111 protein-coding genes, 4 tRNA genes and 4 pseudogenes are annotated in these 112,632 nt (G+C 54.3%); 81 read left to right on the top strand and 38 right to left on the bottom strand.

Features of this window, described 5'->3' with window-relative positions; all coding sequences use genetic code 11:
* Positions 1-44: 44 nt before the first annotated feature.
* The 12 genes from ACZ1HF_RS04935 to ACZ1HF_RS04880 all read left to right on the top strand — a co-directional run bounded on the left by ACZ1HF_RS04935 (position 45) and on the right by ACZ1HF_RS04880 (position 11,315).
* Positions 45-1,022 carry an AAA family ATPase gene (locus ACZ1HF_RS04935; protein ID WP_472658980.1) on the top strand — a complete coding sequence of 326 codons (978 nt, stop codon included), beginning with the start codon at positions 45-47 and terminating at the stop codon, positions 1,020-1,022.
* The gene (locus ACZ1HF_RS04930) at positions 1,019-1,894 is read left to right on the top strand and encodes a DUF58 domain-containing protein (protein WP_472656456.1); all 876 of its coding nucleotides are present in this window, start codon (positions 1,019-1,021) and stop codon (positions 1,892-1,894) included. Before ACZ1HF_RS04935 ends, ACZ1HF_RS04930 begins: the two co-directional genes overlap by 4 nt.
* Position 1,895: 1 nt before the next feature.
* On the top strand, positions 1,896-2,276 hold the full coding sequence (locus tag ACZ1HF_RS04925) for a hypothetical protein (protein WP_472656455.1): 381 nt from the start codon (positions 1,896-1,898) through the stop codon (positions 2,274-2,276).
* On the top strand, positions 2,269-3,225 hold the full coding sequence (locus ACZ1HF_RS04920) for a VWA domain-containing protein (RefSeq protein WP_472656454.1): 957 nt from the start codon (positions 2,269-2,271) through the stop codon (positions 3,223-3,225). Before ACZ1HF_RS04925 ends, ACZ1HF_RS04920 begins: the two co-directional genes overlap by 8 nt.
* Positions 3,222-4,148 (top strand): VWA domain-containing protein, encoded by a 927-nt coding sequence (locus tag ACZ1HF_RS04915; RefSeq protein ID WP_472656453.1) that lies wholly within the window; start codon positions 3,222-3,224, stop codon positions 4,146-4,148. Before ACZ1HF_RS04920 ends, ACZ1HF_RS04915 begins: the two co-directional genes overlap by 4 nt.
* Positions 4,148-4,834, top strand: a complete 687-nt coding sequence (locus ACZ1HF_RS04910; RefSeq protein ID WP_472656452.1) for a hypothetical protein — start codon at positions 4,148-4,150, stop codon at positions 4,832-4,834. Before ACZ1HF_RS04915 ends, ACZ1HF_RS04910 begins: the two co-directional genes overlap by 1 nt.
* Positions 4,831-6,012: a hypothetical protein gene (locus ACZ1HF_RS04905; protein WP_472656451.1), complete on the top strand. Its 1,182-nt coding sequence runs from the start codon at positions 4,831-4,833 to the stop codon at positions 6,010-6,012. Before ACZ1HF_RS04910 ends, ACZ1HF_RS04905 begins: the two co-directional genes overlap by 4 nt.
* 97 nt (positions 6,013-6,109) lie before the next feature.
* Positions 6,110-6,835, top strand: a complete 726-nt coding sequence (locus tag ACZ1HF_RS04900; RefSeq protein ID WP_472656450.1) for a response regulator — start codon at positions 6,110-6,112, stop codon at positions 6,833-6,835.
* 7 nt (positions 6,836-6,842) lie between these two features.
* Entirely contained in the window at positions 6,843-8,012 is a 1,170-nt protein-coding gene (locus ACZ1HF_RS04895; protein WP_472656449.1) for an FIST N-terminal domain-containing protein, read from the top strand.
* Positions 8,009-10,237 (top strand): hybrid sensor histidine kinase/response regulator, encoded by a 2,229-nt coding sequence (locus tag ACZ1HF_RS04890; RefSeq protein ID WP_472656448.1) that lies wholly within the window; start codon positions 8,009-8,011, stop codon positions 10,235-10,237. Before ACZ1HF_RS04895 ends, ACZ1HF_RS04890 begins: the two co-directional genes overlap by 4 nt.
* Before the next feature lie 77 nt (positions 10,238-10,314).
* The gene (locus ACZ1HF_RS04885) at positions 10,315-10,968 is read left to right on the top strand and encodes a hypothetical protein (protein ID WP_472656447.1); all 654 of its coding nucleotides are present in this window, start codon (positions 10,315-10,317) and stop codon (positions 10,966-10,968) included.
* On the top strand, positions 10,965-11,315 hold the full coding sequence (locus ACZ1HF_RS04880; protein WP_472656446.1) for a hypothetical protein: 351 nt from the start codon (positions 10,965-10,967) through the stop codon (positions 11,313-11,315). The genes ACZ1HF_RS04885 and ACZ1HF_RS04880 overlap by 4 nt, the downstream gene beginning before the upstream one ends.
* Before the next feature lie 12 nt (positions 11,316-11,327).
* Here the strand turns inward: ACZ1HF_RS04880 and ACZ1HF_RS04875 are convergent, their stop codons facing one another.
* Positions 11,328-12,143 carry a quinoprotein dehydrogenase-associated SoxYZ-like carrier gene (locus ACZ1HF_RS04875; RefSeq protein ID WP_472656445.1) on the bottom strand — a complete coding sequence of 272 codons (816 nt, stop codon included), beginning with the start codon at positions 12,141-12,143 and terminating at the stop codon, positions 11,328-11,330.
* A 127-nt stretch (positions 12,144-12,270) separates the two neighbouring features.
* Here ACZ1HF_RS04875 and ACZ1HF_RS04870 point away from each other — a divergent pair, with 127 nt between their 5' ends.
* Positions 12,271-13,317 carry a quinoprotein relay system zinc metallohydrolase 2 gene (locus ACZ1HF_RS04870; RefSeq protein WP_472656444.1) on the top strand — a complete coding sequence of 349 codons (1,047 nt, stop codon included), beginning with the start codon at positions 12,271-12,273 and terminating at the stop codon, positions 13,315-13,317.
* Between the two features lie 14 nt (positions 13,318-13,331).
* Here ACZ1HF_RS04870 and ACZ1HF_RS04865 read toward each other — a convergent pair whose 3' ends face one another.
* Positions 13,332-13,946: a hypothetical protein gene (locus tag ACZ1HF_RS04865; protein ID WP_472656443.1), complete on the bottom strand. Its 615-nt coding sequence runs from the start codon at positions 13,944-13,946 to the stop codon at positions 13,332-13,334.
* Positions 13,947-14,091: 145 nt separating this feature from the next.
* Here ACZ1HF_RS04865 and ACZ1HF_RS04860 point away from each other — a divergent pair, with 145 nt between their 5' ends.
* From ACZ1HF_RS04860 to ACZ1HF_RS04835, 6 genes and pseudogenes are all read left to right on the top strand, one after another.
* Positions 14,092-15,204, top strand: coding sequence for an S-(hydroxymethyl)glutathione dehydrogenase/class III alcohol dehydrogenase (locus ACZ1HF_RS04860; RefSeq protein ID WP_472656442.1), 1,113 nt, complete (start codon positions 14,092-14,094; stop codon positions 15,202-15,204).
* A 9-nt stretch (positions 15,205-15,213) separates the two neighbouring features.
* Positions 15,214-16,043 (top strand): annotated as a pseudogene (fghA, locus tag ACZ1HF_RS04855) (S-formylglutathione hydrolase).
* Positions 16,044-16,217: 174 nt separating this feature from the next.
* Complete coding sequence (xoxF5, locus tag ACZ1HF_RS04850; protein WP_472656441.1) at positions 16,218-18,020, top strand: lanthanide-dependent methanol dehydrogenase XoxF5; 1,803 nt, start codon at positions 16,218-16,220, stop codon at positions 18,018-18,020.
* An 83-nt stretch (positions 18,021-18,103) separates the two neighbouring features.
* On the top strand, positions 18,104-18,631 hold the full coding sequence (locus tag ACZ1HF_RS04845) for a c-type cytochrome, methanol metabolism-related (protein WP_472656440.1): 528 nt from the start codon (positions 18,104-18,106) through the stop codon (positions 18,629-18,631).
* On the top strand, positions 18,609-19,451 hold the full coding sequence (locus ACZ1HF_RS04840; RefSeq protein WP_472658979.1) for a substrate-binding domain-containing protein: 843 nt from the start codon (positions 18,609-18,611) through the stop codon (positions 19,449-19,451). The genes ACZ1HF_RS04845 and ACZ1HF_RS04840 overlap by 23 nt, the downstream gene beginning before the upstream one ends.
* On the top strand, positions 19,451-19,999 hold the full coding sequence (locus ACZ1HF_RS04835; RefSeq protein WP_472656439.1) for a PQQ-dependent catabolism-associated CXXCW motif protein: 549 nt from the start codon (positions 19,451-19,453) through the stop codon (positions 19,997-19,999). The genes ACZ1HF_RS04840 and ACZ1HF_RS04835 overlap by 1 nt, the downstream gene beginning before the upstream one ends.
* Here the strand turns inward: ACZ1HF_RS04835 and ACZ1HF_RS04830 are convergent.
* The 3 genes from ACZ1HF_RS04830 to ACZ1HF_RS04820 are packed head-to-tail and all read right to left on the bottom strand — an operon-like array spanning position 19,996 to position 22,302.
* Positions 19,996-20,817 (bottom strand): quinoprotein dehydrogenase-associated SoxYZ-like carrier, encoded by an 822-nt coding sequence (locus ACZ1HF_RS04830; RefSeq protein WP_472656438.1) that lies wholly within the window; start codon positions 20,815-20,817, stop codon positions 19,996-19,998. The two genes, ACZ1HF_RS04835 and ACZ1HF_RS04830, sit on opposite strands and share 4 nt — an antisense overlap.
* Positions 20,817-21,797 (bottom strand): YVTN family beta-propeller repeat protein, encoded by a 981-nt coding sequence (locus ACZ1HF_RS04825; protein WP_472656437.1) that lies wholly within the window; start codon positions 21,795-21,797, stop codon positions 20,817-20,819. The genes ACZ1HF_RS04830 and ACZ1HF_RS04825 overlap by 1 nt, the downstream gene beginning before the upstream one ends.
* Complete coding sequence (locus ACZ1HF_RS04820; protein ID WP_472656436.1) at positions 21,766-22,302, bottom strand: SRPBCC family protein; 537 nt, start codon at positions 22,300-22,302, stop codon at positions 21,766-21,768. The genes ACZ1HF_RS04825 and ACZ1HF_RS04820 overlap by 32 nt, the downstream gene beginning before the upstream one ends.
* A gap of 149 nt (positions 22,303-22,451) precedes the next feature.
* Here ACZ1HF_RS04820 and ACZ1HF_RS04815 point away from each other — a divergent pair, with 149 nt between their 5' ends.
* The 7 genes from ACZ1HF_RS04815 to ACZ1HF_RS04785 all read left to right on the top strand — a co-directional run bounded on the left by ACZ1HF_RS04815 (position 22,452) and on the right by ACZ1HF_RS04785 (position 27,514).
* Positions 22,452-23,636 carry an ABC transporter substrate-binding protein gene (locus tag ACZ1HF_RS04815; RefSeq protein ID WP_472656435.1) on the top strand — a complete coding sequence of 395 codons (1,185 nt, stop codon included), beginning with the start codon at positions 22,452-22,454 and terminating at the stop codon, positions 23,634-23,636.
* 10 nt (positions 23,637-23,646) lie between these two features.
* Positions 23,647-24,621 (top strand): YVTN family beta-propeller repeat protein, encoded by a 975-nt coding sequence (locus tag ACZ1HF_RS04810; RefSeq protein WP_472656434.1) that lies wholly within the window; start codon positions 23,647-23,649, stop codon positions 24,619-24,621.
* 17 nt (positions 24,622-24,638) lie between these two features.
* Positions 24,639-25,070: a cupredoxin domain-containing protein gene (locus tag ACZ1HF_RS04805; protein WP_472656433.1), complete on the top strand. Its 432-nt coding sequence runs from the start codon at positions 24,639-24,641 to the stop codon at positions 25,068-25,070.
* Positions 25,071-25,165: 95 nt separating this feature from the next.
* A complete protein-coding gene (locus ACZ1HF_RS04800) occupies positions 25,166-25,582 on the top strand; it encodes a thiosulfate oxidation carrier protein SoxY (protein WP_472656432.1) in 417 nt (138 codons plus the stop codon).
* Complete coding sequence (soxZ, locus tag ACZ1HF_RS04795) at positions 25,582-25,923, top strand: thiosulfate oxidation carrier complex protein SoxZ (RefSeq protein ID WP_472656431.1); 342 nt, start codon at positions 25,582-25,584, stop codon at positions 25,921-25,923. The genes ACZ1HF_RS04800 and soxZ overlap by 1 nt, the downstream gene beginning before the upstream one ends.
* 10 nt (positions 25,924-25,933) lie before the next feature.
* Positions 25,934-26,212: a c-type cytochrome gene (locus ACZ1HF_RS04790; RefSeq protein ID WP_472656430.1), complete on the top strand. Its 279-nt coding sequence runs from the start codon at positions 25,934-25,936 to the stop codon at positions 26,210-26,212.
* 30 nt (positions 26,213-26,242) lie between these two features.
* Positions 26,243-27,514: an FCSD flavin-binding domain-containing protein gene (locus ACZ1HF_RS04785; protein ID WP_472656429.1), complete on the top strand. Its 1,272-nt coding sequence runs from the start codon at positions 26,243-26,245 to the stop codon at positions 27,512-27,514.
* A 4-nt stretch (positions 27,515-27,518) separates the two neighbouring features.
* Here ACZ1HF_RS04785 and ACZ1HF_RS04780 read toward each other — a convergent pair whose 3' ends face one another.
* Positions 27,519-28,016, bottom strand: a complete 498-nt coding sequence (locus ACZ1HF_RS04780) for a hypothetical protein (RefSeq protein WP_472656428.1) — start codon at positions 28,014-28,016, stop codon at positions 27,519-27,521.
* Positions 28,013-28,732, bottom strand: coding sequence for a helix-turn-helix transcriptional regulator (locus ACZ1HF_RS04775; RefSeq protein ID WP_472656427.1), 720 nt, complete (start codon positions 28,730-28,732; stop codon positions 28,013-28,015). The genes ACZ1HF_RS04780 and ACZ1HF_RS04775 overlap by 4 nt, the downstream gene beginning before the upstream one ends.
* Before the next feature lie 754 nt (positions 28,733-29,486).
* Here ACZ1HF_RS04775 and ACZ1HF_RS04770 point away from each other — a divergent pair.
* The 5 genes from ACZ1HF_RS04770 (at position 29,487) to ACZ1HF_RS04750 (ending at position 36,674) form a co-directional block, all read left to right on the top strand.
* The gene (locus tag ACZ1HF_RS04770) at positions 29,487-31,208 is read left to right on the top strand and encodes a hypothetical protein (RefSeq protein WP_472656426.1); all 1,722 of its coding nucleotides are present in this window, start codon (positions 29,487-29,489) and stop codon (positions 31,206-31,208) included.
* Positions 31,209-31,339: 131 nt separating this feature from the next.
* Complete coding sequence (locus tag ACZ1HF_RS04765) at positions 31,340-31,636, top strand: hypothetical protein (protein ID WP_472656425.1); 297 nt, start codon at positions 31,340-31,342, stop codon at positions 31,634-31,636.
* Between the two features lie 95 nt (positions 31,637-31,731).
* Positions 31,732-33,324, top strand: coding sequence for a type I secretion protein ATPase (locus ACZ1HF_RS04760; RefSeq protein WP_472656424.1), 1,593 nt, complete (start codon positions 31,732-31,734; stop codon positions 33,322-33,324).
* Between the two features lie 127 nt (positions 33,325-33,451).
* Positions 33,452-35,341 (top strand): type I secretion system permease/ATPase, encoded by a 1,890-nt coding sequence (locus ACZ1HF_RS04755; RefSeq protein ID WP_472656423.1) that lies wholly within the window; start codon positions 33,452-33,454, stop codon positions 35,339-35,341.
* A complete protein-coding gene (locus ACZ1HF_RS04750) occupies positions 35,334-36,674 on the top strand; it encodes an HlyD family type I secretion periplasmic adaptor subunit (protein WP_472656422.1) in 1,341 nt (446 codons plus the stop codon). Before ACZ1HF_RS04755 ends, ACZ1HF_RS04750 begins: the two co-directional genes overlap by 8 nt.
* Positions 36,675-36,683: 9 nt before the next feature.
* Here the strand turns inward: ACZ1HF_RS04750 and guaA are convergent, their stop codons facing one another.
* Positions 36,684-38,255 carry a glutamine-hydrolyzing GMP synthase gene (gene guaA, locus ACZ1HF_RS04745; protein ID WP_472656421.1) on the bottom strand — a complete coding sequence of 524 codons (1,572 nt, stop codon included), beginning with the start codon at positions 38,253-38,255 and terminating at the stop codon, positions 36,684-36,686.
* 197 nt (positions 38,256-38,452) lie between these two features.
* On the opposite strand from guaA, the pseudogene ACZ1HF_RS04740 reads away from it, so the two are divergent.
* Positions 38,453-39,995, top strand: a pseudogene (locus tag ACZ1HF_RS04740) (trimethylamine methyltransferase family protein).
* Here ACZ1HF_RS04740 and ACZ1HF_RS04735 read toward each other — a convergent pair.
* The gene (locus tag ACZ1HF_RS04735; RefSeq protein WP_472656420.1) at positions 39,996-40,286 is read right to left on the bottom strand and encodes a DUF6477 family protein; all 291 of its coding nucleotides are present in this window, start codon (positions 40,284-40,286) and stop codon (positions 39,996-39,998) included. It abuts the pseudogene before it with no gap.
* Positions 40,287-40,491: 205 nt separating this feature from the next.
* Between ACZ1HF_RS04735 and ACZ1HF_RS04730 the strand changes: the two genes are divergently transcribed.
* The 4 genes from ACZ1HF_RS04730 to ACZ1HF_RS04715 all read left to right on the top strand — a co-directional run bounded on the left by ACZ1HF_RS04730 (position 40,492) and on the right by ACZ1HF_RS04715 (position 43,698).
* On the top strand, positions 40,492-41,628 hold the full coding sequence (locus ACZ1HF_RS04730) for a DUF6456 domain-containing protein (RefSeq protein ID WP_472656419.1): 1,137 nt from the start codon (positions 40,492-40,494) through the stop codon (positions 41,626-41,628).
* A 188-nt stretch (positions 41,629-41,816) separates the two neighbouring features.
* Positions 41,817-42,776, top strand: coding sequence for a lipoyl synthase (gene lipA / locus ACZ1HF_RS04725; protein ID WP_472656418.1), 960 nt, complete (start codon positions 41,817-41,819; stop codon positions 42,774-42,776).
* Between the two features lie 124 nt (positions 42,777-42,900).
* Positions 42,901-43,269 carry a hypothetical protein gene (locus ACZ1HF_RS04720; RefSeq protein ID WP_472656417.1) on the top strand — a complete coding sequence of 123 codons (369 nt, stop codon included), beginning with the start codon at positions 42,901-42,903 and terminating at the stop codon, positions 43,267-43,269.
* A gap of 39 nt (positions 43,270-43,308) precedes the next feature.
* Positions 43,309-43,698 (top strand): hypothetical protein, encoded by a 390-nt coding sequence (locus ACZ1HF_RS04715; protein WP_472656416.1) that lies wholly within the window; start codon positions 43,309-43,311, stop codon positions 43,696-43,698.
* A gap of 30 nt (positions 43,699-43,728) precedes the next feature.
* On the opposite strand, the gene ACZ1HF_RS04710 is transcribed toward ACZ1HF_RS04715, so the two are convergent.
* Positions 43,729-44,382 carry an alpha/beta hydrolase gene (locus ACZ1HF_RS04710; protein ID WP_472656415.1) on the bottom strand — a complete coding sequence of 218 codons (654 nt, stop codon included), beginning with the start codon at positions 44,380-44,382 and terminating at the stop codon, positions 43,729-43,731.
* A 165-nt stretch (positions 44,383-44,547) separates the two neighbouring features.
* Between ACZ1HF_RS04710 and iscR the strand changes: the two genes are divergently transcribed.
* The 11 genes from iscR (at position 44,548) to ACZ1HF_RS04655 (ending at position 53,642) form a co-directional block, all read left to right on the top strand.
* Positions 44,548-45,009 carry a Fe-S cluster assembly transcriptional regulator IscR gene (gene iscR, locus ACZ1HF_RS04705; protein ID WP_472656414.1) on the top strand — a complete coding sequence of 154 codons (462 nt, stop codon included), beginning with the start codon at positions 44,548-44,550 and terminating at the stop codon, positions 45,007-45,009.
* Positions 45,010-45,043: 34 nt separating this feature from the next.
* Entirely contained in the window at positions 45,044-46,171 is a 1,128-nt protein-coding gene (locus ACZ1HF_RS04700) for a cysteine desulfurase family protein (protein WP_472656413.1), read from the top strand.
* A 17-nt stretch (positions 46,172-46,188) separates the two neighbouring features.
* Positions 46,189-47,709: a Fe-S cluster assembly protein SufB gene (sufB, locus tag ACZ1HF_RS04695; protein ID WP_472656412.1), complete on the top strand. Its 1,521-nt coding sequence runs from the start codon at positions 46,189-46,191 to the stop codon at positions 47,707-47,709.
* Positions 47,706-48,065 carry a DUF2513 domain-containing protein gene (locus ACZ1HF_RS04690; RefSeq protein ID WP_472656411.1) on the top strand — a complete coding sequence of 120 codons (360 nt, stop codon included), beginning with the start codon at positions 47,706-47,708 and terminating at the stop codon, positions 48,063-48,065. The genes sufB and ACZ1HF_RS04690 overlap by 4 nt, the downstream gene beginning before the upstream one ends.
* Complete coding sequence (locus ACZ1HF_RS04685; protein WP_472656410.1) at positions 48,062-48,376, top strand: heavy metal-binding domain-containing protein; 315 nt, start codon at positions 48,062-48,064, stop codon at positions 48,374-48,376. Before ACZ1HF_RS04690 ends, ACZ1HF_RS04685 begins: the two co-directional genes overlap by 4 nt.
* Positions 48,377-48,629: 253 nt before the next feature.
* Complete coding sequence (locus ACZ1HF_RS04680) at positions 48,630-49,160, top strand: hypothetical protein (protein WP_472656409.1); 531 nt, start codon at positions 48,630-48,632, stop codon at positions 49,158-49,160.
* A 127-nt stretch (positions 49,161-49,287) separates the two neighbouring features.
* Positions 49,288-50,043 carry a Fe-S cluster assembly ATPase SufC gene (gene sufC, locus ACZ1HF_RS04675; protein WP_472656408.1) on the top strand — a complete coding sequence of 252 codons (756 nt, stop codon included), beginning with the start codon at positions 49,288-49,290 and terminating at the stop codon, positions 50,041-50,043.
* Positions 50,043-51,329 carry a Fe-S cluster assembly protein SufD gene (gene sufD, locus ACZ1HF_RS04670; RefSeq protein WP_472656407.1) on the top strand — a complete coding sequence of 429 codons (1,287 nt, stop codon included), beginning with the start codon at positions 50,043-50,045 and terminating at the stop codon, positions 51,327-51,329. The genes sufC and sufD overlap by 1 nt, the downstream gene beginning before the upstream one ends.
* A gap of 16 nt (positions 51,330-51,345) precedes the next feature.
* Positions 51,346-51,831 carry a YIP1 family protein gene (locus tag ACZ1HF_RS04665; RefSeq protein WP_472656406.1) on the top strand — a complete coding sequence of 162 codons (486 nt, stop codon included), beginning with the start codon at positions 51,346-51,348 and terminating at the stop codon, positions 51,829-51,831.
* Positions 51,832-51,835: 4 nt separating this feature from the next.
* Positions 51,836-52,429, top strand: a complete 594-nt coding sequence (locus ACZ1HF_RS04660; RefSeq protein WP_472656405.1) for a Yip1 family protein — start codon at positions 51,836-51,838, stop codon at positions 52,427-52,429.
* Positions 52,422-53,642: a cysteine desulfurase gene (locus tag ACZ1HF_RS04655; protein ID WP_472656404.1), complete on the top strand. Its 1,221-nt coding sequence runs from the start codon at positions 52,422-52,424 to the stop codon at positions 53,640-53,642. The genes ACZ1HF_RS04660 and ACZ1HF_RS04655 overlap by 8 nt, the downstream gene beginning before the upstream one ends.
* 79 nt (positions 53,643-53,721) lie before the next feature.
* On the opposite strand, the gene ACZ1HF_RS04650 is transcribed toward ACZ1HF_RS04655, so the two are convergent.
* The gene (locus ACZ1HF_RS04650) at positions 53,722-54,840 is read right to left on the bottom strand and encodes a tetratricopeptide repeat protein (protein ID WP_472656403.1); all 1,119 of its coding nucleotides are present in this window, start codon (positions 54,838-54,840) and stop codon (positions 53,722-53,724) included.
* Positions 54,841-55,082: 242 nt separating this feature from the next.
* Positions 55,083-55,574: a single-stranded DNA-binding protein gene (ssb, locus tag ACZ1HF_RS04645; RefSeq protein ID WP_472656402.1), complete on the bottom strand. Its 492-nt coding sequence runs from the start codon at positions 55,572-55,574 to the stop codon at positions 55,083-55,085.
* Between the two features lie 155 nt (positions 55,575-55,729).
* On the opposite strand from ssb, the gene ACZ1HF_RS04640 reads away from it, so the two are divergent.
* Entirely contained in the window at positions 55,730-56,326 is a 597-nt protein-coding gene (locus tag ACZ1HF_RS04640; RefSeq protein ID WP_472656401.1) for a lytic transglycosylase domain-containing protein, read from the top strand.
* A gap of 15 nt (positions 56,327-56,341) precedes the next feature.
* Here ACZ1HF_RS04640 and ACZ1HF_RS04635 read toward each other — a convergent pair whose 3' ends face one another.
* Positions 56,342-57,133, bottom strand: a complete 792-nt coding sequence (locus ACZ1HF_RS04635) for an enoyl-CoA hydratase (protein ID WP_472656400.1) — start codon at positions 57,131-57,133, stop codon at positions 56,342-56,344.
* Between the two features lie 57 nt (positions 57,134-57,190).
* Here ACZ1HF_RS04635 and ACZ1HF_RS04630 point away from each other — a divergent pair, with 57 nt between their 5' ends.
* A complete protein-coding gene (locus ACZ1HF_RS04630) occupies positions 57,191-57,613 on the top strand; it encodes a PaaI family thioesterase (protein ID WP_472656399.1) in 423 nt (140 codons plus the stop codon).
* Positions 57,614-57,774: 161 nt separating this feature from the next.
* On the opposite strand, the gene ACZ1HF_RS04625 is transcribed toward ACZ1HF_RS04630, so the two are convergent.
* Entirely contained in the window at positions 57,775-58,008 is a 234-nt protein-coding gene (locus ACZ1HF_RS04625) for a DUF1127 domain-containing protein (protein WP_472656398.1), read from the bottom strand.
* Positions 58,009-58,104: 96 nt separating this feature from the next.
* Here ACZ1HF_RS04625 and ACZ1HF_RS04620 point away from each other — a divergent pair, with 96 nt between their 5' ends.
* The 6 genes from ACZ1HF_RS04620 to ACZ1HF_RS04595 all read left to right on the top strand — a co-directional run bounded on the left by ACZ1HF_RS04620 (position 58,105) and on the right by ACZ1HF_RS04595 (position 63,545).
* Positions 58,105-59,541 carry an aminotransferase-like domain-containing protein gene (locus tag ACZ1HF_RS04620; RefSeq protein WP_472656397.1) on the top strand — a complete coding sequence of 479 codons (1,437 nt, stop codon included), beginning with the start codon at positions 58,105-58,107 and terminating at the stop codon, positions 59,539-59,541.
* A 151-nt stretch (positions 59,542-59,692) separates the two neighbouring features.
* A complete protein-coding gene (gene rplM / locus ACZ1HF_RS04615; RefSeq protein WP_472656396.1) occupies positions 59,693-60,154 on the top strand; it encodes a 50S ribosomal protein L13 in 462 nt (153 codons plus the stop codon).
* Between the two features lie 2 nt (positions 60,155-60,156).
* The gene (gene rpsI / locus ACZ1HF_RS04610) at positions 60,157-60,660 is read left to right on the top strand and encodes a 30S ribosomal protein S9 (RefSeq protein ID WP_472656395.1); all 504 of its coding nucleotides are present in this window, start codon (positions 60,157-60,159) and stop codon (positions 60,658-60,660) included.
* Positions 60,661-60,808: 148 nt separating this feature from the next.
* A complete protein-coding gene (locus tag ACZ1HF_RS04605) occupies positions 60,809-61,657 on the top strand; it encodes an ABC transporter permease (protein WP_472656394.1) in 849 nt (282 codons plus the stop codon).
* Positions 61,654-62,460, top strand: a complete 807-nt coding sequence (locus tag ACZ1HF_RS04600) for an ABC transporter permease (protein ID WP_472656393.1) — start codon at positions 61,654-61,656, stop codon at positions 62,458-62,460. The genes ACZ1HF_RS04605 and ACZ1HF_RS04600 overlap by 4 nt, the downstream gene beginning before the upstream one ends.
* Positions 62,457-63,545 (top strand): ABC transporter ATP-binding protein, encoded by a 1,089-nt coding sequence (locus tag ACZ1HF_RS04595; protein ID WP_472656392.1) that lies wholly within the window; start codon positions 62,457-62,459, stop codon positions 63,543-63,545. Before ACZ1HF_RS04600 ends, ACZ1HF_RS04595 begins: the two co-directional genes overlap by 4 nt.
* Here the strand turns inward: ACZ1HF_RS04595 and ACZ1HF_RS04590 are convergent.
* Complete coding sequence (locus ACZ1HF_RS04590) at positions 63,497-63,895, bottom strand: antibiotic biosynthesis monooxygenase family protein (RefSeq protein WP_472656391.1); 399 nt, start codon at positions 63,893-63,895, stop codon at positions 63,497-63,499. The genes ACZ1HF_RS04595 and ACZ1HF_RS04590 overlap by 49 nt on opposite strands.
* Positions 63,892-64,215 carry an NIPSNAP family protein gene (locus ACZ1HF_RS04585; protein ID WP_472656390.1) on the bottom strand — a complete coding sequence of 108 codons (324 nt, stop codon included), beginning with the start codon at positions 64,213-64,215 and terminating at the stop codon, positions 63,892-63,894. The genes ACZ1HF_RS04590 and ACZ1HF_RS04585 overlap by 4 nt, the downstream gene beginning before the upstream one ends.
* A gap of 86 nt (positions 64,216-64,301) precedes the next feature.
* On the opposite strand from ACZ1HF_RS04585, the gene ACZ1HF_RS04580 reads away from it, so the two are divergent.
* Complete coding sequence (locus ACZ1HF_RS04580; protein WP_472656389.1) at positions 64,302-64,979, top strand: ArsR/SmtB family transcription factor; 678 nt, start codon at positions 64,302-64,304, stop codon at positions 64,977-64,979.
* 90 nt (positions 64,980-65,069) lie between these two features.
* Complete coding sequence (locus tag ACZ1HF_RS04575; protein WP_472656388.1) at positions 65,070-67,193, top strand: hypothetical protein; 2,124 nt, start codon at positions 65,070-65,072, stop codon at positions 67,191-67,193.
* A 10-nt stretch (positions 67,194-67,203) separates the two neighbouring features.
* Here ACZ1HF_RS04575 and ACZ1HF_RS04570 read toward each other — a convergent pair whose 3' ends face one another.
* From ACZ1HF_RS04570 to bcp, 5 genes and pseudogenes are all read right to left on the bottom strand, one after another.
* Complete coding sequence (locus ACZ1HF_RS04570; protein WP_472656387.1) at positions 67,204-67,629, bottom strand: ester cyclase; 426 nt, start codon at positions 67,627-67,629, stop codon at positions 67,204-67,206.
* 71 nt (positions 67,630-67,700) lie between these two features.
* Positions 67,701-68,981 carry an MFS transporter gene (locus ACZ1HF_RS04565; protein ID WP_472656386.1) on the bottom strand — a complete coding sequence of 427 codons (1,281 nt, stop codon included), beginning with the start codon at positions 68,979-68,981 and terminating at the stop codon, positions 67,701-67,703.
* Between the two features lie 193 nt (positions 68,982-69,174).
* Positions 69,175-69,684, bottom strand: a complete 510-nt coding sequence (locus tag ACZ1HF_RS04560) for a bactofilin family protein (protein ID WP_472656385.1) — start codon at positions 69,682-69,684, stop codon at positions 69,175-69,177.
* Positions 69,674-71,019, bottom strand: a pseudogene (locus ACZ1HF_RS04555) (DUF5930 domain-containing protein). The gene ACZ1HF_RS04560 and the pseudogene ACZ1HF_RS04555 overlap by 11 nt, the downstream one beginning before the upstream one ends.
* Positions 71,020-71,233: 214 nt before the next feature.
* Positions 71,234-71,698 carry a thioredoxin-dependent thiol peroxidase gene (gene bcp / locus ACZ1HF_RS04550; RefSeq protein WP_472656384.1) on the bottom strand — a complete coding sequence of 155 codons (465 nt, stop codon included), beginning with the start codon at positions 71,696-71,698 and terminating at the stop codon, positions 71,234-71,236.
* A 106-nt stretch (positions 71,699-71,804) separates the two neighbouring features.
* Here bcp and ACZ1HF_RS04545 point away from each other — a divergent pair, with 106 nt between their 5' ends.
* From ACZ1HF_RS04545 to ACZ1HF_RS04520, 6 genes and pseudogenes are all read left to right on the top strand, one after another.
* Entirely contained in the window at positions 71,805-74,321 is a 2,517-nt protein-coding gene (locus tag ACZ1HF_RS04545) for a YhdP family protein (RefSeq protein ID WP_472656383.1), read from the top strand.
* Positions 74,314-75,120 carry a hypothetical protein gene (locus ACZ1HF_RS04540; protein ID WP_472656382.1) on the top strand — a complete coding sequence of 269 codons (807 nt, stop codon included), beginning with the start codon at positions 74,314-74,316 and terminating at the stop codon, positions 75,118-75,120. Before ACZ1HF_RS04545 ends, ACZ1HF_RS04540 begins: the two co-directional genes overlap by 8 nt.
* On the top strand, positions 75,117-76,151 hold the full coding sequence (gene queA / locus ACZ1HF_RS04535; RefSeq protein WP_472656381.1) for a tRNA preQ1(34) S-adenosylmethionine ribosyltransferase-isomerase QueA: 1,035 nt from the start codon (positions 75,117-75,119) through the stop codon (positions 76,149-76,151). Before ACZ1HF_RS04540 ends, queA begins: the two co-directional genes overlap by 4 nt.
* Before the next feature lie 180 nt (positions 76,152-76,331).
* Positions 76,332-77,606 (top strand): MFS transporter, encoded by a 1,275-nt coding sequence (locus ACZ1HF_RS04530; protein WP_472656380.1) that lies wholly within the window; start codon positions 76,332-76,334, stop codon positions 77,604-77,606.
* 226 nt (positions 77,607-77,832) lie between these two features.
* A pseudogene (locus tag ACZ1HF_RS04525) lies at positions 77,833-78,800 on the top strand (IS481 family transposase).
* Between the two features lie 179 nt (positions 78,801-78,979).
* On the top strand, positions 78,980-79,513 hold the full coding sequence (locus tag ACZ1HF_RS04520; protein WP_472656379.1) for a hypothetical protein: 534 nt from the start codon (positions 78,980-78,982) through the stop codon (positions 79,511-79,513).
* Positions 79,514-79,651: 138 nt separating this feature from the next.
* Here ACZ1HF_RS04520 and ACZ1HF_RS04515 read toward each other — a convergent pair.
* The 5 genes from ACZ1HF_RS04515 to ACZ1HF_RS04495 all read right to left on the bottom strand — a co-directional run bounded on the left by ACZ1HF_RS04515 (position 79,652) and on the right by ACZ1HF_RS04495 (position 82,643).
* Positions 79,652-79,726: transfer RNA gene (locus ACZ1HF_RS04515), tRNA-Gly, on the bottom strand.
* Positions 79,727-79,835: 109 nt separating this feature from the next.
* The gene (locus ACZ1HF_RS04510) at positions 79,836-80,135 is read right to left on the bottom strand and encodes an AAA+ family ATPase (protein WP_472656378.1); all 300 of its coding nucleotides are present in this window, start codon (positions 80,133-80,135) and stop codon (positions 79,836-79,838) included.
* A gap of 36 nt (positions 80,136-80,171) precedes the next feature.
* Positions 80,172-81,203, bottom strand: a complete 1,032-nt coding sequence (locus tag ACZ1HF_RS04505; RefSeq protein WP_472656377.1) for an endonuclease/exonuclease/phosphatase family protein — start codon at positions 81,201-81,203, stop codon at positions 80,172-80,174.
* A complete protein-coding gene (locus tag ACZ1HF_RS04500; RefSeq protein WP_472656376.1) occupies positions 81,200-81,883 on the bottom strand; it encodes a TerB family tellurite resistance protein in 684 nt (227 codons plus the stop codon). Before ACZ1HF_RS04500 ends, ACZ1HF_RS04505 begins: the two co-directional genes overlap by 4 nt.
* A gap of 136 nt (positions 81,884-82,019) precedes the next feature.
* Positions 82,020-82,643 carry a VOC family protein gene (locus tag ACZ1HF_RS04495; RefSeq protein WP_472656375.1) on the bottom strand — a complete coding sequence of 208 codons (624 nt, stop codon included), beginning with the start codon at positions 82,641-82,643 and terminating at the stop codon, positions 82,020-82,022.
* Positions 82,644-82,706: 63 nt separating this feature from the next.
* On the opposite strand from ACZ1HF_RS04495, the gene ACZ1HF_RS04490 reads away from it, so the two are divergent.
* The 8 genes from ACZ1HF_RS04490 to uvrA all read left to right on the top strand — a co-directional run bounded on the left by ACZ1HF_RS04490 (position 82,707) and on the right by uvrA (position 92,806).
* Positions 82,707-83,267, top strand: a complete 561-nt coding sequence (locus ACZ1HF_RS04490) for a 5-formyltetrahydrofolate cyclo-ligase (protein ID WP_472656374.1) — start codon at positions 82,707-82,709, stop codon at positions 83,265-83,267.
* Between the two features lie 20 nt (positions 83,268-83,287).
* On the top strand, positions 83,288-84,100 hold the full coding sequence (locus ACZ1HF_RS04485; protein ID WP_472656373.1) for a TIGR00282 family metallophosphoesterase: 813 nt from the start codon (positions 83,288-83,290) through the stop codon (positions 84,098-84,100).
* 79 nt (positions 84,101-84,179) lie between these two features.
* Positions 84,180-85,958, top strand: a complete 1,779-nt coding sequence (locus tag ACZ1HF_RS04480; protein ID WP_472658978.1) for an SLC13 family permease — start codon at positions 84,180-84,182, stop codon at positions 85,956-85,958.
* Positions 85,959-85,970: 12 nt separating this feature from the next.
* Entirely contained in the window at positions 85,971-86,405 is a 435-nt protein-coding gene (locus ACZ1HF_RS04475) for a hypothetical protein (RefSeq protein WP_472656372.1), read from the top strand.
* A 99-nt stretch (positions 86,406-86,504) separates the two neighbouring features.
* A complete protein-coding gene (locus tag ACZ1HF_RS04470; RefSeq protein WP_472656371.1) occupies positions 86,505-87,092 on the top strand; it encodes a DUF924 family protein in 588 nt (195 codons plus the stop codon).
* 76 nt (positions 87,093-87,168) lie between these two features.
* A complete protein-coding gene (gene lpdA, locus ACZ1HF_RS04465) occupies positions 87,169-88,566 on the top strand; it encodes a dihydrolipoyl dehydrogenase (protein WP_472656370.1) in 1,398 nt (465 codons plus the stop codon).
* A 79-nt stretch (positions 88,567-88,645) separates the two neighbouring features.
* Positions 88,646-89,851, top strand: coding sequence for an MFS transporter (locus ACZ1HF_RS04460; RefSeq protein ID WP_472656369.1), 1,206 nt, complete (start codon positions 88,646-88,648; stop codon positions 89,849-89,851).
* A 93-nt stretch (positions 89,852-89,944) separates the two neighbouring features.
* Entirely contained in the window at positions 89,945-92,806 is a 2,862-nt protein-coding gene (gene uvrA / locus ACZ1HF_RS04455) for an excinuclease ABC subunit UvrA (protein WP_472656368.1), read from the top strand.
* A 58-nt stretch (positions 92,807-92,864) separates the two neighbouring features.
* Here uvrA and ACZ1HF_RS04450 read toward each other — a convergent pair whose 3' ends face one another.
* Positions 92,865-93,392, bottom strand: a complete 528-nt coding sequence (locus tag ACZ1HF_RS04450; protein WP_472656367.1) for a hypothetical protein — start codon at positions 93,390-93,392, stop codon at positions 92,865-92,867.
* Between the two features lie 419 nt (positions 93,393-93,811).
* On the opposite strand from ACZ1HF_RS04450, the gene ACZ1HF_RS04445 reads away from it, so the two are divergent.
* Positions 93,812-94,663 carry a delta-class carbonic anhydrase gene (locus ACZ1HF_RS04445; RefSeq protein ID WP_472656366.1) on the top strand — a complete coding sequence of 284 codons (852 nt, stop codon included), beginning with the start codon at positions 93,812-93,814 and terminating at the stop codon, positions 94,661-94,663.
* A 465-nt stretch (positions 94,664-95,128) separates the two neighbouring features.
* Entirely contained in the window at positions 95,129-95,578 is a 450-nt protein-coding gene (locus ACZ1HF_RS04440) for a hypothetical protein (protein ID WP_472656365.1), read from the top strand.
* 346 nt (positions 95,579-95,924) lie between these two features.
* On the opposite strand, the gene ACZ1HF_RS04435 is transcribed toward ACZ1HF_RS04440, so the two are convergent.
* Together ACZ1HF_RS04435 and ACZ1HF_RS04430 are read right to left on the bottom strand one after the other, a co-directional pair.
* Complete coding sequence (locus ACZ1HF_RS04435) at positions 95,925-96,785, bottom strand: SDR family oxidoreductase (protein WP_472656364.1); 861 nt, start codon at positions 96,783-96,785, stop codon at positions 95,925-95,927.
* A gap of 67 nt (positions 96,786-96,852) precedes the next feature.
* Positions 96,853-98,064, bottom strand: a complete 1,212-nt coding sequence (locus tag ACZ1HF_RS04430) for a bifunctional alpha/beta hydrolase/OsmC family protein (protein WP_472656363.1) — start codon at positions 98,062-98,064, stop codon at positions 96,853-96,855.
* Positions 98,065-98,228: 164 nt separating this feature from the next.
* On the opposite strand from ACZ1HF_RS04430, the gene ACZ1HF_RS04425 reads away from it, so the two are divergent.
* The 4 genes from ACZ1HF_RS04425 (at position 98,229) to ACZ1HF_RS04410 (ending at position 100,208) form a co-directional block, all read left to right on the top strand.
* On the top strand, positions 98,229-99,026 hold the full coding sequence (locus ACZ1HF_RS04425; RefSeq protein WP_472656362.1) for a heme-dependent oxidative N-demethylase family protein: 798 nt from the start codon (positions 98,229-98,231) through the stop codon (positions 99,024-99,026).
* Between the two features lie 66 nt (positions 99,027-99,092).
* Positions 99,093-99,485 (top strand): HU family DNA-binding protein, encoded by a 393-nt coding sequence (locus ACZ1HF_RS04420; protein ID WP_472656361.1) that lies wholly within the window; start codon positions 99,093-99,095, stop codon positions 99,483-99,485.
* Positions 99,486-99,499: 14 nt separating this feature from the next.
* Positions 99,500-100,084, top strand: coding sequence for a histidine phosphatase family protein (locus tag ACZ1HF_RS04415; protein WP_472656360.1), 585 nt, complete (start codon positions 99,500-99,502; stop codon positions 100,082-100,084).
* Positions 100,085-100,132: 48 nt separating this feature from the next.
* Positions 100,133-100,208 (top strand) — tRNA-Val (locus ACZ1HF_RS04410).
* 8 nt (positions 100,209-100,216) lie between these two features.
* Here the strand turns inward: ACZ1HF_RS04410 and ACZ1HF_RS04405 are convergent.
* Positions 100,217-102,412 carry a fused MFS/spermidine synthase gene (locus ACZ1HF_RS04405; RefSeq protein ID WP_472656359.1) on the bottom strand — a complete coding sequence of 732 codons (2,196 nt, stop codon included), beginning with the start codon at positions 102,410-102,412 and terminating at the stop codon, positions 100,217-100,219.
* A gap of 205 nt (positions 102,413-102,617) precedes the next feature.
* Here ACZ1HF_RS04405 and ACZ1HF_RS04400 point away from each other — a divergent pair.
* Positions 102,618-102,694: transfer RNA gene (locus tag ACZ1HF_RS04400), tRNA-Asp, on the top strand.
* Between the two features lie 31 nt (positions 102,695-102,725).
* Positions 102,726-102,802 (top strand) — tRNA-Asp (locus ACZ1HF_RS04395).
* A 209-nt stretch (positions 102,803-103,011) separates the two neighbouring features.
* Here the strand turns inward: ACZ1HF_RS04395 and ACZ1HF_RS04390 are convergent.
* Positions 103,012-103,239, bottom strand: coding sequence for a hypothetical protein (locus ACZ1HF_RS04390; RefSeq protein ID WP_472656358.1), 228 nt, complete (start codon positions 103,237-103,239; stop codon positions 103,012-103,014).
* Positions 103,240-103,515: 276 nt separating this feature from the next.
* On the opposite strand from ACZ1HF_RS04390, the gene ACZ1HF_RS04385 reads away from it, so the two are divergent.
* A complete protein-coding gene (locus ACZ1HF_RS04385; protein WP_472656357.1) occupies positions 103,516-104,580 on the top strand; it encodes a hypothetical protein in 1,065 nt (354 codons plus the stop codon).
* A gap of 67 nt (positions 104,581-104,647) precedes the next feature.
* Here ACZ1HF_RS04385 and mmsB read toward each other — a convergent pair whose 3' ends face one another.
* From mmsB to ACZ1HF_RS04350, 7 genes are all read right to left on the bottom strand, one after another.
* Complete coding sequence (mmsB, locus tag ACZ1HF_RS04380) at positions 104,648-105,520, bottom strand: 3-hydroxyisobutyrate dehydrogenase (protein ID WP_472656356.1); 873 nt, start codon at positions 105,518-105,520, stop codon at positions 104,648-104,650.
* Positions 105,517-106,551 carry an enoyl-CoA hydratase/isomerase family protein gene (locus tag ACZ1HF_RS04375; protein ID WP_472656355.1) on the bottom strand — a complete coding sequence of 345 codons (1,035 nt, stop codon included), beginning with the start codon at positions 106,549-106,551 and terminating at the stop codon, positions 105,517-105,519. The genes mmsB and ACZ1HF_RS04375 overlap by 4 nt, the downstream gene beginning before the upstream one ends.
* Positions 106,548-106,925: a hypothetical protein gene (locus ACZ1HF_RS04370; RefSeq protein WP_472656354.1), complete on the bottom strand. Its 378-nt coding sequence runs from the start codon at positions 106,923-106,925 to the stop codon at positions 106,548-106,550. The genes ACZ1HF_RS04375 and ACZ1HF_RS04370 overlap by 4 nt, the downstream gene beginning before the upstream one ends.
* Positions 106,922-108,058 carry an acyl-CoA dehydrogenase family protein gene (locus ACZ1HF_RS04365; RefSeq protein ID WP_472656353.1) on the bottom strand — a complete coding sequence of 379 codons (1,137 nt, stop codon included), beginning with the start codon at positions 108,056-108,058 and terminating at the stop codon, positions 106,922-106,924. The genes ACZ1HF_RS04370 and ACZ1HF_RS04365 overlap by 4 nt, the downstream gene beginning before the upstream one ends.
* A 144-nt stretch (positions 108,059-108,202) precedes the next feature.
* Positions 108,203-108,769, bottom strand: coding sequence for a L,D-transpeptidase (locus tag ACZ1HF_RS04360; protein WP_472656352.1), 567 nt, complete (start codon positions 108,767-108,769; stop codon positions 108,203-108,205).
* A gap of 160 nt (positions 108,770-108,929) precedes the next feature.
* The gene (locus ACZ1HF_RS04355; RefSeq protein WP_472656351.1) at positions 108,930-110,063 is read right to left on the bottom strand and encodes a carboxylate-amine ligase; all 1,134 of its coding nucleotides are present in this window, start codon (positions 110,061-110,063) and stop codon (positions 108,930-108,932) included.
* Between the two features lie 48 nt (positions 110,064-110,111).
* A complete protein-coding gene (locus ACZ1HF_RS04350; RefSeq protein WP_472656350.1) occupies positions 110,112-111,611 on the bottom strand; it encodes a CoA-acylating methylmalonate-semialdehyde dehydrogenase in 1,500 nt (499 codons plus the stop codon).
* Positions 111,612-111,708: 97 nt separating this feature from the next.
* On the opposite strand from ACZ1HF_RS04350, the gene ACZ1HF_RS04345 reads away from it, so the two are divergent.
* Positions 111,709-112,608, top strand: coding sequence for a LysR family transcriptional regulator (locus tag ACZ1HF_RS04345; RefSeq protein WP_472656349.1), 900 nt, complete (start codon positions 111,709-111,711; stop codon positions 112,606-112,608).
* Positions 112,609-112,632 lie beyond the last annotated feature (24 nt).

Genomic DNA, 112,632 nt, shown 5'->3' with positions numbered 1-112,632 from the left:
AGGCAGAGTGGATTAACAAAAACCTATACGCACAATGCCGGGCCATGCCGAAGGGAAATAGATTGGCAGAAACCAACGTATCAGACGTTAGCCAGAAAATCTCAGATCTGAGGGCCTGGTTGAATGAAGGGCTGATTGGCAGTGAAGTTTTGATTGAACGGCTGCTTCTGGGTATTTTGTCTGGCGGGCATCTGTTGATTGAAGGGGCACCCGGGCTTGCAAAAACACGGGCTGCGAAATTGCTGAGTTCGGCGCTGAGCGGGGATTTCTCGCGGATTCAATGTACCCCGGATTTGCTGCCATCGGATTTGACTGGCACAGATATTTTCAATCCTGAGACGGGGAAATTCGCCTTTTCCAAAGGGCCGGTTTTTCATAATCTTGTCCTTGTTGACGAAATCAACCGGGCGCCGCCAAAGGTGCAATCGGCACTGCTTGAAGCCATGGCCGAGCAACAGGTGACAAGTGGCGGGACAACCTATGATCTGCCAGATCCGTTTATTGTTGTGGCGACACAGAACTCGATCGAGCATGAAGGAACCTTTCCGTTGCCAGAAGCGCAGCTTGACCGGTTTCTGCTTCACATCAAGCTGGAACAACCGGATATCGAAACGGAACGGCGCATTCTTGATCTGGTCGAGCAAGAACAGCGCGATGGCGTTACGACCATGCCGCCGATTGATCTGGATGTGATTAACGCAGCAAAGGCGCAGGTGGTCGCGGTCCATTTATCGCCGGCGTTGCGCGACTATATCGTGCGCATTGTCGTTGCGACACGGATTGCGCCATTCGGGGATGAGATTGAGCATGCTGTCTCGCCCCGCGGTTCACTTGCCATCGCGATTGCGGCGAAGGCGCGCGCGTTTCTTGAAGGGCGTGATCATGCGGTTCCGGCGGATGTTGACGAGGTCGCAGTAGATGCGCTGGCGCATCGTATGTCGCTGAGCTGGAAGGCCACATCTCAGGGGCAAACCTCGCGTGGGGCAATCCGTGGAATTCTGGCCGCTACCGAACCGTTGTGAGGGCAGGGGGCATCTCTGGCCCGGGTATTACCGTTAATCCCGAGGTTCTGATCGCACAACGCGATCACATGCTGCGCCATATTCATGCCGACGGCTCTATCAGCTCTCTTCCCGGCGGGTTCGCCATTGCACGGCGTGGCAATGGTCAGGTGATTGCGGATAGCCGGTTGTATATGCAGGGCGATGACATGCGCCATGTGGATCGTGGCGCGACTGCGCGCACGGGAAAACTGCATATCCGGACCTTTCACGAAGAAAGGGATCGCGTGACGTTCCTTGTGGCCGATTTTCGTCCGTCGATGGTGTGGGGGATGCGGCGCGCCTTTCGGTCTTATGCAGCGGCGGAGGCTTTGGCCTGGTTCGGATGGCAGGCGGTTGAGGCCGGCGGGCGTGTGGGTCTGCTGGCAATCACGGCGGATGACAGAGTGTTGGTTCCGACGCGGCCGCGCACCTCGGGTATGTTGGCGGTGATTGGTGGTCTGGTGCGCGCGCATGAAGCGGCACTTGATATGGTTGCCGAAGGACGTGACAACCCGCCGCTGGATAAGTCGCTGGATGGGTTGGACAAAATCGTGCCACGCGGCGCGGAAATCATTATTGCGACTGCCCTTGATAACAAGGGAGGCCGTCTGGATGCGGTCTTGGGTGGGTTGGCGCGCCGTCGATTTCCTCGTTTTCTACTGATTGAGGATAGGGCGCTGCGTGAGTTGCCTTCAGGTTATTATCCTTTGGGTAATGCAGAAGGGTCAAAAATCCGCGCATTCTTTAACGAACAGGCTGTAACGCAGGAAAGGACCACTGAAGGGTTGGACGTTTTCCCGATAGAGTATGTTGATGCGGGTGCTGCGTTCCCAGACGGGGGAGGTGGCTGATATGGAAGCGCAACCTGATGTTGGGGTAGAACTGCTTGCTGGGTTGATCGATATCAGGTTACCCCAGACAGCTGTGGGCGGCGTAGTGGGTGAGATTTTCGCCGTGGTCGGAGTTTGCCTTCTGCTGGCGTGGGCGCTGTCATTGGTTTTTCCGCTGTTTACCGTGCGCCGGGTATCACCGGGCGGAGCATTGCAGGAAAAAGTTAAAGTCGCAGGTGCTTTACCCGATGAAGAAAGGGTGCTGGCGCTTTTGCATCTGATCAGGGCGCATGATCCTGATGGGGCGAAAGAATTGCAGGCGAGGCTATACAAAGCGAGCGACTTTCCGACACCGGCCGAACTGGAGAACCGGCTCATCGAACTTGAGGCTGCGCATGGTTGAATTTTCTGACCCTTGGTTTCTGACCTTGCTGATCTTGCCGGTAATACTGTTTTTCATATTGCCGCGCAGCATTCCATCGGGGGCTGCTCTTATTGTGCCCGAAAGTGTCGGGCGTCATATCGTGGCAGGCTCTGTCAAAAACGTACAGGTCGCCACGCGACGTTATGTCTTGCCTGCATTGGTCTGGGGGCTTCTGATTTTGGCCTTGGCGGGGCCTCGGGTTGTCACGCCGACCGTGGGGCTGCCGATGTCAGGGCGTGATCTGATCCTTGCGTTTGATTTGTCAGGGTCCATGGTGCGCGATGATTTCTTTCTTGATGGCAAGACTGCGACCCGTCTGGATACGGTGAAACAGGTGGGGGCCGAGTTCGTGCGCGGGCGTGGCGGAGACCGCTTGGGGCTAGTGATTTTCGGCTCGCAAGCCTATGTCGCAGCCCCGCCAAGTTTTGACGTCGAAGCAGCCGCTCAAACAGTTGAAAATATGGTCATTGGTATCTCGGGTCGTGCCACAAATATTAGCGATGGGATCGGGATATCGCTGAAACGATTGTCGCAATCTGATGCGCAGAGCAAAGTTATCATCCTGTTGTCCGACGGGGCTAATAATGCGGGTAGCACCAAGCCAAGGGATGTCTCCAAGCTGGCCCAAGAGATGGGGGTCAGGATACACACCATTGCCCTTGGCCCCAAAGAGCTGGCCTCTGCCGCGCCGGGGGAACGCGGTGTTGTGGACGCAGTTACATTGCAGGCTGTCGCTGACCTGAGTGGCGGGCAGATGTTCCGGGTGCGCACGACCGAGGATTTGCAGGATGTGGTGCGCGCGATTGATCAGTTGGAACCAACCGCGCGGGCAGGGCTTTCCGCCGAAGTCTACCGCGACCTATGGATTTGGCCCGCTATATTAGCTGGCCTTGGATGTCTTTGGCTTGGATGGCGGTTACCAAGATGACCTGGCTTGCGGATATATCATTGTTGCGGCCCTTCTGGGTATTGGCATTGCCATTGCTGATCTGGCTGGCGGTTTTATCGGCCCGCAAAACTGCACAGCTTGGGGATTGGTCGAAGCGTATTGATCCACATCTGATGCAGGCCATGGTGGCTTTGGGGCGGGTAGATGTGGCCGGGCACAAACTACGCGGGAATACACCCTTCTGGGTCGCAGGCCTAATTGCCGTCGCATTGCTTGGGCCGGCACTGGAACGCGCAGATGGGCAGAGTTTTCGCAATCTGGACGGGGTTGTGTTTGTTGTGGATGTCTCGGACTCTATGACACTGGATCAGAAATGGCCTGCTGCTGTCACGATGATGCGGGCGGGATTGAGCGTGCTTGGTACAAAACCCGCCGCACTTGTCGTGTTTGCTGGGGACAGCTACGTGGTTTCGCCGCTGACCACGGATCATTTGCAATTGGGACAAACAGTTAGTGTGCTGGACGCCAAGACAGTGCCTGACAAGGGAAGCAGGCCCGCTCTGGCACTTGAGCAGGCGGCGGATCTTCTGGCAAGTTCGGACATATTAGCGGGTGATGTCGTCTTGCTGAGCGATGGCGCGGGGTTTGGCCCCGAGGCCTTGGTGCAAGCGCAAGCCATATCGGGTCTGGGCGGGCGTTTGTCTGTCATTCGTGCAGAGACAAGTATCGCGGAAGGGCAGCCCGTAGATGCGCAGGCTTTTGAGGCTTTGGCCGAGGTCGGGGCCGGAGCAGTCTATGGGCTTGATCAGGCGGATGATCTGATGCGGATACTGGCCGAAAACGCTGACAAACGATTGGAGGCACAAGAATTCCACCTGTTGTTCTGGACGGATTATGGCCGCTACATTCTGTTACTTGCCCTGATCCCTGCGGTTGGACTTTTCCGGCGGGAGGCGGCGTAATGCGTGTTTTGATCCTGATATCAGCGGTCCTGTCGATTGCTGTTGCGTTTGTTCTGGGCGGAACGGCGCCTTTTGGCCGGGTGGCCTTGTCGTTGGGTCTGCCCGCACTTGCGGCGCGCTTATTGCCGGACCCTGCCTGGCAGGGCGTCGCTTTGTATCGTACAGGGCGTTTCGATCAGGCGGCGGACGCATTCGCACTGGCTGGGCCGGAGGCCGCATTCAATTTGGGCAATGCAAGAACGAGGTCCAAGGACTATGCGGCGGCGTTGGAAGCCTATGATCTGGCGATGGCGCATCGCTCTGACCCGTCTGCGCAGGTGAATTTTGATTTGATCCTCGCACTTTATGCCGGCACGCAGCTGGATGCGGACACGATTGCGCGCTGGGGCGAAAAGAAAGAAGGTGCCACGGCTGAGGCCGAAACCGGACGCGGGGCCGGGCGTGGGTCAGGCACAGGGGATGAGGTAACGAATACAGGCTCCACGCTAGGGGTTCCGGCATTTCAAAGCCGTGATCAGGTGGGTGTGCGCAAAGTATTCGACGATAAGTTTATTATTGCCAGCCCGAATTGGCTTGCTACGCTGGAGGATGTGCCGGGGGCGTTTCTGTCGGCACGTATCTTGCATGAATACAAGCGTCGCAAAGCGGCGGGAGAAGGGCAACCGGAGGCTGAGGCGCCGTGGTGAAGCTGTTTGCTCTTTTTCTGATATGTTTGCCCGCGATGGTGGTCGCGCAGAGCCGCGAGGTTGACCCAGATGACCTGCGCCTAACCATAGAAATCGAAGAATTGCCAGCGCAACCGTTCCAGCAGGAAATGATCCTGTTGACCATTCACGGGGTCTATCAGCGCCATATTACACAGGAAAAGCTGGAGCAACCCGATCTGACCGGAATAAACTGGATGCAGCTTGGCGAAGACCATTGGTTCGAAAGCAGGCTTAATGGCAAGACGGTCAAGAACATGCGTCGCCGCATAGCGCTTTTCCCAGAAACATCGGGGAAACTGGAAATCGGTGCATTCCAACATCATCTCACATTGCTGGACGAAGAGAATAAGTGGTTTGAGCATACCATTCGCTCACAGCCCATAACATTTGATGTGATCCCGGTCCCGCAAACCAAACAATGGTGGTTTCCGGTTCGTCGATTGGAGATTCAGGATAGCTGGTCTAACGCGCCTGACCAGTTGCTGCCGGGGGAGGGGGTGTTGCGTATTATCCGGGTTTCAGCGCTTGGGGCGCGACCAGATATGATCCCGCCAATGCCGGAATTGACGTCGCCATCGGCATTGATCTTTCCGCACCCGGAGAAGCGATTGGTTGATCTGACTGCACGTGGCCCTGAAGCGGTTGCATTCTGGCGCTGGACAATCAAGCCACGCAACGATGTCTCGACCATTCTGGAACCGATTGAGTTTTCCTATTTCGATACTGCGACGCGCAAATCGGAAAAGGCTGTGATTTCGGCGCAAAGAGTTGCCTACCTTCCCGATGAGACAGACCAACCTGCGCAGGTCGCACAGGATGCTCCGGCACAGCTGAGGCCTGGTCTGTTGATTATCTGCGGCCTTGTTTCCTTTTTGGTTTCTATCGCGGTTTTGGTGGGAAAAGACCGGGAATTTTCTGGTGTATGGCTGCGGCGATTGTTTGAGAAATACACGCTTCTTTACCGGCTCAGACGCGGGGTGCGGCAGAATGATTTATCAACTGTAAGGCGATTGGCACAGTCGCTGGACCATCAAAACATACCAGATGATGTTCGCGCGACGCTTCTCTCCAAACTCGATATCCACATTTACGGGCGGACTCAGCAAGTCTTCGATTTGAAGGAGTTTTATTTGCGATTTCGGCGCAGTATTCATTGAATGATTTAAGAAATTCCAAGTTTTTCAAATAATTGAGAACTTTACTTGCTTGATGGCGAAACTGTTTGTTAGCCTGCATAGTGGGAGGCATATTCACATGGAAGCATTGCGTGAGACTGAGAAGTCGATAGTCATTAAATCGATACTCGTGATTGATGATCACCCGCTTTATTGCGACGCGTTGGTCTCTACCTGCATAAAGCTCTTTGAGACCACGTCGGTACAATCCGCCAATAATCTCAATGATGGTCTTAAACTTGCGGGCGGACCAAATGAGCCGGATCTTGTTCTGCTTGATCTCAAATTGCCGGATGTGACCGGGTTGAGCGGGTTCTTCAAGATCAAGGAAAAGTTGCCTGATGTCCCGGTTCTGGTTATCTCGGCAGAGTCATCGCATGAAACCATTGCAATGCTGATGGATGCAGGCGCAGCCGGGTTCATCCCGAAAGATGCACCTCAGACGGTTATAAAAGAAGCTGTGGAGCGCGTTCAGGAAGGGCTGAAATATCTGCCAGACGGGTTTGTGCCGCAGAATATGTCGTCTTCTGCGAACAAGATGTCTGTTCAGGAAATATCGCAACGGATCGCCGACCTGACACCGCAACAAAGCCGTATCATGAACTTGATCTGTGCTGGCAAGCCCAACAAACAGATTGCTTATGAACTGTCACTGGCGGAGGCGACCGTCAAAGCCCATATCACCGCTTTATTGCGCAGGCTCAGGGTAAGTAATCGCACGCAGGCTGCTGTGCTGGTCAACAGCGTCAATATTGACCGGGATCTGAATTTATCTGACACAGATACGCGCGCATTGATCAGTTGAGGATGAAATGAACAAGGTCTCGACGTCGTTTGATCATGCATCTGGCATCGTTGGTTTTGGGCTGTCTCGGGATGAGAATGCGGATAGGGCGGTCGAGGAGGCCGTGTCGCAGATCGATGTTGAAGCTACCTGTTTTGTATTTATTTTTGTCCCGGACCGTCTTGATCATGAACAGGTTGCCGCAGCGCTTGGCCGTTTGGTTCCGAAAATACCGGTATTTGGATGCACAACCGCAGGACAGATCACGCCGGAAGGATATGAAGACAATGCAGTCCTTATGGTGGCTTTCCCAAGGTCGCATTTCCATTGCTCGTCAACATTGATCAAGCCGCTCAAACCTGTCTCGATCGAGAACACAGCACAACACGCAAAAACCTTATCCGACAGGTTTCGAAGAACCGCCAACTGGAACCGCTTTGCCATCACCTTCGCGGACGGGTTGTCCAAACAGGAAGACGTTCTGATTGCGGCGCTCAATGCCGGATTGGGTGACTTGCCGATATTTGGCGGTTCTGCGGGCCACGGTCTGGCATTTGACGAAACCTTCATCTTGCATGGTGGCCGTTTCCATAGTGATGCGGCCCTGCTTGTTCTTGTTGAAACTGATCTTGAATTTGTGGGTCTGGAATTTGATCACTTCATGCCAACCGACGTGCAGTTGGTTGTGACGGAAGCCGAACCTGATGATCGCATCGTAAAAGAGATCAACGGCTCGCCCGCAGCGCCTGAATATGCACGCCTTGTTGGCCATGATGTTTCGGAGCTGTCGCCACAGGTCTTTGCGGAAAATCCGGTTCTAGTGCGCAATCACAATGCGTGGCATGTGCGCGCTATTCAACAGGTCATTGAAGGCGATAGTCTGGCGTTTCTGTCAGCCATCGAAAGTGGCCTGGTTCTGACGCTCGGGCGGGGCAAGGAGATCCTGCAAACTCTGGAAACGGAATTGTCTGTTACCAGCCCAAGCGGGCAATCGCCGGATTTCATTCTGGGTTTTGATTGTGTGTTGCGCCGTCTGGAGATTGAACAAAACGATCTGGTAGAGGATGCATCGCGGATTTTACAGTCGCATCGGGTTTTGGGATTTAACACCTATGGTGAACAGCATTGCGGTGTTCACATGAATCAAACCTTCGTCGGTATCGCATTTTTCCCGCCGGGGCAGGCGTTGCAGCCATGATTGATCCGGGCGAAGCGCTTGAGGTTCAGGTCAAAAAGCAGGCCAAAATTATCGACGCTCTGATTGCCCGCGCCAATCATCAACATGAACTCGGCGGGTCCGCCTATTCGCTGTTTCAATCCGCAATCACGTTGCAAAGCAAAGTTTCCGAGAAAACCCGTGATCTTGAGGACGCTCTGAACACGCTTGGCCATGCAAGTCACAAGCTGGAATTTTCAGAAGAGGCACGCGCGCAGACGCAAAGAACCCTTGAAGACGCCCTTGAGACCATGGATGGCGGATTTGCATTGTTTGCAGAGGGAAAGCTTCAGGTCTTCAACGATTTCTTTAAACATCTTATTCCCGATATTGATACTCTTGTGGCACCGGGTCTTGAATTCTCGGCCTATGTAGAGGCTGTTGCGGGCAGCACAAGTATTAAACCTCGGGACAGTGCTGATCGTCTGAATCTTGGTCGCTCGGTCCTGCGGCTTGAGGAAGACCCGGCAGCCCCCTTCGTGTTCGCGTTGAAAAATGATCGATGGTTTGTGATTACCTGCCGTCGCACCAGTTCCGACAATACTGTCATCTTACAGACCGAGATCACGGCGATTGTGCGCAACAACAGGTTGGAGAAAGACAGGCTCATCGATGAGCAGGAAAACTTTCTGCATGCAGCGTTCGACAACATGCCCCAGGGTGTATGTACGTTTTCGGCCGAGGGCACCTTGCTGATCAGCAATGCCCGGTTTGGTGATTTGTTGACCCTGCCGATCCAACTGACCTCGGTTGGGACGTCTTTTGGTCAGATTCTCGAATTTTTGAAAACGCAGGCCTTGGAAAGCGATCTGCCCCATGACAGCTTTGGCAGTTTGATCCGGTTTTTGCGCCGGACTGGCAATTTGCGTCTGCGCTTGCGTCATGTGAACGGATGTACCTTAAGCATTGATATGAACCCGCTGCCCGATGGGGGGTGCATCGTCAATGTTATGGATGTGACAGTCGAGTCCCAGACAACCGAAATGCTGGAAATGCGTGTGCAAGCGCGGACCTCTGAACTCACCGAAGCCAACAGTCAGTTGCGCCGTCAGTACGACGAACAGGCCCGTGTCGAGGAAGATTTGCGCATTGCAAAGGCCGAGATGGAGTCGGCAATGTCCTCGAAGACCCGCTTCTTTGCGGCGGCTAGCCATGATTTGCTGCAACCGATCAATGCGGCGAAGCTGATGATCTCGACGCTGGCGGATCAATCGCTTGGAACCGAGTTGCATGAAACTGTGCAGCGCTTGGGCGGGTCATTCAGATCCATGGAAGGGCTGCTTCATGCGCTTCTGGATATTGCCCGTCTTGAGGCGACAGATACTAATCTTGCAGTAACATCTTTCGCGCTGGATGATGTGTTGCATACTGTTGTTGAAGATTTGGGTCAGCTTGCTGTTGAAAAGAGGCTCGACCTGCGTGTTGTGCCCTCAAGCCTCTGGGTCAGAAGTGATCAACAATATCTGGCGAGGTCGCTTCAGAATTTTGTTGATAACGCTATTCAGTATACAAATCAGGGGCGCATTCTTGTGGGGTGCCGCAGAAAAGGCGCAACCGTTTCGCTGGAGGTCTGGGATACCGGGGTCGGGATTTCGCAGGAAGATCAGAAGCGTATTTTTAAGGAATTCACCCGCGGAGACAGTTCTGGCACGAACGGGTACGGGATGGGGCTGGGCTTGTCGATTGTGGAACATGCCTGTCGGCATTTGGGGCATCAGATAACAGTCCGTTCCACGCTCGGCGCCGGATCGGTTTTTGCGATAGAGCTGCCAATTACCGAACCCGAACCGGAAATGGCTGGTCCAAAGATAAAAAGAAATTCCGAGCCACAGGCAGATATGGATCTTATCGTTGTGCTGGTCGAGAACGACCCCGGCGTGTCCTTTGCCATGACCCAAAAATTGGAAAGTTGGGGGGCAAGTGTTCTTGCCGCCGAAAGCACGCAACAGGCGCTTGATTTGGTCAGTGATATCGGCATGCCGCCCGATATTATTCTGGCCGACTATCAGCTCAATGGTGGCGATAACGGGATCAAATCCATCGCTGCGCTGAGGGATTTCTTCGACAAACACATTCCTGCAATCATGATAACCGCCAATCACGAGGACAGCATCAAAGTGGCGGGGATTGCCAACAAATTCTCTGTCCTGACAAAACCTGTGCAGTTGTCGCGGTTAAGATCGCTTGTGGATTGGAAAACCCGCTAAATCTAGGGCGCGACCAAAGTCTCCGATGACCGTCAGATGAATGGACCTAAAATTGAACCAGATAAGGGAGAATTGAAATGCGCGTCTATCTGCTCTGGCTGGTTTTGGTTTTTGCAGCAAGTTCCCCGCCTGTTACGGCTGCGGAAACATATGATCTTATTTTCAAGACTGGCACGCTGTCAGACGTAGATTCCACTCAGGTTCTTGAATACAGCCGCGAGGTTTCAATCGCGGAAGATGCGGAATATGCCGCGCGCAATACAGGCGTAGTGCGGTTGTCAATCGAAGCGGACGAAACTGCGCGCCTGAAATTTGCACAAGGAGAAAAAGGTAAAAATCTTGGGGCGTTTCCCGCTTCGGTTGGCAACCCGATCATCATGTATTTCGTCGAGACCGTCTTGCGCGATGTCGCTCAGCAAGCCGGGGGCAGCCCGTTTTACATCCGCAATCGCATCAAGGAGTCATTGGTCCAATTTGCCGAAATTCAGGACGCCTCCGTGTCGTTCGATGGTAAGGAAGTTGATGTACAACAGATTACTCTGCGCCCGTTTCTGAACGATAAAAACCGGGATCGAATGAAGGGATATGGCGATCTGACCCTGACATTCACCATGTCAGAAGATGTGCCGGGCTGGTATCAATCGCTTGCCGCCAATGTGGCGGGCCCAACGAAAGGCAAACCGATTTATAGCAATGCGCTTGTTCTAATGGCACCGGAGGTTGCGAAATGAAAACACTCCCCGTTTGTGCGTCCGTTGTTTGCCTCGCCCTTTCTGCAAACGCCCAAAGCGTTCAGGAACGGCTTAACGATTACCCAACTGCGGCGCGGGCGGATTATGTTTTTGGTTGTATGGCAACAAACGGGCAGACGCAGACGGCTTTGCAGAAATGTTCATGCTCTATAGATGTAATTGCCTCGATACTGCCTTATGAAAAATATGTTGAAGCCGAAACCGTTTTATCGCTCCAGCAAACCGGCGGGGAGCGGTTGGCGATTTTTCGGGTCGCCCCGTCTGCAAAGTTAATTGTCGAGAACCTGCGGCGCGCACAGGCTGAAGCTGAGATCAAGTGTTTTTGAACCAGTTTCAGATCAGCTTTGCACGTCTTTTGGCAAAGTTTTCTCGAACACATTTCCTTCGGTGTCTTCTGCCCGGATGCGCAATGTCGCGGCGCCATTATCCGTGTATTTAAACCGGAAAACGGGATTTTCACTGACAGATATGCCGCCCTCAAGTGTGAACAGCATTTCCTCACCCTGATACACTTCCAGAACGTCGATGAAATGCGCCCCAATGAACAATTGGGTTATCTGATCACGCTGCAACCCTGAATAATTCGGGTGGCGGATCATTATCTGGGCTTCACGACGCTGGCGTGACATTGGCAGCGCTTTGTCGAAATGTTTCAAACGCATACCACCCATGGACGCCAGCGCGGCCTGTGGGTCCTTTGTGGCAGGTGCAGAGCATCCGCCAGATGCTTTTACAAAGCGCCCATTCATAAAAAGCTCGTCGCCAGATTTGGCCAGAACACGGATATTGGAATACTGGTTCACCCGGACACGCATCTCGAATTGCAGCGGCATCATGTCCTTGCCGAACTTCATATCAGCAGCCATCGGAGCCGGGTTTTCGTCGATAATGACCATCGCGGATGTGATTGGCGCAGCATCCAGATCAGTCTGTGACAGGACCAACGGAACAATGGCTGCATCATTTGCACGGTAGGGCGCGCTGACATCAAACAGGGTTGCACCATCCTGCAAAACAACCGCGTCATCCACAAAGTCGCCGCGCATGTTGGCCCAGCTCTCGGACTTTGTTAGCGGGTTAGGCCGCTCGGCATTCTGCGCATATGCCCCCTGCGCCATAAGCACGATCAATGAGGCCGCAATGAGCTTCTTCATGGAGGGTCTCCCTTAGATATCGGCGTTTTATAACACAAAATGCTATTTGATGGTACAATACTTATGCATATGTCGCTCTAGGCACCGTAATTGGTAGTTTTTAGAGACCTATGGTCGAAAAGGTGCCATGTTTGAAGCTGTCATCATCTTATGCGCAATATCTGCCCCGGATGTTTGCCGGGATACGCTGTTGCCGGGCTATGAGGCGGCATCTTTGTCTGCCTGTGAAACCAGTATTGCTGCAACTCCACCTGACCTTACCGCGTTGTTTGAGGATCTGATGCCAACCAGCGCGCCGACATGTCGTGAAACGGATCAGATCGCCGAAGTCTCTCAGATTGCTGACGGTGTCTTTGTTCATCGCGGCAGTATCAGTGAAGCTGCGCCAGAGAATTACGGTGATATTGCCAATGTGGGCTTTGTCATCGGGTCGAATACCGTTGCAGTGATCGACAGCGGCGGATCGCGCAGGGTCGGGGAAGAGATATATCGTGCCATAAGGCAGCAGACCGATCTGCCGATCAGCCATGTGATCCTTACCCATATGCACCCGGATCACGTTCTTGGTGCTTCGGTTTTTGTGCAGGCCGGGGCGCAGGTCGTGGGCCATGAGAAACTTACGACTGCACTTGCGGATCGACGCGAGACCTATTTGACCAACGTAGGTAATCTTATCGGGCAGGATCAGTTTCTGGGCACGACTATCGTGCTGCCGCATATTTCTGTCAGTGATAATTTCAGGATTGATCTGGGCAACAGGGTTTTGGAGTTGCGCACATGGCAGACCTCGCACACCAGTAATGATCTGACAGTGACAGATGTCACGACTTCCACAATGTTTGCGGGTGATCTTTTGTTCGATGAGCATACACCGGCTTTGGATGGCTCGTTACTTGGTTGGGTCGAAGTTTTAAAGGAGCTTCGCACGCTGCCATTTGATCGCATTGTTCCGGGGCATGGCGGACCACAGCTGACTTGGCCCGAAGGTGGTGCGGGTATCATGCATTATCTTAATGTGTTGGTCCGTGATACACGCGCCGCAATCAAGCGCGGCGAGAGCTTGAGCACAGCAGCCAATACCATCGCTCTGGGGGAAGCTGATAATTGGCAACTTTTTGAGCTGTTTAACCCACGCAACGCCACAGTGGCCTTTACCGAGCTGGAGTGGGAATGACCTGAAAACAAGCCTTACTCCGGGACATATTCCAGCAAAAGCTGTGCAATAGCGTAGGCGCGTTTTTCCAAAATGACCGGCGTTTCACACACCGCAGTAAGCGACTGCGCGCGATCTCGGAAAATGCGCTCGTCCCAATCCAGCTTTTCTTCCAGACGGTCCACTTCGTCGTAATCCGGTTTATCTGATTTCATCAGTGTGGACATCTGTACTCTCGTTTCGTCAATAGAGTCCGACAGTGCAATTTGACTGAGCGAATAACGCTCAATTCCTCGGATAATTTCGGTGCGATCGCTGCTGATCTGCTCAAAGACTTCACGAAATATCTTGCCAAGATCGTCAAGCGTTAGACTGGGATACTGCTTGGTAAATTCGGTTGCGAAGGTGCGACCCTCTTCTATTGTCACCCGACGCAGTACCAGCGTTTCGGCCAGAGCATGTGCATCTGCTGCGATATCCGCCCTCAAATCACCGTCTTCAACGGGGTGCGGCCACATAATGCCAAGGGACAGAGATTCAACCTTGCGTTGCAGGCAGGGCCATGTCGGGTCCGCAAAATCAGCGGCAGCTGCAAAGCCGCAGGTCAATGCCGTTGCCAGCATAGGTGTTAAAAGGCGGGTTAGATTCATGTACTGGTCCTCCCGCTGTTCATTTTTACGAATTACGCTATGGCTGTCTATGGGGGTGAACCTACACCTATGTCGTAATTGTGCGGCGGGGAAGCTGGCATGTAGTTTTTTGCTAACAGATTAAAATATCTTCGGGGGAACATAGATGCGCACACGTGCTGCGGTTGCATTGGCTTCTGGGACGCCATTGGAGGTTATGGACGTCAATCTGGATGGTCCGCGTGCGGGGGAAGTTCTTGTTGAGATCAAGGCGACGGGGATTTGTCACACGGATGAGTTCACCTTGTCTGGTGCGGATCCCGAAGGGTTGTTTCCGGCCATTCTGGGTCATGAGGGCGCGGGCGTGGTGGTTGATGTGGGCGCGGGCGTCAGCTCGCTGAAGAAGGGCGACCATGTGATCCCGCTCTACACGCCCGAGTGTCGCACCTGCGAGTATTGTCTGAACCCGAAGACCAACCTGTGTCAGGCGATCCGCAGCACGCAGGGGCAGGGGCTGATGCCCGATGGCACGTCCCGGTTCAGCACGCTCGATGGCGATCCGATCCTGCATTACATGGGCTGCTCGACCTTTGCCAATCACACGGTTCTGCCCGAAATTGCGCTGGCCAAGGTGCGCGAGGACGCGCCGTTTGACAAGATCTGCTACATCGGTTGCGGCGTGACGACCGGCATCGGGGCGGTCATCAACACCGCCAAGGTCGAGATCGGCAGCACCGCGATTGTGTTCGGCCTGGGGGGCATCGGGTTGAATGTCATTCAGGGGTTACGACTGGCCGGGGCGGATCAGATCGTGGGTGTTGACCTGAACGATGGCAAGAAGCCCATGGCGGACCGCTTTGGCATGACCGACTTCGTCAACCCCTCCGAGGTGGACGGCGATCTGGTGGCTCATCTGGTGGAATTGACCGGTGGCGGGGCGGATTACACCTTTGATGCGACGGGCAATGTGGGGGTGATGCGCACAGCACTGGAGGCCGCGCATAAGGGCTGGGGCGAGAGCATTATCATCGGCGTGGCCCCGGCAGGGGCCGAGATTGCCACCCGCCCGTTCCAACTGGTGACAGGGCGTAGCTGGCGCGGCACGGCCTTTGGCGGCGCACGCGGCCGGACCGATGTGCCAAAGATCGTGGACTGGTACATGGAGGGCAAGATCGAGATCGACCCGATGATCACCCACACAATGGGCCTCGACGACATCAACAAAGGCTTCGACCTCATGCACCAGGGAAAATCAATCAGAGCCGTCGTGGAGTTCTAGGGCATTACGATGAACATCGTTTCCAAATCCAAATGCTTCGGCGGCGATCAAGCGGTTTACACGCATAAATCTGACATATGCGGTGTAGATATGACATTTGCAGTTTATCTGCCACCGCAGGCGCGGCATCGCTCAGTGCCGGTGCTTTGGTATCTGTCGGGGCTGACATGCACCCATGACAACGCGATGACCAAGGGGGGCTGCAACGCAGTGCTGCGGAACACGGAGTTGCGCTGGTCTTTCCTGACACCTCACCACGCGGTGAAGGGGTGGCCGATGATGACGCTTATGATCTGGGCATTGGTGCTGGCTTCTACCTGAACGCAACACAGGATCCGTGGAAGAAGAATTTCCAGATGTACGACTATGTGGTCAAAGAATTGCGGGCGCTTTTGCAGGGCGCTTTGCCGATCACGGATATGCACGGCATTACGGGCCACTCGATGGGCGGTCATGGCGCATTGACAATAGCATTTCGGAATCCGACACTATTCCAGTCGCTTTCCGCGTTCTCTCCGATCGTGAATCCAACACAATCTGATTGGGGCCGTAAACAGTTCAGTGCTTATCTTGGCGACGACGAGTCAGCCTGGGCTCAGTATGATGCGACGATATTGCTTGGTGAACTTGGCTGGCACAGCGACATGCTGATCGACCAGGGGGCAAATGACCAGTTCATAAACCTGCTACGTCCTGAAAGTTTCGCTGAAGTCGTGGTATCCAAAAGACAATCGGCTGTCTTGAGAACCCATGCTGAGCACGACCACAGCTACTTTTTTGTGTCCAGCTTCGCTGCGGACCACGTTCAATGGCATGCAGACCGGCTGAAACTGAATTGAGGATCAAAGAACAAACTAACGTATCTTGAAACTTTCACTGAATGAGGAGGCATTGAATATCAGATCCTTACGGCCACAGAACGAGATGACCGATTGATTTGAGAACGTGAAGCGGACCGGTTTTGGCCTGAACTTTGCTGAGACTCGTCTGAACTTTAACCAAGGGAGGAAAACATGAGAAAAATTCTCACATTTGCCATGGCCCTGTTTGTCTCAATGGCGGGAACAAGTTTCGCCAATGACGAATTGGCGACCATGATTGATGACCCAAATCAATGGGTTATTCAAACTGGTGACTACAAGAACCAGCGCTATTCCAAGCTGGATCAGATCAACAAGGATAATGTTGGCGATCTTCAGGTGGCATGGACATTCTCAACGGGCGTCTTGCGGGGTCACGAAGGGTCTCCGCTGGTGATTGGCGACACAATGTACGTACATACGCCATTCCCCAACATCGTCTACGCGTTGGATTTGGCGAATGACGGAAAAATCATCTGGAAATATGAACCCAAGCAGGATCCGGATGTTATCCCCGTCATGTGTTGTGATACCGTGAACCGCGGCGTTGCATATGCCGAGGGCAAGATATTCCTGCATCAGGCCGACACGACGGTTGTGGCGCTGAACGCTGAGACCGGCGCTGTCGAGTGGAGCGTGAAAAACGGTGACGCCGCGATTGGTGAGACCAATACAGCCACCGTTTTGCCTGTAAAAGACAAGGTCATTGTCGGGATATCAGGTGGTGAGTTTGGCGTTCGCGGACATGTTACCGCTTACAATATTGCGGATGGTTCTCTTGCGTGGCGCGCCTATTCAATGGGGCCTGATGAAGATATTCTGATTGACCCTGAGAAGACAACTCATCTTGGCAAGCCTGTTGGTGCGGATTCCGGTACGAACACCTGGGAAGGTGATCAATGGAAAATCGGCGGCGGTACAACCTGGGGTTGGTATTCCTACGATGCAGAGGAAAATCTGGTCTACTATGGCACCGGGAACCCATCCACATGGAACCCGGCGCAGCGTCCTGGTGACAATCGCTGGTCCATGACCATCATGGCTCGCGATGTGGACACTGGTGTTGCAAGATGGTTCTATCAGATGACCCCCCATGACGAATGGGACTACGACGGCATCAATGAGATGATCCTCACAGAGCAGGAAATCGATGGCGTTGAGCGTAAGCTTCTGACCCATTTTGACCGGAACGGCCTTGGCTATACGATGGACCGCGTTACGGGTGAACTTCTGGTTGCTGAAAAGTTTGATCCGAAAGTGAACTGGACAACAGGCGTTGATATGGATCCAAACTCGGAGACATATGGCCGTCCGGCTGTCGTGGCTCAATACTCGACCGAGCAGAACGGTGAGGACGTGAACTCGACCAATATCTGCCCGGCGGCTCTGGGTTCCAAGGACCAGCAACCAGCGGCATATTCGCCTGAGACAGAATTGTTCTACGTGCCGACGAACCATGTCTGCATGGATTATGAGCCATTCCGTGTCAGCTATACTGCCGGTCAGCCATATGTTGGTGCAACTTTGGCCATGTATCCCGCAGGTGACAGCCATGGGGGTATGGGTAACTTCATTGCCTGGGACAATAAGGAAGGCAAAATTGCATGGTCCATACCTGAACAGTTCTCTGTCTGGTCCGGTGCGCTGGCGACTGCTGGTGATATCGTGTTTTACGGCACATTGGAAGGCTATCTGAAGGCGGTTGATGCCAAAACTGGCGATCTGCTTTATGAATTCAAGACGCCTTCCGGTATCATCGGGAACGTGATGACCTATACCAGCGACGGCAAGCAATATGTCGGCATCCTGTCTGGTATTGGCGGTTGGGCCGGTATCGGTCTTGCGGCAGGTCTGACCAATCCAAATGATGGTTTGGGTGCTGTAGGTGGCTACGCTGCTCTTAGCGATTACACCGCATTGGGTGGTCAGTTGACAGTTTTCAAACTGCCAGACTAATCAGGTCACTGCTTTTAAAAACAATGGATTGGCACAAACGCGGTTTGTGCCAATCTTCATATAAAAATTCAGAGGCTGACAAAATGCGCAATATGGGAATTCTGTTGACAGCAACCGCTTTGATCGGAGGCTCGCAGGCTTTGTTCGCTGAAACCGCTGATGAGGCAAAACCCGACAATATAGCAGTCGCATATAGCGAGGATGGGCGCTACTTCACCGAAGATGACGTGCCTACCTACAATGTCGCAGAGGATGGGACGATTGACTGGCCAAGCTATTCCGGCTTCCGCCGTTATCACTCTGAATGTCATGTGTGCCATGGTCCCGAGGGCGAAGGGTCCAGCTATGCACCTGCGCTCAAGAAATCCGCTTTGGACATGGATTATTATGACTTCCTCGCAGTCGTGGCAGAGGGTCGCAAAAAGGTTGGTGCTGCTGAAAATTCAGTTATGCCATCCTTTGGCGATAACCCGAACGTCATGTGCTACATTGACGATATATATGTCTACCTTAAGGCACGCGGCACGGATGCGATTCCGCGCGGACGTCCCGCGAAGAAGGAGCCGAAATCTGATGTTATTCGCGAGGATGAGAATTCCTGCATTGATTAAACATCTCGTAGCCGTTTCTGTCGCCCTGTGCCTGTTCATATCCATTGGCCAGGCGCAGACATCCGACCTTGTGTCGGGAAAATCGTTACGGGTTTGTGCGGATCCGGCCAACTATCCCATGTCCACGAAAGAGGGCACGGGATTTGAAAACAAGCTGGCCGAGATGTTCGCTGCCAAACTGGAACTGCCGCTTGAGTATTCGTGGTATCCCATGGCGACCGGTTTTATTCGAAACTCGCTACGCGCAAATAAATGCGATGTCGTGATTGGGTACGCGCAAGGGCATGAGCTGGTTTTGAATACGAACCACTATTTCACGTCTGCCTATACGCTGGTTGTACCAAAAGACGGTGCATTGGCGGATGTCGACACATTGGCGGATGAGCGTCTCAAAGGGCTGCGCCTTGGCGTTGTTGCCGGATCGCCCCCGGCCACGCATATGGCGCGCAACGGTTTGATTGGTAAGGCTAGGCCTTACAATCTTGTTGTCGATCGCCGTCACGAGTCCCCGATCATCAATATGCTCGACGACCTCAAAGCAGGTGAACTTGATGGTGCAATTCTTTGGGGGCCTATCAGTGGTCCTTTGATCCAAAACGATTACTCCGAGATGTCTGTCACGCCTTTGTTGAAGGAAACGCTTCCTCCAAGACTGTTTTTCCGTATTACGATGGGCGTTCGCCAAGGCGAGAAAGTCTGGGCGCGCAAGCTGAATTCTCTGATCCGTCGCAATCAGGATGAGATCAATGCTATCCTTCTTGATGCAGGAGTGCCGCTGACAAACGAGTTTGGGACAGGTCTGCTGGGGCAAGAGAATTGATGCGAAGCGCTCTTGCCGTTCTGGCTCTGGCTTTCCCGATTATGGCGTTGGCACAATCAGCCCCTGAACCAGATGATTATGAGACCGAGCACTACCGGGGTCCTGTGCCTGCTACATTGAAAGGCGCGACAGTGCTGAGTGTGCAAGAGGCGCATGCTTTATGGAGCGAAGGGCAGGCGGCTTTTATCGATGTTCTGCCCCGTGCGCCCAAGCCAGAGGGGTTGCCAGAAGGTACGATCTGGCGCGAGAAGCCGCGGCTCTCCATTCCCGGTGCGATCTGGTTGCCCAATGTTGGATATGGCCGTTTGGCCGACGTGACCCATGAGTATTTCAAAGCGGGGCTGACGAAGGTCACGTCCGGTGACAAGACGCATCCGGTTGTATTCTTCTGTCTTGAAGAATGCTGGATGTCATGGAATGCGGCAAAGCGCGCCTTAGGGGACTATGGCTACACCAGTGTTTATTGGTTCCCCGAGGGTACGGATGGTTGGGAATTTGAGGATTATCCGACCGAGTTGGTTGAACCTGAAGCCGAGCCTAAATCTTAACCACCTGCGACAGCCTTGCGGGCTTTTGACACAGTACCATCCGTGTCTTCCATCATAACATCCACGCTGCCAGTCGTGTCTGGAATAGAGATCTTCAGGTGTGGGTTTTCGCTGAGAGATATGCTGCCGGTGACGGTGACAAAGTCCTGCCCGTCAATATCAACGTCGATGGTTTCGACATAACGAACCGGAATATAAAGCAGTGAAATCTGATCCATCTGTAACCCGGAATGGCTGGGATGGCTGATGTCGATATCCAATATCTTGCTAGCGCTTCGCGGTGCATCAGTCAGGCTGGCCAAAGAAACCTTGTGCTTGGCCTCCGATACTTCAAGCTGGATATTCCCCAATGTCGCCAGCGCTTTGACAGGGTCCGTGCCCGGAGGTGCCGCACAGGCACCTGTTCCAGAGGTTTTGACAAAGACCTCACTGACAAAAAGCTGTCCATTGGTTGTCTTGGTGACAACATGAACTGGTGTCGGGCCGTTCACGCGTAGTGCAGTCTCAAAAAAGAAACCTGGCACTGGAGTTTGAAAATCAAACACTGCCGATACTGGCATCGGGTTTTCATCAAGCACCAATGTGACACTCTCAATCTTCAGGCCGGATGGCGCTTCGACAGTCGCTGAAAGCTGTGTGCGCGTATCATCAAAGGATCGATATGGTGCGTCGATCCTGATCATGTCATCTGCCGGGGTCAGAAGTTGCTGGCCGTATAGCATGGCGCTCAGGTCTGGCCAGTTTGGCTCAAACGCCGCTGCTGGGACGGCAAGGCTACACATAACTGCCGATGTCATAAGTAATGATCTGATCCGCATCAATTCGTCCTCCCGGATATGCTGCTGATAAAGCGCCCAAAGGCCCGTGGCCCATCGCCTGTTTCGATCTCACCTATGACTTCTAGCTTTTTGCTATCGATCAGGCTGACTGTATTGGAAAACCAGTTTGCCACCACAACAATTTTTTCGTCCTGCGTGACATCTATCCCTTCGGGATATTCGCCGACCTCAAGGGTGGTCAGAACAGAAAGGCTGTCCAGATCGAACACGGTTACCGTATCGCTATATTGGTTTGTGACAAATCCGGTGCCATTGGCGAATGCCACGCCATAAGGGCGCTCACCAACCTTTATCGTTGCCGTTACAGTCCCGGTGGCGGCGTCCAGAACCGATATGGAGTTCGAGCCGACATTTCCGACAAAAACCCGCCCGTCCGGTGCGGCTGCAATACCAAAAGGCCGCGTGCCAACTTTCACTGCATGGCGCATTGTCAGATCGCTCAGATCAAAGATCGAGACCTGATCTGCGTCACGATCCGCCGAGGCCAGCCACGTCCCGTCGTCTGAGACCGCCAGTCCTGCGGGTGCGCTACCCGTGATCAATATGTCCTGCGTGATCATTTTGTCCGTGTCGATCACCCAAATCTGTGCGTTGTACCAATCCGAGACAAAAATACGTGCGCCATCGGGCTGGATAGCAATTCCGATAGGGCCACCATCCAGGGTGAGCGCGCCAAGCACTTTGCCTGTCGCCTGATCCAGCTTGCGTACTGTTTTGCTGTCAGGGCTGACAACATAAAGCGTACCGCTTGTCTCATGCGTGACAACACCGGCGGGTTTTCCGGGGACGGGGAGGCGGCGTATCTCGGTGCGGGTTTCCAGATCAAGCACGCTCAGATCGCTGCTGTTCTGGTTCGTTATAAATGCAAACTCCCCTGCCACCACCGAAGTGGCAGCAAGGGCAGGGAGAACCACTTGGGGAAGCAGATCAGTTGCTCGCAAAACGTGCGACAAGTGCATCTAGACCGGCCTGATAAACGCCCGTAACAGCGGCTATGGCAGCTTCGTCATTCAGTTCGTCTGGCGGGTCATTATTGGGATAGCCGCGATAAAACGCCCCGCGCCATTCCACGAGTGAGCCACCACCCTCAAGCGGTTTGACCGTCAGATGAGAGGAATAGTTCGTCACTGGAAGCACCTCTACCGCGACGTCCGTAATCCGGTAGGAATAGCTCATCTTCTCGTCACTGAATTTATACAGAACTTCCGAGATCGTCGGGCCGCCATCCGCGCCCAATGTCAAAATCCGGGTTGCGTCAATGGCATTGTCGCCTGATCCGGTTGAAGAATGCACTGCCGGATGCCAGCTCATATCCTGAAAATTTCCGATGACAGCCCAGACCTCTGCGGGTGGTGCCGCAATTTCTGCGGTCAGAGTAACCTTTTGACGGGTGGGGCCATGTGCTGAGGCCATCATTGGCAGAATAACTCCGATAAAGAGAAGAAAGTTTCGGATGAATTTCATATGTCCCTCGTGAATGGTGTAGGTTCGTTTTCGAGGATGTGGTGAAATCATCTTAGGCCCGAAACCAAAGACGACAATGAGCCAAAAGTATCGGTTCCTGTTGCTGCTGAGTTCAAGGCAGGATCATTGTAACGGAAGGGAGGTTCCGCTTGCGATTCATTCTTGGGTACTTGCTTGTAATTATGCTGTGCGGTGCATTCAGTGCCCCGGCGGTTGCTTTTGAAATCAAGGCAGCCGTTTTGCGCGTGGATTACCCAACGCTCCTACCAATCTCGCGCTATGATTTGAAGCCAGATGATCTTGGTTTTGCCGGGGCGATATTGGCAAATGAGGACAACCAGACCACAGGTGGGTTCCTTGGGATGGAATTCACCGTTGAACATGTCGCAACCTCGCCCGAGGACGCGGAGGCGAAACTTGACGAGATTATCGAAAGCGGCATTCAACTGATTGTTGTCATGGCAAATGCACCAGATCTGCTGCGATTGGCAGATCGCGCCGGGGACGATGTTCTGGTGATCAATGCGAATACGCGTGATACGACCCTGCGCGATGATCAATGCCGGGCAAATATGATCCATGTGGCCCCGAGCAATGCAATGATTGCTGATGCGGTGTCGCAATTTGCCATCTGGAAGAAATGGTCGCGCTGGTTTCTGATACAGGGTTCTAACCCCGCAGATCAGGCCCTTGGCGATGCCTATCGCAAATCAGCGGCCAAATTCGGTGCCAAGATCGTTGAAGAGCGGGAGTTTGAAGATACTGGCGGATCGCGGCGCACAGATACAGGCCATGTGCTGGTGCAACGTCAAATTCCAGTCTTCACCCAAGGCGCGGCAGATCATGATGTGGTCATCGCAGCGGATGCATCGGATGTGTTCGGACTCTATTTGCCGTTCCATCTTTGGGATCCGCGCCCTGTTCTGGGGTCTGGTGGGCTGCGCCCGGTGACGTTCCATCCGGCCCATGAAGCCTGGGGCGCGACCCAGTTTCAAAGACGTTTCGAAGAAGTTGCCAAGCGCTTTGTCCAGGAAGTGGATTACGAAGTCTGGTTGTCCCTCAGAGTTATCGGCGAAGCCGTGACCCGCACCAGTAGTAACGCGCCAACGGTGCTAAAGGACTATATCCTTGGTGATGAGTTTGAGTTGGCAGCCTTTAAGGGCCGAAAAGTGACGTTTCGCCCGTGGAATGGTCAGATGCGGCAACCGTTGATCCTGACCGATAGTAAATTGACTGTCAGCGTCTCGCCGCAGGAGGGGTACCTGCATCAACGCTCAACTCTGGATACATTGGGGCTGGATGAACCGGAATCCGCCTGTCAAGCGTTCAAGTGAAAGGTACACAATGAAACTTACTTTTGCTCTGACTGCATTAAGTCTTGCGCTCGTATCTCCGGCCTTGGCCAATAAGGTCTATGTCAGCAATGAAAAGGGCAACACGATCACGGTGATCGACAGCGAAACCTGGGAGGTGATAACCGAGTTCAATGCGGGCAACAGGCCACGCGGGATCGGGATCAGCCCCGATGGTAAACATCTGTATGTCTGCGCGTCTGATGATGACACGGTCCGGGTCTTTGATGCTGAAACCTATGAAGAACTCTGGACGCTGCCTTCTGGCCCCGACCCGGAGCTGTTTACGATCCACCCGTCGGGAAAGTTGCTTTATATCGCCAATGAAGACGACAATCTTGTGACTGTAGTGGATACGGAAAAGCGTGTGGTCGTGGCTGAAATACCCGTTGGGGTCGAGCCGGAGGGTATGGCAATCAGCCCAGACAGTAAGTTCGTGATCAATACGTCCGAGACCACCAACATGGCGCATTTCATTGACACGAGTGATTACAAGATCAAGCATAACGTGCTGGTGGATCAACGTCCGCGCTATGCTGTCTATACGGATGATGGCGATAAGCTGTTTGTCAGCTCCGAGATCGGCGGCACGGTCAGCGTCATCAATCCGAATGCCGAAGGCGGGCCAGTGGTTGACACCAAGATCGGGTTTGAAGTGGCAGGCGTGCAGCCGGAATGGCTGCAACCGGTTGGCATGAAAGTCACCGCTGATAATAAATGGCTTTTTGTAGCACTTGGCCCCGCAAACCGGGTTGCAGTCATCGATGCGCAAAGCAACGAGGTGGTCGATTATATCCTTGTCGGACAGCGCGTGTGGCAACTGGCCTTCACGCCGGACCAGAAATTTCTGATCACAACGAATGGTAATTCCAATGATGTAACCGTCATTGATGTCGATGCGCAAAAGGCACTGAAATCCATAGAGGTCGGCCAACAGCCATGGGGCGTTGTGGTTGCCCCCGATTGAACAGGAAGGAAATCTATATGCAGCTGAAATTCTTATCCGCCCTTGTGGTAACTCTGACCGCGGCCCCAGCACTGGCCCATGATTTTGGATTTGCCGGCATTTTGTCCAACTCGAACAAGGAAGAGCTGCCAGAACTGATCCTCTCTGTTGGTAAGCCAATTTCCGAAGAGCCGTTGGTTTTGAAATCTGGCACCGCTTATGAGATCGAGATCGTCTCTGACGGAACCGGGGAGCTCGCGCTTGAAGGGTCGGGATTCTTTCGGGCGATCTGGATTAACGAGATCGTTGTGAACGGTCTGGAAATCCGGCCCTTTGGGATCGAGAGCGTTGAGTTTGACGAAGAAGGGACAATGGAAATCGAATTTATCGCCATTAAGCCGGGGCAATATTTCCTGAAACAGCCGGGGTCTTCCGGGGAAGGGCAGCGCGTTGAAATCACGATTCAGTAGTGGCGCTGTACCAGCTAATACGGCTCTACACGGTGTTTTGATCGACTTTTTGTGAGGGATTTGCCTATCATGGGCAAAATTGGGAGGACGAGGTTATGGCCGTTTCGCGCCGCACCGCCCTTGTTATAGGATCCGCAACGCTGGCTGGCGTTGCGATGCGCGGTGCGCTTGCAAGTGCCGATGACGACGTAATCCAGAATTTCACCGATGGCGCAGACATTTCCGACGGTGGCGTTGAGATAGAGATCGAAACCTTCGTTGATGACGGGCATTTTGTTCCCATCAAGGTATCCGCCAAGAATGCAACTGCGATTGGCCTTTATGCGCTACTAAATCCTCATAAGGAACTTGCTGTTTTCAATTTTGGCCCTTTGTCCGCGACGCCGTCCATATCAACCCGTATCAGGTTGGCGACAAGCCAGGACGTTATTGCTCTTGCCCGGATGGAGGACGGCACTTTCCGCCGTGCATCACAGGCAGTGACCGTCGCAATCGGAGGCTGTAACGTCTGATGGCCGATGGCGTCAAAACCCGCATCAAACTGCCTGCAACAGCACAAGCGGGCGATGTAATTGTTGTTAAAACCCAAATTACCCATCGTATGGAAAACGGGTATCGTAAAGATGGTGATGGCAACATTATCCCGCGCTCGATCATCAACCGGTTTACCTGCATGCTCAACGGTGAAAGCGTGATCGACATCAAGATGGAGCCGTCTATTTCGACCAACCCCTATTTCAAATTTGAGGTGAAACTGCCTGAAACCCTTATGGATGAGGGGCGTTTAACGTTCACCTGGTATGATGATGACGGGGCAATCTATGATGCTGTGCGGACCATTGCGGTCACGTGATCTCAGATACATGTGCGCTTGCATCTACCTGCTTATGGCGGGCGACGCTTTAGCAGATAATACAGAGCTGGGCGCCTATCTGAGTTCGGAATGTATAACATGCCATCGCCAGGATGGTGATGCGGATGGCATTCCTGCAATCTCTGGTTGGACTACCGAAAACTTCACGACAACAATGAAAGAATACAGGTCCGGGCAAAGGGCACATCCTGTAATGCATCTTATCGCAGCTCGGCTGTCAGATGATGAGATCGCAGCGCTTGCCGCCTACTTTAAAAGTCTTGAATAGAGGCGGCCATATTACCGGGGGAGGGCGAAAATGACAGTTAACAGACGCACTGTAATAGGGTCGGCAACGGCGATGGCCGCGCTCGGTTCGATGAAAATGACATTGGCCGACAGCCACAGGAAGCCCACAGTTGTAGTGGTCGGCGGTGGTGCTGGCGGTGCAACGGCGGCGCGATACATTGCCAAGGATAGCGCGGGCGGTATTAACGTTGTTCTAATAGAGCCTACGCGTACCTATTATAGCTGCTTTTTCTCAAATCTTTACATCGGTGGGTTCCGTGATTTTGAGTCTATCGGTCATACCTATGGCAAGCTGGCGGCGGATTTCGGGATCAATGTCGTGCATGACTGGGCTGTCGGGGTAGACCGCGACGCAAAAACTGTCGCGCTTGCCGGGGGTGGTGCGGTTCCTTACGACAAGTTGATCCTGAGCCCCGGAATTGACTTCGTCAACGGTGCCGTAGAAGGCTGGGATATTACGTCTCAACACGCGATGCCCCATGCCTATAAGGCTGGATCACAAACGGAATTACTGCGGGCGCAGGTGCTGGCTATGCCGCAGGGCGGTATTTATGCGATGGTCGCTCCGCCCAATCCCTATCGTTGCCCGCCGGGCCCCTATGAGCGCGTCTCGATGGTGGCCCATATTCTGAAGCAGGCCAATCCAACCGCAAAAATCATCATCGCGGACCCTAAGCCCAAATTCTCGAAAATGGCGTTGTTTGAGGAAGGGTGGGGCGACCATTACGCTGGTATGATCGATTGGATCGGTGAGGATTTCGGCGGCGGCAATGTCTCGGTCAACCCGAAAGAGATGACGCTGTCGATTGATGGGGAAGTTACGAAAGTTGATGTGTGTAACGTCATTCCCGCGATGAAAGCCGGTCACATTGCCCATCAAGCCAGTCTTACCGAGGGCAATTGGGTTCCCGTGAACGCCGCCGATATGAGCAGCAAGGCGGATGGTGATATCTATGTACTGGGCGATGCAAGCCAACAAGGAGATATGCCAAAATCGGCATTCTCGGCCAATAGTCAGGCGAAAATCTGTGCTAATGCAATCCGCGGTGCGCTGACGGGGTCAAGCGTGTTTCCTGCGCGCTTTTCCAACACATGCTGGTCTCTTATTGGACCAGAAAACGGTGTGAAAGTTGGCGCAACCTATGAGGCAACACCAGAAAAGATTGCCCGTGTTGACGGTTTCATTTCGCAGATTGGCGAAAGCTCTGAACTGCGCAAGGAAACTTACAAAGAATCCGTCGCTTGGTATTCCGCAATCAGTGCAGACATATTTGGCGCGTAAGATCTCAGCTTGGATAATCGAAATCCCGGACGATGTTCCAAATGCTTTTATTGATGTCCTTTAACTGCGCAATTGCCGCCTCTATTTCGTCAATAGCAACGTCATCCAACGCGTTCACTTGTCCTATCTTAATGCTGTCCTTGCGATCAGCAATGCGCATCAAAATAGAACTGGGATTTCCACTGTCCGGATCAAATGCGTAAATGCAGTGGTTGTAGCGATTTCGCAGTGCCGAAAGCTTCATGATCTGCGAGGTCGTCTCGAGGATGCGTTTGCGTTCCGTGGGGCTGGTCTTGTCCATCTTTGCAAGGCGTTGAACAAGATCAATGCGGGCACGGCTGGTGTTTAACGTCAGAAACAACACCAATGCCGTGTCCTTGTCGATCTTGCACAACCCCGCAATCAGGTGGATCAACAGGCTTTCCGTGTTGGTCCATGCGTAGTTCAGCTTGCCCACGGCCAGCAAGAAAGTATCAAAGCTTATCTGGCTCTGATCGGTCATCCTGTCATTTGATCTGTAAGGCTCTTGGCGCGCGCGTGATACCAGACAGCCGCTTCAGTTCGGTTATTGACGCCAAGCTTTGCGATAACATGATGAATGTGCAGCTTGACGGTATGCTCGGACAACTCCAGCTCTGCTGCGATGATCTTGTTTTGCTTACCCTCCGATACCAGTGCAAGAACCTCTTGTTCGCGGCAGGTCAGGGCATCGCCCGTGTTGCTGTTGTCCTGAGTGGACTCGCAAGGGCTGCGCGGAGCAACAGCCACATCGCTCAGCAATTCACGCGGTAGATAATCCTCTCCGCATAACATCAGGCGGAGAATCGACAGCCAATTGTCGAACTGAACATTCATCGGCAGGAAGCTGATTTGCGCTATCGTGGCATTCTGTACCTGATCCAGAAGTACCTTTTGGGCAATGAAGGCGTGCCGGTAGGCCAACACAAAAACAGCGTTTGGAAAGCTGTCCTGCAATTCCGCCAAGGATTGGGTAAGCTCACAAACCAGCATTTCATCAACAATGATCGCAAGCACCTGACTACGGGTGCTTATGTCCAGTTGATACGTCTCTTGAAGCGAATTTGCACGGTCGAATTTGATATCTGCAAATTCAGAAGCCGCCATGCGAATGACTGTTTCAGAAAAATTGAGGGCGGTGCCAATAAACAGAACATAAGGTTCTGTATTATGACCTACGTGGTCGATTTTCATACTCATTATCTCTCTACTATGTCCCACCAAAATAGATCGCAGGAGGAAACGGGTTACTCGGTCTTATAGGGCTTCGACTTAATTGGTCTGTTTAGAAGCCCGGGTAACAATGGTATCGAATGACAGTATATGTCCGGTTATTTTGTTAAATTGGTGCTCCGAAATATATATGCACGGATAACCATTATTCCTAAATATGCAGTCTCGAATCGTTTAATATTTAAGCATAATAGCATTAAATCGAAGCATTGTCGCCAATTTCGATCAAATGGTCAAAAACCACTATGGGCCAGTCGTGCTAACATATTGAAGAGGGTGACTAGATTCGTAGTCGCTTTCGGATAGGCTGAATATAGACCGTTTGGTTATCAGAAAAATATTCCGTATATTTTACAATGCGTTGGAGATGCAAAGTAATACACCCTTATTCTATCTTTTCTGACACCGCCCCCGAGTGAGATGCTGAATGCGCCGTAATTGTTATGCGGCGTGTTCGGTAATGCAGAGCGTTGCTGACAGTGTGAAACGGAATGAGTTTAGGTATTTTTTGCCTCCCATACGGCGTCACTCTTGTCTTCTGCGCACTGCCCGTAACAGGGGGTGGTATTACGTAGAAATCAAGTTTGCACTTGGGATGTTTCTGAATCGAGACTTCGTTCAGCGCATCCAAACTTCATCAAAAAATCCAAATCGGCGCATGCGCGTTTATCGCTTTTGAAATGAGTGGCGATCGGCCAAGCGCCTTAAAGGGAGAAATCCTATGTCTAATCGTCAATTATATATGTGGCCATGGAGTACCGGCCATCAGAGTCAGGATCAGGAACAAGATCAGGACCAAACTCAGGCTCAAGCCGAACTTCAGGCACAGCTACAAGGCCAAGGTCAGCACCAGTCATCGTCGAGTGAAAATGATAACGACAATGAAAATGCGAACGGCAATGGTAATGGCAACCTGAACGGCAACGGCAATTTGAATGGCAATGGGAACCATAACGGAAATGGCAACCATAACGCCAATGCCAGCTCAAACGCCAACGCCAATGGTAATGCGAACGGCAATGCCAATCTCAATGGCAACCTGAACGGCAACCACAACTCAAATCACAATTCGAATACAAGCGATGTGGATGTTGATGTGAGTGTTGATATCGGGTTGGACGGGTTTGATCCATCTGATGATGACTTTGCTGACATCGACCTGAGCAACTCAACCACCGGCGACATCATCATGGCGCAGGGGGATATCGACTATAACCCCGGCAATGACATGAACCTTGAGGATATCCTTGGGGATGCGCTGAACGGTGCCGGGAATGATACCGGTACGGTCAACGCCATGTCCAACAACCTGGTGGACAATGACACGCTGGAAAATGCGACTGTCGGCGGCACTCTGACACAGACCAATACGTCAACGGGCGGAACTGCAACCGCTGATGATGGTATTGATGCTGGTGCAGGTGGCGGCGAAGGTGGCGGCGATGCTGAAGCCAATGGCGCGGGTGCTCTGGGTGGTCTTGCCGGTGGCGGTCATGCTGCAGGTGGCGACGCAACCAGCGGTGGCCGTGGTGATACAAGCTCAACCGGAGGCATAGGTGCCAGCGGCGGTAACGCGGCGGCCATCGGTGTCGGTCTTGGTCTGGGCTCTGCGGGTGCTGGTGCAAACGCCGAGGGTGGTGATGGCGGCGACGCCGGATCAATCGGCGCAGGCTTTGGCGGTGGTGTCGGGCTTGCTGGATCATCCGCTGACAGCGGTGATACCGGTGACGCAAGCGGCCTTGGTGCCGGACTGGCTGGCGCTGGATCAAGCGCAGATAGTGGCGATGGCGGCGACGCCGGTGCCATTGGTGTAGGCCTTGGCCTGCTGGGCCTTGGTTTGGCTGGTGCCGGCGGCGGTGACAGTGGCGATGCCACATCCGATGCAGATGCGGGTGGTATTGGCCTTGGTGCCGGCAGCAGCGGTGACAGCGGCGACGCGACATCCGATGCTAACGCAGATGGCATTGGTCTTGGCGCTGGTATGGGCGGTGATGCAACCGCCGGTGACGGCGGGACCGCAGATGCCATGGCTGACGCGATGAACACTGCAACCGGCGACGGTGGAACCAATGAAGCCTACGCTGGCGACGGCGGTGACGGCTACGGCGGTGAGACCTGGGGCGGCACCACTGGTGACGCGCTTGGCGGCCACGCACTTGCTGGCGGCGGTTACGCCGGTGGTAACACTGGCGGCGCGGGTGGCATGGCTACAACCGGCGACGGTGGGGCTGGCGGAAATGCTGGCATGTGGGGCTCAAACAATGGTGACGACGGATTTGTCACCGGTGAGTCCTTTGCCTCGGCAGCTTCTGCTATTGAGACAACTGCCTTCAACCAGAGCATCGTCATGGGCGCCAATGTCCTTGGCAACACTGTTGATATGAATGTGGTCGGTGGCTCCATGAGCTCCACCTATGTCGGCGACGATAGCGACGGCGTGTAAGTTAACACCCTCCCGAGCGCGATCCTTTCGCGCTCGGGGGATTTAACATCGGTTCACATCCGGTTTTGCGTGAACCAACCTGTGTTTTTTAGTGAGTACAAGGCAGACATTTTTCTAAAAAGGATGCCGTTATGATTATGGATAAAACGACCGAGATCGTCGCCCATTTTGTTGGATTGTTCCATATCGCTGTTGAAGAAGAACGACTGCGGATCGAGTATGACAAGTTCAAGGCTTTGCAAGATCAAAATGACGATTACGGACCTCTTCTGAACATCGACATAAATCTCCACGCGCCCTACGCGTTGGAAGATTTCAACGGACAGATCAGATACACAGCGCCAGAGCGGATGCATGATGCCCCCCTGCGCAGAACATCTATCCCAATCAGATTTCTCTGCCATTGCCGCAGGAATTTTCTCAGATAGCCCCAATTCCAGAGCAGCCGGAGCCGATAATCTTTCTCGGACCCTCTGGCGCTCAAGCCGAATTGCGGCTGTCCCCGGCAAGCTCGGTCATAACGGTGACGTACCAGATCGCGTATCTGTCAGATAACGATTTGATCACATTCGGCCATGGCACCGAATTTATCGCCCCCGAGGTGTTTTTGGAACAGTTGCACACGCTGGCCGGACTGGCGCATTCGATCAATGGCGTTGATATAGGCGACGTCCCCGATACGGGGGACGAAAGCCTGGAATATGCGCTCACGGTGCGGACCGAGATCAGCAATGCCACCGCGCCAGAAATGGCCGGATTGTCCGTCTATATCGCCCATGGCTCCGGTGCTCATGGCATGTATCACAATGGCGAAGCCGTCGAAGAGCTGGCCACAATCACCGATCTCATGCCCGCCCATCATCAGCCAGAGGAAACGGAGGATAATCCGGAGCTTGAGAACCTGGATCCAACCCCGGACAATCCGGCACTTGATCAATTCGATGTTGATCCCGGCCATGAGGTCGTCGCAGGTGGCAATCTTCTGGCAAATGAGGTGATAATCACAACCAACTGGCTGGACGCGCCGGTTATCTCTGTCATGGGCGATGTCGTCAACATTGATGCCATTAGTCAAGTCAATGTGTTGATCGATCACAATCTGTGTGTCAGCGCGACGCTGACAGATGGATCAAATGTTTTGAACCTTGCAAATATGGCGGTCAGCTCATCTGTCAGTGAAGACGATGTTACGGCAGACGCCGAGACATCCGAGCCGTCTTTTCCGTCCAATTGGGTTGTCGCACGGGTGGAGGCTGACATTGTTGCGGTCAATTGGGTGCAGCAATTCACATTCGCCACCGACACAGACCGGGCCGAGATCGAGTTTTCCGCTACGGATACATTTATCGATCTGGGTGACAATGTCATCGTCAATGCGGCCAGCCTGCTTGAGATCGGGTTTGGGTATGATTTGATCATTATCGGTGGCAACATGATCAATGTCAGCATGATCAATCAGACCAATGTGCTGCTCGACAATGATCAGGTGACGTATGGCGGCATCCATCCAGACTCTGTGACGATGGGTGACAACCTGCTTGTGAACTACGCCTCCCTCACAAGCGTTGGGTTGGACAGCTACACGGATATGACCGATCCATTCGCAAATGCGACCAACAGTCTCGCGGGCGGAGCGTCGAACATCACGCAGGACGTCGCGCATCAAGAGGTGTTTGAAGGCACGGAAGTCTTGCGGGTTCTCTATATCGAGGGCGATTTCACAACGCTGAATCTGGTCGACCAGACTAATATTCTGGGCGACGCAGATCAGGTGCATTTGGCGCTGAAAGAGTTCCATGCCGAAAACGGTGGCGAAATCACAGTAACAGCCGGATCCAACGCGCTGATCAATACAGCATCGGTTGCAGAATACGGTGTCGACTCGACCGTCTACGTTGGCGGCGAAGTCTATAGTGATGCTCTGCTTTATCAGGCCGAACTGATCGACACCGACGCCAATCCCAACGGAGTTGACCTGACACCGCTTGCGTCAGAGGCCGTTGTCTTTCTGGCGGATGACATGACCACGACCGAACAAGCAGACCAGACGCTGAGCGCCCCGGTCATCGAAGACGGGTCATCATCGCCCGACGTAATGCAAACAATGCTCGCATGACGCGCATGCCAAGGGACGTTGGAGACCTGTTGTGAAAGATTATGTAACACCTTCCGAAGGGACAAGCAGGGGTGACAGAACCTCTTCTCCTTTACTTTTGTCGCCGCTTCAGCGCGCTGAAAAGCCGATGTTCAAAAGAAGTGCGCCGCCAGTCAAAGGGCTTGGGCCCCAGATCGAGGGCAGGCCTGCTGCGCCTGCAAAGCCTGCTGACGCGCCACCCCCAGCGGATGGTGGAAAGGGAAATGGCGGTGGCGGTGGTGGAACACCGCAATTTCACAAACGCCTTGGCCCGGATCACTTCGCGCGCAATCTGAACGAGGGCAAGAAGGCTGTCCGCCGAAACCTCAGTTTCGTGATGGTGCTAACCTGCGCCACGAACCTTCTGATCCTTGCTATTCCAATCTACCTTTTCCAGATTTCCGACCGGGTTCTGACCAGCCGTTCCGTGGATACGCTGATCATGCTGACTGTGGTGATTGTCGGCGCCGTGATCCTTCAAGCCATCTTTGACGCCGTGCGCCGGTTTATCCTGATGCGTACCGCAGTCGAAGTCGCAGCGAGGCTGGGTGCCCCGGTTCTGAGCGCTGCGGCCCATGCCTCGCTGCATGGTAACGGGCGCGAATACCAGACGTTGGGCGATCTTCAGCAATTGCGCGGGTTTTTGGTCTCGGGCACGCTGATCTCGTTTCTGGATGTGCCCTTCGCGCCGTTGTTCATTCTGGCAATCTTTCTGGTTCACCCGCATCTGGGCCTGATCGTTGTGGTGACAGCGCTGCTGCTTCTGGTGATCGCCTTGGTCAATCAGAAGGTCACGGCAAAGCCTTTTGCCGAGGCGAATATCGCGCAGAGCAAGGCGAATATGCATCTCGATTCCATGTCGCGTAACAGCCAGATCATCAACGCTTTGGCCATGGTGCCCGAGGCGGTCACGATCTGGGGGCGCGACACGGCCGCCTCTCTCAAGGCGCAGGTATGTGCGCAAGACCGCAATATCGTATCTGCCGCTGTGTCCCGCGCGGTGCGTTTGCTGACACAAATCGGTATGCTTGGCTGGGGCGCGTATCTGGCCATTGACGGGCAGATCACTGGCGGCATGGTTATTGCGGCTTCGATCATCGCGGGCAGGGCGCTTGCTCCGATTGAGGGGGCGATCGAGGGTTGGAACGCCTTCCTTCTGTCGCGCGCAGCTTATGGCAGGATCACCAAGCTGATGAGTGCCTCTGCGCAAAAATATGAACGCCTGCGTTTGCCGCGCCCCGAAGGCCGTCTGGATGTCGAACGTCTGCTCTATGTGCCACACGGAACCAAGCAGGTGATCCTCAATGGCCTGAGCCTGAGCCTCAATCCGGGCGAAACGCTTGCCGTCATCGGCAATTCCGGGGCCGGGAAAACGACGCTTGGCAAGATGCTGGTGGGCTCAATTATTCCGACATCGGGCAATGTGCGACTGGACCTGATGGACCTGCGCAACTGGGATGAACGCCAGCTTGGCGAATGCATCGGTTATTTGCCGCAAGACGTGCAGCTCTTCCCCGGAACCATCAAAAACAACATTGGCCGGATGCGCGATGATGCAACGGATGAAGATATTCATCGTGCCGCGGTTCTGGCAGACGTGCATGAAATGATCGCGTCCCTTCCCCATGGATATGAGACGGTGGTGAGCGCCGATGGCTCCCCACTATCTGGTGGGCAAAAACAGCGTGTCGCACTTGCCCGCGCGTTTTTTGGCAACCCGAGACTTTTGGTTCTGGATGAGCCGAACTCCAACCTTGACGCCGCCGGGGACCGTGCGTTGGCAAATGCCATTCAACACGCCAAATCCAGCGGCATTACTGTTGTGGTGATCACGCAGAAGCCATCTTTGCTCAGCGCGGTCGACAAGATCATGCTGCTGGCCGACGGAAATGTCGCACTGTTTGGGCAGCGTGAACAGGTCCTGCAACAACTGGCGCAACGTAGCGGTGGGGGCAGTATTGGCCCGAGCGCCGCCAAAGGGGGTATCGCAAATGGCTGAGCTGTCCACACAGATTGTTCCCGCCGAATGGTATGACGAGGTGCCAAGGTCCATCTCAAAGCATGTCATCTTCGGATTGCTTCTTTTGGTTTTTTCTTTCGGCGGCTTCGGGCTTTGGGCGTTCCGCGCACCCTTGGCTGCGGCCGTGATTGCGCAGGGTAGTTTCGTGGCAACAGGTCATAACAAGATCGTACAACACCTGGAAGGCGGCATCATCAAGGACATTCTCGTAAACGAGGGTGAGGTCGTGGAGGCCGGACAGCCGATATTGCTGCTGGATGAAACCGCAGCGCTGGCCAATGAGCGGGAGCTGTTCTTGCGCCAGATCCGTCTTGAGGCAACCGAGGCCCGTATTCTAGCCGAATATGAACAGATCGACCGGTTGAAATTCCCGCAAGAGCTTATGGAACTGCGGGCCGATTACGAAGTGGCTGCCATCGTTGATGGGCAAATGGTTGCCTTCAACACGGCCCGACAAGGCCTGAAAAACGACATCGCCCTTCTGGAGCAAAACATCGAAGCGCTGACTGTGCGGGCCAGCGGATATGACCACCAGCTTGAGGCCACGCGCCAGCAACGTGATATTTTGCAGGAAGAGCTGGATAGCAAAAACGTTCTACTGGAAAAGGGGCTGGTCCGGAAGGTTGAGGTCAGCTCGATCCGCCGCGCGTTGGCTGAAGCTGAAGGGCAAATCGGTCGGTTCGAATCCGAAGTTCAAGAAGCCGAAGAAATCAGCAAGAAATATGAAACGCAGATTGAACAGACGCTGAGTGAGAATCGTAATGCCGCATTGGATGAATTACAGGTAGTACAGGCGGAACTGGACGGTATCCGTGAACAAATCCGCAAAGCTCAGAATATTTTGCAGCGCGCCGAGGTGATTGCGCCAGTTTCGGGCACTGTAATCAGGCTCTATTATCATACATCCGGCGGTGTTGTGGAAAGCGGTAAGGCCATTGCCGAAATCCTGCCAGCAAATGAACCGCTGATCATCGAAGTTCAGGTGCCGCGGACCGAGATTGACAGCGTCCATCAGGGCTTGGAAGCGACTGTGCGCCTGACAGCCCTGAACCAACGCATAACGCCCGTGCTGGACGGCGAAGTTTTCTATGTATCAGCCGACTCGATTGTGGATCGCAGTCAGGAACTTGCGCCGGAGGTCTATATTGCACGTGTGTCCATTTCGGCGGATGAGTTGCAGCGCGTTCGTGGATTTTCTCCTACGCCTGGCATGCCCGTCGAGATCATGATTCAAACCGCTGAGCGGACTTTCTTTCAGTATCTGACGAAACCCATAACCGATAGCATGACCCGCGCATTCCGCGAGCAGTAGCGCTGAAAACTATTCCCATTCGATTGTGCCGGGCGGTTTCGATGTGATGTCATAAGTTACGCGGTTGATGCCCGGCACTTCATTGATAATCCGCGTAGCCGTTTCGCCCAGAAATTCATGGGTGAAGGGGTAATAATCAGCGGTCATCCCATCAACGGATGTGACGGCACGCAGCGCACAGGCAAAGTCATAGGTGCGCCCGTCGCCCATAACGCCGACAGTTTTTACCGGCAAAATGGCAGTAAACGCTTGCCAGATCTCATCATACAGGCCGTGCTTGCGGATCTGGTCGATATAGACGGCATCCGCTTCGCGCAGGATATCCAGTTTTTGCCGCGTGATTTCTCCAGGGCAGCGGATTGCAAGGCCGGGGCCGGGGAAGGGATGGCGACCGATAAAGCTGTCGGGCAAGCCAAGCTCACGGCCAAGGGCGCGCACCTCGTCCTTGAACAGCTCTCGCAGGGGTTCGACCAGTTTCATCCCCATCTTTTCGGGCAGGCCCCCAACATTATGGTGCGATTTGATTGTAACGGATGGACCGCCCGAGAAACTGACGCTTTCGATCACATCGGGATAAAGCGTGCCTTGCGCCAAAAACTCAGCTCCGCCGATCTCTTTGGCGTGCTTTTCAAAGACGTCGATAAACAGCTTCCCGATAATTTTTCTTTTTGTTTCAGGATCACTTACGCTGTCAAGTTCACCTAAAAACAATTCACTTTCATCCGCATGGATCAAGGGCAGATTGTAATGCTCGCGGAACATGCCGACGACTTCGGCAGACTCGTTCTTGCGCATCAAACCGTGGTCCACGTACACGCAGGTAAGCTGCGCGCCTATGGCCTCGTGGATCAGAACGGCAGCGACCGAGCTGTCGACACCGCCGGACAATGCACAAATCACACGACCATCGCCGACCTGATCGCGGATCGCGGCAATTGCCTGTTCACGATAAGCGCCCATGGTCCAGTCGCCAGTGAAGCCCGCCATTTTAACGAAGTTCTCATATAGCTTCGCCCCGTTGGGTGTATGATGCACCTCTGGGTGAAATTGCACAGCATAGAAATTGCGCGCTGTATCGGCGGTGATTGCATAGGGGGCATTTGGTGAGGTGCCATAGACCTCAAACCCCGGCGCGATACGGGCGACATGGTCGCCATGGGACATCCAGACCTGTTCTTTATCTTCTTTGAACCAACCATCCAACAAGGGCAGGCGGCCTTCGGGTGATACATAGGCGCGACCAAATTCAGCCGTTCCGTGACCGCGTGTCACCTCACCGCCCAGCATCTGCATCATCACCTGTTGCCCATAGCAGATCCCTAGAATTGGCACGCCAAGCTCAAACACAGCGTCCGGCGGGCGGGGGGAGCCATCGTCAATAACCGAACACGGCCCGCCCGAGAAAATCACCGCCTTGGGAGCGAAGCCTTTCAGGAAAGCTGCGTCAACTAATTGAAATGGATGGATTTCGCAGTAAACGTTGAGTTCCCGCAAACGCCGGGCAATCAGTTGCGTAACCTGGCTGCCGAAATCGATGATCAGCAATCGGTCATGGTCGGGGGCAATGTTCAGATCGGTCATGGCGTCTGATAGGCCGGGCAGAGCAAGCGTGCAAGTGGGTATGGGGCCGGTCGAGGTTTGGGTCGCTCTCAGTACACACGCTTTTCTGATCTGATCACGCCGGAATGTCGCATTCGCGTGTGATGGGACGCATTTTGGCGTCAGGTTTGGTTCAAGTGCGGTAGATATATTTGAAAATCGCGAACAGGGGATCGATCATGGCAGAGACAGTTGCACCACGCAGACGCGCTCGGGGTGGTGGTGGCGCAGCCCGGCGGGCCGAACGGACGGCCGTCAGTATCGAAACGGCCAAATATATCGAGCGTAACATCCCGAATTTCGAAGTGCTGACTGAAGAGGCGCTTCAAATCATTGAAGCAAACGCTGAAACTGTTCTAGAAGAGATCGGTATCGCCTTTACCGATAACCCCTCAGCGCTGGATCGCTGGCGTGACGCCGGTGCCAATGTTACGGGGGAACGGGTGCGCATCCCGAAAGGGCTGGCGCGCAAGTTATGTGCAACGGCGCCTTCCATGATCACGCAACATGCCCGTAATTCCGAGCGCTCGGTCGAAATTGGCGGCAAAAACCTTGTTATTGCACCTGTTTACGGCCCACCTTTCGTGCGTGATCTGGCTGGCGGACGGCGCTATGGCACCATTGCGGATTTCCAGAAATTCGTGAAGCTCGGTTATATGTCGAAATGGCTGCACCATTCGGGCGGAACCTTGTGTGAGCCGACCGATGTGCCGGTCAACAAGCGCCATCTGGATATGCTCTATTCGCATATGTCGCTCAGTGACAAGCCGTTCATGGGCTCGGTCACGGAACCTGTGCGCGCACAGGATCTCGGTCGATATGTGCGAGATTTTGTTCGGTGGTCTTGACGGGCGCTGCGTGATGACATCGCTGATCAACATCAACTCTCCGATGACCCTTGATGCAACAATGGTCGGCGCGCTTGAGGTCTATGCGAAGGCAGGGCAGGCCTGCATCATCTCGCCCTTTATCGTGGGCGGCGCGATGGCACCTGTTTCGGTCGCCGGAACATTGACGCAAGTGCTGGCAGAGGTGCTGGCGGGCGTGGCTTACGCGCAGTTGGTCAACCCCGGCGCGCCCTGCATTTTTGGGGCCTTCGTGACGTCCATCGATATGAATTCCGGCGCGCCAACTTTTGGCACTCCAGAAGCGGCACATATCACATATGGCGCGGGTCAGTTGGCACGACGCCTTCGCTTGCCTTACCGTTCAGCTGGATCGTTCTGTGGCTCAAAACTGCCCGATGCACAAGCGGCCTATGAGACGTCGAACTCGCTGAATATGGGTCTTTTGGCAGGCGTGAATTTCATGCTGCACGGATGCGGTTGGCTGGAAGGTGGTCTTGTCGCCTCTTTCGAAAAGTTTGTGATGGATGCAGATCAGTTGGGGACGTTGCATCATCTCGCCAAAGGCGTTGCGGTCGATGAAAATGCCCAAGCCATGGACGCTATCCGCGAGGTGGGGCCGGGCGGGCATTATCTGGGCTGCGCTCACACGCAGGCCAATTTCAAAGACGCGTTCTGGCGGTCAGAATTGCTGGATTACAAGCCGTTTGAGACCTGGCTGGACGAGGGTGAGCGCGATACTCAAACCTTGGCAGCTGCCAGGGTCGAGAAGTTGCTGAATGACTATCAGCAACCCATGCTCGACCCTGCCATTGATGAAGCTCTGAAAGCTTTTGTTCAGCAGAAAAAAGAGTCGATGCCGGACTCATTCACCTGATCAGGCACGCATTTCACGCGGCAAAAGTCGGCATTCGGCCATCAGGGCGATCAGCACCTCGATATGGCGGGCGATGGAATAGGTTCCGTCGCCGATTTTGCGTTCTTCTTCAAGATGTTCTTCCTGTTCAATGAGTTTTTCAAGCAGGTCGGCAGAGCTGTTTGAAGCGCCAAACCCGACAATTCTGCGCAGATCACGTGCGCGGTTGTAATCAGATAGTCCGTGACGGGCAGCCCGAACCAAAAGGCGAGGGCGGCGTAGGTTATCAAGAACAGTTTTAATATCAGACATTCGGGTAATCCTCCGGTTCAAAATCGAAGGTCAAAATACGCAAGCTTTGCCGTTGTTGCGTGGTTTTGAGAAGGCCGAACGGTCCTGTAAAACTTGTTTACGAATTGTAAGGGAATCGTTCGAAAAGCGCGGTCCATTAACCAACTGGAAAGCAATACAACCTCAAGTTGTGCTCACTATTTTGGGCGAAAGGGGATGTTTTGCTATGGCTTTTTATGAACAAATTCAAGAGGTAAGCTGCTTTCCGGCATGGGTTCCGGCAGCTGCGCGCCGCTATCTTCAACACACAGAGGAAGGTTTGTCCCTCCGTGACGTTGCACGGGAGGAAGGCTGCCATGCGTCCACCGTTTTGCGTCAGGTCAGGCGTTTTGAGAACCGCCGGGACGACCCTTTGATTGATGAAGCCCTCGACCGTCTTGGACACCTGATGACAGCCCAGAACTCAACCGATTTCAACAAAGGAAGCACCGATATGAATGCACATGCACGCCAGCCAATTATTTCTGATGAAGACACTATTGCCCGCGAGGCACGTCGTATTTTGAGACGCCTTTGCGAAAGCGGCGCGGTGCTGGCGTTGGCCGCTGATATGAATAAGGCGGTTGTGTTACGCCAGACCGCGGATGGTCCACCAACGCGCACAGCGGTCGTTTCACGCGACATCGCGCAGGCTTTTGCATTGAAAGACTGGATTTCCTGCACGCGGTCAGGGCGTGTGACGTCCTATTCAATTACCTCTGCCGGGCGGTCCGCGCTGAAGCGGTATCTGGCCGAAGATATGCAACGCCGTCGTCAGAAATCGGGTGCTGACGAAAATCTGGGCGCATTTGCCGAGCAGCATATGGAATGGGGCGAACGCGATGTGTCAGAAGACGGATCTGACACGCCGCAGAAGATCCGGTGCAATATGGCAGAAAGCCCGCTTGCAATGCTGTCACGGCGCAAAGACAAGGACGGCAAGCCATTTCTGGACCTTGCACTTGTGCAAGCCGGAGAGCGGTTCCGCGAAGATTTTGAGTTGGCGCAGATGGGGCCACGGGTTGCGCAGAATTGGGACAGGTTCCTGACCAGTGGGGCCCGTGGCGGATTTTCGTCAGATAGCGGAATTGCCGAGGGTCCACGCAACGCGCGGGAACGGGTTATGGCCGCTCTGGATGATCTTGGGCCGGGGCTTGGGGATATCATCATGCGGTGCTGCTGTTTTCTTGAAGGCCTTGAGGCGGCTGAAAAGCGCATGGGGTGGTCGGCGCGCTCTGGCAAGGTCGTGTTGCGCATCGCACTGCAACGTCTCAGCCGTCACTACACAGAAAAACATGGCCGCGTCAGCGCTATGATCGGATAAACGCTGTTCGCTAACCCAGCATTTTCCAAAAGGCAAAGTTATGAAGGGCGTGCGATTAGCGCGTCCTTTTCATTTGGCGCGTTTCGCAGAGATAGTATTATGCAGATCAGCCATGCGCGCGCATTTCTTGCCCATCTGCTGTCTGATGGTTAAGTGTAGGCAAGTTCCCCGCTTAAGGATGCATCCTGATGACCACTCGTGATCTGAAAATTCCCAGCCAGCGCCATCCTGAAAAGGCGAAACGCCCTGATAATGCGCAGCCGAAGAAGCCTGACTGGATCAGGGTGAAAGCCCCCATGGGAGAAGGGTACAAGAAAACCCGCGATATTATGCGCGAAAATCGTCTCGTGACGGTTTGCGAAGAGGCAGGCTGCCCCAATGTTGGGGAGTGCTGGAATCAGGGCCATGCCACAATGATGATCATGGGTGATGTCTGCACACGGGCCTGCACGTTCTGCAACATTGCCACAGGCAAGCCGCCTGAGGCTTTGGACGTGTTTGAGCCGGGGCGTGTCGCGGATGCTGTGCAAAAGCTTGGGTTGAACCATGTTGTGATCACCTCGGTCGACCGCGACGATATCGAGGATGGCGGGGCTGCACATTTTGCTCAGACCATCCGCGCTATTCGCAAACGCTCTGCGGGCACCACGATTGAAATCCTGACACCAGACTTCATTAAATGCGATCCGTCCGTGCTGGAACAGGTGGTCGAGGCGCGCCCGGATGTGTTCAACCACAACCTTGAGACTGTGCCGGGACTCTACCCGGAAGTCCGCCCCGGTGCACGGTATTTCCATTCCCTGCGCCTGTTGCAACGGGTGAAAGAGCTGGACCCGACGATGTTCACCAAATCCGGCATTATGGTCGGTCTGGGCGAGGACCGGCAGGCGGTGATGCAAGTCATGGAAGATATGCGCGCGGCTGACATCGACTTTTTGACCATTGGGCAGTACCTGCAACCCACCCCGAAACACCACGCTGTTGACCGCTTTGTCACACCAGACGAATTTGCCGCTTACGAGAAAGCAGCCTATGGCAAAGGGTTCCTGATGGTCTCGGCAACGCCGCTTACCCGCTCAAGCTATCATGCGGGGGATGATTTCGCCAAACTTCGTGCCGCGCGCTTGGAAAAGTTTGGAAACGCCTAGCACCATAGATAAAAGCTCGGCCAGTCTCTGGGTATCGACCGAGCGGGTTATCGTTTTGCCAACAACATGTGCTGTCACAGGGCGTGTCGTTTGGGATCCTTTAAAATCGCTTTGGTTGGTTGCAATGCTACTGATCACGATTGTTTTCGCTCCTATGAGCCTCAGTTGGTCCAGTTTCGCGGTTTTCGTTTTGACGACTGGGATTACGGTTATGGCTGGGCACTCCGTCGGGATGCATCGGATGCTGATCCATCACGCGTTTCGCGGGCCCTTATGGCTGGAACGGTTGTTGATCTGGTTGGGCACGCTTGTGGGGATGGCGGGTCCTTTTGGAATGATCCGTGCCCATGACATGCGTGATTGGCATCAAAAACAAAGTATATGCCCAGATCATCCCACCCATAATGCAGGTTTTTGGAAAGATGCATGGTGGCAATTACATTGCCGCTTTGATCTGGACCATCCACCCGCGCTGCAGATCGAAGAGATCTGAAGCAATGACCCGGTGCTGCGCTTTATCGAAAGGACGTGGATGGCTCAACAAATCCCAGTTGCGTTTATTCTGTGGCTGCTTGGTGGGTTGGAGTGGGTCATCTGGGGAGTGGCCGTAAGGGTTAGCGTTAGTCTGATTGGGCATTGGGCAGTTGGCCATTATGCGCATCGGCAAGGTCATCAGGGCTGGATTGTTGAAGGTTTGCCGGTTCAAGGTTACAATCTACCGTGGCTTGGGTTGCTAACATTTGGCGAGAACTGGCACGGAAACCACCATGCTTTTCCTCATTCCGCACGGCTTGGGGTTGAGGCAGGTCAGTTTGATCCAGGCTATTTATTCATTCGTGGGCTGGAAAAGCTTGGTCTCGTTCACGATATTCAACTGCCTCAAAGCAAGCCAATGCGGGCGGGTTTGACAAGAATCAGCTAAAGAACCCTCATCTATAGAGCAATATTTATCTTAACGCGTATTTTCTGTCAGGCGGCGCTTCACATATTCCTCAACCGAGCCTGTCAGAGTTTCCATGTGGTCATCCTCAAAGAAATGTCCCGCCCCCTCAACTTCCTGATGAGTTATGGTGATACCCTTCTGTTCATGCAGCTTGTTAACCAGACTGACCGTGTCGGCAGGTGGTGCGACGCGATCACCGAGGCCATTGATAATCAGGCCCGAGGACGGGCAGGGGGCCAGGAAGGAAAAGTCATACATATTCGCAGGTGGGCTGACCGAGATAAATCCGGTGATTTCCGGGCGGCGCATCAGCAATTGCATCCCGATCCAGGCACCAAAGCTGAAACCTGCAACCCAGCAATGTTTTGCGTTCTGGTTCATCGATTGCAGATAATCGAGCGCGGAGGCCGCATCCGACAGCTCCCCAATGCCCTGATCATATTCGCCTTGAGATCGGCCAACACCGCGGAAATTGAACCGCAACACATTAAAGCCCATATTATGGAACGTGTAATGCAGATTGTAGACGACACGGTTGTTCATTGTGCCGCCGAATTGCGGATGCGGATGCAATATGATTGCAATCGGGGCATCCTTGATTTTTGTTGGGTGGTAACGGCCTTCCAAGCGCCCCTCGGGGCCGGGAAAAATCACTTCGGGCATCTGGGTGTGGTCCCTCGCGTTGGTGGCTGGGCTGCTGTAATCTTGACGCTTGCGCTCAGCTAACCTAGAACAATTCTAAATTGGCAACTTTTTGGTCGCCATGATGGTTTGACTGAGTTAAGGCCCGCATTCGGTGGCGTCAATGATCTTTGGGGGATTTTGCGCATGAAACTAAGCACAAAGGGGCGCTATGCAATGGTTGCGCTGGCTGATCTGGCGCAACATGCGGATGCAGAACTTGTGTCCCTTGGCGAAATCTCGAAACGTCAGGACGTGTCTTTGCCCTATCTGGAGCAGCTTTTTGTCAAGCTTCGCCGCGCTGGCATCGTCGAATCCGTGCGCGGGCCGGGGGGCGGCTACAGGCTGGCGAAATCGCCGAATGCGATCCGTGTCAGTGAAATACTTGAAGCAGTGGATGAAACGGTCAACGCCTTGCATACCGGGGCTGGCGCTTCGGGCGGATTGTCTGGATCAAAAGCGCAATCTATGACCAACCGCTTATGGGAAAGCCTGAGCGCTCATGTCTATGTGTTTTTGCACCAGACCCGATTGTCGGACGTGGTTGGCAATGACCTGACGCCATGTCCTGCGGTTCCCACTCTATTTGAAGTGGTTGATGAGGGGTGAGCAACCGTGATCCCAGGATGATAGGGGCCGATCTATGAGCCGGGTGTATCTGGACTATAACGCAACCGCGCCTCTAAGGCGTGATGCCCGCGCAGCGATGATCGCGGCAATGGATGAGGTGGGCAACCCGTCAAGCATTCATGCAGAGGGCCGGGCGGCGAAGGCGATTGTCGAGAAGGCACGGGCGCAGGTGGCGCAGTTGGTTGGATGCGCGCCGACAGATGTGGTGTTCACCAGCGGGGCGACGGAAGCCGCAGCTTTGATCGTTCAAAATGCGAAGGGTGCTGTGTTCATATCCGAGAACTGCCATGACTGTTTTTGGGCACATGTTGATGAAGACGCTATTCGCCACATTCCAATTGATCACGATGGTCATGTGGACAGCGCTTGGTTGGACATGGAATTGCAAAAGACGCATAAAATTCTGCGTCAACCAAGCTTGGTGGCTCATTCCTTAGCAAACAGCGAAACAGGCGTTCTGGAGCAGGGCATGATACGACGTGCCGTCCTGGATAACCCGGCTCAGTTGGTTATGGACTGCGCGCAAGCCGTCCACCGGGGGAGCGTTTGTTTCAATGAGCCTTGGAATAGTTTTGCCATTCTGTCCGCGCATAAGTTAGGCGGACCCAAAGGCGTCGGGGCATTGGTGATCCGGCAAGGTCTTGACGTGCAGGCGCAGATCAAAGGTGGCGGACAAGAAATGGGCCGTCGGTCCGGCACGGAAAATGTCATTGGTATCGCAGGATTCGGCGCTGCGGCCGAGGCTGCAGCGCGTGATTTGGCCAATGATGTGTGGGATCGGGTTGCACAACTTAGAAATATTCTAGAAAAGGCTCTTGAGGCTGAGACAAAGAATACTATTTTTGTCGGGAAAGGGTCAAAACGTCTGCCAAACACCTCTTGCCTCGCCACGCCGGGCTGGAAGAGCGAGACTCAGGTGATGCAGATGGACCTTGCCGGGTTTGCGATTTCGGCGGGCTCGGCCTGTTCCAGCGGCAAGGTGAAGACCAGCCGGGTTTTGAAGGCCATGGGCTATGACGACCTAACGGCCTCCAGCGCGATACGGGTGTCACTGGGGCCCGAGACGACAGAAGATGAGGTGCTGCGCTTCGTGGATGCGTGGCTGAAGGCGGAAAAGAAATTTCGGGCAAAAGCGGCCTGAATATTTAGGAGAACAGAATGTCTGCTTTGGACACTGACGTAAAAGAAGGCGTCGATCAGGAAACCGTTGATGCGGTGCGCGAAGTAGGCGGTGCCTATAAATACGGCTGGGAAACAGAGATAGAGATGGACTACGCCCCCAAAGGCGTTGGCCCCGATATCGTGCGGCTGATCTCCGAGAAAAATGACGAACCAGAGTGGATGACCGAATGGCGTCTGGCGGCGTTTGAAAGATGGAAAAAGATGTCCGAGCCCGAATGGGCGATGGTGGATTACCCAAAGATCGACTATCAGGATATCTATTATTACGCTTCTCCGAAATCGATGGCCGAGAAGCCCAAAAGCCTTGATGACGTTGATCCCAAGCTTTTGGATACATACAAAAAACTTGGCATCCCATTAAAGGAACAGATGATCCTTGCCGGTGTCGAAGGGGCCGAGGCTGCGCCCGCCGAGGGCCGCAAGGTCGCTGTGGATGCGGTGTTTGACAGCGTTTCGGTCGGGACAACCTTTCAGGCGGAATTGAAGAAGGCCGGAGTTATCTTCTGCTCGATCTCGGAGGCTATTCGGGAACACCCTGAGCTGGTGAAAAAATATCTGGGCTCAGTCGTGCCAGTCACAGACAATTTCTTTGCAACGCTCAACAGCGCTGTCTTCAGTGACGGCTCTTTCGTCTATGTGCCGCCTGGCGTGCGCTGCCCGATGGAGCTGAGCACCTATTTCCGGATCAATGCGGAAAATACAGGCCAGTTCGAGCGGACTTTGATCATTGCTGACAAGGGCTCTTATGTCTCTTACCTTGAGGGCTGCACGGCACCTATGCGCGACACCAACCAACTGCATGCCGCTGTGGTAGAATTGGTGGCGCTGGAGGATGCGGAAATCAAATATTCCACCGTGCAAAACTGGTATCCCGGTGATGAAAACGGTGTTGGCGGGATCTATAATTTTGTGACCAAACGCGCCGATTGCCGGGGCGACAGATCCAAAGTGATGTGGACGCAGGTCGAAACCGGCTCTGCCGTGACCTGGAAATACCCGTCCTGCATCCTACGCGGAAATGACAGTCAGGGTGAATTCTATTCCATCGCCATCGCCAACAATATGCAGCAGGCCGATACAGGCACGAAGATGGTGCACCTGGGCAAGAATACGAAATCGCGGATCGTGTCTAAGGGCATTTCAGCGGGCAAGGCGCAGAACACCTATCGCGGGCTGGTGTCAATGCATCCGAAGGCCAAGGATAGCCGGAACTACACGCAATGTGACAGCTTGCTAATAGGTGACAAATGCGGGGCCCACACCGTGCCTTATATCGAGGTCAAGAATAACTCGAGCCGTGTCGAGCATGAGGCGACGACTTCGAAGGTCGATGATGACCAACTCTTCTACTGCCGCCAGCGCGGCATGGACGAGGAAGAGGCCGTCGCACTGGTCGTGAACGGGTTCTGCAAGGAGGTTCTGCAAGCACTGCCCATGGAATTTGCGATGGAAGCCCAACAGCTTGTGGCGATCTCACTTGAGGGGAGCGTGGGGTGAAACGTGACGATGATTTAATGCGTGATCTTCTTTTCCGGATTGAAGCAAACGAGGACCATCTCTCGATGGAATTTGGTAGTTCGCTTGGTATGTCAAAGGAAAAACGTCGAGAGGTAGGTCATCTTAAACTATTGGCGGATGCTGGATTCGTCGAAGCTAGTGGGAAACGCGGCGATGTGTATCGGTTAACTAACCAAGGTCACGACTTCATCGAAGCGATTAGAAGTGACACAACTTGGAAACGGACAAAGGAAATTGCGGAGAATGCAGGGGCAAAGACAATCGGAATTCTTGCTGATATTGCGGTAAACTTGGCAAAGCAAAAGATTGAAGCAGCGACAGGACTTAAGCTATGATCATCACAACAACACCGACCATCGAAGGCCATAAGATCACCGCTTATCACGGCATCGCCGTGGGTGAGGCGATCATGGGGGCCAATGTGGTCCGGGATGTTTTTGCCTCTATCACTGATATCGTCGGCGGGCGCTCGGGCGCGTATGAAAGCAAGCTGCAAGATGCCCGCGACACGGCCTTGCGTGAATTGGAAGAACGCGCCACAGCGCTTGGCGCGAATGCCGTTGTCGGCGTTGATCTGGATTATGAAGTTGTCGGGCAATCCATGCTCATGGTGTCGGCCTCTGGCACCGCTGTGACCATCTCGTGAAGTAGAAAACATTTGGAAATCAAGCCCTTGAATGCCAGTTTTGAAAACGAAGGTAAACATACCCTCAAAGGGGTTGATCCGGTGCGCGCACCGGCCAAGAGCTTTATGTCGATGCATCTGAAATCGCTTGGCCGCTTGGATGGTTTGGATAAGTCAGGACGTGCTTTTACACCAAATCTTTCCAAACTCTTGCCCGAAAAACGCCCTGTTTCGCAGTCAAATCCTGTTTTGACAGATGACTGTGGTGTGGAAAATGGATACCAGCGAAAACCAAAAACAAGGTTTTCAGGACCGTATCAGCCGCATCAATGGCGGCAAAGCCGTCGTGGCCGACGCCACATACGTGCCAACTTCTGTCGGGAATACGGCCAATCAGGCCGTGTCAACCAAAAGACCATCCGTTTTGTTCAGTATGCTATCTTACCCCCTAGCGTTTTTACTGGGCACAGCCTCGCTTTTGATCGGGCGAATTGTGGTGTTTCTCTATGGAACCAGCCAATACATAGGCGACGACTTTCTCGACGAGATGATCTTAATTTATGGCGATATCGGGATTTCTATCGTCCTTACAATAGTTTTGATGCCGATGTTCGGCTTGAAAGGCACAGCGCTTTCGATCCTCGATTTTCTAGGGTTTCTCGCAATATATCTGTTCGAAGGTCTGATAGCAGCAGAAATGCCCGATCTGTGGGCGGCGATGTTTTCTCCGGAATATACGGCGCGGATCATTCAGGAAGTTGGCTTCATAGATGTCGGTTCGCTCATTGGTCGAAACAGCTTCTAAAGCGTAACGTTTCGCTTTGTAGTAAATTACCCAGAAGTCGGTCCTTCGGGTCTCAAACTTTAATTCACCTACACACTCCGATACCTGCAGACATCAGTCTGCAGGCTGCTTTGCATTGAGAGGGATCATGCTAGAAATCAAAAATCTACACGTGTCACTGGAAGAAGAAGACAAGCAAATCCTCAAAGGGGTCGATCTGACGCTGGAAGATGGCAAGGTTCATGCGATCATGGGGCCGAACGGGTCTGGCAAGTCGACCTTGTCCTATGTGCTGTCTGGCAAGGGTGGTTACGAGGTCACGGACGGTACGGCGACGCTGGATGGTGCGGACATTCTGGACATGGAACCAGAAGAACGCGCCGCAGCCGGGCTGTTTCTAGCCTTTCAATACCCGGTAGAAATTCCGGGGGTCGGCAACATGACTTTTCTGCGCACGGCTGTGAACGCTCAACGTAAAGCGCGCGAGGAAGAAGAAATCTCGGCGGCTGACTTCCTGAAATTGGTGCGTGAAAAGGCCAAGAGCCTGAAGATTGATGCCGATATGCTGAAACGCCCCGTGAATGTAGGCTTTTCCGGTGGCGAGAAAAAACGCAACGAAATCCTGCAAATGGCGATGTTGGAGCCCAAGATGTGCATCTTGGATGAAACGGATTCCGGGCTTGATGTGGACGCGATGAAGCTGGTCGCTGACGGTGTGAACGCGCTGCGGGGGCAGGGGCGGTCTTTTCTGGTGATCACCCACTATCAACGTCTGCTCGATCATATCAAACCCGATGTTGTGCATATCATGGCCGATGGCAAAATTATCAAAACCGGCGGACCTGAACTTGCGCTTGAAGTCGAAAACAACGGCTATGCTGATTTGCTGGCGGAGGTCGCCTGATGGCATTGCCGGAAATCAAACAGAACGCCACCGAGGCTCGGCTGGCCGCGCTGACGCTACCGGACGGTGCAAAATGGGCCGTTGAGGCGCGCAAAGCGGCGTTAGGGCGTTTGCAGTCTATGGGGTTGCCATCACGTCGCGATGAATACTGGAAATACACCGACCCAGCCCACTTGATCAGCCCCGACGCACCGGAAGCTGCGATATTCGCCGCAGATGAAAAGCCGGTTTTCGGCGAGATCGATACGCTTAAAGTGATCTTTGTGGACGGCGTTTTCGATGCGGATGCCTCGGACGATCTGAGCCTCGAAAATGTAGAGATCACTCGCCTAGCAGATGCCGCAACCACGGATATACATTGGTCCAAAGATATGTACGGCGTGCTGGAAAACCGCGGTCAGACCCCTGTGCCGCGACCTCTGGCAGCATTGAATACGGCTTTTGCGACAGATGGTCTGATGATCCGCGCAACGGGTAAGGTTAGCAAACCGATCCAGCTGACCTATCACCATAAAGCGCGGAGTTCAGACGCAACCCTGCACCATTGCATCCGGGTAGAGCCGGGGGCCGAGGTGACTGTCATCGAAAATGGCCCCGCCGCCGCACGATTTAACAAGGCGATGGAAGTTGATGTGGCAGATAACGCGGCCTTTCACCATGTCCGCGCGCAAGGCCGGGACCATGAACGCCGTGCTGTCACCCATATTTTTGCCCATCTGGGTAATGAGAGTGTGTTCAAGAGCTTCACCCTGACGGCCAATGGTGTGATGACCCGGAATGAATGCGTGATTGAGCTGACCGGAAATGATGCTGTGGCACATGTTGCGGGCGCAGCTGTCGGGGACGGTGACTTCCATCATGATGATACTGTTTTCGTCACCCATGATGCGCTGAATTGCGAAAGCCGTCAGGTGTTCAAGAAAGTGCTGCGCAACGGTGCAACGGGCGTCTTTCAGGGAAAGATTCTTGTAAAAGAAGGCGCACAGAAAACAGACGGTTATCAAATCAGCCAGTCCTTGCTGCTGGATGAGGACAGCCAGTTCCTCGCCAAGCCTGAACTTGAGATTTATGCCGATGACGTCGCGTGTTCTCATGGTTCGACCTCTGGTGCGATTGATGAGGACGCTTTGTTCTATTTGCGGTCCCGAGGCGTTCCCGCAGACAAGGCACAGGATATGCTGGTGCTGGCCTTTCTGGCCGAAGCATTGGAGGAGATCGAGAATGAGGATATCGCCGCTGATTTGCTGAGCCGGTTGGAAAGCTGGCTGGCACGACGTCGCCCCTGAGCACGAGACATTCAGGATGTCCACCGCCCATGCCATTTTACGCAGCTACCGCGCGCCACGTGCGGTGTTGCGTCGCCATCTTGAAACTGGTGCGGGGGAAGAACGCGCGCTGGCTTGGGTGATGGCCGCCGCCGCCTTGTACTTTGTCGCGCAATTGCCAGCTCTGTCACGCAAGGCGCATCTTGACCCCGACGGTCCCGGATTTGATGCCCTTGCGGGCGGGGCGTTTCTGGGGACGGTTCTCATGGCCCCTTTGCTATTTTACGGCATCGCAGCGCTTAGTCATCTGGTGATGAAACTGTTCGGCGGGCAGGGGCGGTGGCTTGATGCGCGGTTGGCACTGTTCTGGGCTTTGCTGGCTGCAAGCCCGCTGGTGCTACTGCGTGGCTTGGTCGCAGGGTTTATTGGGGCTGGACCGGCATTATTGTTAACATCGCTAGTGGCTTTTGCAGGTTTTTTGTTTATCTGGATCAACGGCTTGATCGCGTTGGAGCGGGAATAACACGATGTTGCAAACTCTTTTACAGATGATCGGGAACACGATGCAATCCCCTCAGAAGGGATTACAGGATGCTTTGCGCGTAGCACCTGCCCGTAGTGAACTGTGGTGGCTGCTGGCGCTTGTTGCTGTCGTCAATGTCATCATGTCCGAAATCGCAAGCCGGATCGTATTGACGCATAACACTGATGTTGAAATGATGTTTACCATCCCTGCGCTTTATATGGCTGCGGGCGTTTTTGCAGGGCTTGTTGTTACAGCGATTTGCACACATTTCGTGGGGCGTGCTTTTGGTGGTACTGGTGATTTCGATGCCAGTCTCGGCGCGGTGATATGGCTTCAGTTTGTCCTTATGCCATTACAATTGGCGCAGTTGATCGTTCTTATTGTATCACCGGGGCTTGGGGTGTTGATCGGATTTGCTGGTGGCTTATTCGGCGTTTGGCTCTATGTGAATTTTCTGGCTGTTGTGCATGGATTTACGTCGCTTGGGTTGATATTTGCCGGGCTTTTGGTGTCGGTGTTTGGTATTCTGTTCAGCCTTAGTCTTGTGCTTAGCATAGTCGCCGTCCTTTTCGGTGTGGAGATCAGAAATGCTTGATGTAACATCCGTTCGAAAAGATTTCCCGATCCTCGCACGGAATGTCAACGACAAGCCGTTGGTCTATCTGGACAACGGTGCCTCGGCGCAGAAACCGCAGGTGGTGATTGATGCGGTCACGCAAGCCTACGCTCAGGAATATTCCAACGTGCATCGGGGCCTGCATTACCTGTCAAACCTTGCGACCGAGAAATACGAGGCTGTGCGCGGAACCATTGCCCGGTTTCTGAACGCGAAATCCGAGGATGAGATCGTCATGAACTCGGGCACGACCGAAGGGATTAACACGGTCGCTTATGGCTGGGCCATGCCACGCCTGGAACCGGGCGACGAGATCATTCTGTCGATCATGGAGCATCACGCCAATATCGTGCCGTGGCATTTCCTGCGCGAACGGCAGGGGGTGAAACTGGTCTGGGTTGATGTGGACGCCAATGGCGATCTGGACCCGGAAAAGGTGATTGCCGCGATCACGCCCCGCACCAAACTGATTGCAATCACGCATCTGTCCAATGTGCTTGGCACCAAGGTTGATGTGAAAACCATCTGCTCGGCAGCCCATGACAAGGGCGTGCCAGTGCTGGTTGATGGATCACAAGCCGCTGTGCACATGCCCGTGGATGTGCAGGATATCGGCTGTGATTTCTATGCGATCACGGGGCACAAGCTTTATGGCCCATCAGGCTCGGGCGCGATCTACATTCGAAGCGACCGCATGTCCGAGATGCGTCCGTTTATGGGTGGCGGTGATATGATCCGCGAGGTTCACAAGGATGTTGTGACCTATAACGATCCGCCGATGATGTTTGAGGCCGGCACCCCCGGCATTGTTCAGATGATCGGTCTGGGCGTCGCTTTGGACTATATGATGGATCTGGGAATGGCAGATATTGCGGCCCATGAAGCGCATTTGCGCGACTATGCGCGGGATCGGCTGAACGGATTGAACTGGCTGAACGTGCAGGGGCAAAGCCCTGACAAAGCAGCCATCTTTTCGTTTACGCTGAACGGCGCGGCCCATGCACATGACATATCGACCGTGCTGGACAAAAAGGGTGTCGCGGTGCGCGCAGGGCATCACTGCGCACAACCGTTGATGGAGCATATGGGCGTAACCGCGACCTGCCGTGCTTCCTTTGGGTTGTATAACACCACGAACGAGGTCGACGTGCTGATCGACGCGCTGGAGCTATGTCACGACCTGTTTGACTAATCCGGACCTTGGAGCGGATTTATGACACGAGGCGCTGATTGTCTGAGGCATGCTCAGAATACGGCATAAAATCAGTGTTTCAAAGCGTGATCAGTTTGGCCCATTCACTAAAGCATCTTTCCGCTTGATCTATGCAGGCCCGGACGGCGTTGCGGGTCTTGTCATCATAAGTGCCGGTAATTTTTCCACGATAGAGCCCCATATTTTCTAGAAACTCCTGAAAAAGCAGAACTGCATCTCGACCACCAGCCTTGAAGTAACGCTGCATAATTTCCATGGCCTTATCAGGTTGATCAAACAGATGGGCGTATATGATTCCCTTCACCCTGAGTGCCTGAGCGTCCTCCGACGCAGCTGGATTATTTTTCCCTAAGTTCGTTTGCAATGCCTGCAAAAACTCTTGGAACTGAGGCAGATGTCTCACCCAAGCATCGAGGTAAGGATCAGCCAGTTCGTATTCACCAGTTTTTACATACGAGAAAAACAACGAAAATAAAATATCATTATCATCTGGTGTAAGGTCATATGCGCGTTTGGCGTCGATGATGACCTTTGCGTAGTTTTCTTGCTCAAACCATATGTTTGCACGGGCCATCAAGGGCACGGTGCTGGTAGGATTTAGTGCGATGGCTTGATCATAGGCAGCAAGCGCATCTTCGATTTTGCCAGTTTTTCTGAGGTAATCGGCAAGTTTTTTATAGGCGAACCAATTATCCGGTTCGAGTTGGATATAGCGTTGCGCATCTTTAATGGCGGCCTCGAAATTTTCCGCACCAGCAAAAATGTTCGCCCGTTCTGCGAAGGCCCAAACATGGTCGGGGTGGCTTTCCAACAGGGTCGTAAGTGCTTCTGTCGCATCCTCTGTGCGATCCTGTAGGAGCAGTGCCATGTAACGCGCCCTCAGGTTCGGAAGACTGTTTGGGGTCATGCGAAGGGCAGCTTCGTAGTGATCTAAAGCGTCTTGCAAGGCGTTCTTATCACGACCGAGAGCTTCCAGAGTGCGCATGCGCCATTTTGATGCCCAAGAAGATTTGTCATTCAGGATTTGTGAAATCTCATGGTCAAGCAAAGCTCTTTTATGATCGTTTAGATTTGACCGAACAATACCGCGCTGTGTGTAATGCTTCCAATAGTCATCATCCAGTGCAATCGCGCGGTCCAGATCAGGTAGGGCTGCGGTGTAATCTTTCAGGCGCACATTGATTTGTGCGCGCCGTAGATGCAAAACAGACAAAGTGTGGGCATCAACTTCGGCCGTTTCGATCAGCGTGGTGCAGGCGGCAATTCTGGCATTGCTATCCTGACCTGAAATACAAGTGGCAACGGGGTCGTCCTTTCCCAACGTGTAGGCCAACAGGCCGAAGGTGCAGGTCAGGATGAGCAGGCTTATATTGCGTAGTGACATATCCAAAATCCTAAATGGCTCACTACTATAAGCATTTAGAACGGGATGTCATCATCCATATCGCTAGGGCGCGCGGATTGCCCGCCGCCCATGGATGACCCGCCACCGCGGTCATCATAGCCCATCGCATCCCCGCCACCATATCCGCCGCTGCCACCACTGCCGCCGCCTTCGCCGCGACCGTCAAGCATGGTCAGGGTCGAGGTATAAGGGCGCAGAACAACTTCGGTCGAATAACGGTCTGCACCGGATTGATCCTGCCATTTACGGGTTTCAAGCTGGCCCTCGATATAGACCTTGGACCCTTTCTTCAGATATTGCTCGGCCACGCGGGCCAGAGGTTCCGAGAAGATCGCGACGGAATGCCATTCAGTTCGCTCGCGCCGTTCACCAGTGTTTTTGTCTTTCCAGGTCTCGGACGTCGCAATGCGCAGGTTGCAAACCTTGCCGCCGTTCTGGAATGTGCGGACCTCGGGGTCGCGCCCGAGATTGCCGATAATGATGACCTTGTTGACTGAGCCTGCCATGTTCTTGTCCCCGAATCTGAAATTTCGTCGAAACCTACATGAGCGCGACAAGGTTAATAAGAGGAAAAAATGCTGTTTCCTTAGTCGAAAGGCTGGTCGCCGGACCAAAATCAGGTATATTGCATCCCTATAAAGCGATAAACCCGAGATTTCTGATGCGATATGTAATAAGTGTGGCGATAGCGCTTTCATTGGCTGTGCCGACAGTAGCTGTTTCTGAAGGGCTTGCGTCAAGCGGATCGACCAGTTCCCGGTCGGCGGTTTTCAAATCTCAGGCGAAATTGCTGGATGGCAGGCTGTCGACGCAATACCGGGCATCGGGCAGGTTGCGGCCCAAGCTTGATCAGACCCGTGCTTTTACAGCCATCCCAAGCTATCGCGGATCTTATCGTGGGGCCTATCTAGAAACGGCCAAGGCTGCGGCGCGTAAATACGGCGTACCAGAGGATTTGTTCCTGCGGCTTGTGCAGCAGGAAAGCGGTTGGAAGCCGAATGCGCGATCTCATAAAGGGGCCATTGGGCTGGCGCAGCTGATGCCTGCGACAGCGCGCAATCTGGGGGTGAACCCCCGTGATCCGATGCAAAATCTGGATGGCGGTGCGCGCTATCTCAGCCGTATGTACCGTAAATTCGGCACATGGCGTCTGGCGTTGGCGGCTTATAATGCAGGCCCTGCCGCAGTTGAGAGGCATAACGGGATCCCGCCATACCGAGAAACCAAGAACTACGTGCGGATCATCTTGGGCAGCTAGGCTGACCCGACAATTTCATTGCGACCAGTCCGGCGGGCGTTTTTCCAGAAACGCGCTGATGCCTTCTTCGGTGTCGCGGTAGGCCATGTTTTCGACCATGACATCGCCTGTATAGGCGTAGGCCTGTTTGATCGGCATGTGTAGTTGTTCATAGAAAGCCTGCTTTCCGATCTTCATCGCCACACCCAGCTTTGCGGCAAGCGTTTCGGCCAAACCTTCTGTTTCAGCAGCAAGCTGATCTGGCGCGGCGACGCGGTTTATCAACCCAAGCTCGCGGGCGCGTTCGGCGGTGATGAAAGCCCCGGTGGTCAACATCTCAAACGCCTGTTTGCGTGGGATATTGCGGCTGAGCGCAACCATAGGGGTCGAGCAGAACAAGCCAATATTGACGCCATTGACCCCAAAGCGTGTATCGTCAGCGGCACAGGCCAGATCGCAGGACGCCACAAGCTGGCATCCGGCAGCTGTTGCAATCCCGTGAACCTGCGCGATGACCGGTTGCGGCATCTTCTGTATAGTCAACATCATCTTGGCACATCGATCAAACAGGGTTTTGAACGCGGCTTTGCCCCCATCTTCGGATTGACGGGCCGCGGTCATTTCTTTCAGGTCATGCCCCGCACAAAACGCCTTACCCGCCCCGGATAGAATTACGGCCCTGATATCAGGGGTGGCAGCGATATCATCGAACGCGCCTTGCAGGGCGGCCAACATATCCATGCTGAGCGCGTTCAGTTTTTGCGGTGTGTTCAGGGTCAGCCGGGCGATGGGGCCGGTGTCTTCGCGGATAAGGATATCAGGCGTCATCTTGTCATTCCTTGTCTGATGCGCTCAGGTTAGGCGCAGAATCGGGGTGGGGGAAGCATGGAATTGAAGATGAGTATTGCGGAAATGCAGACATTCCTGCAACGCGACTTCACACAAGTGGTTGACGATTTCGAGTTTATTGACCTGAAGCCCATGCAAATCACCATGGCGCTTAACGCGCAAGACAAGCATTTACGCCCCGGTGGGACCGTATCTGGGCCGACGATGTTTGCGCTGGCAGATGTGGCTGCTTATTTTGCCATTCTTGGGATGATTGGCCCAGTCGCCTTGGCCGTGACAACTAATTGTTCGATTGATTTTATGCGCAAACCCGCCCCTGGGCAGCTCTTTTGTCGGATGGATATTCTGAAGCTGGGGCGCAGTCTGGCGGTTTGTGAGGGACGTCTGTTTAATGAGGGCGCTGCCGATAAACCCGTCGCACGGGCATCATTGACCTATTCAATCCCGCTCGTGGGGTAGGGGCGTAGTTATGGGTTAATTGACATTGGATGCGTTGGTGAGGTGTAAATCGATATTCTTGGTTTCCCAATGAGGGCATTCAAGCAGGTATCAAATGCTATGACGTGATACCCACCATTCAACAGGTAGAGGCCGGACCCGCTCAGGCCCGGCCAGCCTAGTTATGACCGCCAGAAAAAGCGCGAGGCTTCTTTCATTGCTTGTTCTCGTGTCAGGCCGATATCGCGTAGGGTATCGTCGGTCAGGTGTCTCAGCGTGTGCCGGCTGCGGTAGGCTTCATCCCATGTCATCACCACATAAGCCACCTTGATCGCAATACGTGACAGTGGTGCAAGCGTTACACGGGCTGACAGTGCTGACAGGTGGATATGGTGTGGTTGTGATAACAGTGCCATGGGATTGGCCTCCATAATTGTATTGATACAATATAGCGATTACGCTATGCTTAATTAATACAAAGTGCGATTGTGTGCGTCCAGAGAAAGATTGTTATGAATACAATATGGTTTCCCGATCTTAGCGCCACCACTGCACCGAAATATCAGGTTCTGAGCGATGCGATCCGGGAAGCGGTGCAAACGGGTGCGCTTGTGCAGGGGGAAAAACTGCCCCCCGTGCGTGAGGTTGCCTATCAGTTGGGGGTCACGCCCGGCACTGTTGCGCGCGCCTATTCCCGACTGGTGGATGCGGGGTGCCTGGAAGCTGTCGTCGGGCGGGGGACTTTTGTTGCCGAGACCGCCGGTGACGCGTCCGCGCGCCCCGAGACCATGCAGCCGTTGTTTAATGGTGAGATCGAGGTGGATTCTGTCGATCATAAGAAAGGCGGGGATGTCTATCGCGTCAACATGATCTCGCCGCATCTGCCAAGCGTTGGACAAGCCCGGTTGATCCGGCATTTGCTGGCCGATCTGGCGCAAGACCCGCCATCGGGGGTTATGCATTACCCAAGCCGCAACGCCTCGCGCCCCGCGCGGGTTGCTGTGGCGCAATGGCTGGCACATGCGCCGATTGGGTCCGTGACCGAGAAAAACGTCATCCTTGCCAATGGCGGTCAAAATGCGATTCTTCTTGTGTTTCAGGCGCTTCTTAAGGGGCGTAGGCCCACAATTCTTGTGGAAGAGCTGGCCTATCCGGGGTTCCGTCGCGCGGCTGAGCTGTTGCGGGCGGATGTCGTGCCTGTCGCAATGGATCAGGACGGGATCATCCCCGAAGCCCTAGAGGCCGCCGCGCGTACCCATGAAGCGCAGATATTGTGTACATGCCCCGAGGTTCACAATCCGACCTGCGGGTTCACACCAGAGGCACGGCGTATAGAAATCGCTCAGATCGCCCGCAAACTCAATTTCGATATTCTCGAGGATGATTGCTACACAATGGACGCCGCGCAGACGCCGTCTTACCGGATGCTTGCCCCGGAACGCAGCTGGTATGTCGCGTCGCTTTCGAAAATTCTGACACCTTCGTTGCGGCTTGGCTTTGTTGTGACCCCCGAGGAAAAGGCAGCCCAATTGCGCCGTGCAGCAGAGCATTCTTTCTTTGGTATCGCAACGCCGCTGACGGATCTATGCGCGAAACTGCTTACCCATCCCGACACGAGAGCCCTTGCAAATCAAGTGCGTGGGGAAGCCAATATTTATATTCAATCCGCTGTGAATATCCTTGGATCATATGATCTGGTCTGGCGTAAGGACGTCTTGTTTCTGTGGTTAAGGCTTCCCGAGGGGTGGCGGGCAAGCGCCTTCTGTCAGGCGGCAGAGGCCGAAGATGTGCAAATCCGGTCTGCCGAAGATTACCAAGCGCGTTCTGCGCCGACACGTCATTCGGTCCGGCTGGCCATCAATGCGGGTGTCAGTCTCGAGAGTTTCGAGAATGCGCTGTGCAGGCTTCGCGTCCTTCTGGACAACCCACCGGAAAGCATAATTATCTGAATGTATGGGGTATTATAGTACCTTATTTTTAAGCAATTGTTTTATAATGATTTAATTCGCTACTTGCGTATTGACTGTGTCGCCAAAACCCTTAGAAACCCTCCATCCCAAGGGGCGTATGCCTTATGGACCTGATTTCTGAGGATAACACATGAAAACCTTTACCGCTAAACCAAGCGATATCGAGAAGAAATGGATCCTGATTGACGCCGAAGGCGTTGTTCTGGGCCGTCTGGCTTCGATCGTCGCAATGCGCCTGCGTGGCAAGCATAAACCGTCCTTCACGCCCCATATGGATATGGGTGACAATGTGATCATCGTGAATGCGGACAAGATACAACTGACTGGCAACAAGCGGAACAAGCCCAACTATTGGCATACGGGCCATCCCGGCGGGATCAAGTCGCGCACCAATGCCGAAATTCTGGAAGGCAAACACCCGGAACGTGTCGTCATGCAAGCCGTCAAGCGTATGTTGCCCGGTGGCGTTCTGAGCCGTCAGCAGATGACCAATCTTCGCGTCTACGCGGGCGCAGAGCACCCGCATGAAGCACAATCCCCCGAGGTTCTGGACGTCAAAGCCATGAACACCAAGAATACGCGGAGCGCATAAAGATGGCTGATGAAATCAAATCACTCGACGAATTGAACACCGTGGCCGAAGGCATCGAAAGCGCTTCTCCTGCGGAAGTTGTGGCTGCTGCAATCACACGCGAACCTCAACGTGATGAGCTTGGCCGCTCTTACGCGACCGGCAAGCGTAAGGATGCAATCGCGCGTGTCTGGATCAAGCCGGGCTCTGGCAAGGTTGTGGTCAATGGCAAGGAAATGCAGGCGTATTTCGCACGTCCCGTGTTGCAGATGATCCTGCGCCAACCGTTCACGGTGTCTGGCACGGAAGATCAGTTCGACGTTATGGCAACGGTCAAGGGCGGTGGTCTGTCGGGGCAGGCCGGTGCGGTCAAGCACGGTATTTCCAAAGCGTTGCAGCTATATGATCCGTCCTTGCGCGGTGCGCTTAAGGCCGCAGGCTTCCTGACCCGTGACAGCCGTGTGGTTGAGCGGAAGAAATACGGTAAGGCCAAAGCGCGTAAGAGCTTCCAGTTCTCGAAACGCTGATACTTTGCTGCTTTCGCAGTACAAAAGGCCTCGCATTTCGCGGGGCCTTTATTCATTTTATCACCGTCATGACTTGCCCCTGCTGGTCTTTCCTCGCAAACTTTGCCCGACCAAGTGAAGGCTTACGCAGATTAGCACCAGAATAGACATGGACGCCAAACGCGGATTGCTGCTTGTCAGCCCAACGGCTGCCTATGTTATCTTGCTACTTGCAGCCCCGCTGATGACAATCCTGGCCTTCAGCTTCTGGACGCAGGATTTCCTTGCGATTGATACAACATTCACCCTGGATAATTACCGCGAAGCCTTTGCCGACCCGATCTACCGGACATTGATGGCACGATCTCTGTGGATCTCGGGGGCGGTGACACTCGTGACAGTAATTCTGGCATTTCCGATCGCTTACTTCGTCTCGTTCCATGTCCCGCCCGAGCGTAAGGCGCTTTGGATATTCCTGATCACCATTCCATTCTGGACCTCTTATCTGCTGAGGGTCTTTTTGTGGAAGGTCATTCTGGGATTCAACGGTGTTTTGAACTCTGGCCTGCAAAGTATTGGTTTGATTGATGAACCTTTGACATTCATTCTGTATAATTCGAATGCTGTCGTCATCACGCTGGCCCATGCTTTTGCGCCGTTTACCATTCTTCCGATCTATGTCGCGCTAGAGAAGATAGACCGTTCCTTGCTGGAGGCGTCGCAGGATTTGGGCGAAAGCAAGTTCAGTACGTTTTTCCGTGTGACCCTGCCACTGGCGATGCCCGGTGTGATCGCAGCAACGCTGATCGTGTTTATTCCAACCATCGGCGATTATGTTACCCCGCGGCTGGTCGGGGGGCCGAACGGGTTGATGATTGCCAATATGATCCAGACGCAGTTTCTCAAACTGAATAATGCACCTCTTGGCGCGACCCTTTCTGTACTTGCAATGTGTTGTGTCACTGCGATTTCACTGATCTTTCTGTTCCTGAATCGCCGCTATCTGAGGACGCAATGAGCGGCGGCTGGCTACGCATATACGCAATCGCCTATCTGGTGTTTCTGTATGCTCCGGTGGTGTTGCTACCAGTTTTTGCCTTTAACGACGGCACTATCATCGCGTTCCCGTTGCAAGGTTTCACCACCCATTGGTTTGTGGAACTGGCGGGTATTCCAGCCATGCATGGCGCGTTGAAAAACAGTTTGTTCATCGCTGTTGTCACAGCGTGTCTGTCCACGATCCTTGGCATTTGTGCCGCCCGTGCCTCTACACGGTATCAGTTTCCGGGCAAGGGACCTGTAATGGGGCTGATCATGCTGCCACTGGTGCTGCCGGAAATCATCGTGGCGGTTTCGCTATTGGTGGTCATGATGCAACTGGGGTTTTCGCTGACAGTCTGGACAGTGATCCTGGGCCACACCTTGATCTGTACGCCATTTGCCATAGCCATCTTGACATCGGCCTTTCAGGGGCTGGATCGATTCTTGGAAGAAGCCGCGATTGATCTGGGCGAAACCCGCTGGGGGGCATTTCGCAAAGTTGTCCTGCCATTGGTGATGCCGGGGATCATTGCCTCCTTCCTGATTGCATTCACCATATCGCTGGACGAATTCATCATCGCGTTTTTCCTGACCGGGGCCGAGCCAACCCTGCCTGTCTATATCTGGAGCCAACTGCGCTTCCCCGCTAAACTACCATCGGTCATGGCTCTTGGCACTTTGTTACTGTTGGCGTCTCTGGTGGTGCTGAGCGTGGCCGAGTTTTTTCGCAGACGAGGTGTGCGTCGCACGGGCGGTAAAGATAGCGGAGGGTTCCTGTGACACCCATCATTTCGCTCAGCGATATTCAGAAACACTACGGCGACTACCATGCTTTGAAAGGTATCAATGCCGAAATACTGGCCGGTGAATTCTTTTCCCTTCTGGGTCCGTCCGGATGCGGCAAGACCACTTTGCTGCGGGTGATTGCGGGATTTGAAGATGTGTCATCGGGCGTTGTGATGATCGACGGGCACGATATGCGCGCTGTGCCCGCTAACAAACGCCCGACCAATATGGTGTTTCAGAGCTACGCGATCTTTCCGCATCTCAGCGTTGCCGAGAATGTGGGCTTCGGTCTGCGAAAATCTGGTCTTGCAACCCAAGCAAAGGCCACACTTATCGAGGACGCGCTGGATATGGTGGGGCTCGGGGGGTATGGTCAGCGCCGTGCCCATGCCTTGTCCGGCGGGCAACGGCAGCGCGTTGCCCTGGCGCGCGCATTGATCTTGAAGCCGAAAGTGCTGTTGCTGGATGAGCCGCTTTCGGCGCTGGACAAGAAGATGCGGGAACAGATGCAGGGCGAATTGCGCCGCCTGCAGCGCCATGTGGGTATTACTTTCATCCTCGTCACCCATGATCAGGAAGAAGCACTGATCATGTCGGACCGTATCGCCGTGATGTTTGAGGGCGAAATCGCACAAATGGCCTCTCCGCAAGATCTTTACCGCCGCCCGGTATCGCGACAAGTGGCAGAGTTCATCGGCGTGATGAATTTTCTGGGCGCAACTGTTCTGGATGAGCATCCGGGCAAGCTGTCGGTTGAGATTGAAGGTATCGGACGCGTGCAGATTGCGACGGATCAGGTGACGCCGGGGGCAGGGGGCAAGACTGGCGTGGTGGGTATTCGGCCCGAAGCCTTGACGCTGCTTTATGATCAACCGGCACAGGGGCGCAGCGTGATAGGCGTGGTCGAGGATTTGGCCTATTACGGCGACATGACATATTATCAGATGAAACTGGATGGCTCAGACAAGATTGTCACGGTGTCGATGAAAAACCTCACATCACGCCCTGTGCTGGATCGGGGGGCAAGCGCTCAGGTGGGCTGGGACGAGGGCGCTTTGGTGCTCTTTGGCGCCGTATAAGGACAGCCGTGATGCCGGTTGCTGTCCTCTGGGGCTTGGGTCCGGTTTTCAGTCAGACCGTAGTCGCGCAGCACTGATCCGATCCGCAACCGGTAGCCTGCGAATAACCCGTTACGTCCTGCTTCTTGTGCTGCGCGGTGTTCAGCCAGACTGCGCCAGTTTGCCAGGGCGGTTTCGTCCCGAAAAAAGCTGAGTGACAACATTTTCGACGGGTCTGTGATCGACTGGAAGCGTTCGACCGAAATGAAGCCGTCCACCTCTTCCAGCAAGGGGCGCAGCTGAGCTGCAATATCAAGATAGGCGTCCCGGTGGCCGTCTGCCGGTTGAACTTCGAACATAACTGCGATCATGTGTCGTCCCCATGTGGTGCCGAGGCCAGTTTCAGAAAGGTGCGATCCTCGCGCAGGATGAACTTTTCCGCCATGGCAAATTCGTAATTCTCACGTCCTAAAGAGTCTTGGCTCAGGCGTGCGCGGTAGGTCTCATAGTCTGCCAGTGATGGGATATTGTAAACGCCGTAAGCCAGTGTTGAGGACCCTTCATGTGGGGCATAGTAGCCGATCAAGTCCGCCCCGTTGCGCGGGATAACTTGCCCCCAGGTTTGTGCATATTGGATGAACGCGTCGCGTTTGGTTGGATCAATCTGGTAACGTATGAAGCAGGTTAGCATGGTTTTCTCCTTTATTGCGTTGTTCTAACGGATAGACCTACGCAGATGGTTCGACTATAATCGAACTATCCAAGCATGAGGGTGGCATGAAAGACGGACCAGATATTGCGCGTATTGCAGCATTGATCGGCGATCCTGGCCGCGCCAACATGCTGATTGCCTTGATGAGCGGCAAGGCTCTGACAGCAACTGAACTGGCCTCTGAGGCTGGTATCAGTAAACAAACCGCCAGCACCCATTTGATGCAGCTTGAACAAAGCGGGCTCTTGCACCGCGAGGCACAGGGGCGGCATCGATATTTCCGACTGGCGGACGAGGATGTGGCACATACGTTAGAGGCGTTGATGGGGCTGGCGGCAAAGCGCGGGCAATTGCGTACGCGCACCGGCCCAAGGGATCAAGAGCTGCGCCTTGCGCGGGTCTGCTACAACCATCTGGCAGGCGAGATGGGGGTACGGCTTTACGATAGCCTGCGCGCCCGCGGGGTTTTGCACCTGACACCCGACGGCTTGCAATTGACCGAAAAGGGGCAGTCGGAAATGGCAGCGCTGGGGCTTGATCTGACGGGAAAAAGTCGCGCGCCGATGTGCCGGGAATGTCTGGACTGGTCCGCGCGTCGGTCGCATCTGGCTGGCCGGTTGGGGCGCAGTATTCTGGACCACATCTATATGCGTGGGTGGGCAAAAAGGGCTGAGGGCACCCGCATTGTGCAGTTCACCGGGCAGGGCGATACCGCATTTCGCAAGGCGTTTCAGATAGAGTGACCGGGGTATGCCGGTTTGCGGTTTTCTTTTGACCTAACGTCAACGCTTCGCCTAAGCTGTTCCAATCGTTCAGTTTATGGTGAGACAGTAATGCGTAAGCTCATCTCCAGCATCGTGGCCCATCTGCCTGCACCCAAAGAACTGATGCAGGCGCTCAGCGATCAGGTCTCGGGTGTTGCGCTGATCACGCTGCTGCCTTTCATGTTCTCAGGCATCGTATTTGAGCCGTTTTTCCCAAGTGCGCTGGAAGCGCTAAGCGAACGTACACCGGCGGTTTTCACACCTTGGGTCGCAGTCTGCGTTGTCCTCATGGCGATTGCGACTTTGATTGCCAGCCGAAACTACCGCTTCGCGATGTGCGTATTGTCCTCGATCTTTCTATTGGTCCTCTCGGTCAACCACGCGCCGCCATTTGGCATATTTGACCCGGGGCAACTGGATTGGCGCACGCTTTGGACGCTGTACACGTTTACCGGGTTTTTGAGCTTCATTGTCATCGTGCGCGAGCCAACAATCTCCAGCGTGGTATTTCGCAGCGTGGTTGGCCTTCTGGTTCTGGATATGGCGCTTTCGTTGGTCTTTGGCGGGCGCACTTTTTTGCATCCATTCTTCATTGCTTATTTCCCGTCCCATATCAGCATCCTGTTTTGCCTGATGATCATCATGTTCATCCGGACAATTGTTAAATTCTATCAAGAGAACGTGGATGCTCGAAGCAAGGTTGCTGAGGTTGATCCACGCTATCTTAAAGCTGTGCGGCGGATGACGTTGAGGTTGTGGTGGCCTATGCCTGTTATCTTCCTGGTGTTCACGCTGGCCTATAACTGGCTGGGTCAAACCACGGTGCGCGATCCGCTGATCTATTACATGGACAATTACGAACGGCTTCAGGACGGTCATGAAGATCTGCCCATCAGCGAAGTCTGGGTCGAGAGATGCAAAATCCCTGACACTTTGGAACAAGGGGATTTGGAACGTATTCGCAAGAATTGCACCGTTGAAGCTGCCGCAAAGGATCTGACCCGCCGTATGCAGGCAGCCAACTTGCGTGGGGTCAAAGGCACAATTGATGCTGAGGTCGCGAAACTTGATGGGAACACTGATGCCATTGTCGCAGCAGTTGAAACCAACATGCCCACCCGGTTCCCTGGCACCAAGCCCGAGGAGTGCTTTTTTCTGAATGTCGCGTGCCATTTGAAAAATGGCATTAAGTCGATGATCAATGGGGCTTACCGATCCGCGCGCAACGGGATGATTGAAGATCTTGAACGCGACATGAACTCTGTGGATACCGGTGCGGACAATTATGCGGATCAGGTCAAGCAGAAGTATGAAGCGCAGATCAACGGTTTTTCTGAACGGGTATTGCAAGCCATAGGCTATACCGCGACGGGCATTCGGTTTGGTGGCTGGCTGACCCTGCTTTATGCTTTGCTGATCCTGGCCAAATCTTACATGATTGTCTTCGCGCGCGTTTTCTATTCCAGGGTGACGACCTCGCCCGCGCAGGATGTCGTCGGCGCGTCCGAGAATGCGCGCAAGGGCAAAATCACGCCGTGCGGGTCGCGCCATACGTTGAAAGCCAAGGGGGATAATCAGCGGTTCTACATCACGTTCCGCGCTTGCGGTAACAATGTCGTGGACCGTCGCCGAGTCCCGCAACCTCTTAGCCTTCTGATCAAGAGATTGTTCGCCCGCAACTATGCCATGTGTCTGGTTGATTTCAGCACTTCCAGTGAGGTGGATCGTTGTGACATTATCGTTGATCCGCCCTCTGAGATTGTGGAGTGGCAGTTGCGAGATGGCGATGAGGTCTTCGTCGATTTTTCGACTGTCGTGGCGTTCTCTGAAAGCTGCAAGATCGGGCGTAGTATTTCACTCAGCATCGGGGCGTTGATTTTCGGGCGCGCGATCTATCATTCCGTGCATGGGCCGGGCGTTGTCTACATCAAGACATCTTCGGCCCCACTGGCAGGGTCTGATCCAGGTACGCAAAATATTATGCAGGCCTCAAGTCTGGTCGCATGGCGCAAGAACACTGAATTTCATGTGGTTGCATCCCTGACGGTCAGCGATACGTTTTTAAGCGGTTATTCGATCCGCAAGGCTGATCCGAAAGCGAATACCGTGATCTATGATACCGGTCAGTCGCGGCGCGTCGGGACGGGGCAGGGTATTCTTCGATTGACCCGGTCATTTTTACTGCCGTTCTGAGGGAATAGGGTCAGCTCATCGTTCCGCCCGTCAACAGCAACTCGAAGCTGTTTTCAGGAAGCTGACCCATTTCCTCAAAAAAGCTGATGAAGTTATAAGCATTATGCGCTTCGACAAATTTACCGTTCTGAATGCGGCTGTAACAGTGGCCCGTGATGCTGATTGGCGCCCGGTTTTGTCTCTGTAATCCTACCAGCGTGATCCGGGCCGAGATCGCATCGCCATCTGTCATGCATTTATCAATATCGATACGCTCAATCTGGATCAGCTGAATTGTTGCTTCTACCAGAACTTTGAAATCTTCCGGCTTGACCTGATCCTGTGCCATCAACCCATCTGCACCAAATTCAGGTTCAAGCAATTCGTCAACCGCATCAAGATCACCATCGATCCAAACCCGATCATACCATGATTTCAACAAATCCAGATTGTTCATGGTGCAGCCTCTTTTTTATCATATTCAGAGGATGATAGACACCATGGGTTAAGAAGGTTTGAAGACGATACCTAAACCCGTTCCAGACGCGGGATACCGATAAAGGCAATGACGGCAGAGATCACGCACAATGCTGATGCAGTCCATGCCACATAGGCGAAGGCCATGTTGCTGGCTGCAAGGTGGCCCGGGTCGTCGCCAATTTCTCCAAAGGTGAATGGCCCGTCACCATAAGCGCTTGTAACGATGCTGCCCATTGCTGCGACGGCAAGCAGTGCTGCCATGCGCGTTATTGCGTTGTTGATCCCTGATGCGGTGCCCGTGGAGTGGCTGTCGACGGCCCCCATCACTGCGGTGGACAAGGGGGCCACGATCAACGCCATGCCAATGCCCATCAGGCACATGCTTGGCATGACCCCCCACCAGAAGCTCTGTGTGTCCAACACCATCGCCAGCGCGCCATAGCCGACAGCCAGAACAAGTGAGCCACCTGCAAGCAATGGGGCAGGTCCAACCTTGTTGGACAGTTTGCCTGCGATCCCGGACAGTGTTGCAATGAAGATGGACAAGGGCGCGAAAGCAGCTGCGGCTTCAATTTCGGTTGCGCCCCAACTGCTGATAATCGTCATCGGCAGGTAGAACAGGATTGCAGCAAAGGCGAAATAAATCAGAAAGCTGATAAGGTTGGCCGCACTGAAGGCGCGATTGTTAAACAAGCTGAGTGATATCATTGGATGGGGGCTGCGTGCCTCGACATAGATGAACACTGCGAAGGCAATCACCCCAAGTCCGCCATAGATCAGCGCAAAGCCAGGAGCATCCGCACCGGAATGTGCGCCACTTAGCGCCCATGCAATCAGGCCAAGGCTAAGTGTGGCCAGTAATGCCCCCGGAAAGTCGATCCCGCGGTCGGGCTGTGCGGGATCCTGTTCGGTTCGGGTGAACAGAATATAAAGCGTAATACCCCCCAATGGCAGGTTGATGGCGAATATCCACCTCCAGGTTTCAGCTGTTCCAAATGTCAGCGCCACGCCACCGATAATTGGTCCAAGTGCAGAGGTCACGGCAGCCGCAGCGGCCCATATACCAATCGCACTGCCGCGTTGATCTGGTGGATAAGCGCGTGAAATCAGGGCCAGTGATCCTGGAACCATGAAAGCAGCGCCCATCCCTTGTAAGCCACGGGCCCAGATCAGCAGTTTGGGGGAGGGCGCAATCGCGCACAGCATTGAGGCAACAACAAATAGCGCGATACCACCGGCAAAGACCCGGACCAGCCCGAAACGGTCTCCGGCGGCACCCCCACAAGGATCAAAGCAGACAGGGCCAGCATATAAGCGTTTGAAATCCATTGCGCTTGCAGCAACGATGCCCCAAGCGAGCTGCGCATGGTAGGTAACGCAATAGACACCATTGAGCCGTCGATAAATCCAAGTGACGAGGCAAGAATGGCAGCAATTAAAATATATTTGCGTGCCTCTGGGGCACATAAAGAATACGGCCCCGGATCAGAATGCTCCGGAGCCATTAAATCAGTCATCTACATCAGCTTTTTGCAGGTTCGGGTTTTGAAGTATTCGCCCCCGTTGGAACTGGTTTATTGGTGCCAGAGTTCAGCGGGTCGTCTTGCCGTTGCACGGATCCTTCGAAATGTGCGCCGGATTCAATTGCAATCGTCTTATGGATAATATCGCCCTCGACGCGGGCGCTTGAGGTCAGACGTACCTTCAGGCCGCGTACACGGCCGACAACGCGCCCTGTAACGACGATGTCGTCTGCAACGATCTCGCCTTTAACAACAGCGGTCTCACCGATCGTCAAAAGATGCGCACGAATGTCACCTTCAACCTTGCCTTCGACCTGAATATCGCCAGTCGTTTTCAGGTTGCCGGTGATCACAAGATCTGATGACAGGCTGGATGGTGGCGCTTTGGGGCGCGGTGAAGATGCTGCGAAATCCGGTTTTGCACCAGAAGCCGGGGCGGGTGCCGGAGCACTCTCGGTATCGCCTGCGGGTTTTGAGCCTTGTTCGTTGATTTTGCTTTTAGAAAACATCACGTCCTGCCTTAATATAAGTCATCGGGTTTACGGCATTACCATTCATCCGCACCTCATAGTGCAGATGAGTGCCGGTAGAGCGGCCAGAATTTCCCATATCACCGATACGATCCCCGCGCGAGACCCTTTGACCCACTTCAACACGAATTTTTGACAGGTGCGCGTAACGGGTTTCAAACCCAAAGGCATGCTTTATTTTGATTAGCAAACCATATCCTGACTGTCTGCTGGCGTGAACAACTACACCTTCTGCGGTTGAGTAGATCGGGGTTCCATGAGGGCCAGCAAAATCGGTGCCGGAATGCATCCGACGTCCAGCCCCTTTGGGATCATTTCGGTACCCGAATCCGCTTGTGTAGCGGAATGCGGATTTAACAGGGATATCAACGGGCGATTTTTCCGCAGCAATACGAAACAGATTGATGCGATCAAGTTCTTTCAAAAGACTATTGGCCCGCTCAGAAGAGGGGTCAGGATAGCTGCGCCGCCACTGGTTGATTTCGTTGCCGGGATCAGTGGGCCGCCCTGACCGGAATAGCCGCGCCGCACTTCTTCAAGAATACTGTCAGTTGGCATGCCAGCCGCACGGAACATTTTGTCGAGCGGTTCAAGCGAAACAGTTACAGCTTCTTCAAGGCGCGAAAATATCCGCTCATTGCGGTCTTCGTTCAGTTGCATCGTAAAGCGCAAATCTTCGACCTGCGCTTGTGCATCGCTCACTTGGACTTCCATTGTGTCGCGTTGCCGGGCGGTCTTTTCCAATGCATCAGCAAGGAAAGTCACAGATCCGTCCAATGTCTTGGCGCGGGCCAGTGTCGGCGCATCATTTGCTTCATCTTCTTCAAGGCGGGCAATCAGAACGTCATTTTGCTGCCGGGCCTCATCCCGTTCGCGGATGATGCGGCGCAGTGTCGTCTGAATAACCTCAATACCGGTTCCAAGTTCTTTACGACTATCCTCAGATGCCAGAAGTGCCGACTGCATTTTCGAAACCTGGTCAAGAGCAACATAGAATCGTTCTTGTGCGGCGGCGGCTTCTTCAGCACGGTTATCGCGTTCCGTTGAAAGCGCATTGAGGCGCGCCTCGTAGATAACCCGTTCCCGCTGGGCCTGCTCGCGTGCATTGCCAGCACTGATCGCGTCCATCAGGAATATTGCCGTTATGATGACCGACCAGCCGATAATAATCGCCGAACCGCCTATGATTGCAGCAATCGTAGTAGGGCGCAGTCGGATAAAGCGCGTTCCTGTTTCGGATTTCAGGAAAAGACGTTGTTCCGGCAGGTGCCGATCCAACGCAGAGTTCAGCTTGTCAGAGAACCGTTTTTTCAAAGCCTCATTGCCTCGTAGTCACTTATTTTTATCACAGCACCCACGCCCCATTTGAGTGCTAGCTCACAACGTGCTTAAAGAGCAGGCAGGAAAGCATCAAGAAATTTGCTCCTCCATGCGTCAACCTGCGCCGGTTTTGACCTGTTTCGGCGAAATTTCGCCGATGATCGCGGGTGAACAAGCAAAGGTTTTGAGACTTTTTGGTCCAGTCGACTCAGTTAGCCTTTACTGTTTCCAGAACGGCTTCAACATGACCCGGAACGCGCACTTTTCGCCATTCCTGAATGATTTTGCCAGTTCCGTCGATCAGAAAAGTGGAGCGTTCAATACCCATATAGGTCTTGCCATACATGCTTTTTTCTTTCCAGACGCCGTAGCGCTCACACACATCGTTGTCTTCGTCTGACGCAAGAATAACCCCAAGGGAGTGCTTGTCGCGGAATTTGTCGTGTTTTGTCACGCTGTCCTTGGAAATACCGATAATGTCGCATCCCGCATCCTTGAAAGCTGACATATGTTCCGTAAACGCAATGGCCTGCTTGGTGCAGCCTGATGTGTCATCTTTCGGGTAGAAATACACAACAACCTTGCCGGGTCGCAAATCAGAGAGCGTTATTGTTTCGCCGCCATCGCGGGGAAGGGTGAAGTCGGGGGCCGTATCGCCCGTTTTGATCGTCATTGGTGTATATGTCCTTCTGACACGATTGATGTGAACCGAATGCTAGGGCAATGTAGGCAAAGATAAAGACCCGCAAGACATGAAACGGGCATTTACACGAGGCAAGATGTCAGACGACGTCCCGGAACCTGAAACCAAGACCGAGAAGCAGCCCGTCAAACGGCGCTGGACATGGCTGCGCTGTACCTTGGCAGTTGTGGAAGCTGCGGTCGTTCTGGTGCTGGTCGCGGGGATCGTCGCGGTTCTGGCAATGATGGGGCGCACGATTGAATTGCCCGATTGGGCCTCTGCGCGGCTTGAGGACCGGATCAACGCGCAAATCGAAGGTGAGGCAATTTCCGTTGGTCGTATTGCGGTGGGCCTGACGGATTCACAATTCAGACCCACAATTGTTTTGCAGGATGTGGCACTGAAAGGCGAGAAGTCTGCGTTAGGAACGCTTCCTAAGCTTTTGACAAAACTTGATACATCAGAGCTTTTACAAGGTAGGATCGCTGTCGAAACGCTGGAGCTAAGCGGTGCAACTCTTAAGCTGGAACGCGATGAAACCGGACAATTCGCTTTTGCTTTCGGGGCCGGGCTGTCTGTCGATGGGGCTTCAACCGGGTCTGTCGCTGATTTTCTGGCCCGTATCGATGCCGCTTTTGAAGACCCGATGCTGCGCGAACTGGAAGACGTCAGCGCGACAGGCGTGGTGCTTGATTTATTGGACAAACGGAATGATCAACGTGTGCTGATCGAAAATGGTCGTCTGAAGCTGCGAAATCTCAGAAATGCAATATCCGTCGATGTGACCTTTGCAGTTGCACTTGATGATGGCTCTCCGTCACGGCTGGTGTTTTCTGCGGATAAGGCCAAGGGCGGCAGGGGCGCAAGACTTGTCGGTAAATTTGACGGAATTGCTGCCAGGGATCTGGCGCGCCAAATCGGGTCGCTCAATTTTCTCGAAGTGCTGGATGCGCCGATTTCGGGTGCTTTGACCGCCGAGATTGATGAAAAAGGGGAACTTGCCGCTCTTGCGGGCAGCCTGAAGCTGGCCGAAGGAGTGCTGCAACCGGCTGAACAGGCCAAACCACTGCCGTTCAAATCCGCGCAAGCCTATATACGCTATGAAGCTGCGGTTCAGCGGCTTTATCTGGACAACATAACCGTCGATGCGCCTGAGCTGCGGGTGCAGGGGGCCGGACATGCGGACCTGATGGACTTCGAAAACAGCATCCCGCGGACCTTGCTGGGGCAATTGCGCTTTACTGATGTACGCCTTGACCCTGAAGGTATCTTCGAGCGCCCCGTGACATTCACGGATGGGGCGCTTGATCTGCGATACCGCCCGCAATTGCTGCAGCTTGATATTGGCCAGCTGGTGCTGCGCAATCCAGGGGCAGAGATCGTGGCTTACGGCGATGCCTCTGTCGAAAAGGATGGCTGGAAGGCGGGGCTTGACGCCCAGATCAGCCGTATTGCGCAGGGCGATCTTCTGGCCTTGTGGCCCCACAGCGCTGCAGAAAAGACCCGTGGCTGGTTGATCGAGAATATCGTCGCAGGCGATCTGAAAGACGCTGCCGCCGCGTTGCGAGTGCGTCCGGGGCAACCACTACAACAATCCGTTACCTTCAATTTTGAAGGGGCGAATGTGCGCTATCTCAAGACCCTTCCGCCAATCCGCAAAGGCAAAGGCTATGGCACGATCACCGGAAACAGCTTTACGCTTGCCTTGCATGAGGGCGTCGTTACGGCCCCTAATGGTGCTGATCTTGATGTCAGCGGGTCGGTTATGCAAATCCCGGATATGACCCACGAACTGGCGTTAAGCGATATCGATTTAAATGTGGTTGGTCCTTTGCAGGGCGCGCTGTCACTGCTGGATGAGAAGCCATTCGAATTTCTGTCGAAATCCGGCCTTGAGCCTGATCTTGCGACCGGGAAAGCCAGTGTTGTGGCGTCGCTGAGTGTACCGCTGCTTGAAGACGTAAAACTGAAAGACATCCGCTATGAGGTGTCGGGGGATTTGACGGGCGTAACCTCTGAGACATTGGTGGAGGCCCGCACCCTCAAAGCCGACCTTCTGAAACTAAGTGCCGCGGGCAAAACGCTGACGATTGGGGGCCGTGGCACGTTGGACGGCGTACCGTTCAATGCCACATGGGAACGCGCTATTGGACCGGGGTCGGGGGATGGCTCCACGGTTAAAGGCGCGCTGGAGCTATCGGCGAGCGCATTGGATGCGCTTGATATAGGGCTTCCTGACGGATCCGTCTCGGGCAAGGGACGCGGTGAGCTGGAGGTCGCGTTGGAACGGGGCCGTGCGCCTGAACTTGTCCTGACGTCGACGCTTGAAGGGATCGGCCTGAAAATCGATGCGTTGGGCTGGGCAAAGCCGAAAGCCGCCAAAGGAATCCTGCGGCTTGAGGCCGTGTTGGGCGACACGCCCGATGTGCGCGCCTTAAGCCTGAAAGCGCCGGGTCTAGAGACCAAAGGCACGGTTTCTATCCGTAAGGGCGGTGGGCTGGATCGGGCGATCCTGTCGCCGCTGAAAGTCGCAGGCAAACTGAACTCTCGTGTGGAGGTGATCGGACAGGGGCGAAACAAACCCGCCCTATTGGTCGTGCGTGGGGGTGATTGACATTCGTAAGTTCAATGTAGGCGGCGGGGGCGGTGGTCAACGTGGTGGCGCGCCACTTGATCTGGCGCTCGATAAACTGGTGATCAGTGACAGCATTGCGCTGAACGGGTTCCGCGCGAAGTTTAATAATGCGCGCGGTTTGGAGGGCAATTTTGAAGCCAGCGTCAATGGTCAGGCAGCTATACGCGGTGTTGTGGTGCCAACGAAACAGGGGCTTGCCGTTCGCATCCAGTCTGATGATGGCGGCGCGGTCCTGCGCGGCTCTGGCATCATTCGTAACGCGCGCGGGGGCGCGATGGATCTGACCTTGCAGCCCAACGGGAAACCGGGTCAGTTCAATGGCCTGCTCAAGATCAGAAACACACGGATCAAGAAAGCCCCAGCTTTGGCTGACCTGCTGTCAGCACTTTCTGTGATTGGCCTTTTGGAACAACTCAGTGGTGATGGTATCCTGTTCAACAACGTAGAAGCCTCGTTCATTCTGACCCCGTCAGGTGTATCGCTGAGACGATCTTCAGCCGTGGGGCCGTCGATGGGCATCTCAATGGATGGGGTTTATAATACAGAGACACAACAGATGCGTATGCAGGGCGTCATCTCACCGATTTACGCAGTGAACGGCCTGTTTGGGGCGCTTTTCGCGCCGCGCAAAGGGGAGGGCTTGTTCGGTTTCAACTATTCGCTAAAAGGCTCAGCTGATGATCCGCGCGTGTCGGTGAACCCGTTGTCAGTTTTCACGCCGGGTATCTTCCGAGAAATTTTCAGACAACCCCCGCCAAGGCAGCCGCAATCACAATGAAGCTCGACGATTTTGATTTTGAGTTGCCGGAGCATCTGATTGCCACACGGCCTGCCAAACCGCGCAGCTCGGCCCGTCTTCTGGTGGCGGAAGGTGATAGATTGCAGGACCGGGTTGTCACGGACCTGCCAGAGCTTCTGCGCGAGGGCGATTTGCTGGTGCTCAACACGACCAAAGTGATCCCGGCACGGCTGTCGGGAACACGTGCGCGGGATGGTAATATATCCCGTGTTGAACTGACGCTTCTGTCGCCTGAACCGGATGGTCGGTGGCGCGCTTTGATCAAACCCTTGCGCAAAGTACGGGAGGGCGAGGTGCTCGCGTTTGACGCAGGCCTGCAGGCAACGCTGCTGGCCAAGCAGGACGGGCAGGCGGTGGTTGCGTTCAATCTGGAAGGGCAGGCCTTTGACGATGCTCTGTCCGCTGCCGGGCAAATGCCCCTGCCGCCCTATATTGCGGCGAAACGCGCCGCAGATGCGCAGGATAAGCAGGACTACCAAACCGTCTTTGCCAAACATGCGGGCGCCGTGGCAGCCCCTACAGCGTCTTTGCATTTCGACCAACCGCTTCTTGATCAGATCGCTGCCAAAGGCGTCGGCTTTGCCGATGTCACGCTGCATGTGGGGGCAGGGACTTTCCTGCCCGTCAAGGTCGAGGACGTGACCAGTCACAAAATGCACGCTGAATGGGGCGAGGTCAGCGCAGCTGCGACTGAGCAGATCAACGCAACCAAAGCCAAGGGCGGGCGCGTTATCCCTGTTGGAACAACTGCCCTGCGTCTGATCGAAAGCGCCGCTGTCTCGGGGCGGGTCGCACCATGGACCGGCGAGACGGATATCTTCATCTATCCCGGCTATGAGTTTCGCATCACAGACGGCCTGATGACGAATTTCCACCTACCGAAATCCACATTGATGATGCTTGTTTCGGCCTTGATGGGGCAAAACAGGGTAAAGCAAATCTACGCCCATGCCATCGCGCAGAACTATCGGTTCTTCTCTTACGGAGATGCGTCTTTGCTGATCCCGTAAGAATTTAGGGGAAATGGTATAGATATCAACTTCGGGCTTTTGGTCGGTCGTTGGCAGCTAAGGCGGATCATTCTCAAAACGACCTTATGTGTCGCAACTGTCATAGCCTGCCGCAAGTCGCTGAACTAAGAGAGTAAAAAGGCTTTGTAAAACATCTGATTCAATATTGCAGAGGCGCACATGATACTAGTGTTCAAGAATTCCTGGGCCTTGCTGCTGGGTATGCTTTTGCTGATGATCGGCAACGGCCTGCAAGGCACGTTGATGGGTGTGCGTGGCGGAATCGAGGGTTTTTCTACGTTTCAGCTGTCCCTGATCACCTCGGCCTACTTCGTGGGCTTTCTGGGTGGCTCTCGTTTGGCGCCTGAGTTTATCCGGCGTGTCGGTCACGTCCGGGTTTTCGCCGCTCTGGGGTCATTCATCTCGGCGGCACTGATCCTCTATCCGACGCTGACCGACCCTATATCCTGGTTCGTGTTGCGTGTTGTCATCGGGTTCTGTTTCTCGGGCGTTTATGTCACCGCTGAAAGCTGGCTGAACAATTCCACGACAAACGCCCTGCGCGGCCAGACTCTGTCAATTTACATGATCGTACAAATGGCCGGGATCGTGACAGCGCAGGGGCTTTTGAATATTGGCGATCCGGCAGGCTATGTTTTGTTTGTCATCCCGTCCGTGCTGGTCTCGGTTTCTTTCGCGCCAATTCTTTTGTCTGTTACGCCGACACCGGCCTTCGAGACGACCAAGCAGATGAGCCTGAAAGAACTTTACGCCATTTCCCCGCTTGGCTTCGTTGGCACGCTGATCCTTGGCAGCATCTTTTCCGCGCAATTCGGCATGTCAGCGGTTTATGCAACCGAGGCCGGGCTCAGCGTCGGGCAAATCTCGATCTTCATCGCATCTATTTTTATCGGCGCTATGGTCCTGCAATATCCGATTGGCTGGATGTCAGACCGAATGGACCGCCGGGTTCTGATCATGATTATTTCGATCATCGGGGCAGGGTCTTCGCTGCTGGGATGGGCGCTTGGGCAGAATTTCACGATGCTTCTTGTTGCAGGTTTTCTGATGGGGGGCATGTCCACGCCGCTTTATTCCCTGCTGATCGCCTATACCAACGACTACCTAGAGGTTGAAGACATGGCTGCCGCCTCGGGGGGGCTGCTCTTTGTCAATGGTCTGGGGGCCATTGGCGGCCCGGTTATAACGGGTTGGATCATGACCCAAATGGGCCCGCAGGGTTTTTGGGTTTTTATCATGCTGCTGATGATGATCATGGTGCTTTATGCGCTGTATCGCACGACCCGTCGCCAAAGCGTCTATGCGGCCGAGGATGACTACGATTCCGTGCCTTACGCGTCTATCAGCCCATCCTCGACCATGGTGGCCGTGGAAGTCGCGCAAGAGCTCTATGTCGATACCGCTGAGGAAATGGCAGAAGACGGGGACACTTAAGACCGCGTTTAGTAGATATATCTATATCGTTAAACACCAATTGGAGCGGGCGATGAGAACTCTTAGCCTCACGCAATATCTTCAGGGCATCTTTACCCAAATACCGTTTCCTAGCCATCCCTATAATCTTCTCTGCCTTATAAATAATGGCATAGTTCTAGGAGGCTAGCTGTTTAGTCCCGGCATGTGGTGGTCTACTGATTTGTGACCATCAGAAGGGTGAACTATGGGACAAATTCTTCACGGGAGCGCCAAGACCACGCACGCCGTCCGAGCTCTCATACAGCGATCGCAAGCTTCGAACGCGGCGCTGAGTCGGGAACTGGGCATCAACGTCAAGACCGTCGCAAAGTGGCGCAAGCGTGACAGCGTTCAAGACGCTGCTATGGGGCCGAAGGAAGCCCATTCCACGGTTCTCAGCATCGAAGAGGAAGCCGTCATCGTCGCGTTCCGGCGGCACACGCTGCTGCCTCTGGATGATTGTCTCTATGCGCTGCAGCCCAGCATTCCGCATCTCACCCGATCATCATTGCATCGGTGCTTGCAGCGGCATGGGATCAGCCGTCTTCCAGATGTCGAGGGCGACAAGCCGAAGAAGAGGGCGACAAGCCGAAGAAGAAGTTCAAACGTTACCCGATTGGCTATTTCCACATTGACATCGCAGAAGTACGCACTGGAGAGGGGAAGATCCGTTTGTTCGTGGCCATCGACCGAACCTCCAAGTTTGCCTATGTCGAGCTGCATGAGAAGGCGGGCAAGATGATTGCCGCCCAATTCCTGCGCAATCTAATTGCCGCCGTGCCATACAGGATCCACACGATCCTGACGGATAACGGCATCCAGTTCACCAATCGCAAACAGGACACATCCGCATTCGAGCACATCTTTGATCGCGTTTGTCGCGAGCACGAGATCGACCACCGCCTGACAAAGGTGAACCATCCGTGGACGAACGGCCAGGTTGAACGCATGAACCGGACAATCAAAGAGGCGACGGTCAAGCGATATCACTATGACACACATTCACAGCTTGAAACGCACGTCACCGACTTCATTGCAGCCTACAATTACGCACGCCGATTGAAGACGCTGCAAGGCCTCACACCATTCGAATACATCTGCAAAATCTGGACAACCGAACCGGAACGCTTCAATGTCGATCCGACCCACCACATGCCGGGACTAAACAACTAGGACACTTGTGTCCGCTCAATTCGCTTGTGGGCCCACTCTGAAGATGATTATTTTAGACTATTAATAACTGCTAAGAGTTTAAGTATTTCCTCAACAATGACTATTCTCCCAGACAAGAAATGACGAATGGAATGCTTCTGGACTAGGAGTATCGTTCAAAAAGACAGGTGGTTGATCTAGTGAAACAGATTTCTAGCAGTAGATATGGGCTCATTCTATTCGCCTTCGTAACATTGTGCATCGCTACAGTTGTTGCAGACGCAAGCGATTTCAAAAACGCCAACAAAGCAACGTTTTCGTTTGATGAATTCTTTTCTGCAGAAGTCACTGATGTTGGTCCCGAGGGAATTCTATCTGTGAAATATTCGGAAACGCGAAGATCAAACCCCAATTTTCAAGAGTTCAAGCTTTGGGGCCTCGTGATTGAAGAGCCTAAGCTTTTTTCAGACTTCTTGTTGGGTCGGGTACTGGAATGTAAATTAGTCAGCAGGGGAGAGCACATCGCTAAAGCCGATTGCTTCGCCTCACGTGTAAAAGGTTCCAAATACTTGTCATCAGGCCTGACAGATGATTGGCTTGATTTACTCCATTGGCTTCCTCAATTCGGCATAGCAACACCTAAATGCGAACCTGCAGATCCCGTCTTAGAGTTTTCGGAGGAACATCGCTGTACAGCGGACGGTGTTTCTGGCCGGAGATTGTGGATTGAGTAATTAGAAAAACTCTTAAATTAAATTGGGGTCAACGAAAATCCCTACGATAAAACATCCCATATAACACCCCAACCCAAAACGACGAAGGGCCGCCAGAAGGCGACCCTATCGTAACTAACCGGGTTTGTTAGTTTATTTTGGAGCGGGCGATGAGATTCGAACTCACGACCCTAACCTTGGCAAGGTTATGCTCTACCCCTGAGCTACGCCCGCGTCCTTTGGTACCGCGTGATTTAGCGATGACCGGACAGCGCCGCAAGGGGGAAAATACGCTTTGGCGGGAAAAATCTTATGAACTTGCGCGGCGGCGTTCTCTTAAGCGTTACAATTCCACGTCGCCGTCTTCGCCGATCTCTGGCGTGATCTCGTCATCGCGTTTGCGGCGGATGATGATGTCACCGTTGGGCAGAATTTCCGGGGCGTGATAGGCATTGAGGTCGTCCAGCGTGTTGCCCAGGTCCTCCATCAGAGGGGCAACGCCGTCCGCCAGCCCTTCAAACAGTTCCCGCAAACCCTCGGCAAATTCATCTAGGTTTTCCATTTCTGGAAGGTCATTTTGGGTATCCTGCGCCTGAACGGGCAAGGCACAGAGCAAGGCGATGGTCAGTGCGATCTTTTTCATATGCCATATATGGGGGATTTTGCCCAAATTCCAAAGTTAAATCTCTATGTCGAGCGTCACCGGGAAATGGTCCGAGGCCGTTAGCAAGGCATCGCGCAGATCGGTTTGATCGAAACAGGCCGGGTCATCAAACGGGTGCCAGATATGCCAGCGGGGGTTTTGTGCGGCCAGATCAGGCGACACCATCACGTAATCCAGCAGGGCGTTCAGATAGCGGTTTTCATGGCGCACGAAGAAACGCGCAGTTGCCACACGGGCCCCGATCCTTTGGGTCAGTGCCTGCGCCGCATGTGGATCATAAAGCTGCATGTCTGGTTCTGCGTCCAGTCCCAGCACGATTTCAACGCCTGACCGGCCAAACAGCTTTTCATAGACATCCAATCCGGGGCCATCATTGAAATCCCCTAGCACGATCAGAGAATCCCCTGCCGTCAGGTGCTGCTCGACCCGTTTGCGCAGCCAGATGCATTGGGCCAGCTGCTTGCGCCGGTTCGCGATTGAGATGCGCATCGCTTCGGCGTCGTTGTCAGCGCCATGCGGGGCCTTGGATTTGGCGTGAACCCCGATCAGGCGCAGCGCGGTGCCGGCGCTGGTGATCAGCGCGACCTCTAATGGGGGTTTGGACCAGGTGATCTTGTCTTCGGTCGCATCAATGTCGAGATCCAGCCGGAACACCCCATCAAACCGAGGCGCGTCATGGCTGCCTTTCTTACCAGTCTCTGCCCCCAGCGGATCATGGGCGACGGTCAGCTTGGCAGGGTCGTAAAGTAGCGCGATTTCCTGCTGGGTATGGTTGTGAAAGCCGATCAACGCACGGGATGCGCGCAGATTAAACCGCTTGGCAAAACGCTCCAACGCTTGTTCGCCGTTGCGGTTCGGGCTTGTATCGGGGGCCTCTATCACCATGACAGCATCTGCGTTCATCGCCTGAAAGACGCGCCCCAAGGCGCTGACCTGCATGGATTTGGTAACATCCCAGCGGCCAGACCACGTGCCATCTTCGATCAGCGATCCGTCATCTGCGAACAGGTTCGAAAACCACTCTACGTTATAGGTGGCGATCCTCATGTGCCATGGGTCTGGGTGATTTCATCCCAGGCTCGGTTGATGGCGACCATACGTTTTTCGGCCACTTTCACGGCCTCTTCCGGCACACCGCGCGCAATCATACGGTCGGGATGGGTGTCGCGTACAAGTTGGCGCCATTTCATACGGATTTCTTCCAGAGCCATATCAGGACTTGCGCCCAGCACCACATAAGGGTCAGGCAGTGCATCCGGGACGAACCGGGCGCGCAGGGTGCGAAATTCTGCCTCGGACAAGCCGAAAATATTGGACACCTCGGCCAGAAACTGATCTTCGGCAGGGTGGTATGTTCCATCGGCCATCGCGATGTGAAACAGTCCTTCGATCAGATCGGACAGGGTTTCGCGGTTATCACGAAACATCGTGGCGATCCGCCTTGCATAATCGTCAAAACCCGTCACGTCCTGCCGGGCAAGGTTGAAAACCCGGGCCGCGCTGGCCTCATCGGCCTGCGGGATATGAAAAACCTCACGGAAGGCTGTGACCTCGTCACGGGTGACAAGCCCGTCAGCCTTAGCCATCTTGGCCCCAAGGGCAATCACGGCAATGGTGAAGGCGACTGTGCGCTCAGGCTCTGCGCGCAATCGGTCGAATATCTCGCTCAGGCCCTCGCCAGCAGCGAGAGCAGCTAATGCATCAGCAATGCGGGCCCAAATCGACATGGGCTGCGTTTTAGACGAAACCATCGCGGCTGTCAGAGAAATTTCTGCACAAAGATCAGATCAAGGGTGCGACCAAATTTCCGACCCACAGCGGGCAAGCGGCCTGCCTGCGTGAAACCCGGGTTACGCATCACCTTCAGTCCAGCCGTTTCTCGCCATTTGGCGTCTGGAACAAGGCGGTCAGTTTTGACTGCTCTGCGGGTTGGAACAGGATCGTATCGCGCGGCAAAAGCGGGGCCAGCAGTTCGGCCATCGCTTCGGCTTGTGGATGATGCAGGCGCAGGATTTCAAGGCGGATGTTCTGATCGGGCAGGCGCGGGGCAGGGTGGGCGTCACCGTCCCATTGGATCAGCGCCGGAGCCCAGCCACCCCAAGGCAGAATGCCTTTGTCAGGAATTGCCATCTGCCAACGCAAATCGGCGCGGCTCAGATGTGTCGGTGTGCCAAAACCGGGGCCAAGCTTGCGCAACGCCTCTGTCATATCATGGGTTCGCAAAATCCAGTTGGTCAGGCGGGGCGGGCCTGTGAAGTTATCCAGATTGAACCAACGCGGCCTGTTTGGTGCAGGGGCGTCGGGGTTGATGGCAATCACTTCAAAATAGATGTCAGGGCCAAGACCAAGCAGGCGATTATGCGTGCCCATATCTGCGTGTTCTCCACCTGTGGCAAGGGACACGCCAAGGGCATCTTCCACGAAAGTCGCGCCACCACTCAGAGTTTCGCAACTGACGGCCAGATGATCAAGTTCGAGCAAATTCATAGGCGCAAATCTAGCCACACGACGGGGGCTTGCCAAGGCAGATCAGTCAGGAGACAAGGCGGGATGGACATGTCAGATCAGAAAGCTGCGGCCCGCAAAGCGGCCTTCGCCCGCCGCAAGGCTGCGAAAACGCCAGCGCGTGACGCAGCCGCCGTAAAACATTTGCTTGAGGCGTTGCTGCCCCATAAAGGCAAGCCGCTGGCGGGCTATATGCCGATCCGCACAGAGGTTGATCCGATCCCGGTGATGGCCGCAATGTCGGCCTTCGGGCCGGTGGGGGTGCCGGTCATTCAGGGCGCAGGCCAGCCGCTGAAATTTCGCGCATGGACCCCCGGTTGCACAATGGAAGAGGGGCCATTTGGAGCCTTTGTTCCGACAAAAGGCGACTGGATCACGCCTGAGGTGCTGATCGTGCCGCTGGTCGCTTTTGATGCAAATGGAATGCGCCTTGGATATGGCGGTGGCTTTTATGACCGCACCCTTGAAGGCCTGCGTGCCAAGGCCCCTGCGCTTGCGCTCGGCTACGCCTTTGCGGCGCAACAGGCAGATATTTTACCGCTGGAGCCGACAGATCAACCCCTTGATGGCATCGTGACCGAGCAAGGCGTTGTCATCAGTACATAACCCGCATAGGTCTTGGGCGCATGAGAATATTATTTTTAGGCGATGTGATGGGCCGTGCTGGACGCGCGGCAATCACCACTCATTTAAAACGGCTGCGCGAAGAATGGCGGCTGGATTTCGTTGTGATCAACGGCGAAAACGCAACGACCGGGGCAGGGCTGTCCGGTGATCATGCGAAATTGCTGCTGGAGGCCGGGGCGGATTGCATCACGCTGGGCGATCACGCGTTTGATCAGAAAGACATGTTGCAATTCATCGAAAAGGAACCACGTGTTCTGCGCCCGATCAACTTTGCCAAGGGCGCGCCGGGCAAAGGCGCGCGGGTGTTTGATGCCCCCGGCGGGCGCAAAATTCTGGTGGCGCAAGTGTTGGGGCAGGTTTTTATGAAACGCCCCTTTGATGACCCGTTCGGTGGCATCGAACACGTGCTTAAAACCTATCCGATGGGCGGGCTGGTCAATGCCAGCCTTGTGGATATCCACTGCGAGGCAACGTCTGAGAAGATGGCTATGGGCCATTGGTGTGATGGTCGTGCCAGCATCGTTGTGGGCACCCACACCCATGTGCCAACTGCGGATGCGCAGATTTTGCCGGGCGGGACGGCATTTCAATCAGATGCCGGTATGTGCGGCGATTACCTCAGCGTGATCGGTATGGAAAAGGCAGAACCGATGCGCCGTTTCGTAACCGGCATGGTCAAGGGACGGTTTACCCCAGCCTCTGACGAAGCCACCTTGTCAGGACTATATGTCGAAACGGATGATCGCACAGGCAAAGCCTCGCGCATCAGTATGGTGCGGCAAGGCGGGCGGTTGGAACAGGTCGGACCTTAAACTAACAACTTCTGCTACAGGCCCGAATAATTCAGGACAAGGCTTGAACACGGCATCTTCCGGGGTGACACTGACAGTCATGGATTTTCTTACCCTCTCCGAAACTGCGCAGGCCAGCATTGCCCTGATCGTAGTTGCGGGCATGTTTGTCCTGTTCATCCGAGAGCTTTATCCAACCGAGGTGGTGGCGATTGGCGGCGCGTCGGTCCTGCTGGTCACGGGCGTCTTGCCCTATGATGATGCGCTGATGGTGCTGTCGAACCCCGCACCTTGGACCATTGCGGCCATGTTCATCATTATGGGGGCCCTGGTGCGTACTGGCGCGCTGGAATGGTTCACGCAGGCCGCTGACAGGAATGCGGCCACCAAGCCGGTATTCGTGCTGGGGGCGATGTTTTTGTTCGTCATTGTGTCGTCGGCCATCGTGTCCAACACGCCCGTGGTTGTCGTGATGATCCCGGTCTTTGTGCAACTGGCACGGACCATGGGGCTTTCGGCCTCCAAGCTGTTGATCCCCCTAAGCTACGCCGCCATTCTTGGCGGAACGCTGACCCTGATCGGCACGTCGACAAACCTGTTGGTGGACGGCGTTGCGCGGGCCAATGGGATGGTGCCATTCACTATTTTTGAAGTTACGCCTTTGGGCATTATCCTCGTTATCTGGGGCATGATCTATCTGCGCTTTATTGCGCCGCGTCTTTTGCCTGATCGTGACAGTATGGCGTCGCTTTTGTCGGATCGGGCGAAGAAGAAGTTTTTCACCGAAGTGGCCATCCCGTGGGACAGTGATCTGATCGGGCAGGGCGTGCTGTCAGTGCCTTTGTTCAAGCGCGAAGGGGTGCGCGTTGTCGATGTCGTGCGCGGTGATCTGTCCCTGCGGCGTGACCTGCAAAGCGTCACGATACAGGCGGGCGACCGGGTCATTCTACGCACCGAGATGAGCGAGATACTCTCGCTTCAGGCCAACAAGAACCTCAAGCAGGTGGAACAGCTATCAGCCGTTGAAACCTCGACCGTAGAGGTGCTGATCACACCGGGCTGCAAGATGGTTGCGCGCTCGCTTGGCGCATTGCGGTTGCGGCGGCGGTATGGTGTCTACCCGTTGGCTGTTCATCGCCGAAACCAGAATATCGGCACGCAGCTGGACGAATTGGTTGTGCGCGTGGGTGATACATTGCTGCTGGAAGGTACACCGGAAGATATTCAGCGATTGGCCATCGATATGGAGCTTGCTGATGTGTCCCACCCATCTGCGCGCGCTTTCAGGCGGTCCCACGCGCCGCTGGCTCTTGCGGTGCTGATCGGGCTTGTGGCGCTGGCTGGGTTTGGCGTGGCACCTATCTTCCTTTTGTCCATACTGGCCGTGGCCGTGGTGTTGCTCAGCCGTTGTATTGACGCGGATGAAGCCTTTTCTTTCGTGGATGGCCGCTTGCTTGCGCTGATCTTTTCGATGCTGGCCATCGGCGCCGCGCTGGAAGCATCAGGCGCGGTCAAACTGATCGTTGACGCGCTGGCCCCGCTGATGATGGGGCTGCCCCCGTTCTTTCTGATCTGGGGTATCTACCTTCTGACATCGATCCTGACCGAGCTAGTGTCAAATAATGCCGTCGCTGTGGTCGTGACACCCATTGCGATTGGGTTGGCTGGGGCCATGGGGGTGGACGCGCGGCCTTTGGTGGTCGCGGTGATGGTCGCCGCCTCAGCCAGTTTTGCAACGCCGATTGGCTACCAGACCAACATGCTGGTCTACGGGCCGGGCGGCTATCGGTTCACGGATTTCCTGCGGGTGGGCATCCCGTTGAACCTGAGTATCGGGATATTGGCCTCTGCCGTGATCCCGTTTATCTGGGCTTTGTAAGGGTATATATATATGTTTCGTTGCTTGCTCATACTGACATTGGTGATTGCTGGTTGTGGCCGTCTGGAACGCGTTTTCTATGATGAACCACCAAAAGACATCGCCTTACCGTCCCCCTTGCCACCGCGCGAGGCGCGGCCTGTATCTGTGGTGGTGGAAACGGATGCGGTGCTGGTCGAGATGGAAGACTTCAGCCAATGCCGCGGACCGCGTAGGGCGGGGGGCTCGGCCGGGTGGACCGGGACGCTGACCGAATGCCCGTACCCTTATGTCTATGCGGTTGAACTGGCTGCGGGCGGTTTGTCAAACCGGGTTTTCCTGAAACCGGTAGTCGCCACACCAGAACCACCTGACGAGGATGCTGTGCCCTTCCGCCCGATTGCTGTCGTGACCATTACGGACCGCACAGGTGTGCGGTATCGCTTCGAGACTGAGGAAGGATTTTAGGCCACATAACGCGATTGGGTCAGAAAACCCTTGCTTTGCTGAAAAACCATTGTAACGATTTGATTGAGCCTGGGGGCTGAACGACACTGGAGGAGCACCATGTCGACGCCTGAACAGATATTGGCCTTCTGGCTGGACGATATCGGACCCAAAGGGTGGTACGTTGAAGACGCCGCCCTTGATCAAGACATCCGCAAACGCTTTATGGAAACCTGGCAGAATGCATGCGAGGGATCCTACTCGCTTTGGATGACCTATCCCAGTGGCGCGCTGGCCTACATCATCCTGACCGATCAGTTTTCGCGCAATATGTTCCGTGGAACGGCACAGGCCTTTGCCTCTGACAAAATGGCGCTGGCGGTTGCCAAATCTTCGATCCGGCATGGATGGGACATGCGCATCGATGAACCTGCACGCCAGTTCTTCTATATGCCGCTGATGCATTCGGAATGCGCCACGGATCAGGAACGCTGTGTACGGTTGCTGCTGACGCGCATGCCCGAGACCGGAGCAAGCAATCTGATCCATGCGCAGGCGCACCGGGATGTGATCCGCCGGTTCGGACGCTTCCCCTTTCGCAATGATGCCTTAGCGCGGAAGCATACTGCACCCGAGGCCGCGTTTCTTAAGGATGGCGGCTACGGGGCGACGGTTAAGGCCCTGCGCGGCCAAGCATCGGTGGAGTAGCCAAAGCAGCTTCTGAATTGCGAGGGCAGGAAAAATGGTTTAATGCTAAACTAAATTTTCTGACCGGAGACGTTCCATGGCTGCAAAATCCTTTGACATGATTGTAATTGGCGCAGGCCCCGGCGGCTATGTGGCTGCGATACGGGGCGCACAGCTGGGGCTGAACGTCGCAATTGTCGAGCGGGAACATTTGGGCGGCATCTGCCTCAACTGGGGCTGTATCCCGACGAAGGCCATGCTGCGGTCTTCCGAAGTGTTCCATCTGATGCACCGCGCGAAAGAGTTCGGACTGAAAGCTACAGGCATTGATTATGATCTGGACGCGGTTGTGAAACGGTCCCGCGACGTGGCGGGACAGCTTTCAGGTGGCATCGGACATCTGATGAAAAAGAACAAGATCACGACCATTATGGGCGAGGCCACAATCCCCGCAAAAGGCAAAGTCTCGGTCAAGACCGATAAGGGCACCGAAGAGCTGACGTCGAAAAACATCATTCTGGCCACCGGTGCCCGCGCCCGGGAATTGCCGGGGCTGGAGGCTGACGGTGATCTGGTCTGGACCTATAAACACGCGCTGACACCACCGCGGATGCCTAAGAAGCTGCTGGTTATTGGGTCTGGCGCGATCGGCATTGAATTTGCCAGCTTCTACAACACGCTTGGCGCTGACACGACGGTGGTTGAGGTGATGGACCGTATTTTGCCCGTCGAAGATGCCGAGATATCCACCTTTGCAAAGAAGCAATTCGAAAAGCAGGGCATGAAGATCATGGAAAAGGCTATGGTCAAACAGCTTGACCGGGGCAAAGGCAAAGTTACCGCGCATATCGAGATGGGCGGAAAGGTTGAGAAGGTCGCGTTCGATACAGTGATCTCCGCCGTGGGCATCGTTGGCAATGTGGAAAATCTTGGGCTCGAAGCACTTGGCGTGAAAATCGACCGGACCCATGTGGTGGTCGATGAATATTGCCGCACCGGCGTCGAGGGGCTTTATGCGATTGGGGACATTGCTGGTGCGCCTTGGTTGGCGCACAAAGCCTCGCACGAGGGTGTTGTCGTTGCGGAACTGATCGCGGGTAAAAATGATGTCCATCCCGTGCGCCCCGAAGCTATTGCCGGATGTACTTATTGCCACCCGCAGGTTGCCTCGGTCGGGTTCACGGAAGCCAAGGCGAAAGAAGCTGGCTACAAGATCAAGATTGGTCGTTTTCCCTTTATCGGTAACGGCAAAGCCATCGCCCTGGGAGAGCCCGAGGGCATAGTGAAAACCATCTTCGACGAAAAAACCGGAGAGCTTCTAGGCGCACATATGGTGGGCGCAGAGGTGACAGAGCTGATACAAGGCTATGTCGTCGGCCGCACCCTTGAGACCACTGAAGAAGACCTGATGAACACCGTCTTCCCGCACCCGACACTCAGCGAAATGATGCATGAGAGCGTGCTGGACGCCTATGGTCGCGCCATTCATTTCTGACGTGGTGTGAGGGCGCACCGCGCGTGATATCTTTGCCCTTCGGGCGTCTGTAGGCCTTCCGGATTATCCCCCAAGATTTATGGGAGGGTTAGACCCTATCGCGCTTGACGGTCGTCTGCATTCAGCGCAGAGCGATGGCATGGAGTCTTTGGAAAAAACGGATTGGCGCAGGGTGGTCCTTTTGCTGGTTGCTGGCCTGTTTTCGGCAGCGCAATTTGGCAAACTGACCCTGACGCTGGATGTGTTGCGCGTGACCTATCCCGATGGCGGCGCGCTTGTACCGCTGCTGATTTCAGTTGTTGGCATTGTCGGGATCGTTTTCGGTGTGGTGGCCGGGCCTATGGTCGCCCGCGCCGGGTTGTCGCGTGTTCTGATCGCCGCGCTTTTTCTGGGGGCAGCGCTGTCGCTGATCCAGACGACCTTGCCACCTTTGGGGATTTTTGCCGCGTTGCGTATTGTCGAAGGGTTTTCGCATCTTACCATTGTCGTGGCGGCTCCGACCCTGATGGCCAGCTACAGCTCGGACCGGGACCGGCCTGTTGTTATGGGCATCTGGGCGTCATTCTTTGGTGTCAGCCTTGCGTTAACCGCCCTGATCTTGCCGACACTGTTGTCGTTTGGGGGCTTGGCCGCTGTGTTTGCCAGCCATGGGGTCGGGATGATCATAATTGCGCTTTGCCTGCTTGCGCTGTTGCCAAAAATGCCAAGGGAAAACGGTGGGAAATTATCCTATATCGCGGCGCATAAAGCCATCTACACCACGCCGCGCCTGTTGATCCCGGGGCTTGGGTTTGTCTGGTACACGATGCTTTATATCGCCCTTATTGCGGTTTTGCCCGGCGCATTGGACTTACCCGTTTGGGCGATTACGGGCCTGCCATTGATCAGTTTGACCGGCACATTTCTTGCAGGGTTTCTGGCGCGCCACATGTCACCTGCAACCATCGTGATGTCTGGTTTCGCATTGACCGCTGTGACAATGCTGGGCTTGCTTATCATGCCGGGCGCGCTTGTGTCGGTGTTTGTGATGTTCATCGTCATGGGGTTGATCCCCGGTGGCGCTTTTGCTGCGATCCCGCATTACAACGCAACGCTGCCTGACCGGGCGCGGGCCACTGGCGGCATCGCGCAGTTGGGCAATGTCGGTACGACATTGGGTACGCCGATCTTTGTAACGGGGTTCGATTTGGGCGGGTTGAGCGCTGTGGGTATCCTTGTTCTGGCATTTTGCGGTGTTGGCATCCTGTGTGTTCTGATCTTGCGTAAAAAGATTGCGCAAACGTAAAGAAAATCATAAATGTTCTTTATATGTTCCAGTTTTCTGTTGGAACATTCCACGCACTAGCTTATGTGTCGGTTAACCATATTTAGGTGGATCATGGCTGAGCTAAAAAATATCGAAGTGCGCGGTGCGCGGGAACATAACCTCAAGAATATTGATGTCGACATTCCACGTGATCAACTGGTGGTCATCACAGGGCTGTCGGGGTCCGGCAAGTCCTCTTTGGCGTTCGATACGATCTATGCGGAAGGGCAGCGCCGCTATGTGGAATCCCTGTCGGCCTATGCCCGTCAATTCCTTGATATGATGGAAAAACCTGATGTCGATCACATCACCGGCTTAAGCCCTGCGATCTCGATCGAGCAGAAAACCACGTCGAAAAACCCGCGCTCGACCGTTGGCACTGTGACCGAGATTTATGACTATATGCGTCTGCTCTTTGCCCGTGTCGGCACGCCCTATAGCCCCGCGACGGGCCTGCCGATTGAAGCGCAGCAGGTGCAAGACATGGTTGATCGGGTCATGGCGATGGAGGAGGGGACACGCGGCTATCTTCTGGCGCCAATTGTCCGTGACAGGAAAGGCGAATATCGCAAGGAATTTCAAGAGCTTGCGAAGCAAGGTTTTCAGCGCGTGAAAGTGGATGGCGAATTCTATGAATTGGACACACCGCCCACGCTGGACAAGAAGTTCCGTCATGATATCGACGTGGTGGTGGACCGTATTGTCGTCCGGGAAGGTCTGGAAACACGTCTTGCTGACAGTTTCCGCACGGCGCTTGATCTGGCCGATGGAATCACAATTCTTGAAACCGCCCCCAAAGAAGGGGAGCCGGAGCGTTTCACTTTTTCCGAGAAATTTGCCTGCCCTGTATCCGGTTTTACAATTCCAGAGATTGAGCCGCGCCTGTTTTCGTTCAACGCACCATTCGGGGCCTGTCCGCATTGTGACGGGCTTGGGGTTGAGCTGTTTTTCGATGAGCGTCTTGTCGTGCCTGATACAGCGCTTAAGCTTTATGATGGTGCGCTGGCCCCATGGCGCAAAGGCAAAAGCCCTTACTTTCTACAGACCATTGAGGCTATCGCGAAACATTATGAATTCGACAAGAACACTCCTTGGAAAGACCTTGATGCACATGTGAAGCAAGTTTTCCTTTACGGCTCTGGGGATGATGAAATTCCGTTCCGCTACGATGAAGGCGGTCGCGTTTATCAGGTCACACGCAGCTTCGAAGGGGTCATCCCGAATATGGAGCGTCGCTACCGCGAGACCGACTCCAGCTGGATCCGCGAAGAATTTGAGCGCTATCAGAACAACCGCTCCTGTGGGTCTTGCGGTGGGTTTCGCCTGAAACCGGAAGCGTTGGCCGTGAAAATCGCTGGGTTGCATGTGGGGCAGGTTGTTCAGATGTCGATCCGCGAAGCGTTTGACTGGTGCAAAGGCGTGCCGGATACGCTGAGCAGTCAGAAGAACGAGATTGCGCGCGCGATCCTGAAGGAAATTCGGGAACGGCTTGGGTTTTTGAACAATGTCGGCCTTGAATACCTGACATTGTCGCGCAATTCCGGCACCTTGTCGGGCGGGGAAAGTCAGCGTATCCGGCTGGCTTCGCAGATCGGGTCGGGCCTGACAGGTGTGCTGTATGTTCTGGATGAGCCGTCGATTGGATTGCACCAGCGTGACAATGACCGGCTTCTGACGACACTGAAAAACCTGCGCGATCAAGGCAACACTGTGATCGTGGTCGAACATGATGAAGAGGCTATTCGAGAGGCGGATTATGTGTTCGACATCGGCCCCGGCGCAGGCGTGCATGGGGGGCAGGTTGTGGCCCAAGGCAAGCCCAGTGATATTGCCGGGGATGCGGCCTCGATCACTGGGCAATATCTGACTGGCGTGCGTGAAATTGCCGTGCCTGCAACCCGACGCAAAGGCAACAAGAAGAAAGTAACGGTTAAGAAGGCAACCGGGAACAATCTGCAAAATGTGACAGTTGACTTCCCCTTGGGCAAATTTGTTTGCGTAACGGGCGTGTCTGGTGGCGGTAAGTCCACGTTGACGATTGAGACATTGTTCAAGACCGCTTCGATGCGCCTGAACGGTGCACGCCAAACTCCAGCCCCATGTGAGACGATCAAAGGTTTGGAGCATCTGGATAAGGTCATCGACATTGATCAGCGACCAATTGGCCGGACGCCACGGTCGAACCCCGCGACCTATACAGGGGCGTTCACGCCCATCCGTGACTGGTTTGCAGGCCTGCCTGAGTCCAAGACGCGTGGCTACAAGCCGGGGCGGTTCAGCTTCAACGTAAAAGGCGGGCGGTGCGAGGCGTGTCAGGGGGATGGCGTCATCAAGATCGAGATGCACTTCCTGCCCGATGTCTACGTGACCTGCGAGACATGCAACGGCGCGCGCTACAACCGCGAAACGCTGGAAATCAAGTTCAAAGGCAAGAGCATAGCAGACGTTCTTGATATGACCGTGGAGGACGCGCAGGAGTTCTTCAAGGCCGTGCCATCGATCCGCGAAAAGATGGATGCGCTGATGCGTGTGGGGCTCGGCTATATCAAGGTCGGCCAACAGGCCACAACGCTGTCAGGCGGCGAGGCGCAACGGGTCAAGCTGTCCAAAGAACTGGCCAAACGGTCAACCGGGCGGACGCTCTATATATTGGACGAGCCGACAACGGGCCTGCATTTCGAAGACGTGCGCAAACTTTTGGAAGTGCTGCACGAGCTGGTCGATCAGGGCAATACCGTGGTGGTGATCGAGCATAACCTCGATGTCGTCAAAACAGCCGATCACATCATCGATATCGGTCCCGAAGGCGGTGATGGCGGTGGGCAGATCGTGGCCCAAGGCACGCCCGAAAAAGTGGCCGAGGTCGAAGGCTCCCACACCGGGCGGTATCTCAAAGAGATGCTTGATGTCAAAAAGAGGGTCGCGGCGGAGTAAGATCGAGGAGTCGAAACAAGTGATGCTTTTTCAAAGCATCCAGAAAATCCATGCGGTATTATTCTGCCTCAACTGCATGGATGCTCATGACGGTTCGGGTTACGCCATCAAAAGTGTCGCCTACCTGATTGGCAGTTATTATGACGCTGGAACCATTCGGTAGTTGCCAATGCAACCAGTCTGACTGGGTATATAGCATAGCCAGCCGCAGCAACCAGGGCGAAGACTTACTATTGCCCGCTTCAATCTGAGCGGCGCTCCATGTTTCAAATGCTGCCTGTGTATCAGCGACATTATCGGGCGATACAACTCCGCAAGTTTTTGTTTGATCTTCTCCTGGCTCCTCAATGTAGACGAAACTTGGATGTTCTAATGACAAATATCCATATGTTTTACCTACGTTCATCTCGTAGAGGTTGACTTCCTCAAGATTCGATAAATCAAATTTCTTATTTTCCTGAAAAGGCTGAAGACAGCGCGTTTCAAATTCTGACCAAGTGTCTGCGTGTAACAGATTCGTAGATAAAGCAGTCAAGGCCAGGCCTAAAAGCAGCCCATATTTTCTAAATCCTTCGGGGCATTTCATGTGAATACTCCATATTAATATTGTCGATTAATTAAATAAATACCGTAAAAGGAAATATCAAGGCTATGCGTAGATCACACCTTCGCGTCGCTGCGCGAAGACCCGAACTGTCATCTAACACACGATACGTGCCCAAAGCCCAGACTTGAGAGGTCCGCCATCGGAATGTCTGTTCCACTATGGGGCTTTTTGATGGAACGGCCTTGGCTTTTACGGTCAAACACAAACCTACCAATATATCCCCGGTTTTGCTTGATGCGGGCTGGAAGCCTATTGATACGTATCTGAACTGATTATTCATGATTTTGCACCTGAAAAGCTTACCGTTGAACTGTGCCCTAAATTATGGAACTTTTCCCTAGTTCCTTTTTACGAAGGGGCTATGTTGTCTAAATGTAATCATTTCTGGAGGTTCCCCCATGACTAAAACTTTTCTTTGGCTCACTATGACTGCTGTAATGATCAGCTCACCTGCACTGGCTGCCAGTGATACCAATATAGCATCGGACGACGTGATTGCTGCGCAGCGTGCCGCGTTGGCTGCTTCAACCGAAGGAAAGGGCTTTGGTCCACAGTCGCCGCGCGACATAGATGTGCGCGAAGGAAGCAACACTCGCGCCTTCGGTGAAGCGCCCGCTGTCACCCAAATGGCGCTTTGTGATATCCATTTTCACGAAAACGCTGAGCATAAGGGCGGTGAATTCACCACCTACGCGGGCAACGGAGATGGTAAGGGCTATGGCACCGGTTTTAAGTATGACGGTGTATTGAGCGAGGCTGAAATAGCGCCGGTTGATGGCAAGATCGGTGAGAGCGAGCACGGTGATCTGGTGCCAGGCGATACGATTGAAATTCATTTCGTACATTCGACAGCAAAAGCCACGCTCGGGAACAGCCTTGGGACGTGCCTCAGCGATGCTATCGGCAATCCGCAGTTGCGTGTTGAAGCGGTGGTTGCCGTTCTGGTGTCAGAAGGTGGTGTTGATTTCCCTGAGATGGCTCACATTGAAGAGATCAACGGTGTCAACCAAGTGCCGAACTTGCCAGGCGATCTGGGAACTCCGGTCATATATGGCGGCTCGACCACCGGCCCGAGCTACAACGAGAAAGGCTCGCCCTTTCAAGTGACTTGGAGCGTGCGGCCCGGTGTCGTCAAGCTTGACATCAACTCTGTCGGCGCATGGCTGGCCGACAATCCGTTTGACGAGGATCATGCCCATGGCGTTCGGAACCTCGTTATGAACCCACAGCTTTTATCACCGTTCAACTGATCACTTTGCAGGCAACAGGCGGGCAGCTTTGCCCGCCTGTTTTTCATTCGCCGGAGCGTGATTTAGAAGGATCGCCCGTTGTATGACGTTGCTTAAATTATTTTAGGTTTGTGTCTCACGGTTCCATGATTCAGTTGTTTCTAAAAAACGGATACCATAGCCCAGAAATTTTCGCGCGGTGTGCATAGTCCCAGTGGTGGTTGGATTAGTATTTCTGGTTTTTCGATCTTCTCAAAGCGCAATCTTCGGGGGGACCAATTGTAAACTTGTTCTTGCCCGTCGTTGTTGACGATCAAAATACTATGAAAATACCATTTGGACGTGCTTTTGTATCCGGATGCAGTCGTATAGAATGAAAGCCTCCTTAGCTGTGAGAATGATCCTATTCGTGCAGGAGGGCTATGCGTGGCAATGCAAAAGTCGTGGTTCTGAGAAATCCCGTTCGCACTGACGACAACGGCAAACATGGAACCGAGCGACCAAAGTGCGACCAATGTGGGAAAAGCAAGCAAGCCATTGACCAGCTTGGAAAGTCTGTCGGAACTTTTGTTGGATGACAAAAGTAGCACGGAAGCTGAAATTGCGACTGTCAATGCGCTGCCGTGCAACAAGGCAAGTGTCGTTCCGCTTCCGGAAAGAGCGACGCTTAAAAGCGTGATCATACCGCCCACAACCGCTAAGATAACCGCTGCACTGATTGAGAATATTCGGTTAAGTGGCCTGCCGCGGGCCATCCGTAAAATCACCATTCCCAATGGGACAAATGGAACAAGCGCGGCCACGCCTAATAGTATAGAAGCCAATAGCGGAACATGTGGCAGGACTGTTCGAATTTCCGACAACAAAGAGACGGAGAAAAAACCTAACGCAATCAAAAGTGCTGAGATGAAGGAGCATTTCATTTTGAGGGTGTAGCAACCCAACCGTCCGTATTCAAATGTCCAGAACAGCCCTGCTGACACCTGCGAACGCAGCCCTCAGCAAACCTTAACGAATGCTCCTTATATCATACCCTCGGTTAACCAAGCGGGGCTGACACCCCTGCGAAAAGGATATGTGGTTCTCGCGCCCTCGGATCGGGGGGCTTTGGACCTGCTGGCAGATCGGGGGTAAAACCCCGCTAGGGCCGAGGGGTAGCGCCTTCGGAACGCGAAACCGCAGCCTACAAAGGTGGCGCCGCCTTTTCCTTTATGACTTTCAGCGAAAGAGAATTTCGGATCACCGCCCGGGCTTCATAAAGCCTCGGCGGCAAAACCTGTGTTCAATCCAGACCGCCCAGCATGGTCTCAACCACTTCGGCTTGCAACTTCTTGCCGTCCGGATCGCCTATTGTCTTCAGGCGGCTGAACTTTTCGGACCAGTCAGAGGTTCGCATGCGAACGGGCGGATTGTCTTGTGTCGCGCAGCGCATGACCACCGCTGCGACCTCATCGGGTGTTTGATAAATCCCGTCCGTAGGCTCTTGGCGGGTGCCAAGGTATTTTTGGATCAGAGGCAGGTAGGCATCGTCACGCAAGCCGCCGCTTTGCTCGATCTGTTTCATGGCCGAGGCTGCGAATTCCGACGAAATCCCGCCGGGCTCAACGGCGGTGAAATGCAGCCCGAACGCAGGGCCTGCATAGCTGGCCAACCCTTCGATATAGCCTTCGACTGCGAATTTGGAGGCGCAGTAAATCTCGTTAAACGGCTGACCCACCAGCCCGCCCACTGAAGAAACCGCAATGACCCGGCCTGTGCCAGCCTCGCGCATATGGGGCAGAACGGCCTTTGTGCAGCGGACCAACCCCATGAAGTTGACGTCCATCACCCATTTTATATCATCCTCTGTGGCCTGTTCGGTTGCGCGGGCAAAGCCCACGCCCGCATTGGCAACCAACACATCAATATGTCCGTGGTCGGCAATGATTTGCGCCACGGCTGCATCGACACTGGCGCTATCCTCTACATCCAGCGGCAAGATATTCAATGTGACACCTGCGGCTTTGGCCGCTGGATCCAACGCGTCGCGCTTGTCGAGGTTGCGCATGGTTGCGTAGGTTTCAAACCCGGCCAGTGCTGCCTGAACGGCAACGCTGACGCCAAGCCCGGAAGAGGCGCCGGTTACAAGCAATGTCTTGGTCATGACGATGTTCTCCTATCTATTTTTCCAGATAGCTAGAACGGGCTATTTCCGTTGTACAGCCCCGGATCTAGTCGGTTGCCAGCACCGTCTTGATTTCAGCACCGGTTTCCAGCGTCTTGTGCACCGGGCAGCGGTCGGCGATTTCCAACAAGCGGGCGCGTTGTTTGTCGTCCAAGTCGCCCTCCAGATGAATTTCGCGGTTGAACCGATCAATTCGGGAATGCCCGTCCGTATCCTGCGCATGCATTGCATTATGGGTCACATCCACCCAAACGCGGGTCAGCGGCCATTTCTTGCGCCGCGCATACATGCGGATTGTCATTGATGTGCAAGCGCCAAGGCCAGAGGCCAGAAACCCGTAAGGCGACATACCCTTGTTGGTGCCACCATAGGCCAGGGGTTCATCCGCATAGATGTGATGCAGCGGTCCTGCGTTGATGTCCTGCAGGAAACCGTTTGGGTCAGCTTCGGTCACACGCACGATCCCTTCCGGGGCGCCAATTGGCGGGGCTGGCGGGCGCAGGTCCATGTATTTTGACGCCCAGGCGCTGATAACATCGGCCGCATATTCCGCATCCTGTTGCCGTGTGATCAGGTGATCTGCATCACACAGCGTAATGAAGCTTTTGGGATGTTTGGCGGCCATAAAAATTTGCGTGGCATTCTGGATGCCGACAATCGCGTCCATTGGCGCGTGCAAGACCAGCAGCGCCTTATTCATCTTGCCAATTGCGGCTTCCAGATTTTCGGCGCTAACGTCTTCGATAAACCCCTTCCCAATCCGGATCGGGCGTCCGCCAAGTGTCACCTCGCCCACGCCGTTTTCGTGTATGTCGGGCAATGCATCCGCAAAGTTATGGGTCACGTGTTCTGGATCAAAAGGCGCGCCAATGGTCACTACGGCCTTTGCTGAAGGAATGCGCCCGGCTGCTTTCAAAATGGCGGCACCGCCCAAGGAATGGCCGATCAACAGGGTAGGGGCCCTATCAAGTGTACCCAGATGTTCCGCCGCCAGAACAAGGTCGTCCACATTTGAGGTGAAGGTGGTGTTCTCGAATTCCCCATCGGAATGGCCTAGACCAGTGAAGTCGAAGCGCATCACGGCAATACCCATCGCGGCAAGCCGCGCGGCAATGCGCTTTGCCGCAGCAATGTCCTTGGAGCACGTGAAGCAATGGGCAAATAGTGCCGTTGCCAGATGCGGTCCCTCGGGCATATCCAGCCGCGCGGCCAGTTCTGCCCCGGAATGCCCGGTGAAGTTCAGTTTTTCCATGCCCATAATGCTGATCCGGTATTGTGATCTTGTCACAGACTTAAGGGGCGCGGACCTATCAGCACAAGGCGTGTGTCAGCTATGTCACGGTATGGTGAGTGGATTTGCGAAGTCTTAACATATTTTTCGCTCTGATCGCGCTTGTGCGGCTTTTCCGTTAAGACGCAAATATGAGCCTCATTTGCCAAAAACACCTGCCATTTGCCCCATGGCTTGACCCTGTGTCGCGACGCTTGCCCGGCATACGGCCGCTTGATATGGGCGATTGGCTGCAGATCGATGACGCCTATGCCGCCCAGATGATGCGCCGCGCGACCCTTCTGGCGGAATGCCGCGCGCAGGTTCATGCGCTTACCCCGGAGGCGGAACCGGCGGCACAGGAATTGCTGGCATTAGTTCTGAAACAGGCACCATCCCTGGGATTTCGACTTGAAGGCCAGCAGGTCAAACGTTCGGATGGGGTGGTTGTAACCACTGACAAGTTGAACCCGCTGCTCAGCCTTGGCGCTCTGATGCAGGAAGATTTCTGCCTTCTTCAGAAAACCGGGGATGAGCATATTCTGACCGGGGCCATCCTGTGCTTTCCGGCCAGCTGGACCTTGGCCGAGAAGTTTCTCAAGCCGCTTACGGCCATCCACGCGCCAGTTGCGTCATATGATGATGCAATGGCCCGTCGGGTGCAGCGCTTGTTTGACGGTGTGCAGGTCAGCGCCCCTTTATGGCGGGCCAATGCGCTGCGTTATGATGACCCAGAGCTGTTTCAACCCAGACGGGTTGGTGACGCGCGTCTCCAGCCCAAAGAGGGTGGCTACATACGGTCTGAGCGTCAATCGATCCTGCGCTTACCGCAAACACAGGCCATTGTTTTTTCGATCCACACATATGTTGTGCCAGAAACCGCTTTGACGCAGGCACAACGGGACGGTCTGAAAACGCACCCAATCGAAACAGTCCATAGAGCTATATGATATCTGGCATCTGATCTGTGTCTTTGATAGTAATCTCTGAAGAAATCAAAAGGGATGGTTCCAGATATGGCCGCCAAAGAGACCAGAACAACGCGTTCCACAACGAAGGCGGCAACCACCAAGCCGGTGGCCGCGAAGAAGCGAACTGCCAAACCCTCCGAGACTGCAACTCAGAAGGCAGAGCCTGTCAGGCCAGAGGTCTCCAAGAAAGAATTGATCGAGCGCATCGTTCAGGATTGCGGGTTGAAAAAGCGCGACGTCCGGCATGTGTTGGATGCGACGCTGAGGGTTCTGTCTGGGGCGATCAATGATGGCGCTGAAATTTCGGCAGCACCCCTTGGCAAGATCAAGGTGGTGCGTGAGAAAGAGACACCAAATGGCAAGCTTGCGATCTGCCGCGTGAAGCTAAAATCGGCTACCACTGCGCCTCGGGCAACGCCGCCCCTTGATGACGCCTGACACGACAACGTCACGTGACACTGCCCGACCTTTACCTTCTGCGCCACGGCCAGACCGAATGGAATGTTGCAGGCCGCTTGCAAGGCTGGCTGGATTCGCCACTAACCTCGCTGGGCAAACGTCAAGCCGAAGCTCAGGGGCGTTTGCTGGCAGGGCTTGACCTGCCTGAGGGGCTCAAAGTGTTGTGCAGCCCGTTGGGCCGGGCCAAGGCCACCGCGCGGATTGCGCTTGCGCCACTGGATCTGGATTACACAGAGGACACTGATCTGTCCGAGGTAATGATGGGTGATTGGCAGGGGCTTTATTGGCGTGATCTCGAAGCTGAATATCCTGATATGTTTACCCGAACGCCTTCAATCGTCGCACTTTCCATGCAAACGCCGGGCGGGGAAACTGCGGATCAATTGCGCGCGCGCTGCCTGCGCGTTCTTGGGCGGATCACAGGGCCAACCCTGATCGTGTCCCATGGTGTCACCCTGAATATGACGCGTGGCGCGGCCCTTGGTCTGCCGGACGAGGCGATGATCAGATTGCCCCAGACACAAGGGGCAATTTTCCATCTGAAGGATGGAAAAGAAACTATTTTGTCCGAGGCGTAAAACCACTTGCAGCCCGCCCCGGTTCTGCGCTATGCCACGCCTCGATCCGGGTGATTAGCTCAGTTGGTAGAGCGCTTCGTTTACACCGAAGATGTCGGGAGTTCGAGTCTCTCATCACCCACCATCATTCTTCTAATACAGAATTGACAGTAGGTTGGCGAAATCGTCTGTCCAGATGCGTTTGCCATCACTTTCCAGAACTTGCCAACGATCATCCGTATCAAATTCTGTAAGGCTTTGTTCGTCTTTAGCCATGATCACAACCGCAGAAGGTGTGCTTTCAGGTTTCCCGGGGGTGCCGCGGAAGCGTTGTATCCGTGCGGCAAGTCCTAAATCGGCCGCACTGCGCCCCAAAGGCAACGAAATATCGTAGTATCTGTTTGAGATATGCATCACCAGCACACCGCCCGGTTTCAGGCGGTCCCGGTAAAGAGCTATGGCCTCATTGGTGGTCAGGTGGATTGGGACAGCGTCCGAAGAATAGGCGTCAATGACGAGAATGTCGTATTTTGTGTCGGTCTGTTGTTCCAATACGATCCGCGCATCGCCCAGATGCGTTGGGGCGTCACCGGCACATTTCGACATGAAGGTGAACAATTCTGGATTGCGCGCAATCTGATCGACCATCACGTCGATTTCATAGAACTGCCAGCTTTGCCCCGGTTGCGCGAAACAGGCCAAAGCGCCAACGCCCAGACCGACAATACCGATATCCGAGGATTGTGCTGCAAAATCTGAATTCATGACCTGACCCATTGGGCCGTCAATATGGTAGTAATAAAGCGGCCTTGGTCGCTCGGCATCCAGATCACTTACGAACTGCGCCCCATGCACGGTCGTGCCATTGGTGTAGAGACGAATATCGTCGTCATTACGAACTTTGTGGCTACCGAAAAAGCTGCGATCTTTGAACACCATATCCGCAGAAGATAATAAAGCGCCGAACAATAACGCCATCGTTGTAACGACTGTGACAAGTGTTGCGTTTCGGTTGCCCAGAATGACCATGACAAGAAACAGGACAATCATAAGAATGATGAGGTGTTCAGTTTCCACAACATCCTGAAAGACCGACCCGAACATGATTGGGGACACAACAAGCCCGCCCAATAGAACGGCTCTTGCAATACTGTTGAGCGTAGGTCTGGCTGCTTTCACGAAGAACAGCGCTGCAGCGCATAAGATCGTGATCCTTGCCTCATGAATATCCGCAAAGATATTGGGCGCAATAAGCGAATTGAACAGCCCACCTAACGCTCCTCCCACAGACATGGTGACATAGAAAATCGTCAGATTGTCTTTGCCTGGGCGCGCGTCATAGAGGATTTTGTGGGCATTCAGGGCAATAAAGAAAAAGGCCAGAAGCAGGACAACGATGATTGGGACAGATACGCTGAATGTCAGTCCAATCATAAAGACGCCGAACACTGCCACGCCTATGACCATCATCCAGCGCAGCAACTCGCCCTTGATCAGGGGTTTGTTGGTAAATGTCAGCACGAAGGTCAGCAGATACAACGCCAGTGGCAACACCCAGATCAGGGGGAAGGATCCGACATCCGTGCTGATCTTTGTGGTCACGGCCAGCATCAGGGATGACGGGATGAAGGCCAAAAATAGCCACCAGGCGTAATCTTGCAGCTTTGGGGCTTCGGTTGGTGCCGTGCTTTCGGGCGGGGTGTCGGCCTTGCCTTTGCGTGCCGCCAGACCGCTGAGGCCCAGAAACAGCCCCAGGGCAACGAAGCCAGCGGCCCAGCCCCAGCCGATCTGCGTCGCCCCGAACAACGGTTCAGCAATCAGCGGAAAGGCCAGAAGAGCGCTTAGCGAGCCCAGGTTCGAGGCGCCATAAAGGAAATAGGGGTCATCCGCCGAAGGTCCGTCGCTTTTGGCGTACCAGCTTTGGATCAGCGGCGCGTTGGCCGACAGCACCGCGAAGGGCAACCCGACGCCCAGAGCGAACAGCACCAGCGTTTGTGTGGCGATGGAGCGGTCCGGATCAAAGCTCCAACCGCTGGCAATGGACAGGGGCAGAAACGCGAGCGCAAAAGCCCAGAGCACCAGATGAAGGCTGACCTGTCCGATCACCGGCAGGTATTTCGTGGACAGATGCGCATAAAGATAGCCTGCGATCAGCACCGTCTGGAAAAACAGCATGGCCGTGGTCCACACAGCCGGCGCGCCGCCGATATAGGGTAGAACAATCTTGGTAAACAGCGGCTGCACGAAGAACAGCAAAGAGGCCGACAGAAAGATGGTCGCCGTGAAAAGAACAGGCACAACACGGCCAGACGTGGCCGGTGAGGTTTGTGTATCGCTTGAATCCGCCATGCTATGCCTTCAATCCACATTGTTTCCAAACCGTACACTATTAAAATATGGCGAATCTTGGGAAACAGTTGCGATTTTTGAAGAATTCTGTGGCACCGCGTTGGTCATGCATATGAATATCAAAAATAGCGTGCTCTATGCTTGACGGCGCAATGGCGCGCGCGTAATACGACGCTCACGCTTGGAATATTCCAGCGGGTAGCGAGCGGTTGTAGCTCAGTTGGTTAGAGTACCGGCCTGTCACGCCGGGGGTCGCGGGTTCGAGCCCCGTCAACCGCGCCACCGCTATCTGTTCATAAGGTCAAGCACACGCGCGGTTGTAGCTCAGCTGGTTAGAGTACCGGCCTGTCACGCCGGGGGTCGCGGGTTCGAGCCCCGTCAACCGCGCCAGTTTACATCATTTGAACATACTTTCATGCGTGGCTTGCGCGTGGGCCTGAGCCCTCTGGCCTTAAAATTGCAAACAATTTATCCGGATTTATAAGAATTTTAAATTTTTCTATAAGGGGAATCTTATCAGCAATCATAGATTGCGTTAGAATAGGTTATTCTTACGATCCCGAAATAAGGGCATACCGATGTTTTTCAAAACGCTCGTTTTAGTCTTCTGGGTATTGGCACCCTTTAGTGCTATGGCCAACACGGATTACGATGAAATCGTCAATGAAGTTCGTGACCTTATCTATGCTGGTGATATTGCTCAGGTTGAGGCCCATATCGCACTTCAACAAAAACGCTTTCTTGCGGGCGAGGTCTCGGCGGATCACATAAGGCTTCAGTTTGCGCCCTTTGGTTGGGCCAATCCTGAAATATATGATTTTTCCCATAAATGGTTGACGGCTATGCCGGACTCACCTTTTGCACAAACAGCGCGGGCCTGGGTGCTTTATCGGATCAGTTGGGATATTCGCGGTGAAAAAACGGTGCGCGAGACTTACCCGGATGCCTTACGAATTTTTCACGCCATGCAAGGCGAGGCTTGGAAGCTGGCTGAAACAGCTTATCAAAAGCTACCGCGCCTTCTACAAGCATCAGATGCTATATTGCGACTGGCAAATGCGAATGGCCAACAGCGATATGCGCTCGATGTCCTTGATGACGTTATGAAAGACTATCTAAATTACGGATCTTTATCCCGCGCGCGGGATATGATGTTGCCGGGGTGGGGCTGGGAATATTCGTATGTGGAAGCGCTTTGTGACAAATATGCAGGTAAGATAGAAAATTCTGTGCCCGAACCCATTGTCTCATGCAAGCTTGAGGGGGCGAGACCTTTTAAAGAAAAACGCGATTGGCTCGTGGAAAGGTTGTCTCACCGTGATCTGCCGCATTTAAACTGGCTGTTTCTTAGCTTTAATCTTCAACGCGATTCCAGTCGCGAAGTGGCGCAATTAGCCTATGACACCCTGAGCCAGGAAGGCTTCATAAATCGCGACCGTGCCTCCCTCTTCGATGGTCTTTATGCCGAGAAGTATGGGTTTGAATTCCTAAGCACCCTTCATTGGCAGCGTGAACACAATAGGGCAAAGAAGCGGATCATTGATGAACCTTACAATCCGGTATTTTTGAAAAAACTGATGCAGCCTGAATTGGAAGATGTCTTTGAGGATGGAAGACGGATTATTCGCTCTAAAAACCGCCCATCAGAGGCAGAAGTCTTAAAATATGCGGAGCGTTTGCTTGCAGCCGTACCTTATGATCCCGAAAGCCTGCGGTTATACGTCCAAGCGAAATTGCTTGACGATCCTACAGTCGATTATTTTGATCTCGACCCGTATCGTATAAACCGCATCGTCTATTCCAATCATGAAGCGAAAGAGCTTTTCAGTTTCGCATTTGAGCTGGCAGGGCTATATGATGCGATGGCTCAAATTGAACGGGGCGAATGGACGGAAGAAGATGCCAAGTATTTCGAGGGTGGCGATCTAGAAACCGATGTGATTTGCCCCTTTGTCCGCACGCTTCGATTACATGACCAAGTTTGCAGTGCAGGGCGTTTTACATCTTGTGACGTGGCCCCACAGGTGGACCAGATATTTTCTGTCATCGAGAAAGAAGCAACAAAACGTGGTATCTGTTTTAAGGAACGCACATTGCCAGCAGAGTCCCTCGTTTTTGAAGAAGCCAAAATCCCTCGAACCGCCATTGATAAGGAAGACTTTCGGTAACTGGTTTGAGCGGGCTGTTTTCTTTATGGTTGCGGTTCAACCTTAATGGCTGAATCCGCGCCTTAATTTATCCGCGTTCGCGCGACACGAACCTTGGCAGCATTGCACTGAAATCCTTGCCCTTTCCGCCTTCCTGTTCGACGAAGCTCTGATAAAGGTCCGTTGCGCTTTGGCCCATCGGTGTGTCGGCATCAACGGCCTTGGCCGCCTGTTGGCTCAGGCGCAGGTCTTTGAGCATCAGCTCGGCTGCGAAACCCGGTTGATAATCATTGTCGGCAGGGCTTTGCGGGCCGACATCGGGTGCCGGGCAGTAGGCATTCATAGTCCAGCTGTAGCCCGATGAGGTCGAGACGACATCGAACATTTTTTGCCGATCAAGGCCAAGCTTGTCGGCAAGGGCAAAGGCTTCGCATGTGGCGATCATTGTGACGCCTAGGATCATATTGTTGCAAATCTTTGCCGCTTGTCCATTGCCGGACGGGCCGCAATGGACGGCCTTTTGCCCCATGACATCGAAAAGCGGCGCAACTTTTTCGAATGCCGCTTCAGAGCCGCCCGCCATGAATGTCAGCGTGCCAGCCTGAGCACCACCAACACCACCCGACACCGGGGCATCTGCGGCCAGCAGGCCTGCGGCCTCTGCTTGGGCTGCAACTGCGCGAGCGCTTTCCACATCGACGGTCGAGCAGTCGAGCAGTACTGCGCCTTGTTGCATGACCGGGATGATCTGATCTGCCACGGCGCGCAGGATGTCGCCATTGGGCAGCATAGTAATGACCGCGTCTGCATTTTGTGCCGTACTTGCCGCATCGCTGGCTTTGGTCACACCATCGGGGCAGGGGGCGGTAAGGTCGAATCCCGTGACCTCATGGCCTGCGTTCGCCAGATTAACAGCCATCGGGGCGCCCATATTGCCCAACCCTATGAAACCGATCTTCATGTCATATCCTCCCAGTTCAGCCCGTCTGTGCCGAGCGGCATCAACATCTGTGTTATGGTCAAGGCCGGTAGCGCTTTGATGCTGTCATGCGCCCATTTGGGCTGGCGGTCTTTGTCGATGATCGCAGCGCGGATGCCTTCGATGAAATCACCTTGTTTTATGGCGCGATAGGTGTAGCGGAATTCCTGATCAAGCGCCTGCCGAATAGAATTTGCCGAGCGCAGGCGGCGAATGATCTGAACGGTGCACGCCATGGCTAAGGGCGCATTGCGGGACAGGGTTTTCAACGTGGCATGGGTAAATTCACTCTCTTCGGCTTCCAGACTGCGTGCTATATCGCCAAGGGTTTCGCCCGCGAAATGGCGGTCGATATGTGGACGTAGTGCAGGCAGTTTGCCCTCGGGCGACGTGGCAAAGTTTAAGGTGGAGGGATCGCCTGTTTCAATCAGGTGGGCCTTTGCGTCTTGCCACATATCCTGAGGCAAAAAGTGATCTGCGAACCCGGCCAGAATGGCATCCGCTGGTCCCATGCGAAACCCGGTCGTGCCCAAATACTCGCCCAAACGCCCCGGTGCCAGCGCCAGCATTAACGATCCGCCCACATCAGGGACAAGCCCGATGCCGCATTCCGGCATGGCAATCTGAGAGCTTTCGCCAACAATCCTGTGTGACCCGTGGCATCCTACACCAACGCCGCCGCCCATAGTGAAGCCTTGCAGGAAGCTGATAACAGGTTTGGGATATTCAAAAATCTTGGCATTCAGGCGGTATTCATCGCGCCAGAACTGGCGGCCATATTCCAGATCGCCGCGTTTGCCGCTGGCATACATCTCGGTGATGTCGCCGCCAGAACAAAAGGCGCGTGTGCCCGCCGCGTCAAGCAGCACAAGATCAAGATCAGCGGCGCGCCATGCATCCAAGGCCGTTTCTATCGCCAGTACCATGTCATAGGTCAGTGCGTTCAGGGCATCTGGCCGGTTCAGCGTGATCCGCCCAGCGCGGCCTTCGATGCGGATGTTGATGTCGGTCATCTTAGATCATCCAGTTCTTTGCGACGCGCATTGAGCAAGTTCTTAACCTCGAAATGATTACCCAAGCTTAGCACTCGGTCTGTTCTGGTCGACCAAATAAACAGCAGCAGTTGAATATAGGCAAACACTGCGGCAGTGGCGCCGCCCATTACGATAAACATGCGTTCGGAAGCTGGGTCTAGTCGATACAGGCCCCATAGAATAAATGCCGCGAGTGCGCCAAGGACGTTGAGGCGGGTACTTCGCCAAAGATGCTTCTTGTGCCGTCGCGCATGGCCCGTTGGTTGTGTGGAGGTCAGCCTTTTTTCTAAAGCATCTACCTCTCGCTTAATCTGCCAAAGATAGAGCCAATTCGGGGCGGGCAAGGATGTCACGAAGTCAACCCGCGCGCCACGATCATGCGCATGATCTCATTTGTGCCTTCCAAAATCTGGTGGACGCGCAGGTCGCGCACGATCTTCTCGATCCCGTAATCAGCCAGATAACCGTAGCCGCCATGCAGCTGCAGGCAGTCATTGGCAATTTTTGATCCGGCATCCGTGACGAATTTCTTTGCCATGGCGCAGTGTTTGACGGCATCGGGGGCGCGCTGATCCAGTTTCCAGGCGGCTTGGCGTAAAAAGACCCGTGCGGCTTGCAGCTCTATCTCCATATCCGCAAGGCGGAATTGCAGGGCCTGAAACTGGTCAATGCTTTTCCCAAAAGCCTGACGTTCGGCCATATATGCCAGTGTGTTGTCCAAAGCGGCTTGTGCGGCCCCAAGTGAGCAGGCGGCGATGTTCAGGCGCCCCCCATCCAGACCCTGCATCGCATAGCTGAAGCCTTTACCTTCTTCGCCCAGCAGGTTGTCTGCAGGGATTTTGCAAGCGTCCAGTTGCACTTGGCGTGTGGGTTGAGCGCGCCACCCCATTTTGTCTTCGAGCCCGCCAAATGATAGCCCCTTACTGCCGTCATCAACGACCAAGGCTGATACACCTTTGGGCCCATCATCGCCCGTGCGGGCCATCACGATATAGGCATCCGAATATCCGCCGCCCGAGATGAATGCCTTGGTGCCAGTCAGGCAATAGCCGTCATTAGTCCGCTCGGCGCGGGTCTTCAGGGCCGCTGCGTCAGAGCCTGATCCGGGTTCGGTCAAGCAGTAGGAAAAGAAGGTCTGTAGTGTCAGGGCGTTTGGCAGGTATTTGTCCCGTAAAGCGTCTGAACCAAACTTGTCGATCATCGCAGCACACATGTTGTGGATCGACAGGAACGCCGCGACCGAAGGGCAGGCCATCGACAGGGCTTCGAAGACCAGCGTTCCGTCCAGCCGCGAAAGACCTGATCCGCTGTGATCTTCCGAGACGTAGAGCCCGCCAAACCCGAGCTCGGCCAGCTTGGGCCAGAGCGCTTTGGGAATATCGCCAGATTTTTCCCACTCCAGTGCAAAGGGGGCAATATGTTCTTCCCCAAATGCACGCGCCATATCGAAAATGGCGGTCTGTTCTTCACTCAGGGCGAAATCCATCCCTGTCCTCCCACTGGAATTGAACGCTTGTTTAATTCTAAGTGCTTGCGGGGATTTTGCAAGCAGGCAGTGGTGGGGGATGACATGAAAAAGGACAGACCGGAATGGCCTGTCCTTAAATCGTATCAAAGAAACCTTGGCGGCTTAGACCAAACGCACCTGTGTGCCGACTGGTGTTATGGAAAACAGCTCTGCGATCTTCTCGTTATAAAGGCCGATGCAGCCCGAAGAAGAGCGGCGTCCGATCTTACGGGTGTCATGGGTGCCGTGAATCAAATAAGCAGACCAGTCCAGATACATGGCATGCGTGCCAAGTGGATTGCCTTCACCTGCAGGCATGAACGCTGGCAAGGATGGATCACGTGCGCGCATATTCGCAGTTGGGGTCCAGGTTGGCCCTACTTTCTTGCGCACGATTTTTGTATATCCACGGCGGGTCAGTTCGTCCGTCTTTGGTACGGATGTCGGGTAGACGCGATAATCTGTTCCATCCGCATTCCAATAATGCAGAGCGCGCGATTGCGTGTCTGCAACAATCGTCGCGACGCCAAGCGTGCTGAAATGGTCCTGCCAAGATTGTTTGGTGAAGGAGGACGTGTTGCGTGTCACCAAAGGAGCCGCGAGCGGAGCAGCGTTCTGGGCGTGCAGCAATCCTGGTGTGGCTAAGGTTGCTGCCGCCCCGATAAGGGCAGTGCGGCGGGTCAGTTTCATGTCGGCTCACCTATTTGGCTATTTGCAATTCATAAGTTAACAAGTGAAATAGACATGAATTGCTGCCTTCGTCACCCCCAAATTATGACACTCATGCGTTATTTCACGCAGTTGTTACGCCTGTAATGCAAGAAGTGACCGTGCCAGACGTGCATTCGCTTCAAAGATCAGCGCTGAATTCTTCAATTAGGTGCTCGACAACGGCTTTCATGGCCTCCTGGCGATTCGCACCGGCTTTTTGTGCAATGTGCAGAACGCGGCGTTGTCGGTCCGAGCTTGTCCCATGGGCTGCAATATCGCGCAGGCGTTGAACTTCGTCCAAGCAATCCAATGTTTCGGCATCCTCGTGGATCAGTTCAATTATTTCATCTAGCAGTTCGTTAAACGGGACCAAAGCGCCTTTGCCAAAGTCGATCAAGCCTTCGCTGATCCCATAGCGCTGCGCGCGCCATCGGTTTTCAGCGATCAGGAAACGCTCATAAGCACGCCAGCGCAGGTTTTGCGCCCTCAGCCGCCAAAGCATCCGCATAAGCGATTGGGTCAGTGCCGCCAGCGAGAGCGTGTCCTCCAGCCTGGGTGATACATCGCAAATCCGCGTCTCCAATGTTGGGAACCGATGTGAGGGGCGCAAATCCCACCATATTTTTGTCGTGTCCTCGATAACACCCAGATCAATCAGAACCTGTGCGGTCCGCTCATAATCCGCCCAGCTTTCGAACCGTGGCGGAAGCCCTGTGCGAGGCAGGTTGTCAAAGACCGTCAGCCGGTAGGATGCCAGCCCGGTATCGTCCCCTTGCCAAAAGGGCGAGGATGCAGACAGCGCAAGCAGATGCGGCAGAAAGTAACTGAGCTGTGGCATGAGATCCATGCGCAACCGGTTATCCTCGATGCCCACATGCACGTGCATACCGCAGATCAACATGCGCCGAGCCACGCCCCCAAGTGCCTGTCGCAAATCATCATAGCGGTCTTTTTTGGTGTGATGTTGCTGCTTCCAGTCCGCAAACGGATGGCACGATGCCGCGATGGGCGCCAGATTGTGCTTTGCGGCTTCGGTTGCAACGCAGGATCTGAGCCTGCGCAGATCATCGCGTGCGGCGCTGATGTTTTTGCAGACGGCTGTGCCGACTTCGATCTGGCATTGCAGGAATTCAGGGCTGACCTGGTCCTGTAGGGATGACCGGCAGGCCTCCATCAGGGTATCCGGTGCCTCTGACAGGGTCAGGCTGTCACGATCAACCAGAAGATACTCTTCCTCGATCCCCAGCGTGAAAGCAGGTTCGTTGAGTGCCATGGCTCACCATTTCAGGCGCGCCATGGAAAATCAAGTGTTTTGAGTGGCTTATTCCATCACAGGGATCGAGAACTCTCCGCCTTCCTTAATGCCGGATGGCCAGCGAGAGGTAATCGTTTTGGTCCGCGTGTAGAATTTGAATGCGTCCGGGCCATGCTGGTTCAGATCCCCGAACATCGACTTCTTCCAGCCGCCGAATGTGTGATAAGCCAGCGGCACGGGGATCGGAACATTTACACCAACCATGCCGATATTGATCCGGTTGGCAAAATCGCGGGCCGTGTCGCCGTCGCGGGTGAAAATCGCCGTGCCATTGCCGTATTCGTGATCCATGGCCATGCCGATGGCCTCCTCATAGCTTTGTGCGCGTACAGTAGACAGGACCGGGCCGAAGATTTCGGTTTTATAGATGTCCATATCGGTTGTGGCATTATCAAACAGATGCGCACCAACGAAGAAGCCGTCTTCATAGCCTTGCAGGTTGAAATTGCGCCCATCTACGACCAGTTTGGCTCCTTGGTCGATCCCTGTTTGCACAAGTCGCTCGATATTGCTTTTGGCGGCGGCGGTGACAACGGGGCCGTAATCGACGTCCTTGCCTGACGTATACGGACCGACTTTCAAAGCTTCCACGCGCGGGGCCAGCTTTTCGATCAAACGATCAGCGGTATCATCGCCCACAGGCACTGCGACCGAGATCGCCATGCAACGCTCGCCTGCGGCACCGTATCCTGCGCCCACAAGCGCATCAGCCGCCTGATCCATATCAGCGTCCGGCATGATGATCATATGGTTCTTTGCGCCACCAAAGCACTGCACACGTTTCCCATTCGCACAGCCGGTGGCGTAGATATATTCGGCAATCGGTGTCGAGCCCACGAAACCCACGGATTGAATGACCGGGTGATGCAGGATAGCGTCGACGGCTTCCTTATCCCCGTTGACCACTTGCAGGATGCCTTTGGGCAGGCCCGCTTCCTCCATCAGTTCGGCCAGCATCAGCGGCACGGACGGATCACGCTCGGACGGTTTGAGGATGAAGGCATTGCCACACACAATCGCAGGCGCAAACATCCACATCGGGATCATGGCGGGGAAGTTGAACGGGGTAATTCCGGCGGTGACGCCCAAGGGCTGCTTCATCGAATACATATCAATGCCGGGGCCTGCGCTATCGGTGAAATCGCCTTTAAGATGATGCGGCGCGCCGATGCAAAATTCAACAACCTCAAGCCCGCGCTGCACATCGCCCGCGGCATCGGGCAGCGTCTTGCCATGTTCGCGGCTCAGCGCTTCTGCCAGCTTGTCCATGTCGCGGTTCAGAAGGTCCACGAATTTCATCATCACCCGCGCGCGGCGTTGCGGGTTGACGGCAGCCCATGCAGGTTGCGCTTTTGCGGCAACCTCGACTGCTTTTGCCAGTTCAGCGTTAGAGGCCAGCGGCACCTTGGCCTGAACCTCGCCTGTTGCCGGGTTGAAAACGTCAGTGAAACGGCCCGATGTGCCTTTGACATGGGCACCATCGATGTAATGGGTCAGCTCTTGCATGGAATTCTCCCTGATTTCTTTGTGCATCTTAGTCTTGCAATTTTGTCGGGAAAAGGGGCAGTTTTCCAAAAGCATTTTGCAAAACTGCAAGGATATAATGGCTGATCCAAAATGGGACGACATGCGCGTGTTTCTGGCGGTCGCGCGTGAAGAAAGCTTGTCGGGCGCGGGAAAATCCTTGCGCCTTGATCCTGCAACAGTGGGCCGCCGTATTGCCCGGCTGGAGGCTGATCTTGACGCGCCCCTGTTTCAGAAATCGCCGCAGGGCTACGTTTTGACGGATACAGGCCAGCGCCTGATGGCCCGGGCCATCGAGGTTGAGCGCGCGATCATAGGGGCCCGCGATGTGGTACGTGGCGCGGTCGAGGGACTGTCAGGGCAGATCCGTCTGGGCGCGCCGGACGGGTGCGCGAATTACCTTCTGCCACAGGTCTGCACGGCCATCTGCAAAGACAACCCCGGTCTGGACGTACAAATTGTTGCGTTACCCCGTGTTTTCAACCTGTCCAAGCGCGAAGCGGATATGGCTATCACTGTGTCTGCACCGCAAACCGGGCGGCTGATCAGTCAGAAGTTGACAGATTACCACCTGCACCTTGCAGCGTCCGAGGACTATCTGGCAGACGCGCCGCCGCTGACCTGTCTTACCGATCTGAGCCACCATAAGGTCATTGGCTATATCTCGGACCTGATTTTCGACAAGGAACTGGATTACCTTTCCAAGATTGGCGTACAGCGCACGGACTTCGCGTCAAACTCGGCCTCTGTTCAGTTCAATTGGGCGCGCAGCGGGGCAGGGGTGGTCATCGCTCATGACTTCGCGCTGCCCTATGCGCCTGCGATGCGTAAAGTGCTGGCCAGCCAATTTTCGCTGACACGCAGCTTTTATCTGGTGCGCCATGCAGATGACCGCAAAATCGCGCGACTAAACCGGTTTGCAGACCAGCTTGTCAGCCGTATCCGGCAGGAAGTGACACGTCTGGAAGACCTTACTTGATGAAAACGCCCAAAATGCGCAGAT

Source organism: Litoreibacter sp. GN1-5 (assembly GCF_055693805.1).
This window is presented reverse-complemented; position numbering and strand designations above follow the sequence as displayed.

Bases quoted from the DNA above. Each gene is read 5' to 3' on its own strand.
- ACZ1HF_RS04490 (WP_472656374.1), top strand. From the start codon at position 82,707: ATGGACATGTCAGATCAGAAAGCTGCGGCCCGCAAAGCGGCCTTCGCC.
- ACZ1HF_RS04810 (WP_472656434.1), top strand. From the start codon at position 23,647: ATGAAACTTACTTTTGCTCTGACTGCATTAAGTCTTGCGCTCGTATCT.
- ACZ1HF_RS04360 (WP_472656352.1), bottom strand. From the start codon at position 108,769: ATGAAACTGACCCGCCGCACTGCCCTTATCGGGGCGGCAGCAACCTTA.
- lipA (WP_472656418.1), top strand. From the start codon at position 41,817: ATGACCACTCGTGATCTGAAAATTCCCAGCCAGCGCCATCCTGAAAAG.
- ACZ1HF_RS04485 (WP_472656373.1), top strand. From the start codon at position 83,288: ATGAGAATATTATTTTTAGGCGATGTGATGGGCCGTGCTGGACGCGCG.
- ACZ1HF_RS04900 (WP_472656450.1), top strand. From the start codon at position 6,110: ATGGAAGCATTGCGTGAGACTGAGAAGTCGATAGTCATTAAATCGATA.
- uvrA (WP_472656368.1), top strand. From the start codon at position 89,945: ATGGCTGAGCTAAAAAATATCGAAGTGCGCGGTGCGCGGGAACATAAC.
- ACZ1HF_RS04785 (WP_472656429.1), top strand. From the start codon at position 26,243: ATGACAGTTAACAGACGCACTGTAATAGGGTCGGCAACGGCGATGGCC.
- ACZ1HF_RS04600 (WP_472656393.1), top strand. From the start codon at position 61,654: ATGAGCGGCGGCTGGCTACGCATATACGCAATCGCCTATCTGGTGTTT.
- ACZ1HF_RS04625 (WP_472656398.1), bottom strand. From the start codon at position 58,008: ATGGCACTGTTATCACAACCACACCATATCCACCTGTCAGCACTGTCA.
- ACZ1HF_RS04530 (WP_472656380.1), top strand. From the start codon at position 76,332: ATGATACTAGTGTTCAAGAATTCCTGGGCCTTGCTGCTGGGTATGCTT.
- ACZ1HF_RS04560 (WP_472656385.1), bottom strand. From the start codon at position 69,684: ATGTTTTCTAAAAGCAAAATCAACGAACAAGGCTCAAAACCCGCAGGC.
- ACZ1HF_RS04605 (WP_472656394.1), top strand. From the start codon at position 60,809: ATGGACGCCAAACGCGGATTGCTGCTTGTCAGCCCAACGGCTGCCTAT.
- ACZ1HF_RS04895 (WP_472656449.1), top strand. From the start codon at position 6,843: ATGAACAAGGTCTCGACGTCGTTTGATCATGCATCTGGCATCGTTGGT.
- ACZ1HF_RS04865 (WP_472656443.1), bottom strand. From the start codon at position 13,946: ATGAATCTAACCCGCCTTTTAACACCTATGCTGGCAACGGCATTGACC.
- ACZ1HF_RS04770 (WP_472656426.1), top strand. From the start codon at position 29,487: ATGTCTAATCGTCAATTATATATGTGGCCATGGAGTACCGGCCATCAG.
- ACZ1HF_RS04730 (WP_472656419.1), top strand. From the start codon at position 40,492: ATGGCTTTTTATGAACAAATTCAAGAGGTAAGCTGCTTTCCGGCATGG.
- ACZ1HF_RS04655 (WP_472656404.1), top strand. From the start codon at position 52,422: ATGCTTGATGTAACATCCGTTCGAAAAGATTTCCCGATCCTCGCACGG.
- ACZ1HF_RS04920 (WP_472656454.1), top strand. From the start codon at position 2,269: ATGGTTGAATTTTCTGACCCTTGGTTTCTGACCTTGCTGATCTTGCCG.
- ACZ1HF_RS04505 (WP_472656377.1), bottom strand. From the start codon at position 81,203: ATGAGGATCGCCACCTATAACGTAGAGTGGTTTTCGAACCTGTTCGCA.
- ACZ1HF_RS04445 (WP_472656366.1), top strand. From the start codon at position 93,812: ATGACTAAAACTTTTCTTTGGCTCACTATGACTGCTGTAATGATCAGC.
- ACZ1HF_RS04640 (WP_472656401.1), top strand. From the start codon at position 55,730: ATGCGATATGTAATAAGTGTGGCGATAGCGCTTTCATTGGCTGTGCCG.
- ACZ1HF_RS04350 (WP_472656350.1), bottom strand. From the start codon at position 111,611: ATGCAAGAGCTGACCCATTACATCGATGGTGCCCATGTCAAAGGCACA.
- ACZ1HF_RS04910 (WP_472656452.1), top strand. From the start codon at position 4,148: ATGCGTGTTTTGATCCTGATATCAGCGGTCCTGTCGATTGCTGTTGCG.
- ACZ1HF_RS04345 (WP_472656349.1), top strand. From the start codon at position 111,709: ATGGCTGATCCAAAATGGGACGACATGCGCGTGTTTCTGGCGGTCGCG.
- ACZ1HF_RS04825 (WP_472656437.1), bottom strand. From the start codon at position 21,797: ATGCACTTGTCGCACGTTTTGCGAGCAACTGATCTGCTTCCCCAAGTG.
- ACZ1HF_RS04660 (WP_472656405.1), top strand. From the start codon at position 51,836: ATGTTGCAAACTCTTTTACAGATGATCGGGAACACGATGCAATCCCCT.
- xoxF5 (WP_472656441.1), top strand. From the start codon at position 16,218: ATGAGAAAAATTCTCACATTTGCCATGGCCCTGTTTGTCTCAATGGCG.
- ACZ1HF_RS04580 (WP_472656389.1), top strand. From the start codon at position 64,302: ATGAAAGACGGACCAGATATTGCGCGTATTGCAGCATTGATCGGCGAT.
- iscR (WP_472656414.1), top strand. From the start codon at position 44,548: ATGAAACTAAGCACAAAGGGGCGCTATGCAATGGTTGCGCTGGCTGAT.
- soxZ (WP_472656431.1), top strand. From the start codon at position 25,582: ATGGCCGATGGCGTCAAAACCCGCATCAAACTGCCTGCAACAGCACAA.
- ACZ1HF_RS04685 (WP_472656410.1), top strand. From the start codon at position 48,062: ATGATCATCACAACAACACCGACCATCGAAGGCCATAAGATCACCGCT.
- ACZ1HF_RS04775 (WP_472656427.1), bottom strand. From the start codon at position 28,732: ATGAGTATGAAAATCGACCACGTAGGTCATAATACAGAACCTTATGTT.
- queA (WP_472656381.1), top strand. From the start codon at position 75,117: ATGAAGCTCGACGATTTTGATTTTGAGTTGCCGGAGCATCTGATTGCC.
- ACZ1HF_RS04790 (WP_472656430.1), top strand. From the start codon at position 25,934: ATGTGCGCTTGCATCTACCTGCTTATGGCGGGCGACGCTTTAGCAGAT.
- ACZ1HF_RS04735 (WP_472656420.1), bottom strand. From the start codon at position 40,286: ATGTCTGATATTAAAACTGTTCTTGATAACCTACGCCGCCCTCGCCTT.
- sufC (WP_472656408.1), top strand. From the start codon at position 49,288: ATGCTAGAAATCAAAAATCTACACGTGTCACTGGAAGAAGAAGACAAG.
- sufB (WP_472656412.1), top strand. From the start codon at position 46,189: ATGTCTGCTTTGGACACTGACGTAAAAGAAGGCGTCGATCAGGAAACC.
- ACZ1HF_RS04880 (WP_472656446.1), top strand. From the start codon at position 10,965: ATGAAAACACTCCCCGTTTGTGCGTCCGTTGTTTGCCTCGCCCTTTCT.
- rplM (WP_472656396.1), top strand. From the start codon at position 59,693: ATGAAAACCTTTACCGCTAAACCAAGCGATATCGAGAAGAAATGGATC.
- ACZ1HF_RS04935 (WP_472658980.1), top strand. From the start codon at position 45: ATGCCGAAGGGAAATAGATTGGCAGAAACCAACGTATCAGACGTTAGC.
- ACZ1HF_RS04715 (WP_472656416.1), top strand. From the start codon at position 43,309: ATGGCTCAACAAATCCCAGTTGCGTTTATTCTGTGGCTGCTTGGTGGG.
- ACZ1HF_RS04440 (WP_472656365.1), top strand. From the start codon at position 95,129: ATGGAACCGAGCGACCAAAGTGCGACCAATGTGGGAAAAGCAAGCAAG.
- ACZ1HF_RS04765 (WP_472656425.1), top strand. From the start codon at position 31,340: ATGATTATGGATAAAACGACCGAGATCGTCGCCCATTTTGTTGGATTG.
- lpdA (WP_472656370.1), top strand. From the start codon at position 87,169: ATGGCTGCAAAATCCTTTGACATGATTGTAATTGGCGCAGGCCCCGGC.
- ACZ1HF_RS04620 (WP_472656397.1), top strand. From the start codon at position 58,105: ATGAATACAATATGGTTTCCCGATCTTAGCGCCACCACTGCACCGAAA.
- ACZ1HF_RS04630 (WP_472656399.1), top strand. From the start codon at position 57,191: ATGGAATTGAAGATGAGTATTGCGGAAATGCAGACATTCCTGCAACGC.
- ACZ1HF_RS04860 (WP_472656442.1), top strand. From the start codon at position 14,092: ATGCGCACACGTGCTGCGGTTGCATTGGCTTCTGGGACGCCATTGGAG.
- ACZ1HF_RS04355 (WP_472656351.1), bottom strand. From the start codon at position 110,063: ATGGCACTCAACGAACCTGCTTTCACGCTGGGGATCGAGGAAGAGTAT.
- ACZ1HF_RS04405 (WP_472656359.1), bottom strand. From the start codon at position 102,412: ATGGCGGATTCAAGCGATACACAAACCTCACCGGCCACGTCTGGCCGT.
- ACZ1HF_RS04665 (WP_472656406.1), top strand. From the start codon at position 51,346: ATGTCCACCGCCCATGCCATTTTACGCAGCTACCGCGCGCCACGTGCG.
- ACZ1HF_RS04635 (WP_472656400.1), bottom strand. From the start codon at position 57,133: ATGACGCCTGATATCCTTATCCGCGAAGACACCGGCCCCATCGCCCGG.
- ACZ1HF_RS04385 (WP_472656357.1), top strand. From the start codon at position 103,516: ATGAAAGACTATCTAAATTACGGATCTTTATCCCGCGCGCGGGATATG.
- ACZ1HF_RS04435 (WP_472656364.1), bottom strand. From the start codon at position 96,785: ATGACCAAGACATTGCTTGTAACCGGCGCCTCTTCCGGGCTTGGCGTC.
- ACZ1HF_RS04890 (WP_472656448.1), top strand. From the start codon at position 8,009: ATGATTGATCCGGGCGAAGCGCTTGAGGTTCAGGTCAAAAAGCAGGCC.
- ACZ1HF_RS04720 (WP_472656417.1), top strand. From the start codon at position 42,901: ATGCTACTGATCACGATTGTTTTCGCTCCTATGAGCCTCAGTTGGTCC.
- ACZ1HF_RS04475 (WP_472656372.1), top strand. From the start codon at position 85,971: ATGTTTCGTTGCTTGCTCATACTGACATTGGTGATTGCTGGTTGTGGC.
- ACZ1HF_RS04925 (WP_472656455.1), top strand. From the start codon at position 1,896: ATGGAAGCGCAACCTGATGTTGGGGTAGAACTGCTTGCTGGGTTGATC.
- ACZ1HF_RS04885 (WP_472656447.1), top strand. From the start codon at position 10,315: ATGCGCGTCTATCTGCTCTGGCTGGTTTTGGTTTTTGCAGCAAGTTCC.
- ACZ1HF_RS04420 (WP_472656361.1), top strand. From the start codon at position 99,093: ATGGCCGCCAAAGAGACCAGAACAACGCGTTCCACAACGAAGGCGGCA.
- ACZ1HF_RS04780 (WP_472656428.1), bottom strand. From the start codon at position 28,016: ATGACCGATCAGAGCCAGATAAGCTTTGATACTTTCTTGCTGGCCGTG.
- ACZ1HF_RS04565 (WP_472656386.1), bottom strand. From the start codon at position 68,981: ATGGATTTCAAACGCTTATATGCTGGCCCTGTCTGCTTTGATCCTTGT.
- ACZ1HF_RS04365 (WP_472656353.1), bottom strand. From the start codon at position 108,058: ATGGATTTCGCCCTGAGTGAAGAACAGACCGCCATTTTCGATATGGCG.
- ACZ1HF_RS04585 (WP_472656390.1), bottom strand. From the start codon at position 64,215: ATGCTAACCTGCTTCATACGTTACCAGATTGATCCAACCAAACGCGAC.
- ACZ1HF_RS04430 (WP_472656363.1), bottom strand. From the start codon at position 98,064: ATGGGCATGGAAAAACTGAACTTCACCGGGCATTCCGGGGCAGAACTG.
- ACZ1HF_RS04510 (WP_472656378.1), bottom strand. From the start codon at position 80,135: ATGAAAAAGATCGCACTGACCATCGCCTTGCTCTGTGCCTTGCCCGTT.
- ACZ1HF_RS04680 (WP_472656409.1), top strand. From the start codon at position 48,630: ATGGATACCAGCGAAAACCAAAAACAAGGTTTTCAGGACCGTATCAGC.
- ACZ1HF_RS04495 (WP_472656375.1), bottom strand. From the start codon at position 82,643: ATGAATTTGCTCGAACTTGATCATCTGGCCGTCAGTTGCGAAACTCTG.
- ACZ1HF_RS04915 (WP_472656453.1), top strand. From the start codon at position 3,222: ATGACCTGGCTTGCGGATATATCATTGTTGCGGCCCTTCTGGGTATTG.
- ACZ1HF_RS04870 (WP_472656444.1), top strand. From the start codon at position 12,271: ATGTTTGAAGCTGTCATCATCTTATGCGCAATATCTGCCCCGGATGTT.
- ACZ1HF_RS04575 (WP_472656388.1), top strand. From the start codon at position 65,070: ATGCGTAAGCTCATCTCCAGCATCGTGGCCCATCTGCCTGCACCCAAA.
- ACZ1HF_RS04425 (WP_472656362.1), top strand. From the start codon at position 98,229: ATGAGCCTCATTTGCCAAAAACACCTGCCATTTGCCCCATGGCTTGAC.
- ssb (WP_472656402.1), bottom strand. From the start codon at position 55,574: ATGGCAGGCTCAGTCAACAAGGTCATCATTATCGGCAATCTCGGGCGC.
- ACZ1HF_RS04875 (WP_472656445.1), bottom strand. From the start codon at position 12,143: ATGAAGAAGCTCATTGCGGCCTCATTGATCGTGCTTATGGCGCAGGGG.
- ACZ1HF_RS04805 (WP_472656433.1), top strand. From the start codon at position 24,639: ATGCAGCTGAAATTCTTATCCGCCCTTGTGGTAACTCTGACCGCGGCC.
- ACZ1HF_RS04450 (WP_472656367.1), bottom strand. From the start codon at position 93,392: ATGAAATGCCCCGAAGGATTTAGAAAATATGGGCTGCTTTTAGGCCTG.
- ACZ1HF_RS04800 (WP_472656432.1), top strand. From the start codon at position 25,166: ATGGCCGTTTCGCGCCGCACCGCCCTTGTTATAGGATCCGCAACGCTG.
- ACZ1HF_RS04830 (WP_472656438.1), bottom strand. From the start codon at position 20,817: ATGCGGATCAGATCATTACTTATGACATCGGCAGTTATGTGTAGCCTT.
- ACZ1HF_RS04590 (WP_472656391.1), bottom strand. From the start codon at position 63,895: ATGATCGCAGTTATGTTCGAAGTTCAACCGGCAGACGGCCACCGGGAC.
- bcp (WP_472656384.1), bottom strand. From the start codon at position 71,698: ATGACGATCAAAACGGGCGATACGGCCCCCGACTTCACCCTTCCCCGC.
- ACZ1HF_RS04750 (WP_472656422.1), top strand. From the start codon at position 35,334: ATGGCTGAGCTGTCCACACAGATTGTTCCCGCCGAATGGTATGACGAG.
- sufD (WP_472656407.1), top strand. From the start codon at position 50,043: ATGGCATTGCCGGAAATCAAACAGAACGCCACCGAGGCTCGGCTGGCC.
- ACZ1HF_RS04570 (WP_472656387.1), bottom strand. From the start codon at position 67,629: ATGAACAATCTGGATTTGTTGAAATCATGGTATGATCGGGTTTGGATC.
- rpsI (WP_472656395.1), top strand. From the start codon at position 60,157: ATGGCTGATGAAATCAAATCACTCGACGAATTGAACACCGTGGCCGAA.
- guaA (WP_472656421.1), bottom strand. From the start codon at position 38,255: ATGACCGATCTGAACATTGCCCCCGACCATGACCGATTGCTGATCATC.
- ACZ1HF_RS04500 (WP_472656376.1), bottom strand. From the start codon at position 81,883: ATGTCGATTTGGGCCCGCATTGCTGATGCATTAGCTGCTCTCGCTGCT.
- ACZ1HF_RS04840 (WP_472658979.1), top strand. From the start codon at position 18,609: ATGAGAATTCCTGCATTGATTAAACATCTCGTAGCCGTTTCTGTCGCC.
- mmsB (WP_472656356.1), bottom strand. From the start codon at position 105,520: ATGAAGATCGGTTTCATAGGGTTGGGCAATATGGGCGCCCCGATGGCT.
- ACZ1HF_RS04480 (WP_472658978.1), top strand. From the start codon at position 84,180: ATGGATTTTCTTACCCTCTCCGAAACTGCGCAGGCCAGCATTGCCCTG.
- ACZ1HF_RS04390 (WP_472656358.1), bottom strand. From the start codon at position 103,239: ATGGGAAAAATCATATATTTCAGGATTGGCCCAACCAAAGGGCGCAAA.
- ACZ1HF_RS04755 (WP_472656423.1), top strand. From the start codon at position 33,452: ATGTTCAAAAGAAGTGCGCCGCCAGTCAAAGGGCTTGGGCCCCAGATC.
- ACZ1HF_RS04820 (WP_472656436.1), bottom strand. From the start codon at position 22,302: ATGAAATTCATCCGAAACTTTCTTCTCTTTATCGGAGTTATTCTGCCA.
- ACZ1HF_RS04460 (WP_472656369.1), top strand. From the start codon at position 88,646: ATGGGAGGGTTAGACCCTATCGCGCTTGACGGTCGTCTGCATTCAGCG.
- ACZ1HF_RS04470 (WP_472656371.1), top strand. From the start codon at position 86,505: ATGTCGACGCCTGAACAGATATTGGCCTTCTGGCTGGACGATATCGGA.
- ACZ1HF_RS04375 (WP_472656355.1), bottom strand. From the start codon at position 106,551: ATGACCGACATCAACATCCGCATCGAAGGCCGCGCTGGGCGGATCACG.
- ACZ1HF_RS04700 (WP_472656413.1), top strand. From the start codon at position 45,044: ATGAGCCGGGTGTATCTGGACTATAACGCAACCGCGCCTCTAAGGCGT.
- ACZ1HF_RS04845 (WP_472656440.1), top strand. From the start codon at position 18,104: ATGCGCAATATGGGAATTCTGTTGACAGCAACCGCTTTGATCGGAGGC.
- ACZ1HF_RS04710 (WP_472656415.1), bottom strand. From the start codon at position 44,382: ATGCCCGAAGTGATTTTTCCCGGCCCCGAGGGGCGCTTGGAAGGCCGT.
- ACZ1HF_RS04545 (WP_472656383.1), top strand. From the start codon at position 71,805: ATGTCAGACGACGTCCCGGAACCTGAAACCAAGACCGAGAAGCAGCCC.
- ACZ1HF_RS04835 (WP_472656439.1), top strand. From the start codon at position 19,451: ATGCGAAGCGCTCTTGCCGTTCTGGCTCTGGCTTTCCCGATTATGGCG.